This is a genomic window from Labrenzia sp. PO1, assembly GCF_012273635.1.
Lineage (GTDB): Bacteria > Pseudomonadota > Alphaproteobacteria > Rhizobiales > Stappiaceae > Roseibium > Roseibium algicola.
Genome location: NZ_JAAXCR010000005.1, coordinates 170,719 through 284,702, shown reverse-complemented (window position 1 = coordinate 284,702; position 113,984 = coordinate 170,719). Strand labels below are relative to the sequence as shown.

Sequence of the window (113,984 nt, the reverse complement as noted above, 5' to 3'; positions counted from 1 at the left end):
CGATGAACCAGCTGAAATCATCGATGAAATTGTGGGCCGTGCCGCAGGAGCGGTCCTATATTGAAAGTTACCTTTCCAGTACGAGATTGCTTGTAACATGCTTTTAGATGAAGCCGTTCCGGCGACGACACGCAGGACTGTCTCCACTCCAGAAGAAGACGTCCGCGTGCACGCCGTCAGTAAGTCTCATCACGAGGAGCGCCTGCAGCCAGAGACCGAGCATCTCTTCTGGAAACTTCAGATCGGCGGCTGGTTGTTTATAGCCGTTTATGGCTTTTTCGCCCGGGTGGTGACGTTCTCCGACTTCCGGCTTGCGTTCACGTTGACCCTTTCGATGGACCTGGTCGGCTTTCTGCTGACGAGCGCAGCGCATCACTATGTTCTCCGGAACGTCCAGCGGCTGATCACGATTCCGGTGTTCCTGGGGGCGGCGGCGTTTTCGCTCGCGTGTGGCACCTTGCAGATGTATCTAGCCTGGTATCTGCGCGACCTGATTTTTCCTGAAGCCCTGCCCTTCAACACGCCTCTGACGCCGGTCGTTTATTACACTTCGGTTCTGCTGGGCTGGATGCTGGCCTATTTCTGCCTGAGGTCCGATTACGAGGCGCGGATCGCGCGGTTGCGGCGCAGCGAGGCGCTTGCGGAGGCCATGCGTTCCGAACTGGAACAGCTGCGGCTGCAACTGGCGCCTCACTTCCTGTTCAATGCGCTCAATTCCGTCGCCTCGGAAATTCACGAGCGACCCGACACCGCGCTTGAAATGGTGAGGGAAATTGCAGGTTACCTGCGCTATTGCCTGAACCAGCAGCGTCGGGACCTCTGTCCGCTGTCGGAAGAAGTGGAGGCGATGAACGCCTATCTGCGCATCCAGGAAATCCGGTTTGAAGACAAGCTACAATGCACCGTCAGCGTCGATGAAACCGTCAGGGACATGATCGTTCCCCACATGATTCTGCAGGGGCTCGTGGAAAATGCGGTCAAGCACGGGTTAAAGCATCAGTCGAACCGTATCGACATTCACGTCTCTGTCAGCCGTCTCGGCAAGGATGAGGTCGAGGTTTCGGTCACTAACTCAGGGAAGATTTCGGAAACGGACCCGACACGGAAATCGATCGGTCATGCCAACCTCAGAAAACGCCTGCAGCTCTACTATCCGGAAATGCACGAGTTCAGCCTGCGTGAGGGGCAAGGCATGGTCGTTGCACGCATCTTGCTGAAAGGTCCGGCATGCTCCGTGTAGTTCTGGTTGACGACGAACCTTCCGCCAGGCGCGGTCTCAGGCGAATGCTTGCCGAATTTCCCGACATTGCTGTGAGTGGTGAAGCGGGGGACCTCGAGTCTGCCCGGCAAGTGATGCATGAGGTCCGCCCGGATGCGGTTTTCCTTGATGTGGAACTGACCAACGGCAAGGGTCTTGACCTTGCAACGGACCTGCCGCCCGAAACCTTCGTGATCGTCGTCAGTGCATACGATCTATACGCGATCGACGCCTTTGATGTAGCCGCACTCGATTTCCTTGTGAAACCGGTCAAGCCCGAGCGGCTGGAAACAGCGATTGGTCGTCTGCGAGAAAGACTGCCGCCGGTCCCGTCCACTCCGGATAACAATGTGTCCCCAACCTTGGTCACAGCGCAGGGTCGTCTTCAATTCAAGACCAGTTCAGCGTCGATCCTGGTGTCCCACGATGCAGTTGCCTTTCTGCGGGCGGAAGGGGACTATACCCGCGTCTATCTGGAAAACGGTCAGCAACACCTCGCCAATGGCCTCCTGCGCGTTTTCGAAACCAGGCTTCCAGCACCGCCTTTTCACCGGCTGGATCGTTCCACTATCGTGAACTGCGCACAGATCCAGCGCGTCAATTGGCACGCTAGCGGACGCAGCAGCATTCATTTCTCGAATGGGAACAATGTCGTTGAAATTGGGCGCCCGGCATCAAAGAGATTGCGCTCCATTTTGCAGCTGAGCGGAGGCTGAAAAATCGGCGATTGGCGTCCTGGCTCTGGTCGCTGTTCCCAATCTTGGAACGTCCGACAAGGAACGCCAAGCAGTTCAGGAACCTTTCCGCAGCAATATGACGGTTCCTGCCGGATCGCATGTCCAATGGCCGGTGACATCTGTCAGCGGCTCCAGTTCATCGCGTTTGGGAGATCCCAAAGCCGCCAGGGCATTCGTGGGATCCTCATCGAACAGTTCTATCCAGACGTCCGTCTGGCTTTGATGCGGCACGCGGTCGATCCACAATGTCATGGGGCCGAACGAGAAGCCGGTGCTGTCCTTCAGTTCACGCGTCACCTTCAATCCGATCTTGTCCCGGTAAAAGGCTACGGTTTCGTCCCACCGATACAGCGGCACCTTGATCGCGATGTTCTTGCCCGGTTCCATTTCCAATTCCCTTTCGATGCGTGTTGCCTATTTGTAAAATCCGTCGCGTAGCCTGATGCCGTTTTCGAGCCAGACCTTCATGGCGCAGAGCATACCCGTCCAGCCTTCGCAGTTGCCGAGACAGGACTTCAGACCCGTTTCGGTTCCGGGCCAGCCAAATTCGTTGATGCGGACATAGGTGCGCCCGTCTTCCAGCTCCTGAAACGTGATGGTCACGGTCGTCCAGGTGCGGGCGTCATCTCCTGCCTCCCACTGCAGAACGACTTTTTCGTTCGGCACCACCTCCTGCACCAGAACAGGGAAAGCACCGGGAAAGTCATGAAAGTCCCAGGACACCTCCGCACCCGCTTCGATGCGGCCTTGGGCTCCCCCGGTCGTGAAGAATTCCGAAAGTTGTGCCGGGTCGACGACAGCCTCAAACACCTCCGCGACGGGTTTGGAAATCCTCCCGCCGACTGTGAATTTCAGTTCCATGGCCCTGTTCCTTGTTGCCTTGCGAGCTATTATGTTATAAAAATATAACATGTCAACAGATGATCAGGATGACGCGCTTTTCAAGGCGCTTGGCCACAGGGCGCGCAGGCACATGCTTGACCTTTTGAAGAAGGGTCCGCTAACCACCGGCCACCTTTGCGAGGCGCTGCCGAAGATAGACCGCTGCACAGTCATGCAGCATCTGAAGGTTCTGGAAAAAGCCGGGCTGGTGGTGGTCGAACGCCGTGGGCGGGAACGGTGGAACCACCTGGATGCACTGCCAATTCAAGCGGTTCACGAGCGCTGGATCGGTCCCTACGCTGCCTACGCAGCCAGCATGCTGGGTGCTCTCAAGAAGAGCGTTGAAAAGAGTGAGGAAACTCACGTGGCATCCGAAACCACCAACGGTGATACGAAAGGTACGTGATGACGTATCAGGTAGGCGCAAGCGCTCTTTTGGTGTGAGCGCTTGCAAGGGGCGTTCTCGTAAAACGCTGACCTCGCTCCGGCGGTGTTAGTGACCGCCGCCGGACGACGAACTTGCGTCTAGGCGTTTTCCGCGCTTCTCGAAAGGCAGCAGACCCTCGTCTCGGGATGACATTGGTCAATCGCGAACAGATTGATTTTGGTGCTGACGAGGTAGAGTGGAAACGCTCTTCCAAGCGTCTGGATCCAATAATCAATATCCAGAGAGTTAAGGTCATTGCAAGACTTGCAATAACTGGAGAGTGAGTACCCTTTTTCCTGCAAGTCTTCGAGCGTTGTGCAGCTGCTTGTTTCCAATGGCTCAAGAATTCTTATGTTTAAAGACATTTTTGGCACACCGTTTTTATTGTCGTAAGCAGCTTCAAGGGCGGTGTTCTTGGTTTTGGGCGATGGGAGCACTTGAAACTTGCATCTTTTTTACCGGTGATTGGGAACGTTCTCAATTCGTGGGAGTACTTAAGTATTATTTGAAAGGGGTGTGGCCCTCCCAGGGTTCGGGCAACCGGAAATCATGGCACGATTTTTACGTATTTAGTCCTGGAACCCGATTGCTTCCCAGACGGGGTTCCGCCACATCTGCGGGTCGACATTGAACGCGGAACTTCAAATGCCCCCAGTTTCAAAACAGGCCTTCGTTGCCAAACGCCCTTACAGAATTGCCGCGCGATTGCTGCGAGCCGGGCAATGATGGTTCGGACCGCGCGGTTGGAGGATACCCCGCAAGTTCTCCGGTTGATCCGAGATCATGCGCAGTATGAGGGCGGGAGAGCCACTATCGACAAGTGCGTGTTGGAACGACTGCTTCAGGTCGAGGCGCCACCGGTTCGGATCCTTGTCGCTGAATCAGATCAGATCGCTGGATATGCCGCGTTGACGACAGACTATTCGCTCTGGTCCGGAGCGCGCTACGGGCATCTCGATTGCCTTTTCGTTGCGAAGGAATATCGCGGCAGGGGCGTCGGCCAGATACTGTTCCTGAAGGTGCGTGAAGAAGCGCATTCTGCCGGGTGCGTTCGGCTTGAATGGCAGACGCCGGACTGGAACCGTCAGGCAACTGAGTTCTACAGAAGAAATGGCGCTGAATATTTGTCGAAAACCCGCTTTGTCCTGCAACTTGACGCAGGGTAGAGGGGGTAGAACTGACAGTGTGGTTGTACTGGATTAAATCTTCACGAGTGCAGAACTTTTTCGATTAAATAGACCCGGTTTAGAAATGCGGATTCAGGCTTTTTTCAGCTTTGACGTGCTCAATACTTGAGTGCAAGTTGGCGCTAATGACGAAGACGCAGCATGTCTACAGAAGTCAACATTCTTATTCGGTCCATGCGTCAGCTGGTTCCCAATCCGGAAACAAGCGCGATCCTGACTGCGATGGGTGTTTCCTACTGGGCTTACGATCCGGTTGCGGAAGAGTTGTGCTGGCAAAGGTCGGATCCGACCTCTGTCAGAGGTTATCGCCTTGCAAAGCTGTCCATTCAAAGGGCGCTTCAATACTACATCCAGCGTGACAGAACCCGCTTCCTCAAGGTGATTTCCAATGCGGTGGAACACGGTCTGTCGCAGACCACTCGTGTCACCATGAAAACGGATGGCGGTCACAAGTCCTACGACCTGGTGGCTTCTCGCATTTCCGGCAAACCGGCGTTTCTGATCATAGGGCTGATGAAGGAGTGTGCGCCGGAAGCGCCGGTCAACGCGGAATTGCCGGACATTCTGCAAAACCTGTCCAACGTCTTTATCTCGAACGCCAGTGCTGTCCTCATTACGGATAGCAAGGGGGTGGTTCAGTCGGCCAATCGCCAGTTTCTGAAGCTGTTCGGCATAAGTAACGCCAAACAGGTTGTCGGCCGAGATGCAAGAACGATCCCCAATTACATAGGCAAGAAGCTCGCCGGCTCATTTGCCGAGATGTTGCGAAGCCGCCTTGCGTCCAAAGGAACGCTCAAGCTGCCTCAGACGGTAGGCGATCCTGTTGAAGTTCTTTACGATCTGCATCCGATGGCGCTCGATGATCCGAACGGCGGTATCATCTTTGCAGGGGAACTTGCTGCCAATTCAGTGGAAATATCCGCCAATGAAGTTCTGGATGCGGTTCCAACCCCAATTCTGGTTGCCGATCTGGATACTCGCCGCATCAAATACGCCAACAAGGCCGGGCGCGGCGAGTTGGGCTTGTCCGCAAAACAAATAGGAAACGAACGGCTATCCGACACGCTCATGAGCGCGAATGACGTTCGTGATCTGACCCTTGTTCTCGACAAGGTCGGCTGGGACGCTGGCCGTGTGTGGCAGGTTCAAAGTCACATCGGACTCAAGCGGCACTACCGCATTCGCACCTGCTTCATCGGCAAACAGTCTTCGCGGCAGATCGTGCTCGAATTTCTGCCTGTCCGGCTTGAAAAGGACAAACCCGGCAACGAAAAAGCCCAGAATTTCTTTTCGCGCCTGCTGGACATGAGCTTCAACTGATCCTGCCATCACCGTACGTCTCTGGAGGCCCGCCAACGCAGACCTCCAGGCTTTTAAGTTTCATGCCGTCAGATCGTGACGGTCATTTCCTCCATGACGGATCCATATCCACCCGCCATCAGGCTGGTAATCCTGCCATCTTCAAGGTCAAGATCCACGGTAATGACACTGGGGGAAGCCGGGGTCATGAAGTGGCCCTGTTCAATGACGAACCGCGTTTTCCTTTCGTGAAGCAGGTCGTGCAGCACACAGGCGAGGGGGCCAGCTGCCATGCCAGTGGCGGATTCCTCGTCAATTGCATAGCGCGGTGCGAACATGCGGGTGGTGGCGTCGGCCTGCGTGGCGTTTCGATCAGTCGTGAAAACGTAGTAGCCGATCAGGTCCAGCTTGTTGCTGATGTCATTGATCCTCGACTGGTCTGGCACGAGCTGCTTCAGGACGTCTGCATCGCGTACAGCGACGACGACGAAACTGTTGCCCGTGTTCACGAGGACAGGGCGCAGGCGTTCATCCAGCTGGTCTGCCTTCAGACCGAGCGAAGCCAGCACGTCGGCTTCGCTGACACCGCGCTCGGCCCAGGCTGGGCTCCGTTCATAAGTCGGGGCAAGCTGTTCCATGTATGCCGCGCCGTTCTTGATGACGATCTTGCGAGGACCATCGACGGTTTCCTTTGAAGTGACACCCTCCCGAACCCGGCCAAGTTCTGCCATATAGCTGAAGGTCGCTATCGTTGCATGGCCACAATGGGCTATCCGCCTGTTTGGCGTGAAGAAGTCCAGCTTGAACCCTTCTTTCGCTGATTTAGACACGAAGGCTGTCTCTGAGAGTCCGATCTTTCCCGCAACGGTCAACATGTCTGCTTCCGACAAGCCGTCGGCATCGAGGATGACGCCGGCCGGATTTCCACCAAAGGCTTCCGAACCGTTTCGGCGCGTAACAAACCCGTTCACAATGCGGGCGACAATTTCTCTCGTTTCATTCATTTCATGCACCTCTCAATCATTGACTGGACACAAGAATGATGTCGCCTTATTGCTGGTTCAATGCCTGAATACATGAGTGAATTTCATGAATGAGCGAGACGAACTGCAAAACCGTCTTTTGCTGAACGCACAGCTGCTGCACGCTATTGCAGAAGAAGGGAACTTCTCCCGGGCAGCCGTCGCGGTCGGGCTGGAGCAGTCGGCGGTCAGCCATCGCATCAAGTCTCTGGAGGCCGCGCTCGGCATTCGGCTTTTCGAGCGAACGACCCGGCGCATCGTCCCGACGGAAGCGGGACGGATCGTTTGTGATGCCGCGCAGCGCTGTCAGGAGATCTGGGGCAGTGCGCTGTCACGGATTGCGGATGTGAAGACCTCCAGGACCATACGTCTTTCCGTATCGTCCTCCGTTGCCATGAAATGGATCGTTCCGGCCCTGCAGCGCGCGCAGGAGGCCGGCCTTGACCTTGTGGTCGATGTGGAAGACAGGCTTGTCGACCTTCACGCCGGTGAGGCCCAGGCGGCGATCCGCTACGGGACCGGCCCATATCCGGGGTTCCACGCCGAAGCCCTCATGACTGCGCAACTTGTGCCCGTTGCGCGGCCCGGCTTGTTGAAGGGGCAAATGGTTCCCGGCAGGGGGGCACCGGCTCTGCTTGCAGACAGGTCCGGCGGGACAGACGGAACGGGCTTCAGCTGGACCGACTATTTCAAGGGGTGCAACTGGCCGGAATCACCTCCAAAACCTGCGGCTTCCTTTGCCAGAGCCGACCTCGCGATCCAGGCCGCCATCAGTGGCATGGGTGTAGCGCTCGGCAGGACACTACTGATCGAAAACGACATCGAGGCAGGGTTTCTGGAAGTCGTCGGCAAACCAGTCGCCTCGAAGGCAAAATACTGGCTGGTGACGACGGCCGCCTATGCAGACACGGAGGGATATCGCGATCTGCGGGCCTGGATCGGCACTGAAATCGAGATCGCACGCGACCAGAACCGAAGGCTGATTTCCCAGGCTTGAACGGTATTTGGTTCCGTAGGTGGCCTTTCAAGCGTCACCAGACGCCTTGAGCCATTGCATCGCAAGGTCAAGTTTGTCCTGGTCGGAAAGACCGAGGTACTCGAGGTTCGACGAGGTCAGGAAACGCAGGGCTAAATTATCCAGAACATGATTGCAGTGGCGAAGGCCGCTTTGTTGACTGCTCGTGGCTGATCGATCAAACGGATGGCCTGCTGCTTCACGCAGAGGCCATCACGTTACCGGTGCGCTGGTTCACGCCCTCCGCCAACCTCGAAAGATTCACTGGACCGATGACTGACAAGACCTACCAGATCAGGGCATTTGAGCCAGGCGACGGTGATGCCCTTGCCGCCATCTATCGAGGCGCGGTCGATCAGATTGCCAGGGTCGACTACTCGGAAATCCAGCGGGCTGCCTGGCTCTCCATTGCACCGACGGGTGATATGATGGAAACGGCCTATGGGGATGGAAGGCTCGCGCTTGTGGCCGTAGATCACGAAGCGCGGGTCATCGGATTTTCCGACCTCGAAGAGGATGGTCATATCCAGTTCCTCTACGTTGATCCAGGTGCGGCCGGCCGTGGTGTTGGTTCAAGCCTGATCAGGGCGCTTGAAGGCGCGGCAAGGCAACGGGGTCTGGGCCGCCTTTATTCCGAGGCAAGCGAGACGGCACTGCCGGTATTTTTGAAGCAGGGCTTTGAACGTCTGCATCGTCGCGACCTGAAGATCGGCGATGTCGACATACATAATTACAGTGTCGAGAAGCGTCTTTGACGGATCTGGATACCGGGTGGATTGTGGCAATCGGGCCGAAGCATCAACGGGCCTTTTCGATCTGCTCGGTATGGCTGTCCAGCCACTTCTGCAGGTCGCGCTCGGCGCTTTCCAGGCTTTCGGCGTTTATGGCACGCAGGTTCAAGGCGCGTGTAATGGCACGTGTCCGTTTGTTGATCGCAAAATCGGCAGGTACCGTTTCGAGATTGTCCACGCCCAGCTTGTCATAAAGCGAGAGCAGGCGGTTCTGGACGGTGCGAAGCGACAGCCCTTGCCGAACGGCAATGACCTTGTCCGACAGGCCGAGAGCCATGTCCAGGAGAACGGCATATTCGCTGTCCGTAAGCGTGTCGTGCGTCCGGATGTGGCGCTGCTGAACCCGGTGGATTTCCTGGTCCACCACGATCTGGGACTCCAGAAAAACACCGCGTAGCGCCAGGTGGAGCCGCTCCTGTGTTGCCGTCTTCAGAACATATCCATAGGACGTTTCCTGTGGCACGATCCGGGCTATGCCGCGCAGGTAAGCCTCGTCCGAATAGTTTGACCAGAACAGGATGCGGGTCTGGGGGCGTTCGCGCCAGATCGTCCGGGCGGCGTCGATGCCGTTGCGTTCCTTCATCTGAAGATCCATCACCACCGACTGGATGGAATGCCTGCGCGCCAGCTGCTCGCCTTCCAGCCCGTTGGTCGCGTGGAAGATGTCCTCGACATCCGGCAAGGCCAGCTGCAGGGCTTCGCTCAGATACCCGGCATGGAATTGATCGTCTTCTACCAGAAGCACCTTCATGCCAGCTCTTCCTCACCCGTGTGTGGTGCGGTTTCCTGGCACGGGGCGCAGGTCATCGGCAATTTCACCGTGATGGTCGTGCCTTCCTTGCTCGACATGCCGAAGTCCGCGGCGATCAGCCTTGCCCGTGTGCGCATATGGGCAATGCCTCCTGTTGCCTTGCTGGTGTGCCGGCCGAGACGGGAACCGGGAAGCCCCTTGCCATTGTCCCTGATTGTCATTTGCAGGCCGGATTTCACACGCTTCACAGAGACACTTATCTGGTCGGCTCCGGAGTGGCGAGCGGCATTGTTGATGGCTTCCTGGGCAATGCGAAACAGGGCAATCCGGATGGTGGGATCCAGGGTATCGATCAATCCGTCCGTCTCGTCCGCAGCTTCAAGGAAGGTGGACGAAACGTCCTCCACCGCGCGCTCCAGATGTATTCGCAAGGCGTGTGCAAAGCCGAACAGGTCCAGGATCGTTGGTACGGCAGTATCGATGATCCGGCGAAGGTCACCGATGCAGTGCTGTATGCTGCCGATCACCCGGGCTTTGTCGGAGGCCGTATCCATCTTCTCGACATCGCGCATGATCCGGGTCAGATCGGCAAGGGTCTGGTCATGCAGATCCATGCCGATGCGCTGGCGTTCCTGTTCCAGAACCCGGGTCAGTTCCAGTGCGCCTTGCCGCAGGCCTTCCTCGCGAGCCTGGGCTTCCGCGCGGACGACGGCTGCGCGCTTGGCCTTTTCGTTCGCGCGAAGGGAATAGAAATAGGGGGCAAGCACATCGGCAATCTGCCTGACGCGCACAACTGTTGCCTCGTCGTAGATGTCCGCCGTGCAGGAGGAACAGTTCAGTGCGCCGATGGTGCGGCCAAGCACCTTCATGGCGACATTCACCCGGCTGCGCAGCTTGTGCTTGATGATCGGTTGGGCCAGCGCACCCTCATAGGTGTAGCGCTCGTCTTCCATGGCGTTGCCGGTGAGCATGTAATCCGTCTCCCCGAGCAGGATGCTGCGAACGGGCGAGATGGCGACAAGCGTGCGTGACAGGCTCCAGCGCGTCTTCATGCCGACTTCGTAACTGGTGTTCCAGGTGTTCTTGTCGTCCACCAGGCAGACGTCCAGATGATCGATCGGAAGCAGGTTCTCGATCTCGGCCTTCACCGATCTCAGGGCAGCCCGGATTTCGACCTGGCCCGCAAGATGACTGGAAATGCGCAAGAGAGAGACGAGAGCCGTCGGCTCCGACACCTCCTGATTTTTATTGGCTTCCTGTCGCATGGCAACAACAAGCTCCTCCCGTTTATTGCATGCCAGTGTGCGGTACGGGGCTTGCGTCGGCAACCCATCTGTTGCGCGCTCAAGTGCATCACGGTTGCGGGAACCCGCAACCGTGATGCGTTTCTTCCGCTTTACGCATTTCCTTAACGTCAGCAATCTGAGTGCGGGATGCGTTGGGAGAACTGTGTCCCGTTATCAAAGACGCCTGCTGGCGTCAGGGAGGAAACATGAACACCAAAGCCAAGCTCTTGGGGGCGGTCGCACTTGTTGCGGTCACCCTGCCGGGTCACGCTGTAGCGGATACCGCAGATAAACGTATTGCCCTTTCCAATAATTATGCCGGCAATTCATGGCGTCAGGCCATGCTTGAAAGCTGGGCCAAGGTCGGCGACAAGGCTGTTGAAGACGGCTTGGTCGCCTCGGCCGATGCATTCACCACGTCCGAAAACCAGGCAACCGAACAGGCCGCTCAGATTCAGAACATGATCCTGCAGGGCTACGACGCGATTGTGGTCAACGCAGCTTCGCCAACTGCCCTCAACGGCGCGATCAAGGAAGCCTGCGACGCCGGCATCACTGTCGTCTCGTTCGACGGTATCGTCACCGAGCCTTGCGCATGGCGCATTGCGGTCGATTTCAAGGAAATGGGCCGTCAGCAGGTCGAGTATCTCGCCGGACGCCTGCCAGATGGCGGCAACCTTCTTGAAATCCGCGGTCTGGCCGGGGTTTTCGTGGACGATGAAATCCACGCAGGTATCGAGCAGGGCGTGACGGAGTTTCCGAAATTCAAGATCGTCGGATCGGTCCACGGCGACTGGGCGCAGGATGTTGCCCAGAAGGCGGTCGCAGGCGTCTTGCCGAGCTTGCCGGAGATCGTCGGGGTCGTGACCCAGGGCGGCGATGGCTACGGGGCAGCCCAGGCGATCAAGGCGGCCGGCCGCGACATGCCGATCATCGTGATGGGCAACCGCCAGGATGAAATGAAATGGTGGGCCGAAGCGCGTGACGAAAACGGCTACGAGACCCTGTCACTTTCCATTGCCCCGGGTGTTGGCACGCTTGCCTTCTGGGTCGCCCAGCAGGTGCTAGATGGTGCCGAAGTGCCCAAGGATCTCACGGTCCCTTTCCTGAAAGTCACCCAGGAAACGCTTGACGAGACGCTTGCCGCAACACCTGCCGGTTCGGTGGCGAACGTCGAATACAGTCAGGAAGACGCCAAGTCCGTCATTGCAGCTGCCAACTGAGGGAGAGACGGAATTGGAAGTGGCAACTGGCGCCGGCAGGCCGAAGCCGGATGTCCCGTTGGTTGCCCTTTCGGGCGCGTGCGTTCACTTCGGTGCAGTGCGCGCGCTCGACGGGGTCAGTCTGACCGTCAGTCCCGGCGAATGTGTCGGTCTGATGGGTCACAACGGTGCGGGCAAATCGACAGCCGTCAACGTGATCAATGGCGGACTGACGCCAACGGACGGACAAGTCCGTTACGGGCATGAGGACGGCAGAAAAGGAACGGGTGCAGCACGTGCGCGTGCCTGCGGTATCCGCAGTGTTTTTCAGGAACTCTCCTTATGCCCTAACCTGTCCGTACTGGAAAATCTGAGGGTTCCACATCGTGATCTGACAGGATTTGGCTGGCGCAAATCGGCTGCCGGGCGGATTGCCGGTGCTCTCGACGAAATCTTTCCCGGACACAGGATCGAACCGGGCATGATCGTCGGCGACCTGACCCTGGCGGAACGTCAGATGGTCGAGATCGCTGCCGGATTTGCAGGTGGCCCTACACCGCCGCGTCTCGTCATCCTTGACGAGCCGACATCGTCCCTTGATGCCTCGATCGCCCGGCAACTGCTCGAACATGTCCGCCGTTTCTGCGCCAAGGGCGGTGCGGTCATTTTCATTTCGCACATGCTGGGCGAGGTTTTCGAAGTCGCTTCACGGATCGACGTGATGAAGGACGGCAAGATCATCGCCAGCAGACCGGCGTCCGAATTTACCCAGCAAGGCCTGATCGATGCCATGGGACATGTGGCAAACGAGAAGGCCGTCGCCCGGGCGGCGGTCGAAAGCAGCCAGCGCATCGGCGAAGAAGTGCTGAAGACGCCGGAAGGGCTCAGTGCCCGCAAAGGGGAAATCGTTGGCCTGGCGGGTCTTGCCGGGCATGGGCAGGCAGAAGCTTTGGCCCGGTTCTTCATGTCCCGGTCGGGGAAACTCACGCGGGTGAAGGATCCTGAAGCGGCCTTCGTTGCCGGTGACCGCGGCCGGGACGGGGTCATGCCGCTCTGGTCGATCCTTCGAAATCTCACGCTGACACACCTGCCAAGCCTGACCCGGCGAGGGTTGGTCGACAGGATTGCTGAACAGGCGCTGGGCGCAGACTGGAAGAAACGCATCGGTATTCGGACCGACAATCTGGGCAATCTCATCCTATCCCTGTCCGGTGGCAATCAGCAGAAAGTTCTTTTCGCCCGCGCACTGGCCTCATCCGCCCCGATCGTGGTGATGGACGACCCGATGCGCGGTGTCGATGTCGGCACCAAACAGGAAGCTTACGACATGATCCGAACGGAAGCCGCCAACGGGCGCACCTTCCTGTGGTACTCGACGGAAACGGATGAAGTCTGCCAGTGTGACCGGGTGTTTGTGTTCCGGAACGGGCAGATATCTGCGGAGTTGACCGGGGACAGCATCACGGAAGAAAACATTCTGGCCGCATCCTTCCAGATGCAGGGGGCCGGCGCATGAACGGAAAGTACCGCATTCTGCTTCCGGTCCTGTCCCTGACTGTGCTGCTGGCGGCCGTCTTTTACCTTCAACCCCGGGCAATGAGCTACTTCGGCCTGAACCTGCTCTTCAATCTCGCGGTGCCGATCGCATTGGCAACCATCGCGCAGATGATGATCATCATGGTCAACGACATCGACCTGTCGGTCGGGACGTTCGTCAGCTTCGTCGCCTGTGTAACGGCAACCTTCCTGAACGATGCGCCGCTCGTCGGTGCGGCTATCCTGCTGGCATCGATCCTCGCCTATGCGGCCATCGGCGCGCTCATTCACATTCGCCAGCTTCCGGCGATCGTGGTCACGCTCGGCATGTCATTCGTCTGGGGAGGCCTGGCGGTTCTGCTGCTGCCATCGCCGGGCGGTGCGGCGCCGACATGGATCCGAACGGTGATGACCGTCAAACCGCCACTGGTGCCGATGGCGGTGGTGGCCTGCATCCTCATCGCCGGTCTGACGCATGTCCTAATCATGCGGTCTTCGACAGGCACGCTGTTGCGCGCAGTCGGCGGCAACGCCCAGGCGGTTGCACGCTCCGGCTGGTCGGTCACGAAACTGAAGGCGGGCGCCTATGCGCTTGCCGGCTTCTTCGGTGTCCTGGCCGGTATCTGCCTCGTCGGACTGACAACGTCGGCCGATGCCAACATCGCCTTGCGCTACACGTTGCTCTCCATCGCCGGAGTGATCCTGGGGGGAGGAGAGTTCACGGGCGGCCGGGTCTCGCCTGTCGGTGCGGTTCTCGGTGCGTTGACACTCGCGCTCGCCGGAAGCTTCCTCTCGTTCATGCGCCTGTCGCCGGACTGGCAGATCGGCGCCCAGGGCGCGATCCTCATCCTTGTGCTTGCGGTGCGGCTGATCTTTTCGCGCCGCAGCCGGAAATGGAAGGGAACCGAAAATGGATAACTCCCATCTTTCGACAGTTCTCGCCATCCCCAGAAGGCCCTGGTTCTGGGCGTTCGCGGCCAGTGCTATCGCCTATTTCGCAACCCTTTCGCTGACGGAAGGGCGCGGCGGAGGGGAGCTTCTTTCCGCAGCGCTGACCTTTGCCTCCTTCTCGGCCATTGTCGGGCTTGGCCAGATGTTCGTCATTACGCTGGGGCCGGGCAATGTCGATCTGTCTATCCCTGCGACCATGACGCTGGCCGGCACGCTGTCGCTCAAGTTCATGGATGGCGCTGCAAATCTCATCTTGCCGGGTCTGGCCGTTGCGCTTGCCGTCGGTATCGGCGCGGGCACATTCAATTACCTTTTGATCCGGCTTTTGCGGATCCCGCCAATCATTGCGACCCTTTCAGCGTCGTTCCTTTATCAGTCGCTGGCGATCTGGTGGAATCGCGGCCTCAGGATCAAACCGCCCGAGGCGCTCGCGGATTTTTCGACCGGTGCCATCGCCGGTCTGCCAAACCTGACGATCATCGGCGTGTTGATTGCGCTGTTGAGCTGGGTGGTTCTGGAACGCTCGATCTTCGGACGCTGGGTGTCCGCCTTCGGGCAGAACACGCGCGCTGCCCGACTAAGCGGGATCCCGGTGGAGACGGTCCGCGCGGTCACCTATATCGCGTCCGCCGTTCTGGCCGCGTTCACCGGATACCTTCTGGCGAGCTTTTCAGGAGGTGCCGCGCTGAACATGGGCACGGAATATCTCCTGATTTCCATCGCCGTTGTCGTGATCGGAGGCTGCTCCATTGCAGGCGGCAATTCGAATGTTCCGGGCATCTGGGGTGGGGCGCTGCTGATGTTCCTGGTCGTTTCGATGTTGAACTCCTACGGCTTCGGCGCAGGCGTGCGCCTGATCATGACCGGCGCCATCATCATTGGCATCGTCGCTGCCGCATCCGGAAAGGGCAGACCCACATGAACAGTTTCTCTTCTCCCTATCAGATCGACGATCCCCGGTTCAGGAACCTGATCCAGAAGAACGCCAGGCTGCGCCAACTTGCGACCGGCTTTGAATGGACCGAAGGGCCCGTCTGGTTTGCCGATCACCAGCACCTGTTTTTTTCCGATATTCCCGCAAACCGGATGATGCGACTGACACTCGATGGCCAGGTCAGCACCTACCGCCAGCCTTCGGATTATTCCAACGGCAACACCCGGGATCGTCAGGGCAGGCTGGTGTCCTGTCAGCACGGAACCCGTTCCGTTACCCGGACCGAGCTGGACGGCACCCGCACCGTGATTGCAGACAGCTACCAGGGAAAACGTCTCAATTCACCGAATGACGTGATCGTCCAGTCGACCGGTGCGATCTGGTTCTCCGATCCGACCTACGGCATCCTGAGCGATTATGAAGGCTACACGGCAGAGCCGGAGCAGGCGGCCCGCAATGTCTTCCGCGTAGATCCGACGACGGGGGAGGTCGAGGCAATGATCACCGACTTCACCCAGCCGAACGGTCTGGCCTTTTCAGCGGACGAGAGCGTTCTCTACGTGGCGGAATCCGGCTCCAGTCATGATGCCGGGGTTCCCTCCGTCATCCGCTCCTTCAAACTGGATGACACCGGCAGGATCCTGTCGGACGATGTTTTTGCCACGATTGACCGGGGCCTTCCCGATGGAATGCGGGTTGATATCGCCGGCAATCTTTGGAGTTCGGCGTCCGACGGCATTCACTGTTTCCACCCCGACGGGACCCGGCTAGGGAAGGTCCTGGTGCCGGAAGTCGTCTCCAACCTGTGTTTCGGTGGCATGCGCGGCAACCGGTTGCTGATCACCGCAACCACGTCGGTTTATGAGATTGCGGTCAACGCAAGATCGGCGATCTGACAAATCTGGCTTGTGAGGAAGCATTCTCGGCGATGAGAAAGTCCTTTAAAAGCCCCTGAGGGACGGTTCGTTGGTTAATTCTGGAGCGCCGTCTGGGCCCTCTACAGCATTTCGGCTTCCTGCCCGAGAACCGGTCTTGCAGCCCTTACGGACGCCCGCTCGATGAGCGGACACTCGACCTTGATCTGGGCCGGTCCGGACTGGCGGCCATTCGCGTTGTCGAGCAGCAGTTCGAAGGCGATTTCTCCCATCTCGTATTGTGGCAATACGAGTGTTGAAAGCGGCGGATGCGTGCTTTCGGAAATTTCCCGATTGTCAAATCCGATCACCGCAATGTCTTCCGGTATCCGCAGGCCGCGTTCCTTCAGGGCGTCGAAACACCCAAGGGCCATGAGATCGTTCGCGCAGAAAATTGCATCCGGTGGCATCTCGAGATCCATGAGCGCATGGGTGTGCTCGTAACCGGACAGCGGCTCCCAGTTGCCCGGTTTGACGAGGTCGCCGTCGAAAGGAATGTCGTGGCTCGAGAGGGCTTGCCGATAGCCTTTGAGCCTGTCCCGCGTCGCTTCCACGCCCGACTGGCCGTTGATCAGGGCAATGCGTTTGTAGCCGGCCTTGATCAGATGATCGGTTGCCGTCCGCCCTCCCAGAACGTCGCCAGGTACGACTGAGGGAAGGGAGCGATCGGCGTTGTAACAGTTCAGGAGCACGGTGTGCTGGCCGTCAAAGGCGGAAGACAGATCGACGCGCCGGGTCAGGATCGTACCGTAGATCATGCCCAGAAGAGGCAGGCGGCTCATCTGGTTGACGATCATCTGTTCGGTTTCTTCGTCTCCGTGGCTGACTGCCAGGCTGACGTTGATGCCGTATTCGTACGCCTTGTCCCGAACACCTTCGAAAGCCAGCGCCATCCACGGATCGGTTGTGATTTCGTCCGCAATGAAAACAATGTTCGACCTGTCGTCGGGCACGGTCCGCGCGCCCCGGCGTATCAGATTGTACCCCAGTTCTCTGGCGGCTTCGTGCACGCGCTTGCGCGTCGCGTCGCTCAACTTCGCGCCGCGGCTTCCGTTCAGGACGAGCGATACCGTTGCCTGCGAAACTCCGGCCATTGCCGCAACATCCATCATTGTAGGACGTCTATCTTTGCCAAGCCGGGCTTTTTTCGCCATATTCGTTCCGGTCTCCTCGCGCTGGACGGATTAGGTGTCTGAACCGGCGAATGACTATCGGGAAAGACGGTCAAACGCAACGTTTCTGCACCGTCGATATCTGCACAGGTGTCTGTTTCTCCTCACGCTTTAGTCGAGTGAACGCAAATTGCGGACGCGGTCGAATGCAACTGCAATGACAATGAAGCAGCCGATGAACATGCCTTGCCAGAACGTCGAGATGCCAAGAAGAATCAGAGAGTTCCTGATCACTTCGATCAAGAGAGCCCCGATGACCGCTCCAAGGGCCGTTCCCTGGCCTCCGGCAAGATTGGCACCTCCAATCACCGCCGCGGCAATCACCGTCAGTTCCATCGCCTGTCCCAGATTTGTCGTCACGCTGCCGAGCCAGCCGGCCATCAGGATGCCGGCGACCCCTGCGGTCATGGCCGAAAACACATAGATCGAGACCTTGATTCGCTTCACCGGAATCCCTGTCAGCGTCGCTGCCTGCTCGTTTCCGCCAATGGCAAACACGTATTGCCCCCATCTCGTCCACCGAAACACCACGCTCATCACGACGGCCAGAAGACCGAGTACGTAGATCGGATGCGGCAAACCCAGTGTCGAGCCACCACCGACCCATAACAACAGGTCGTGATCGGGGCCGAATTCCCAGATCATCTTGTTGTTGGACAGGACCATTGCCAGAGATCTGGCGGCCGACAGCATCCCGAGCGTCACCACAAACGCCGGCATGCCCACGTAAGCAATCAATGTACCGTTGATCGCTCCGACAATACCCGCTGCGACAAGTGCCGCGATCGCTGATATCCAGAACGGGTTTCCCGACGACATCAGGACACTGATGACCATCGCGGACAGGACGACTGTCGATCCGACGGACAGATCAATCCCTCCCGACGCAATTACGGTCGTCATGCCGATCGCGATCAGGCCGACAAATGCAAAGTTGCGTGTCACATTGAACAGATTCCGCTGGGTTGCGAAGGAATCCGTCAGCAAAGACAAGGCGACACAGGCAAGAAGGGCTGCCAGAAAGACCCAGAAAATCTGGGAGTTGAATATCCTGGAGAAGGGCGATCCGTGCTGGCTGTGCCCAATGGCTTGCTCAAGAGTTGTCATGGTGTGATCCCCCTCAAGCCGTTTCGATGGCGCCGGTAATCAAACCGGTCACCTCTTCCGGAGAACTTTCGTTTGCCGGCTTGCAAGCCACGAGTTGTCCTCTTCGCAGCACGGCGATGCGGCTGCAGACCGCAAACACATCCGGCATTCTGTGGCTGATCAGGACAACGCTGATACCCTGGTCACTCAGCCGATGGATCAGGTCCAGGACCTCGGCAACCTGGCGTACCGAAATGGCGGCGGTCGGCTCATCCATGAGGACGATTTTGGCGTTGGAAAGAAGCGTTCTTGCAATGGCCACAGCCTGCCGCTGCCCGCCGGACATACGCCTGACAAGGTCTCGAGGGCGGGTCTCGGATTTGAGGGCCGCGAAAAGCTCCGCTGAGCGCTTGTACATGGTGGCGTAGTCCAGCAGCTTGATCCCGCCGAAGGACCGTCGCGGCTCTCTGCCAAGAAAGACATTGGACGCCGCCGACAGGTTATCGCAAAGCGCCAGGTCCTGATAAACGACTTCAATACCTTCTACCTGCGCGTCGAGCGGACGATGAAAATCCACGCTGGTGTCATCAATGGAAATCGAACCGTGGGTGGGCCTGAAGTTGCCCGCAACGATCTTTACCAGGGTTGATTTACCCGCTCCGTTGTCCCCCATCAGTCCCAGAACCTCGCCCGGAGCCACTTCCAGGGATACGTCGTTCAAAGCCTGAATGGCTCCAAAGCTTTTTGAGATTCCGCTCAGCCTCAGCCTCGACATTCTGATTTTCCTCCCCAAACACCCGGCCAGATGGACGTCGCCACTTGGGAAGTCCTCCCGGTCATGTCCCCGTGACAGGCCGGTTTCAGCTTACCGCATGACACACGTTTTGGTGTCGTTTTTCAATTCTTGACTAATTAATATTAGTAAATATTATTTAATAAAGGCAAGGGGAGATAAATGAAGCTTCTGCTTACAGGTGCCACGGGCAAGGTCGGGCAAAACTTCCTGTCGCGCTTTCTGTCTGAGGACATGTTCAGCGGGTGGGGCGTTGTGGCTCTGTGCAACAACCGGACGATCGATTCCGGGGACCGCGTGGAGGTCATCCGCGGCTCAATTGCCGATCCCGCTTGTGTGTCGAAAGCGATGGCCGGTGTTACGCATGTGCTTCACATGGCGGCCGTCAAGGAATCTCCCGAACTTGCAATCGACGTTTCTGTGAAGGGAATGTTTGTCCTTCTCGAAGAGTTCCGGAAACTGGCAAATGCAAGGCAATTCATTCTGATCAGCGGGGACTGTGCCGTTGGTCATGCCTTCCAGCCATATTCGGAGCCGGTCACGGAAACTTCGGAGCGCAAGGCTTATCCGGGTTGTTATGCCCTGACCAAGGTTCTGGAAGAGGTAATGCTGGAGCAATACCGGCATCAATATGGTCTGAACGGCTGCATATTGCGCGCGCCCTGGATCATGGAAAAGGACGACTTCAAGTTTGCGCTGAGCTTTGGTCCGGACCAGTTCGGCGGCCCCTTGTGGTCGGACTTTCTTGCCGCCGATGAAATCCAGCGCCTTGCCGGCGGCCGATTTGCCCCGTTGCTGCTGGATCGGGAAGGTGCGCCGCTCAAGCGCAATTTCGTACATGTGGATGATCTGGTTTCCGCGATCCTTGCGGCATTGGACAGTCTGAAGGCGGCTGGCCAGCTTTTCAATATCTCCATGAACGAACCGGTCGACTACCGGTGCGTCGCCAACCATCTCGCGGCCACAAGATCTTACGAAATCGCGGAAATTCCGACCTCTCTCCACAGCAACTGGCTCGACAATTCCAAGGCGCGCCAGAGGCTGGGCTGGGAACCGTCGGTAGACCTGGAGGCTCTTGTTGAAGGGGCCTGGAACTACAGAAGGGACATCAAAGATCCCCGTAGAATCTGGTACCCGGGGTAAATCGCTCCGGGACCTGCTGGACAGAAGGGAGTGACACGCATGAGACGGAATTTACTGTTGCTTGGCGCCGCTGCCGTTTTGGCAATTTCAGTCGGATCGAGCCTTGCACAAGACAAGAAAACCCTCGCAATCGTGGTGAAGGGGCTTGATAACCCTTTCTTCGAACAGATCAATCTGGGTTGCCAGAAGTGGATGTCCGAAAACGCGGACAGCGAATATGAATGTCTTTATACCGGCCCTGCATCATCCGCCGACGAGGCTGGCGAGGTCCAGATCGTGGATGATCTGCTTACCCGCGGTGTTGCCGCAATCGCCATTTCGCCGTCCAACGCACCTGCCATGGCAAACCGCATCCGTCAGATCGCGCCAAGCGTGCCGGTCATGACCATTGATGCGGACTTCCTGGCCGACGACCGCGACCTTCGCAAGACCTATCTTGGCACCGACAATTATCTGATGGGCGTCAAGATGGCCGAGGAGGCCGCGAAGCTCAAGGCGGATGGTGGAACGGTGTGCCTGCAACTTGGGAACGTTGCTGCCGACAATATCAATGCCCGGGCTCAGGGGTTCCGTGATACGGCCGCTGGAGAAAAGGGCGTCGATCGCCTGACTGGCCAGAACGGCTGGACCGAGATCGACGGATGTCCCGTTTTCACCAATGACCAGGCTGATCTTGCAAACCAGCAGATGGCTGACACGTTCATCGCCAATCCCGATCTTGATGCGTTCATCCTGATCGGTGGGTGGGCTCAGTTCGCGCCGCAGGCCTATACGCAGGTGACGGATCAGGTGATGGACAAGCTGAAGTCCAAGGATTTGATCATCATCGCCGGCGATACCTTGCCGCCTCAGACGAAAGCCTTCCGCGATGGCAGGAGCCATGCTCAGGTCGGCCAGAGGCCGTTTGAAATGGGCTATCGTGCACCGGATGTGATGATGCAGCTCATCAACGGAGATAGCGTAGACGATCCGCTCTATACGGGGCTGGATGTCTGTAACCAGGAAGATCCTGGTTTCTGCGCAGACAACTAGACAACTTCTCCACTGGCCGCCGAACTGGCGCATTGGTTCGGCGGCGCTTTTTCCTGGCGGGGCCATGGCTTTCACATGGCGCTTTCCCGTCGGCGCGCGTGCGTGTGCCCATCAGATCTTTTTCGTGAAGGGTGCCAAGGTTCGAAATATTACCCTCGATTAGCTGCAAAGGATGGCTTGTTAATTAATACTTGAAAACTTCAATTAATTAATATTAGTAATAATTTGTTGCGGGCGATGTATCGTTGCCCAGAGACAGGGAGGAAAAATTGAAACTTCGTAAAACCCTTTGCGTGGCAGCCATTGCCACACTCGCCGCCACGGCGGCGCATTCGCAGGAAAAGCCGCAACTGGCATTCGTTGTGAACGCGGCCTCCGACTTCTGGAAACTGGCTGAAGCCGGCGTGAACGCCGCGCAGGCGGAACTGCCCGGCTACGAGCTGCAGTTCCGGTATCCCGCCCAGGGAACGGCAGCGCTTCAGAATGCCCTCATGGACGACCTGGTGGCTGCCGGGACTGACGCCATCATGATTTCGTCTGTGGATCCCAAGACATCGACCGACGCCTTCAATCGTGTTGCCGCACAGGTGCCGCTGTTCACGACCGACAGCGATGCGCCGGAAAGTGACCGGATTGCCTATCTGGGGTCATCGAACACGCTTGCTGGAAATCAGGCTGGCGAAATTGCAATCAAGGCCTTGCCGGACGGGGGAACCTGCATGGGTTTTGTCGGCTTTCTCGGTGCCGATAACGCCAAGGAACGCATCGCCGGGTTCCGCGAAACCGTGAAAGACAAGGGCATCGAGCTGGTCGACGTCCGAGGTGACGACGTCGACTTCGCCAAGGCCCGGTCGAACGTCGATGACGTTCTCGCTGCCAATCCGGAAATCGACTGCATGGTCGGCTTCTACTCATACAATCCCCCGAAGATCTACGAAGCGCTTCAGGCGGCTGGCAAACTGCGTGAAATCACCGTCATTGCCTTCGACGAGGACCCGATCACTCTCGGTGCTATCCGTGAAGGCAGCTTCGCCGGAACGGTGGTGCAGGATCCTTATCAGTGGGGCTACCAGGGCATGCACCTGATGGCCGACTTTCTGGAAGGCGACAAATCCGGAATTCCGGCTGATGGTCTGATCATCGTGCCGACGAAGATCATCGATGCGGAAAATGTCGATCCGTTCGAACAGCAGCTGAAAGAGCGCATCAAAGGCTAGGTCGGGCCCTCCCAGGCGGACCCTGAGGCTGCGCGGACCGGATTATTGCCGGCCCGTGCAGCCGAAGCCGATCAATATGGCGGAGCCCAAACCTTGATCCCCGGATTTGAGAAGATTTCCCTCGAACTCACACGGGTAACGAAAGTCTATCCCGGTGTCGTTGCCCTTCAGGATGTCGATTTGAGCATCAAGGGCGGAGAAATCGTTGGCCTGATCGGCGAAAACGGCGCCGGTAAGTCCACCTTGATGAAAGTGCTGGGTGGCGCGATCTCCCCCGACGGGGGCGATATCATCATAGACGGCGTCCGGACCGGTGGACTGACCCCGGCCGAAGCTTCTGCGCTCGGCATTGCCTTCGTCCATCAGGAGCTCAATCCGTTTTCAAATCTTGACGTGACCGCAAACGTTCTTCTGGGCCGCGAAATCACATCCGGTCCGCTGCGATTGCTCGACCGGCGCGCCATGGTGGCCAAGGTGGAGCCTATTCTGGAGATGCTCGGTACGCGTTTCGGTGCCAGCGATTCCGTTGCGGACCTTTCGCTCGCAGATCAGCAATTGCTCGAAATTGCCCGCGCATTGTCGATGAATGCACGCCTGGTCATTCTCGATGAGCCGACGTCAAGTCTCACCTTGTCGGAAACCGACAGGCTGCTTCAGGTCATGCGGCAGCTGAAGGATCAGGGCGTTGCAATCCTGTTTATCAGCCATCGTCTGAGTGAAGTGGAAGACGTCGCGGACAGGGTTGTGTGCCTGCGCGATGGCAGAAACGCGGGCGCACTGGTGGGCGCCGGCATCCGCAAGGACAGAATGGTGCGGATGATGATCGGCAGGGATGTCGGTCAGTTCTATGAAAAAAAGCCCCATCAATTGCGCGAGCCGGTGCTTGAGCTGCAGGGTGTGCGCACGTCGACTTTCCCCGGCTCACACGTCGACCTGACACTTCATGCCGGTGAGATCCTCGGAGTTGCCGGTTTGGTAGGTGCCGGCCGAACGGAACTTGCACGCGCTGTCTTCGGTGTGGAGCCGCTGGTTGATGGCACCATCCGGCTCAACGGCCGGGAATTGCAAACTCATTCAGTTCCAGAAGCGATTGCCGCAGGGCTGTCGTTGGTGCCGGAAAACAGAAAAGAGCAGGGCCTTCTTCTAGATTTTGCGATCTGCGCGAACATTTCCTTGCCCTGTCTCAACAAGCTGAGCCGCCGCGGTGTCGTTGACCGGGCGCGCGAGGCAACGTTGGCGGAAAGCTCGCGCGACCGGCTTTCCATCAAGACCAGCGCCATCACACGGGCCGCTGCTGAGTTGTCCGGCGGAAACCAGCAGAAGGTGGTGCTGGCGAAGTGGCTGGCGATGAAGCCGAAGGTTCTCATTTTCGACGAACCGACCAGAGGCATCGATGTGGGCGCGAAGGCGGAAGTCTATCACCTCATGCAGGCGCTCGCGGACGAAGGCGTCGGTATCCTGATGATCTCGAGCGACATGGAGGAAGTCATCGGGGTGTCAGATCGTGTGGCCGTCATGCGCAGGGGGCACGTGTCGGGGATCCTGGGTCGTGACGAACTGACGGAAGAAAACATACTCCGGCTGGCGGTCGGGTAAGGGACTTGGGGAGACAGAATGCAAAAGAAGGATATCGGACTGGCGGTACTTGTTCTGGTGGTCGGGGCAGTTGTCGCCCTGATCAATCCCCGGTTCTTGTCGCCGATCAACCTGGCAAATACGGCCAACCTCATTGGCCTTTTCGGGCTGTTTTCCCTTGCGGAAGCTTTCGTGATCGTGACGGCCGGTATCGAGTTGTCCGTCGGTTCTCTTATCGCGCTCCTTGGTGTCATCTTCGTCGATCTGATCGTCCAGCAGGGCGTTCCCTGGCCTGTTGCCTGCCTGATCGTTCTTCTGCTGGGAGCCTGTTTCGGTTTCATCCACGGCTGGCTGATCACCCGGTTGAAGCTTCAGCCCTTCATCGTCACCTTGTGCGGCCTCCTGATCTATCGCGGGGTCGCGCGGTTCTACACCAAGGACGGGACGGCAGGCTTTTCGTTCGGAGACAGTTTTCCGGTTCTGGAGTGGCTTATTTCGGGGCGGAGCGGCGGTGTCCCCCACTCGATTATCGCCTTCACCATTATAGCGGTGATCGCCTGGTTCGTGCTTCATCGCACAGTTTTCGGCAGGCATCTTTTCGCTGTAGGCAAGAACGAGGAAGCAGCCCGCTACACCGGAATCAACACGAGGCGGGTCATTGTTCTGGCCTATGTCATCTGCGCTGTTCTAACCGGTCTCTCGGCCATCTTCTTTGCCATGTATACCCGCTCCATCCACCCCGCATCCCACGGCAATTTTTATGAACTCTATGCAATTGCAGCCGCCGTGCTGGGAGGGTTTTCCCTAAGGGGAGGGGAGGGGTCCGTTGTCGGCGTCGTGTTGGGTGTCGTTCTGCTGCAGATGCTTCAGAATCTCGTCAATCTGCTCGGCATTCCCTCATCGCTCAACTTTGCGGTTATGGGCAGCGTAATCCTGATCGGTGTCATCGCAGACAATCAGATCGCCAAACACAGGAACTCCCGACGCCAGGCAAGCGCCCTTGCGACCATTTCACCGGCCAACCGGGAGCCGCGTTCGGAAACGGTATGAAGTCGCTTTTTCAATCTTGAGCGAGCATGGATCGGGCAGGCCTGCTGGTGCGCTGCCTGATCCGACAAGGGGGCTTAGAGAGTGACGATGGCCTTGATCAAGGCCTCCCTGTCTGTCGCCAGCTCCTTGATCTTCGCCGGAAGATCCTCGAGGCGCACGGTCAGCGTGCACAGGGCATCCGTGTCTATCCGGTCTGAGCGAATTGCCGACATGACGGTCTCGAAGTCTTCTCTCGTGGCGTTTCTGCTGCCGATGATCTGGGTTTCGCGCTTGTGAAACTCCGGGTCGCTGAAGCTGATGGTTTCCTTCACGACGCTCACCAGCACATAGCGACTGCCATGCGCAAGAAGAGGAAAGCCGGCTTCGATGGCGGCCGCATTGCCTGTTGCATCGAAAATCACGTCGAAGCCGTCTTGCAGCGGACCTGACAGAATGTCGGTTCCGACGAGATGCGTGTTCTTGAAGCCAAATTTTTCCGTCGCCTGGGCCAGCCGCGTTTGGCTCATGTCCAGAAGATGGACTTCGGCTCCCGAAAGCCGGGCAAAGAGAGCTGTGCCGATGCCGATGGGACCTGCCCCGGTGACCAGAACCCTGTCGTCGGCAGATAACGCCGCCCGGCGAACGGCATGGGCCCCGATTGCAAGAAACTCCACCATCGCCGCCTGAAGTTCCGTCAAGCCGGTCGCCGGATAGAGATTTTGCTGGGGGACGGCGATGCGGGAACACATTCCGCCATCCCGGTGAACACCGAGAACCTCGATGCTGCTGCAGCAGTTCGGTTTGCCCTTCATGCAGGCCCGGCAGGCGTTGCACGAAAGATACGGGTTGACCACCACCAGTTCCCCGGCAGTCCACGGGCCGATACTTTCCGCGACCCTGCCGCTAAGCTCATGACCGATGACACGCGGGTAGTTCAGGAAAGGGTGCTTGCCTTCCAGAATGTGGTAGTCGGTGCCGCAAATGCCGACGGCCTCGATGTCCACAAGCACCCAGCCGTCCGGCGCGTCTTCGGGCAGGACCCGCGTTTCGAGCCTGAAAACACCCGGTTCGATGACGGTTCCGCATTCCATTGATCGGGCCACTGCCGGTGATTTGGTTTTTTCAATATTCATTGAACGGCTTTCCGGCTCCTGGGAGCCCAGTCGTGAGGAAGGTCGCCCTTGATGATAAGGCTGAGAACATCATCCTTGGTCACGTCTTCAATCCGGTGCGAGCCGACCTTACGGCCCTTGTTCATCACTATGACACGATCGCAGAGTTCGAACACGTCATGCATGTCGTGGCTCACCAGGAGGATGCCTATTCCTTCTTCGCGCAATTGTCTGATCAAGGCACCGACCATGGCCGTTTCCGAAGGGCCGAGAGCGGCTGTCGGCTCGTCCATGATCAGGATCTTGACGTCAAAATAGATCGCTCTGGCAATAGCAACAACCTGGCGCTGACCGCCTGAGAGGCTCGACACCGGATCGTTCAGGTTCTTGAAGTTCGGGTTGAGCCTTTTCAGAACACGGACCGCCTCGGCCATCATCCGGCTGTCGTCCAGATTTCCGAACCTTGTTTTCAGTTCCCGGCCGAGAAACAGGTTTGCGGGTGCGTTCAGATGATCTGCAAGGGCAAGCGTCTGGTAGATGGTTTCGATGCCCAGATCGCGGGCGTCGTGGGGCGATTGAATGTCGGCGATTTCGCCATTGACGCGGATTGTCCCCTCATTGGGGATCATGGCCCCGGACAGGATGCGCATCAGACACGATTTGCCGGCGCCGTTGTGGCCGAGAACGCCAACGACTTCACCTGGATAAAGCTCCAGAGAAACACCATTCACCGCCCTTATGCCGCCAAAGTGCTTTTCGATTGCCTCCATCTGCACCAGCGGTGCCGCGGATTGTGCATCTGGTTTCATATTCCGTGTCCCGATCGACGATTGAAAAGACCGGAAGCCTTTGAGCAGAAAGGCTTCCGGCCGCTTTGTGGTGCGTTAGTAAAGGACGTTCTGAACGCTCGGATGATCGATATTGTCCTTGGTCGCCAGGACGACGCCGGTGTCGATGAAGTTCGGGACCTGTTCTCCGTTCAAAAGCTTCAGAATGGTTTGAACGCCGATCTCGCCCATCTGGAACGAGCCTTGAACGGCAGTCGCGGCCAGGGTGCCGTCGCGGACGAAATCCTGAAGGTCTGTGTTGCCGTCAAAGCCGATTGCCGTGACCTTGCCCGCCTTTCCGGCTTGTGCCAGGGCCCGGCCCATGCCGATGGCTGTCGGTTCGTTGGCACCGAAAATGCCGACGAGATCCGGGTTTGCCGCCAGAACGTCGGTGGTCTGGTTCAAGGCGGTGGCCATCTGCGACTGGGAGTAATACGGGCCGACGATTTCGATCTTGGACTGATCCTCGATCCGCTTGACGAAGCAGCCGACGCGGCCAAGTTCGGAGCCGACACCCGCGACATAGGACATCACGGCAACCTTGCCCTCTGTCCCGACTTCCGAAATCATCTTGTCGGCAACCAGTTGACCGGCAGCGCAGTTATCGGTCGACAGGAATGACTGGTAAAATTCCTTGCCGTTGTCGGCGAGGCCGGAGTCGATGATGACGACGGGAATTTCGGATTCATACGCTTTCTTCACCGCCGGGATCAGGGCTTCCGGATCGGATGGTGCCAGGACAATTCCGGATACGCCGCGGTTGATGGCGTTCTCGACAAGGCTGACCTGATCTGCAACGGCCGATTCCGACGCCGGACCGTTGAAGGTCATCGTGTGGTCCGACTGGCCTTCGATGGCTGCGCTGGCGCCCTTGTTCACGTTCTGCCAGAAGTTGGAATTCGTCGTCTTGACGATGACCGCAATTTCTCCGGCCTGCGCGGCTGCTGCGGACAGCGCAAGGGCACTTGCCATCATCGCTGTTGTCAAAAGCTTCTTCATTTAATTCTCCTCCGTCTGAAGTTGCTCTGGAAATCGTCCGGCTTTCTCAGCGCCGGTTTCTGATCTGATCGACGTAGACCGCCAGAATGACGATGACGCCGATCACGATTTGCTGGATGAATGCCGAGACACCGGCCATGTTGAGCCCGTTCCGCAGAACGCCGATGATGGCTGCGCCGATCATCGTTCCGGAAATATTGCCGACGCCGCCCATGAGCGAAGCTCCGCCGATGACAGCGGCCGCAATCGCGTCGAGCTCATACATGACACCTTCATTGGGCTGAACGGTCACGAGGCGCGACATCAGAACGTTGCCCGCGAGCCCGGCCAGAGCGCCCGACTGGACGTAGGCGAAGATCTTCGTGCGGTCGACCAGGACGCCGGAAAGACGGGCGGCTTCCTCGTTCGATCCGGTTGCATAGATGTGCCGGCCGATCTGGCGACGCCTGAGCAGATAGGCTGCGGCAAGCGCGACAACCGCGAGCAGAATGACCGGATAGGGAATTCCGGGGAAGACGACTTTCGGGAAGATGCCGCCGGTTTTCTCAACGATGCGGAACAGCGAGCCGTTGCCCAGAAGGCCGAAGCTTTCCCCAAGCCGTGAAATCGGCGCTGCGCCCGTCAGCTGGAGGGCAACGCCTCGGGCGATCAGCATCATGCCGAGCGTTGCCACGAACGGGGTGATCCGCATTTTGGTAATGACGAAGCCGTTGACGAAACCGCAAGCGGCGCCGGCCATCACGCCGATCGCCATGGCGGGACCGACCGGCACGCCTGCCTTGATGCTCAATCCGGTGATGGTTCCAGAAAGGGCAAGCACAGAGCCGACGCTCAGGTCGATGCCGCCGGTAATGATGACCATCGTCATCCCGATGCCCAGCAAGCCGATGACGGACGTCTGCAGCAGCACAGTCAGGCCGTTGTTGATGGAGAAAAAGGCCGCGTTTCCGAAGGAGAACGCGAAGATCAGCAGGGCAAGGGTCAGGAGCGCCGATAACTTGTGAAAGGAACCGGCAGACAGTTTGAAGGTCCAGGAAGCAGGCTCTGCGCCTCGATCAAGATCCGCCATAAATCCTCCCGGGCCGGATATTGAATAAAATTATTAAAAACAATATGAGGTCAGGTAATGCGACGCGTCAACAGTTTTTTATTTTTTAATACAAACAATCGGAATTGTTCAGCGTTTTGGATATGTTAGGTTGCTGCCATGGCAAGAACGGACGAACGATTCAGGCGCGCATACAACAGGTTGCTGGACATCTGCAGCACCATGGCGATTGGCGACGAGTTGCCCGCCGAGACCGCGCTTGCGGACAAGATGGAAGTCAGCAGAACCATCGTACGTACCGCATTGCAAAAGCTGGACAGCGACAATCTCATTCGCTGGGAAGGCCGTACCAAGACGTTGATCCGGAAACCTCAGGCGGAGCACCGCCTGGTTCCTGCCGAAAGTTCCCTGTCCACGGAGGAACTGGAGCACAGGTTCTTTGAATGGATCCTGCGTTTCGACGTTCCGGCGGGGACGTCGCTCAACGTGGCGCAACTGTCGCGGCAATTCGGTGTTCCCGTCCACAACCTTCAGGAATTTCTGGCCGGACTGAGCCGTCTCGGTCTTGTGGAGCGCCGTCCAAGAGGAGGCTGGTCGCTCCTTGGGTTCACGTCGGAATTTGCGGTTGAACTGTCAGAGTTTCGAATGGTTCTCGAGCTGAATGCGGTCCGGCAGCTGCTAACCCTTCCGCCCGAGCACGAGATCTGGAAAAAGCTCAAGGCCTTGAAGCGCGAACATGAGGACCTGAAATCGGTTCTTGAGGAGCGGTATCACGACTTTTCCCTGCTGGACGAAAAGTTTCATTCAGCCGTCAACAGCGTCGTCAAAAACCGGTTTGTTCTCGAGGCACAGAAGCTCATCAAGCTGATCTTCAACTACCACTACATGTGGGACAAACGCGACGAGCTGGAACGCAATGCGGCCGCGATCGAGGAGCATCTCGAATGGATCGACGCGATGCTCGACAAGGACGGCGCAAGGTCGGAAGCCGCAGCGCTAAAGCATTTGCGGAGATCGAAGGAAACGCTTCTGCAGTCGTTGCGGGTTCACAAGTTCGCCTGAAGGCCCTCTTGCGCAGGGGTGCCAAACACTCTTGAAAAGCTGGCGGGCGGTGCTTCGGCGAGGCAGTCGAGATTGCGCTTCAGGGATGAGGCCTTCGATGTGCCGAGCAGAACAGAGGCGACACCGGGATAGCTGTGGGCGAAGTGAAGGGCCGCGCTGGCAAGCGGAAGTCCCAGTGTCGTGGCCTGTTCCTTGAGCGCGGTCACCTTTGCCAGGATTTCCGCTGGCGCGGGTGCGTAATCGAACCAGGCGCCCTCAACCGGTCCCGTTGCCAGAATTCCGGAATTGAAGATCCCGCCGAGAACCAGGCTTGTGCCTTTTTCCAGGCACCGCCCGACGAGCTGGTCTTCGGCTTCCCGGTCGAGCAGGGTCAGGCGTCCTGCAAGCAGGATGGCGTCCAGGTCGGTCTCATTCAGAAGGTCGAGACAAACCCGGGTTTCATTCACGCCGAGGCCGAAGGCGCGGATTTTTCCCCTGTCTTTCAATCTTTGCAACCGGTCGAGCCCGGTCGCCAGCAAGTCCTGCATATGTGTTTCGTTTGAAGCACCATGGGTGTAGGTGCCGATGTCGTGGATGTAGACGATATCGACATGGCGCGTCTGCAGCCGCTCGAAACTGCCTTCCAGCGACGCTTCAATGCCGTCGCCGGAATAGTCGTAGCGAACAGCGTTCGGAAGCGGGTCGAAAAAACCGTCGGCCTCCTTCAGGGGAGTTCCAGGGGACAGTACGCGCCCAACCTTGGTGGACAGGACGTAGTCTTCTCGCCGCCTGGATTTCAGGAACCGGCCTAGCCGCTCTTCCGACCGGCCACGGCCATAATGAGGTGCGGTGTCGAAGTACCGGATCCCGGCGTCCCAGGCAGACTGGAGAACTTCGTTTGCTTCTGGTTCCGGCACTACCCGACCCATGTTGCCGATGGCGGAGGCTCCGAAGGAAATATCCGTTACCAGAACACTTGTGTTGCCGATCTGTCTGCGTGCCCTCATGCGCGTGCTGCCTCGGCACCAGCCGCCACTGCATCCAGCCGGGGCATCTGAAGTGACGCGTCGGCTTTCCGTGCCCAGGACAGGAAAGATGAAATACGTCGGTCTATCTTTTCCCCGTGGTTCTGTGCGATGTCGGCAAGCTTGTGGTCCAGAAACGGGTTCTTGAACCTGTCGATTGTCGTGGCGGCATAGGCTTCCGCTTCGTTCTTGCGGCCATGAGCCTCGAAGGCGGGGATGACTTCGCGTCGATAGAGATCTGTAAGGTCGGGGCCATAGTCGGGACTGTCAATCAGTTCCCGGACAAACTGCAGGGACGAACCGCCTGCAGCCAGCCATCGTGACACCAGGTAGGTGTGTCCAAGGTTCAGGATGAAAAGCTTCAGGGTCTCGACCTGTTCCAGGTCCTCGACCACCTGCACGCATGAGTGCACGCAGGGCAGAATGAGGCCGGGTTGTTTCTCTATTGCCCAAAGCGCATAGGGTTCGGCAACAGCTCCGGCGGGTTCCAGCGGTTCGGAGACGATCCTGTCGACCAGGGAATTCACCCAGGTCACGTTTGAGCGGAGCCAGTCTGCAAATTCAGGCGGGTAAAGAGCTGCAATGGAAAGGACGAGATCTCTCAGAACATTGCCGTTTTCGGGAATGAGTTCGGCCGGCATGACCTGCACCGGAGCGCCGCCCATGCCGAACCTTTGGAACAGGAACCACGTCAACTTGGCCGGATAGGACATGTCGATGGAAAAGTCGGTGCTCTTGTCTGCCTCACTTGGCCGATAGCCCGCATCAGCGGTGTTGGAGAGGATAATCCTTGCTTCGCCGGCCACGGCTTTCGCGACCTCGGCAAGGTCTTCCGGCAAGGACAAGGCACGTTTGATGCTGCTGACGGTCTTGCTTGTGTCCACCAGGGTGCCGTTGTCGATGCCCTTGATCCGGACTTCGTAGCCGGAAGGGTCTGCAAGCGCCTTCAGGCGATGTGCCCGGGACGCGTCGCCACTGGTTTGAACCACTGTGATCGGTCCGGCGTCCTGCCCTTCGGCAATGGCTTCGGAAACGAATAGATCCGCATGCGCTTGCAGGAAGCGGCTGGTCCCGAATTGAACGATCGCTGACGTCGACATGGCTCTCTCCCGAATGATTTTATGTTTATTATTATTATGAACATTTTAAATCAAGCAATTTCCGACCGCGGAAAAAATCAGGCGGTTGTCGGGAGGGTATAGACCTCAGCGGGTCAGTTTCCGCTGACCATGAACCTGGAACTGAACGGCAGACTGGCAGCGCCGATCGCCTTCGGCGCCGGCACGATGTTGCCTGCGATTGCCTTGATCTGCGGGGCTGCTGCTTCCAGTTTCCAGCAGATGTCCTGGCAAATGCTTTCAGGCGCATAAGACGACAGGATGACTGTTTCGATTTCCACGAATTGGCCAACCCCATGCAGGGAGGCGCGCATCTGGGCAATCAGCCGTTCTTCCCAATCGCTCACCAGAGCACCGTAGTCTGGCCAGGATCCTGAACGGTCCCAAAGCGGGTCGACTTCCTTGCCCTGTGCCGACAGGTCCCTCTCCAGTGCCGCAATGCCGACATCGAAGCTGACTTCGGAATTGCCGTTGTAGATCTGGTGATTGAGGACAAGTCGGCCGTGCAGGTCGGCGCCGAGGTAGAAGAACATATAGTCCGAAAGCGTCTTGGCAGCGCCGAACATGCTCTCACCGCTGGCCGCTGCGGTGATGTCGTTCTGGACAAAAACGGCAATGCCGAGCTGTTCCTCGATCTCCGCCTGCAAGGCCTTGAAATAGGCTTCTTCGTCCATGCCGCCCGACAGTCGGCGAGGCAGGGCAAGACCGACGCCAGCCAGGCGTTCGCGTTCCGCATCCGGCAGCAGCTTCACCGCGCTCGCAATCGTCTCCAGAAATTCCGAATGGTTGCTGCCATGGGCAAGCTGCGGATTGGGCAAGGTCTTGTGAAAGCGGATCTTGCCGACAAAATCGATGAGAACGATATCGGTGTGTCGGTTGCCGACGCTGATCCCGATGGAATAGGCGCCTTCGGGGTTGAGGGTCAACGGCACGGTTGGCGGGCCGACACGGCCCTTTTGCGCTTCCCCCTTCGCCACCAGTCCTTCTTGCTCCAGCGACCTGACGAGTACGGACACGGTCTGCGCCGAAAGGCCCGTCTGTTCACCGATCTCCAGCCGTGTCGTCGAGGAGTTCTGCAGAAGCAGCGAAAGCACCAGACGCTCGTTGTAGCTTCGCACACTGACGGCATTCAGGCCTGATGCACGGTCGGCTATACGCAGCGGATTGGGCGGAGCAAATCTCATGTCAGGCATGGAAGGCCCTCCGTTGCCGTGCCGGATAAATTCCTGCCGGCAGCTGTGCGCGCAGCGAACTCATTTCCACCCGATCGCCTCCACTTCCCGCGCCAGGGCGACACCAAGATTCTCATGTGCCTGAGCATTGATGTGGAACCCGTCCAGCGGATCACAGGTCGAGACGGACCCCGCGTCGAAGAAATGCACCTCAAGCGAATCCGACATGATCTCGAACTGAAGGGCAAGTTCATGGGACTTCTGCTGGGCGGCCTTGAAGATGTTCTCCCATTCCTTGATGTCGTCCAGCATCGGCGGCGGCGAGACCACCATGATCTCGGGAACCGTTCCGTCAGGGCCGGGCGAGAGTTCCTTGATGTCGTGGATCAGGCAGCCGATGCCCATTGCCACTTCCGACGCCGGTTGGCCGAACCGGGCCTTCAGGTCGTTCGTGCCCAGCATAATGATGACAAGGTCCAGCGGAGCATGGCTCATGAGGCAGGGGCGCAGATAGGTGCGGCCATTCTTCAGCGCGCCTTCGATGGGGTCGTCATGCACCGTTGTCCGACCGCTGAGGCCTTCCTCGATGATGTGCCAGCCCTTGCCGAGTTCACGCGCAAGCACACCCGGCCACCGCTGCAGCAGAGTGTAGCGATCCAGTGGTGTCCCCCCTGGAATTTGTCCGTGCGTGTTCGAGTCGCCGTAACACAAGATCGTGCGCATGCTGGCAGCGTCCTGATTTAGTTATTGAAAACAGTCGGTTGTCCCGAAGGTTGGCCGAAACCTCTGTTGCCATACATTGCATCGCTCGCGGGATCTGACAAGCTTTCCAATTAATCATTCAATATGAATAACTATTGACAGGCAAGTCCTGCCGTGATTTTTAACGGACCTGGGAGGAGGTCCCACCCATCGCAGTTGCGTTCACCCGCCGCCGGAATGCGTTTCGGCGAACGGCATCGCCTTGTCTGCCGGCCGGCATCCATTGTCGCTGCCGGAACGGCTGACCTGTGCGTAAAGGAAGGCTGTTCGCCGAGGTCAGGCGCTCGGCAGTCTTCCTGCAAGCAGATCAAAGGCCTGACCTTGGAGGAGGAATTTCGATGACATATTTCAAACCTGCCACGCTGGCGGGCTGTCTGGCGGTCGCCATCTCGTCATACCCTGCATTCGCGCAAGACACGTTTCTGATGGATGGTGTTACGGCCAGAGAAGGCGACAATCCGGTTGTCGAAGCGGACAAATACAAGAAGGATTGCCCCTGGACCATCGGCATGAGCCACTTTGGGGTGAACGCCAATACTTGGACCGTTCAGGTGGCACATGAGTCCGAAGCGGCTGCTGCCAAGAACGACTGCATCACCAAGTTCATCCTGCTCGACGCCGGTTTCGACCAGAAAAAGCAGGTGGCCGATATCGAGGATCTGGTTGCACAGAACGTCGATGCGATCATCGTTCAGCCCGTGACGTCAACGTCTGCAGATGCGTCGATCGCCAAGGCCGTGGCGGCCGGCATTCCGGTTGTCCTGCACACCGGCCGTATCGAGAGCGATGCCTATACGACCGAGATCCAGGGCGGCGCCGAACACTTCGGCAAGGTGATGGGCGACTGGCTTGTCAACGAGGTTGGCGCCGACGGCAAGATCTGGGTTCTGCGCGGTCTCGCCGGACACCCGGAAGACACCAACCGTTACAACGGCTTGCTGCAGTCTCTTGAAGGCACGAATGTCGAGGTCATCGCCGAGGAACATGGCGACTGGCAGTACGACAAGGCCAAAAACCTGTGTGAGACGCTTTATCTGAACAACCCGTCTGTCGACGGAATCTGGTCTTCCGGTGCCGACATGACCCGTGCCTGTGTTGACGTGTTCAAGCAGTTCGGCGCTGAAATTCCGCCGATTTCCGGCGAAGGCAACAACGGCTTTTTCGGTCAGTGGATCCGGGACGGATTTAAATCCGTGTCTGCGGAATACGCGCCTGCCCAGGGGGCTGCTGGTGTGCGTGCCGCTGTCGCCCTGCTGGAAGGCAAGGAGCTGAAGAAGCACTACGACTACAACCCGGCAGGCTGGGACGTCGACAAGGCCAAGCAATATTACCGCGAGGACCTGTCCGCCAACGTCTGGTGGCCAACCGAGCTGCCGGAGGAAAAGCTGCAGGAGCTTTACGGCAAGAAATAGCCTCCTCCCGAGGCCGGACGGCCAGCCGGTGCTGCAGTTCCGCGCACCGGCTGGTCACCGACAGCAAAGATCCAGAATATGATCCGGGGGAGAAGGCAATGACTTGCCTCGTTGAAATGTCGAACATTTCCAAATCGTTCGGCGGAAGCAAAGCAGTCGACGGTGTGTCACTCAAGCTCATGCCCGGCACGGTCCATGCCCTGATGGGTGAGAACGGTGCCGGCAAGTCGACGCTGATGAAGATCCTGGCCGGTGTCCACCAGCCGGACAGCGGGGAGATCTTCCGCGAGGGGCGGAAAGCTGGTTTCGAGACGCCGAGGGAAGCTCTTGAAGCAGGCATATCGACCGTGTTTCAAGAGCTGTCTCTGCTTGCCAACCTGACGATTGCGGAAAACATGTTCCTCGGCAGGGAACCGGTTACAGCGTTCGGAATGGTCGACAGGGCAAGGATGCGGCGCGAAACCCGCAAAGCCCTTGCCGCGTTGGGGCTGGAGTTGAACCCCGATATTCTGGTTTCCGAGCTGTCGATTGCGGAGCGCCAGTTTGTTGAAATCGCCCATGGCATCAAGGCGGATGCCTCGGTGTTCATTCTGGACGAACCGACAGCCGCGCTGAATGCGGCCGATGTCGAGGTGATGAATGCGCAGATCAGGCGCTTGCGCGATGAAGGCAAGGCGATTGTCTATATTTCGCACCGCATGGACGAGATATTCGGCATCTGCGACACGGTGACGGTTCTCAAGGACGGCAAGCTGGTTGCAACGCGGCCCCTGAGCGGCATGACGCCGGACAGCCTCATTGCCCTGATGGTCGGCCGCGAACTGCAGGACCTCTTTCCCGCACGCGGAAAAGCGTCAACAGAAACCGTCCTCGACCTCGAAGACTTCAGGATCGATCCGGGCAGCACACCGCTGTCCCTTCATGTCAACAAGGGCGAGATCGTCGCCCTTGCTGGACTGGAAGGGCAGGGACAACAGCAATTGCTGAGATCGCTCGCCGGGCTTTACCCGGCTTCGACAGGCACCGCCTCCATCAAGGGCAAGATCTTGCCGCTCCCCGCGCCGAAAGCATCCGGCATCCGGCAGCTCCAGGCAAGAAAAGTTGGCTTCGTTCCCGAAGACCGGAAGGAAGAGGGGCTCTTCCTGGGGCTTTCCATCGCACACAACATTGCCGTCGGTCTGTCTTCCGTGCATGGCGAACTCTCCATCGCGCACGATTATCGCAAGGCGATTGCCGAGACGATGGCGAGCATGAACATCAAGGCGTCCGGCCCATCCGCGCAGGTCGGCACGCTTTCGGGTGGCAACCAGCAGAAGGTGCTCCTGGGGCGCTACCTTGCGGCCGGTCTTGATCTGCTGCTCATCGAAGAACCGACCCGGGGCGTCGACATCGGGGCGAAGGCGGAAATCTACAAGCTGTTGCGCAGCTTTGCGGACGAGGGGGGCGCAGTTCTGGTTCTTTCCCGCGAGACAATTGAGCTCATCGGCCTGTGCGACCGCATTTATGTCGTCCATGGCAAGGCCATTGTCGCGGAGCTGCCCGCCGAGACCGCAACGGAGCACCAGATCCTGAACGCTGCCTTGAGCGCCTGACCCTGCCCACAAGATTGAAGTGATCATGACACAAGCATTTCTCGCGAGATTGACGCAGCCGAAAGGCCGGCAGGGTTTGTGGATGCTGCCCTTGCTGATCGCCATTGCCATCAGCGTTTATCTCGGTCTTCGCACCGACCAGTTTCTCGGTTCTGAAAACCTCTTCAACCTGATTGCCCAGGCGATGCCGTTGGTCATCACGGCCATTGGCCAGATGTTTGTGGTTGTGGTGGGCGGCCTCGATCTGTCGGTGGGCTCCCTCATCAGCTTCACGACGGCCATTCTGGCGCTTGATGCGCCCGGCTACGTGACGATACCGGCGGTTTTCCTGTTCGCCGTATTGGTCGGCCTCAGCAACGGCCTTGTGATCACCCGGCTGAATGTCCACCCGATCATCGCAACGCTGGCAATGCAATATGTCATTCTGGGCATCACGCGCATCCTGCGTCCGGTTTCCGGAGGCACCGTGCCGGATATCGTCATCCAGTCGATCGGCGGCACGTTTCTCGGAGTGCCGATGCCGGTGTTCTGGGGTGTCGCGGTGGTTCTGGTGGCCTGGAAACTGCTGCATGGATCGCGCTTCGGCCTGCATCTGTTTGCGATCGGCGGCGGAGTTGCAAACGGCACGCCGGATGCTGCTCGCAATTTCGGCGTGCCGGATCGTCGCAACATCCTGCTCGCCTATGTCGCCTGTTCGTGTTTTGCGGCCCTTGCCGGTGTCTTCCTGGCCGGCCGGATTGTTTCGGGCGATCCCAATGTCGGTCTCTTGTTCGAACTGGATGCGATTACCGCCGTCGCCGTCGGCGGAACACAGCTCTCCGGCGGTATCGGCAGCCTGCAGGGCACGGTGATCGGGGCACTGGTCCTGGCGCTCCTGTCCAACGGCATGAACCTCACCAACGTGTCGCCCTTCATCCAGACCGCGATCAAGGGCGGTCTCCTGCTCCTGGTCGTGGGGCTCCAGACCCGCAAGAAGATAGGGCTTTGATCATGTCTACGATCGTGAAGCATCTTTTCCTGCAGCGCCTGCTGCGTGTTCCGCCGGCATACTACGTGTTCGCCATCCTGCTGATCACGCTCTGGATTGCCAGGCCGCACATGCTCAACGCCAATATCATGGGCATCTTCATTCGCCAGGTGGCGCCGCTCGGCGTGCTGGTACTGGCTCAGTTGCTGGTGATGCGCGTGAAGAGCATCGACCTTTCCGGCGGTGGCATCATCCTGTTGGTCAACTATTTCATTTCCTCGGGGATCTTTCCCGGGGCGTCGATGCCGTTCTTCATCGGGCTTAGTCTGGCAACCGGTACCGCGATCGGTCTCTTCAACGGCTGGATGATCGGCAAGCGCAGGGTTTCTGCGGTTATCGTCACACTGGCGGTCAGCATCATCCTGGTCGGGTTCGTGCAGTATCTTTCAAGCGGCAAACCACCCGGCGACGTGCCGTCCTACCTGAACGACATCTACAACATCAAATGGGGCCCGGCCCCGGTTCCGGTGCTGTTCTGGTTCGCCCTGACCGTGGTGATGGCGCTGTTTCTCTCAAAGACGGTGTTCGGCAGATATGTCACTTCGGTCGGCGAGAACCCGGAAGCCGCACATTTTTCAGGGGTACCGGTCGAGCGGACCGTCATTCTTGCCCACACGTTGGCCGGTTTCATCGCAGCGGTTGCAGCCCTGGTGCAAACCGCCTCCATCGCGGTCGGCAGTGTCCGGGTTGGGCTCGATCTGCCTATCCTGGCGGTGGCTGCAACCATTCTCGGCGGGGTCGTTTTTGGCCGGGGCGAAGGCGGGGTCTGGGGCCCGTTCTTCGGGGTCCTGTCCTTCGCCCTCCTGTTCGTGGTGATGACCACCTTCGGCATCGATGACCCGGGCAAGCTCATTGCCCAGGGGCTGATCATCCTGCTCGCCGCCATCTTCTACGGCATCAGAACGTCCAGATCCAATTGAGCCTTTCCGTAAAATTTGAGGAGGAAACAATGGCAAACGAAAAGTCGATACTTTGCTTTGGGGATTCGCTGACCTGGGGCTGGATCCCCGTCGTCGAAGGCGCCCCGACAATGCGCTACCCTTATGAACAGCGCTGGACGGGGGCAATGGCCGCCGAGCTGGGCGAAGGGTACCGGATTATCGAAGAAGGCCTCAGTGCCCGCACGACGAGCGCCGATGATCCAAACGATCCCCGTCTGAACGGCAGCCAGTACCTGCCGTCGGCCCTGGCCAGCCACCTGCCATTGGATCTGGCGATCATCCTTCTGGGAACCAACGACACCAAGCCGTTCTTCAATCGCACGCCCTATGACATTGCCTATGGCATGTCGAAGCTGGTCGGGCAGGTGCTGACATGTGGTGGCGGCATCGGCACGCCTTATCCGGCGCCAAAGTGCCTTGTCGTTGCACCGCCGCCCCTGACGCCTATGCCGCATCCCTATTTCCAGGGCATGTTTGGCGGGGCCCACGAAAAGTCGGCGGCGCTAGCCGAGCAATACCGGAACATGGCCGATTTCATGAAGGTCGATTTCCTGAGCGCAGCGGACCACATCACCACTGACGGCTGCGACGGCATTCATTTCACGGCCCAGAACAACATTGATCTGGGCAAGGCCATTGCCGGAAAGGTTCGTGAGATCCTGGACCGGCAGCAGGCCGAAGCGGCTTGATACTCCTGGTTCAGACCTGACAACTCTCCTTGCCGCCCGCCAGTGTAGCCAAAGCATGTGCGGGCGGCTTGACTTTGCATGAAATTCTTCGCAACTATCCCGTCATGAACAAAGCCGCCGCGACCAGCTACAAACGAGATTTCAGAGCTATCCCCAAAGCGGGAGAGTAGCCCCCGGCTCGGCTGTCATGCGCCCCGAGCCTCGGGGTAAACACTTGAGATGATGCAACAGGAACCGGTCCTGCCGTTGAAATCATCGAAGCGCACAAATCACCACATCTTGAGACTTAACTCCGCCGCCCGGACGTGATCCGTCCATTGGTGCCTGAAAGCACCCGGCAAGGGGGACTTTATGCGCGAACCGACTGATTTTGCTTCGAAGCCTGACATCGTCATCGGCACGACCGACTATGAACGACTGGAAGGCCTCGCTTCCTCGTTTGAAACACGATTGCCAACTGTCACGGAGGGTCTCCTGGCCGAATTGAGCCGGGCCAGACTCGTCCCTGACGGGGCGTTGCCTGCCGATAGTGTGAGAATGGGTTCCGTCGTCCGGTTCCGAACCAATGCTACGGACGAAAAGACCCTGCAGCTGGTCTTTCCGGGCGACGCGGATATCGCAAACGGCAGGATTTCCATCCTGACACCCATCGGCACCGCCCTCATTGGCCTTTCCGCGGGTCAGTCGATCACCTGGTGCGCAAACGACGGACGCCGGCATCGCCTAACCGTCGTGTCGGTCAGCCAGCCGCCGCTCGTCGGTGGAGGTTCGGAGCTGCAGTGCCTGGATCGCGGTTAGTCATGACTTCCGGCTCGCCGTTTCACAAACCCCGTTTCCTGGATCACGCAGGCAGTCTTCTCGCAGGAACTTAGCCCCTGCCGGTCTCTCGCACCCGAGACGGCCGGACAGGGGGAACAGTCTTGAAGCTGAAACCAGTTCCAACACCGGCCTTCGCCAAAGCGGGGCCGAAGGAGACACCGCATGCGCGAACCAAAGCAGTTTATCTTCACCAACAAGGACTACGCGACCCTGACCAGAATGGTGTCGCAATGTCCGCGAACCAATACGCCGTTTGTTTCCCTGCTGCGCCGGAAATTGGCGCAAGCCCACGTAGTGCCCTCATCGGAGATCCCGGTGAACGTCGTCACCATGAACAGCCGCGTGACCTTCCAGGTGGACGATCATGCACCCGACACAAGGGTGGTCATTCCCGATGAAGCCGACAGTCTTGTCGGCCTGACCTTGCCGATCACGACGACAACGGGAATGGCCCTGCTTGGCATGTCGGAAAAGCAAAGCATTGACCTCACTGGTTTCGGTCGTCAGAGCAGGACACTTACGGTGATCGGGGTTGCCTACCAACCAGAAGCCATGGGTGGCGTTCGCTTGGATGTACCGCAAGGTCCGATATCCGCCAGACGGCAAGGCAGGCCTTTTCTGCATCTTGTTCACAGCTCGGATGAAGACGCAGAGGGCAATCTCGTTCACTTGCACCGGTAAATATGCACGATCCGCTGTCACCCGGCGCCGTATGCCGGGCGACAGCGAGGAATAGGTTTTGCTCGTCACCTTCTCAGCTGACCAGCTCTGCTGATGGTGTGCGTTGCCAGGCGAATTGCTCGAAATACGGCTCGATCGGCGTATTGGCCAGCTTGTTGGTGTAATTGCTCATCACCTTCTGGGAAATGGCAAGCACGACTTCGAGAACCTGTCGGCTGGTGAAACCGGCAGCCAGAAACGCCTCCACCTGCCGGTCGCCGGCCGATCCGCGCTCGCGAACCATCTGCAGCGTGAACCGGCGAAGCGCCTCAAGCCTGGGCGTCGGCAATGACGTTTCGTTGCGCAAGGCGTCCGAGACCGCATCATCAACGCCCATGCGTTTTGCGATGCCGGTGTGGGAGGGGACGCAGTAATGGCAATCGTGTTCGACGTTTATCGACTGCCAGACAACAGTCTTTTCCTCGTCCGTGAAGCTGCTTTCCAGAAAAAGCCGATGAAGAACCAGATACCCTTCCAGCAGGCCCGGAGCTTCCGCCATGACCGCATGGAGGTTGGGCACGACGCCGAACGTAGCCTTTGTTTGTTCGAGCAAGGGTTTGCTGCGATCCGGCGCCGTTTGTGCTGTGTGGATTTCAAATTCGGTCATGAAGATTGTCTCTTGTCAGTTTGAAAGCGGGGGAATGCGCTGCCGTTAGTCCTGCGCGTTCAAAAGTGTTCAGGCGGAGAGTTCGATGGCCAGCGCGGTGGCTTCGCCGCCGCCGATGCACAGCGCTGCAACGCCGCGCTGGGCTCCACGTGCTTTCAAGGCATGAATGAGCGTGACAACCAGACGGGCACCGGTCGCGCCGATCGGGTGGCCGAGCGCGCAGGCGCCGCCGTTGACGTTCAGCTTCTCGCGCGGAACGCCGATGTCATGTGCGGCAGCCATTGCGACCACCGCGAAGGCTTCGTTGATCTCCCAGAGGTCGACGTCATCGGCAGACCAGCCGGTGCGATCCAGAAGTTTGAGGATCGCCGGGATCGGCGCGGTCGTGTACCAGGCCGGGTCCTGCGAATGGGTCGCGTGGCCACGCACGATTGCTAACAGCGGCAGCCCGTTGGCTTGCGCATAGCTCTTGCGGGTCAGAACCAGTGCTGCGGCACCGTCCGCGTTGGCCGAGGCACTGGCAGCTGTGATGGTGCCGTTATCAGAAAAGGCCGGGCGAAGCCTCGGGATTTTTTCCGGATCGACCCGTCCCGGGATTTCGTCGTCCTCGATAGTGACCGTGCTTTTGCGGCCTGCGACCTCAAGAGGGACGATTTCATCCCGGAAGGCACCGCCGGTCACCGCCTTTTGCGCACGGACGAGCGTTTCCTGGGCAAAGGCGTCCTGGTCGGCGCGAGTGAAACCGTATTTTTCAGCGGCCGCTTCTCCGAAAGACCCCATCGGCCGGCCGGCCTCATAGGCATCCTCCAGGCCGTCGCGCATCATGTGGTCAAGTACCTCGCTGCTGCCGAACTTTCGACCCGCGCGCATTTGCGGCAACAGGAAGGGTGCGTTCGACATCGATTCCATGCCGCCTGCAACGGCGATGTCTGCCGATCGGGAAATCAGGAGATCGTGTGCGAGCATGATCGCCTTCATGCCGGAGCCGCAAACCTTGTTGAGTGTGGTTGCGCCCGCGTGGTCGGAAAGACCGGCTGCACGGGCCGCCTGCCGGGCCGGAGCCTGTCCCTGACCGGCAGGAAGAACGCAGCCCATCAGAACTTCACTGATCGAGTCTCGCCCAGCTCCCGCATCCTCAATTGCTGCTCCAATCGCTGCCGCGGCGAGCTTTGGAGCTGCTACGGGGCTCAAGGCCCCCATGAAAGCACCTAGCGGTGTGCGTCTGGCGGCGCAGATAACGATCGGATCGGGTTCGCTCATGGGTATCTCCTAGTTGGTGTTCTGAATTAGATTATGATCATAATTTATAAAATCAAGAATAGATTTGGATCGTAATCCGAATTACGATTCCAATAGCCAACGGAGGTAGAAATGCGTGTCAGCAGGGAAACGGCAGCCAGAAACCGCGAGAACGTCGTGAAAACCGCGAGCAGACAGTTTAGGGAACACGGCTACGACGGGATCGGTATCGCAGGACTGATGAAAGCTGCCGGGCTGACGCAGGGTGGCTTCTACAAGCAATTTGCCGACAAGGACGCCATCATCACCGAAGCAACGCAGCAGGCGCTGGACGAAAATCTCGTTGCCTGGCAATCCGTTGTTGAAGGACACCAGGACGACCCTTTGAACGCTCTACGTTGCTGGTATCTATCCCGGGAACATGTCGACAGGCGTGACGCAGGTTGCGCTTATGCCGCGTTGGCGGCCGAAGCCCCGCGTCACGGCAAGGATCTTCAGGATGCGTTTTGTGAAGCCGTTGAGAAATCCATCACCCTGCTGACCGACACCCGCGCCGAAAGTGCCCAGTCCCGCTGCGAGGCAATTCGGCTGATCACCGGCATGGTCGGGGCACTTGTCCTGTCACGGGCTGTCGGGGAGAGGGCGTTAAGCCAGGAAGTTCTCGATTGCGCGATTCTGGAACCAGCGCCTGGACGCTCGAAATAGGCAATGCCCCGGCGTCTCATGCGCCTTTTCACCGTTGTGGTGTGTGAGGCCTGTTTTGCGCTCAAGGGCGGCACGGCAATAAGGTGAAACCGGAAATAGGCATGTACGGCCGTTTTGGTGCCAATGAACCTCATGTCAAGCATCGGCAAAAACGGTCAATGGAGGACGGCCTGCGGCTTGAGAAATTGTCTCGTCCCATTTGGCCAGGACGGTTGCCGTGGAAAAGCGGTCCAGCGAAGGTGGGCCGGCCTCGCAAAAAGATCCGCGCAGCTCTGGGTCGGTAAGAACCCGAGTGATGGCCGTAGCAAGTGCCTCCTCGCTGCCCATCGGCACGAGCAGACCGGTGGTTCCGTCCTGCACGATCTCGCTGGGACCCCACGGGCAGTCGACGGACACAACAGCCATCCCGCTCGACATCGCCTCGAGGACGACATTCGCAAAACCTTCGAAGCGCGAACTCAGGGCAAATACGTCGCCGGGTGATACCCATTCGCCAGGAACTTGCGTGACACCCGCAAGACGGACGGCTTCCTGCAGTCCGAGGTCGGAAATCTGCTTTTCGAGTGCGGACCGCTCCGGCCCTTCGCCATAGATCGTCAACACCGCATCAGGAACGCGCTCCACAACCTGGGCAAAGCTGGCGATGAGGATATCAAACCCTTTCTGCCGGTCCAGCCGTCCTACCGCGACCACCCTGCGACCTGCATCGGGCCGCGGCATGGCGCGCGGCAGCGGCGTGACCGGATTTGGAATAACGATGGTTTTTTTGCGAACGCGGGCGGGTTGTCTTGCACGCGCGCGCTCCGTCATGACGACGACGCTGGTCGCTGCAAAGGCCGCCATCGGCCGAGACCAGCGCCAGAAGCGGCTCATTTGCTGAACATCAAAATTGTTGCGTTCGGATATGATCGTCGGCGTACCGGTACCTGCGGTCGCAAGGACCGTGATGACGTTGATCTTGGTCAGGAAGGAGACGACCATATCCGGTCTGATCCTTGCAAAGCGCCTGCGTAGATCCTTTACCCGTTGCATGGTGACAAAATGCCGAGAATTTTTGCCGGTGCGGCTTAGTCCTTCGACCTGAATCCTGGGGTCATAGGAAAAATAAGAGGTGGAATCGGTCGCATTCAGGGCGATCACATGTACATCGTCGCCAGCGGCAAGGCGGTGGTGCGCCAGCAGGTTGACGACTTTTTCAGCACCGCCTGCTCCGAGGCCCGCAAGAACAAACACAACACGCATTACGGATCCTTTCTCGCTGCGGGGCTGGTGAAGCCTTTCGATGTCGGATGCCTATTAGTCTCTGAATGTGCGATGTGGCCCCGGCCTCCAGCAACCATCACTTGATGCTCGTCGACGATGACCATACGGGTAAGCTTTGGCGTCATTGTAACGCTTCCCTTCAGATCGGCTTTTAGTGATGATTTGAAGAAAGGAAGACCGTAGTGCAGGTCCTGTTTTGCTTGACGGGACTTTGGTGTCCGGAGGTCGCACCATGTCTCCGCGCGCACTCATGCGGGGCGGCGAAACCCCAGTGAATGCCGTTGCCGAGGGTCAGTGCCGACGCAGAGCCATCAAGCCGGGCCGTATCAAGCGTTACTTCCGCTGCAGTTTTGTTGTGTCCCCTTCCATTCGTCCGCGTAATTCTGGCTTGACGTCTTAAAGGGAACGTTTCAATGGATAATTGACCGATAAGTTTACTATGTAGCTTGCCCATGTCACCCCACCATATTCAATTGGAAGCGAAATTTATTCTTGTATGAATTATCTATAGCTATGGATTTACAGGACGTATTACGCTGAAGGTGGATTTCGCTTGCCCGTGATGAGCTGTAAAAAGAATATCCACCGAGAAATACACTGTAAAAAATATAGCGTTGCCACCAACCGTATGGTTGGCATTCTTTATCAATCAGGAAGCAACTACTTTTGGGATCTTCTTGTGTTGCCTAAGCTTTGTTGTTTTCTAAATTGAAATAGAACCTTCCGTGTTAATGTCGTTTTCCTTTAGGAAACTTTCCAAAATCAAATTGCAATAGCTGCCATTCCAAACGTGGTCTTGCGCATTTTTCTACGAGCACTCTCCATGCTCGCAGATCGGACGATGCCACTTCCCTCACCGTGCTGTCAGGTTGCCCAACCCACTACCTGAACTTGCCGCACTGGAGCGAAGAAAAAAATGATAATTAGCCATCCGCCCTATATTAACAAATAATACACCATTAACGCTACGCAGGGAAAGCTTTGAATGTCGAAAGTTTTTCCGAGAGGCCTGAGACCTTTTAATCGGAAAGTTCGTCAACGCGATTAATCTTCAAGAAGGCAATAATCTTTAGTTTGACAATGCGAAGCTTGCAGTAATTCAAGAATAATTCTTGATGTGAATTGGGTGAAGAAAATAATTTACATTAGATATCGCAATACCTAGGTCAATTTATCGAGGCACTAGACTTTGTCAGGCTTGTGAAACAAGACACGTACTGAATAGTCAGGTTTCAGAGTGTTCCGGAAAATGTATTCGCAACTCGTGCGTCGAATACAGACAAAGTGGGAAGGCCCTGTTTTTATCGAAACGTCACAGCAGCCAGCTGACACTCCATTCGGCACGAAATTGCATCCAAGGTTTGCGTTTCAAGCTGTCGGACATGCCTTCGGAGTGGACACAAGAAGAAGCCTCCGAGGTATTGCCTTCTTGAATTCTTCGAAATGAGAAGACCTCTTGGGGGCACCCTTCAGGATTTTCTTGCTCCAACGCATCGGATCTTGCGTAGCGTTATGAGTGCGAAGAGTTTGTATTGGCGGAGGCGGACATGGACGTTGACAAGGAGAGAAATTAATATATGCATAGGCTATGCAATTATTAGACGCCAACAAACTGGGTGCCCTCGGCACTTTGATCCGCGACCGGACAGATGCGGCGCTGGGACCATTGTCGCCAAGCGCTGCGGCCGTTCTGTCGATGCTTCACTTCAAGCCCGGGTTGACGACGAGTGAAATCGCAACGGTCGTCGGCGTCAGTCAACCGACTGCCGTCAGGTTGATAGACGGGCTGGAACGACAGGCGTTGATCAAGCGCGGCGAGCAGATAGGGCGCGTCACCCCGCTCAGCCTGACAAAGGCGGGTCACGATGAGGCCGAAGCGTTGCAGCAGCGCCGGCTGGCCGCTTTGGACGGTTTGCTTGGCGCCTTGCCCGAGAAAGACCGGAACCGGTTCGTTTTGCTGCTGGACAGGGTTCTTGAAGAGGCAACTACATCGCGATCCTTTGCCAGAACAACTTGCCGGCTGTGCGAGCATAACCTGTGCAGCGCCGATGTTTGCCCGATTGGCTGCAAGGCAAGCGAAATCGAGAAAGCGCAGGAGCGGCTATGAGCACGTCAGAAGGAAGCACCTCACCCTTCATCGATCCGGATGCATGGGTTGCGCCCGACGCGACGGTTGCGGGCGATGTCAGGATCTGTGCGGGCAGCAGGATCATGAATGGTGCCCGGCTGGTGGCGGAAGGCGGCAGCACAATCCGTATCGGCCGAAACTGTATCGTGCTCGAAAACGCCGTGATCCGCGCAACGTCCCGTCACGATTGCAAAATCGGAGATCATTGTCTGATCGGCCCGAACACTCATGTTGTCGGCGCGGAAATCGAGGATGAAGTCTTCATCGCAACCGGAGCTGCCGTTTTCCATGGCGCGCAGGTGGGGCACGGGTCGGAGGTTCGCGTCAACGGCACGGTTCACCTTCGCACGCGGCTGGAACCCGGATCGACCGTTCCGATCGGATGGGTCGCTGTCGGTGACCCGGCCCGAATCCTGTCGGCAGACCAGCATGAAGCCATCTGGACGATCCAGAAGCCGCTCGACTTTCCGGGGTTTGTCTATGGCGTCGACAGAAACGCTCCTGATGTGATGAAAACCATCACCCAACGGCTTTCGGAAAGCCTGGGGGAACGCCAGGTAACCGCGGCCGGTGCACCAACCGTGCCGGGCTTTTGAGCCCAGGAATTACCGACAGGTAGGCCAGGACCGGACCGCGCCTGAGTTAACGGCGCGAGCCCGGTGTGCCCGTTGCAGTCCGCTTATTGAAACGTCTTCAGGTAGGCGATGACGTTCTCAATTTCCTCGTCCTTGCGCAGCCCGGCGAAGGACATCTTTGTCTTGGGGACGACTTCCTTTGGCTTGTGCAGATAGGCCGTCAGGGTTTCTTCGTCCCAGACCAGTCCGCCGTCAGCCTTTTCGGTCATGCTGGCGGAATATTTATAGCCTTCGACCTGGCCTGCAGGTGCGCCGACAATCCCGTTGAGCGCCGGGCCGACCTTGTTCTTGGCGCCGTCGCCGACAGCATGGCAGGCCTGGCATTTCTTGAAGATCTTTTCGCCTGCAGCAGCGTCGCCGTCAGCCCAGGCAGGAGCCGCTGCGAAGAGACCCGCAAGCGTGACAAGGCAGGTGAGTGTCTTTCTCATGATGTTTCCTTTCCTGTTGCCGGCACGTTGCCGACGATACGGCCGGCGGACGGCCGCGGTGGGTTTTCATGGTGGCCGGGCAAACCTTGTTTGCCCGGCCTGACCGGTCCGTCCCCAGGCCTCATTGTCGGACGGACGAGGTCATGGTGAGGGTGCGAGGCCAGAAAGCCGGTGATCGCCTTTCACATCCTTGACATCCGTCAAGCGAGCCTCCAGCTATTCGGCGGCAACGGGCTGTCTTGCCAGCTGACATTGCGACCAAAGCGAATGAAGCGCGCAGACCAGTCGGTCGACATCCCCGGATGTGTGAACCGGCGACGGGGTAATCCGCAGCCTCTCCGTTCCCTTTGGAACGGTCGGGTAGTTGATCGGCTGGATGTAGATGCCGAATTCCTCCAGGAGCGTGTCCGACAGGAATTTGCACTTGGCCGGATTGCCGACGATCACCGGTATGATGTGGCTGGGATTGTCGACATGTGGAATGCCGAGCGTATCGAGACGCCGCCGAACCTTGGCGACGATGGCCTTGTGGGCATCCCGTTCCACCGAACTTTCCTTCAGATGCCTGATAGACGCCGTTGCGGCCGCCGCGATGGCGGGGGGAAGGGCTGTGGTGAAGATGAAGCCGCTGGCAAAACTGCGCACGAAATCGCAAAGTTCGACAGACGCTGCGATATATCCGCCGACAACGCCGAAGGCCTTGCCAAGGGTGCCCTCGATGACGGTCAGGCGGTCCATCACGCCTTCCTGCTCTGCGATACCGCCACCGCGCGGCCCATAAAGGCCCACGGCATGGACCTCGTCCAGATAGGTCATGGCGCCAAATCGGTCTGCAAGATCGCAGATCTGCGAAATCGGCGCGATATCCCCATCCATGGAGTAGACGCTTTCAAAAGCGATCAGTTTCGGCTTTGCCGGGTCGGCAGCCCGCAATTTGGCTTCCAGGTCTTCCAGGTCGTTGTGTTTCCAGATCACCTTTTCGGCGCGCGAGTGGCGTATTCCCTCGATCATCGAGGCGTGGTTCAGGCTGTCGGAAAAAACGATGCAGTCGGGGATCTGCGAGGCGAGCGTACCGAGCGCCGCCCAGTTGGAGACGTAACCGGATGTAAACACCAGGGCGGCTTCCTTGCCATGCAGATCGGCGAGTTCGGCTTCCAGCAGCACGTGATCGTGTGTCGTGCCGGAAATGTTTCTGGTTCCGCCAGCCCCGGCTCCGCAGCGGTCGACCGCCTCGTGCAGGGCTGCCAGAACCTTAGGGTGCTGCCCCATGCCGAGGTAATCGTTCGAGCACCAGATGGCGACATCTTTGGTGCTCTCTCCGCTGGTCCACTTCGCTTCCGGAAAATTGCCGCGTTTACGCTGAAGGTCGATGAAGACGCGGTAGTTTCCATCATGCTTCAGGTCTGCAAGACGGCTTTTGAAAAAGGCTTGATAGTCCATGACGTCCCCGCTTTCTCAAGTGTCCGGTAGACGCTAGTTGCGGGGCGGGGCAGGCTGAATGACAATAGTCAAGAAAGGCAAGAATCCGTCGATGGTCCGCGCTTGCTATTGTGCAAAGTCACTAGGTCGGGCTAGACGTTCTTCCATATCACTTGCCCAGGACCTTCATCGATGCCAACCGACCGCCAGCGGAAAATTGCCCAGAACTCCCTGCTTCTGAAAAGCTTCCCGCAGGAGATCCGAGACATGGTGCTCGGCATGTCGAGCTGGCGGACATATGACCGCGGTGAGACGTTGTTCCTGCATGGTGAGACAGCCCAGGCAATCCACATCGTGATGGACGGCTGGGTCAAGCTTTACCGGATCGCGCCCAATGGAGGCGAAGCGGTCGTGAATGTCTTTGCCAAGGGCGAAAGCTTCGGTGAAGCGGTCGCGTTCCGCGGGCTTGCCTATCCGGTTTCGGCGGAAGCGGTAACCGCCTGCGAAGTGATGCGCATACCCAGCACGGCCATCCTGGAAGCCATGCGCAAGGACCCGGACATTGCCGTGTCGGTTGTGGCATCGACCTTCATTCACCTGCATTCTCTCGTTTCGCAGCTGGAACAGTTGAAGGCGCAAACCGGACCGCAAAGGGTTGCCGAGTTCTTGCTGGAATTGTGCGAGCAGGAAAGCGGTAGCTGCGAGGTAACCCTGCCTTACGACAAGTTCCTGATCGCCGGCCGTCTCGGCATGAAGCCGGAAAGCCTGTCGCGGTCTTTTGCGCGGTTGAAATCTGCTGGGGTCCGGATCAATCGAAATCATGCGGAAATCAAGGATATCGAGCGGCTTCGGGCCTTCTCCGAAGAAGATCCGGTGGATGCCTGGACCAAGGGGTGACCATGATGAAACTGGACATTGCCTTGACGGCCATCGACACCGCGAACGCCGCCGACCCCAACCAGGAAGACGGCAAGCCTGCGGCTCTTCTATATGGGCAACGGATGAGCGAAGAGCTGGAACGGCTCTACCCGGAGGCGACCGATCCGTTGAAGATTGCGGCCAGGGGCCAGCACATCGAGCGCTGGATCACACCGCGTCAGTCCTACCCGGACGGCAAGGCCGGCTATCACGCCTGGCGCCGGGATCAGGCCCGTCACCACGCGGACCGGGTCGGTGAAATCATGGCCAGCGCGGGCTATTCACCGGAGGAGATCGAGGCGGCGGCGAAGATGCTGCGCAAGGAAGGCCTCAAGCGGGACGCTGACGTGCAGGCGCTGGAAAACGTGATCTGTTTTGTGTTCCTGAAATGGTATTTCGCGCCATTTGCCGCCAAGCACGAGGACGGCAAGGTGCTCGATATCGTGCAGAAAACGGCACGGAAGATGTCGGAGGAGGGACGGGCCCGGGTGCTTGCCGAATTCGATCTTCCAAAGCAGCTTGCCGAAGCTTTCAGGGACTGAGCCCCGGTGCCACGTAAAGCACCAGCAACAGCAGGCAAAAGAACCCGATCACCCAGCTGAAGCCTGACAGCCAGGCAGGCGCCTGCCACAACCCGAGATATCGGGACAGGATGATCCGTGCCTTGATGAAGGCCAGCAGCAACAGCAGTCCGCCGAAAAGAGCCGGACTGAAATGACCGGTTCCGCCTGTAGTCACCAGAACGGTAGCGGCCGACAGGCCCAATAGCGCAATCCACGCAAGCGTGACGGAGGGAAGGGTCATCGTTCGCTATCCCAGGACATAGATCACCGGAAACAGCAGAACCCAGATGAGATCGACCATATGCCAGAAGGCGGTGCCTGTTTCGATGGTACGTGGTTCGTCTTTCCAGGCAACCAGACCCAGCACAACGATACCGGCAAGCACATGAGCCGCGTGAAATCCGGTGAGCAGGTAGTAGAAGGTGAAGAAGGGGTGGGTCTCCGTGGAGATCCCTTGCTCTATCTTGACCGTATATTCCTGTATCTTGATGGCGAGGAACAAGCCGCCGAGGGCCATGGCACCAATCAGGTGAAAACGCGCCGCGGTGCGTTTCATCGCAAGCCGAAGCTCCAGGCTTCTGGCCGCCAGAAAACCACTGGTGATCAGAACGATCGTATTGATGCCCGCAAGCGCCGGGTCGAGATGAGCTCTTGCGGCAGCAAATCCTGCCGGATCGGATATTCGCACGCCCATGAAGGCGGCAAGACCGGCACCGAACACCAGCAATTCACTGACGATGAGCACCCACATCATCAGTTCCCCGGGCAACTCGTCGAGGATGCCGGCGTCGCCGTCTTGATCCGGCTTCGGTGACGGAGCGTGCATCAGCGGCTCTAGCCTCCGACAATCTGGCGGTAGATCTGCGGCAAGGCCTGTGTCAGCCGATCGGGATGCGGGATAACGGCAAAGCCGCCTTGACCAAACAACCGCGGAAACCAGGACTTGGCCGACTTGTCGATGGTGACGCCAAAGACGGATTGGCCTGCCCGCCGGGCTTCCCGAACTGCCATCCTGGTGTCTTCGATGCCGTGCCGCCCCTCGTAGTGATCGAGATCGTTCGGCTTGCCGTCCGTGATCACCAGAAGGAGCTTGCGCTTGCGCGACTGCGCTGCCAGGTCGGCGGATACATGACGAATGGCTGCGCCCAGACGGGTGTAGAAGCCGGGTCGCAGCGTTCCGATCCTCTGTTCGACAAGAGCACTCATCGGTTCATGGAACCCCTTGCAGGACTGCAGGTACACCCGCTGCCGTTTCAGGGATGAAAAGGCAGTGATGGCGAAATCATCGCCGCAGGCGTTCAGACCCCAGGCCAAAGCTGTCAGGGCTTCCCGTTCGATATCGATCACGGCGCGTCCGGTGACGGCGCTCTCGGTCGAGCGGGAAACGTCGAGCAGGATGGAAACCGCAAGATCACGCGCTTCCGGACGGGTCTGCAGCCAGATTCGTTCCGAGCCGGTGCCGCCTGCAATCCGTTCGGCTTCAGAGCGCACGGCTGCATCAAGATCCAGTCCGTCGCCTTCCAGGTGTCCACGTGTTGTCACCCGGCCCGGGCGGAGGGCCTCGAACTGCTTCTTCACCGAGCGGATGCGCCGTTTGGCCCGCTCGTCCATGCCGGCGGATCCCTTTTCAGGATCCGCTTCCGCGGTGCTGGTCAAAACGCAGACGTGGTCTGCCAGATAGCGGCCGCTGCGCGTGTCCCATTCCGGGTAGAGATGCCGTCCGGACAGTCTTTCGCGGTCCACATCCTCCGGGGCGAGATCAAGATGCAGCTTCAGACGGGTTGCCGGTGCCTTGGAGATTTGCCCAAGGCCGATCTCGTCCTGATCGTCTGCCGCTTTCTTGGCGCTGTCGTGGTCGTCGTCATCGACACGCCGATTGAGATTGAGAAACTCCGCCCAACTCAGAATGGCTTCAAACTTGTGGAGGATCAGACTGTCCTTGCGTTCCGCTTGATCTGCCTTGCGTCTGCGGGCGCGCACGGTCTTGCCGGTCGCTTCCTCGGGCGGGCCGTCTGTCTCGCGGCTGTCGACTTCGTCTCCCGCTGAAAACACGACCTCTCTGAGATCCGGCCAAAGCGGCACAGGCCGGAAAGGGCGGTATCCGCGTGGGGCAGTTATCTCCTCGAACGAATTCCGGTGAACCCGCTCCTGAAGTTCCAGGACATCGCGGGGAGGAAGCGTGGGGTCTCCCAGCATTTGACGCACAAGCCTGTCGACCCTTGCTTCCATGTCCGGCAGCGGGGCCTGTGGTCTTGCTGCCAGCACCTGCTGGCAGAGTGCGCTGTATAGATCCCGCAAGCCGGGAGCGTGTTCGAGCGTGTCTCGAACCATCGCGGAAATCGCCCTGAGCGCTTGAAGATCGGCGCGGAGCGGATCCGTTTCGGCGATATGGGTTGGTGCATGGGCCGCAAGGGCCGTCAGCCAGACATAGAGTGCTGCATTTGCCTCCCGCAGCGGGAACACCGCAAGACTGGCCGGCAATCTCAGGATTTCGCCGTCGAAGCTGGTCCGTGTCACGGTTTCGGCTTCCGTGCCGAGCCGCCTCAGAAATCCGAGGCGATGGCGGGAAACCTCCTGGGCGACTGGGCGGAGCTCGACACTGTGAGCTCCGCCCAATCCCCGGAAAAGGACAGCAAGCCGCCCGCCGACCTCATCGAGGCCGACCGCGGCTCCATGATGCACCTCGGGTGCACCCAGGCGGCTTGCAAACGCGTGCCACAGTTTCCCGACAGTTTCCTCGGGTTCCCATGGCTCGATGTCGATCTTGCCCATCGGTCTGGCCTCACCCAAACACGGCCGTGACAAGATCAAGGAGCCCGCGTTTCACGTCTTCATCGTCGGTCAGCGGTTCGATCATTGCAGCTTCGATCGCCCGTCCGACAGGCATGCCCTGGGCAATCAGCGTTGCCGCATAGACGACCAGACGGGTCGACACGCCTTCTTCGAGATCCTGGCCTTTCAGCGCCCTGAGTTTCCCGGCCAGACGTACCAGCGAGGCGGTCCGGTCGTGATCAAGGCCGCTTTCCTCGCAAACCACTTCCGTTTCCAGATCCGCCGGCGGGAAATCGAATTCAAGTGACAGGAACCGCTGGCGGGTGGATGGTTTCAGGGTCTTCAGGATGTTCTGGTAACCGGGGTTGTAGGATGCAACGAGCATGAAGCCGGGTGAGGCCATCAGCTCTTCTCCGGTTCTGTCGATCGGCAGGGTCCTGCGATCATCCGTGAGGGGATGAAGGACGACCGTCACATCCTTGCGCGCTTCCACAACCTCGTCGAGATAGCAGATTGCGCCTTCCCTGACGGCCCGTGTCAGCGGTCCGTCCACCCAGACGGTCTCGCCGCCCTTGAGAAGATACCGGCCTATCAGATCGGCGGCGGCAAGGTCGTCATGACAGGCGACCGTGTAAAGCTTGCGGCCGAGCCTTGCCGCCATATGGGCGACGAACCGGGTCTTGCCGCAGCCGGTTGGCCCTTTCAGCAGAACCGGCAGGCCGTTCCGGTGCGCGGCTTCGAAGACATCGCATTCGTCGCCTTGCGAGAGGTAGAAGGGGGCAGATGCCGCCCCCTTTTCCATGGAGACTGTAGCGTCCATATCCATCACTCCGCGGGGGCGCCGGCTGCTTCACCGGGCTGGATGACTTCGCGGCGTGGCATTGCAACTGCGTAGATGAACAGGATGGCGCCGAGGACGAAGGCAGCACCGGCCCCAAAGCGCATCCAGTAGAACACGGCCAGCTGGTCCTGAACGTCCATGTAGTATTCGCCCATGACACGCTGCAGGTGGGTTTGCACCGTTCCGGCGAACGTCAGCACGAAGGTCATGAAGGACATGCCACCGGCCATCAGCCAGAAGGACGCCATGTTGAGCACCTGGTTGTAGGGATCCCGGCCGCGCAGAAGCGGCATGGCGTAGGTGATGATCGCCAGGTTCAGGGAAACATAGGCGCCGAAGAAGGCCAGGTGTCCGTGGGCAGCGGTGATCTGCGTGCCGTGGGTGTAGTAGTTCACGCCATGAAGGGTATGCAGGAAGCCCCAGACTCCGGCACCGAAGAAGGCAAGCGTTGCGCAACCGAGCGACCACAGCAGCGCGGCCTTGTTGGGGTGGTCCCGCCGGCCCTTCCAGACCATCACGAAGGCAAAGGCCATCATGGCGAAGAAGGGGATCACCTCCAGCGAGGAGAAGATCGAGCCGATCCACTGCCAGTATCCGGGTGTCCCGATCCAGTAGTAATGGTGGCCGGTGCCGAGGATGCCGGAGAAAAGCGCGGCGGCAACGATGACGTAGAGCCATTTCTCGATGACTTCGCGGTCGACGCCGGTCAGCTTCAGCATCAGGTAGGCGAGGACCGAGGCCATGATCAGTTCCCAGACACCTTCGACCCACAGGTGCACGACGTTCCACCAGTACTGCTTGTCGAGCGAGAGGTTGCTTGGATTGTAGAAGCTGAACAGGAACAGGAGCGCCAGGCCCCACAGGCCCAGAAGCAGGATGTTGGTGATCGCGGTTTTCTTGCCCTTCAGCACTGTCATGGTGATGTTGAACAGGAAGATGAGGGCGGCAACAACGATGCCCACCTTGACCCATTTGGGCTGTTCGATGAACTCGCGGCCTTCCTTGCCCAGCAGCCAGTTGCCTTCAAACAGGTTGAAGACATAGGTGAGAACCACACCCAATGTGCCGACCACCAGAATGATGAGCTGCAGATAGGCGAGCTTGGTGGAATGGATTTCCCGTTCCGCTTCTTCCGGGATCAGGAAGTAGGCGGAGCCCATGAAGCCGAGCAGCAGCCAGACGATCAGGCTGTTTGTGTGCAGCATCCGCACGATGTTGAAGGGAAGCAGCTCCGACAGAAAGTTCGGCGCGACATAGATGTAGCCGGCGAGCAACCCGCCCAGAACCTGGACGGCGAACAGGCCGAGCGCCACGGCGAAATACGCCAGCGCAACCTTTTGAGATTGGTATTTCATCTTGGGTTTCCTCAGCGTTCAAAATCAGCCGGCGTCGTTCGGCGGCCAGTCCTGGGCGTCGATCTTGTCTGTCCAGATCAGGAAGTTCGAGAGATCGCGGATCTCTTCGTCCGTCAGGTGGAACTGCGGCATCTGTCGGCGACCTTCGATGCCGGAAGGCTGGGATTCCATCCAGCCCTTGAGGGTCTCGAATGCCAGGTCAGGATCGTCCAGCACACCCCAACGGGTCATCACGTTGCCGACTTCGGGGGCGAAATACGCACCCTCGCCGAGGATCGTGTGACAGTTGATGCAGGCCTTGTCCTCCCAGACCCGTTTGCCTGCGGCAACGCTTTCGGTCAGCGTTTCCGCATTCGTCGATGTGCTGGTGATGTAAAGGTGGCTGTGCGCCGACAGCCCCACAAAGATGATGATGAAAAAAAGCGACCCGCCATAGAATATGTTTCGGGCCATGCTTTTGGTCATGACTTCGCGCATAGCGCGCTCCTTTCCCCGGAGTTGATCCTGCCGGGAGGGTGCCAGCGCGCAGCCGCATTTCCTTAACCAAAGTCAAGTGGACCGGAAAGCGGTGCCGAAGACAGTGAAATTCATTGCAATGGGATCGACGCCTTCGCCGATGTTGCCGTGAAGTGTATGCTCCCCTGCGACAATTGTGTCGTCTTGCAGGCGGTAAACTCGTAAATATCTCAATAAAAACTAGCGCTTATGACGGTCGTGTTTTGCCGGTTTTCCCGACGGACATGGCTGAACAAACCTGCCTGAAAATTTCAAGTTAACGAAAGTCAAGGAAGCAGACCCTGCCTGCGCGCACCGTCCGATTGCCTCACCAGTCGAACGGAGACTAATCATGATCTCGACACGAGCCATTCGGAGAAATGCGCTGCTGATGAGTGTGGCTTTCACACTCGGATTGTCGGCAGTTGGCGTTTCTGCCCAGGATAAGCCGGCGGACCACGGCAGTGGTCCTTCAGCTGCCTATGAGCCTAGCATGTCAACTCTCGGCCAGCTGAAGGTCGAGATTCCGGGGCGCAAGGAAGGCGATCCCGTGATGACGCCTGAAGAATATCAGAATGCAAACCAGATCTATTTCGAACGCTGCGCCGGTTGCCACGGCGTGCTGCGCAAGGGTGCGACCGGCAAGCCGCTGACCACGGATATCACCCGGGAAAACGGCTACGAATATCTGCGCGACTTCATCACCTACGGATCGCCCGCCGGTATGCCGAACTGGGGGACCTCGGGTGAATTGACCGAGGAACAGGTCGACATGATGGCGCGCTATATCCTGCTGGAACCGGCGTCACCGCCAGAGTTCGGCATGGACGAAATGCGCAAGAGCTGGAAGGTGCTGGTTGCACCGGAAGACCGTCCGAAAGAAAAGTTGAACGATATCGACATCGACAACCTCTTCTCGGTCACCCTGCGTGACAGCGGCCAGGTCGCCCTTATCGACGGTGAAACCTATGCCATCCATGCGGTGATCAACACCGGTTACGCGGTTCACATTTCGCGTATTTCCGCCTCCGGTCGCTATCTCTACGTGATCGGGCGCGATGCGCTTGTGAACATGATCGACCTTTGGATGGAAGAACCGGCAACAGTGGCGCAGATCAAGGTCGGCACCGAAGCCCGCTCCATCGAAACATCGAAAATGAAGGGATGGGAAGACAAGTATGCGATCGCCGGTTCTTACTGGCCGCCGCAATATGTGATCATGGACGGCGACACGCTGGAGCCGCTCAAGATCAAGTCGACTCGTGGCATGGTCTACGACGACCAGACTTATCATCCCGAGCCGCGCGTCGCCTCCATCGTGGCATCGCACTACAATCCGGAATTCATCGTCAACGTGAAGGAAACCGGCAAGATCCTGCTGGTCGACTACTCGGACATCAAGAACCTGAAGACGACCGAGATCGAAGCCGAACGCTTCCTGCATGATGGCGGGTTCGACAGCACCAAGCGTTACTTCCTCGTGGCTGCCAATGCCCGCGGCAAGGTCGCGGTCGTCGACACCAAGGAAGGCAAGCTGACGGCCCTTCTTGAAACGGGTGGTCAGACACCTCATCCGGGGCGTGGTGCCAACCTGATCCACCCGAAATACGGACCGGTCTGGGTAACTTCGCACCTCGGCGATGAAACCGTCGCCCTGATCGGGACGGATCCGGAAGGCCATCCGGACAGTGCCTGGAAGGTCGTGCAGACCCTCTATGGTCTCGGCGGGGGCTCGCTCTTCGTCAAGTCCCATCCGAAGTCGAACCATCTCTACGTGGATGCACCCTTGAACCCGGACGCGGAAGTCTCGGGCGCGATCGCTGTGTTCAACGTCGACGACCTGACCCAGGAAGAACCTGAATACAAGGTTCTGCCGATTGTCGAATGGGCGGATGTCGGCGAAGGCCAGCCGCGTGTCGTTCAGGGTGAGTTCGACCAGGCGGGCGAGGAAATCTGGTTCTCCGTCTGGAACGCCAAGGACAAGGAAAGCGCGATCGTCGTCGTTGACGACAAGACGCTCGAGCTGAAGCACGTCATCAAGGACGAACGGCTGATCACTCCGACCGGCAAGTTCAATGTCTTCAACACGCGCGCCGACGTCTACTGACGTCCCGCCGGGAGAGGCGGAATTCCGCCTCTCCCGTTTCTTTCTTCCATGCCGCCTGCAGGAGCAAACGATGAAACAGTCAGGGAAGGTCTATCTGATCGGTGCGGGACCCGGAGACCCGGAGCTTCTGACGCTCAAGGCCCTGCGAATGCTCCAGGAAGCGGATGCGGTCGTTTTCGATCGTCTGGTTTCACCTGAAATCCTGTCGTTGGCTCCGTCCGGTGCCCTGCAGGTGCCTGTTGGAAAATCGCCCGACAATCATCCCGTTCCTCAGGAGAGGATCAACGAGATCCTTGAAGAACTGGCGCTGGAAGGCTTGACCGTCGCCCGCCTGAAAGGCGGCGATCCACTGATCTTCGGTCGCGGTTCGGAAGAAGCCGAACATCTTTTGTCACGCGGCATCGCGGTCGAATATGCGCCCGGCATTACCGCTGCCCAGGGGGCTGCCTGCGTAACAGGTGTGCCGCTCACCCATCGTGGTCTGGCAACCGGCGTCCGCTATGTGACCGGACACCGGCAGGCAAACGGCGTTCTCGACCTCGATTGGAAAAGTCTCGCCTGCGAGGACACCACGCTGGTCGTCTACATGGGGGTTGCCAACATCGGGCAGATTGCCCTGCGCCTGATTGCCGAAGGACTGAGCGGGACAACCCCTGTACTTGCCATCGCCAACGCGACGACACCGCGTGAAACCAGGCTCTATTCGGAACTCGACAGGATCGCGATCGATATCCGCGACGCCAGGTTCAAGGCGCCGGTGCTGTTTGTTGTCGGCAAGGTCGTGACCCTGAGTGCCGAATGGCCGGCAGCCACCCTGGACGCCATGCTCAATGCCGTGGACAGCGGCACAGCCGGAAGGCTGGTCCATGCTTAAGACGCTGCTCACCATTGCCTTTTGTCTTCTGGCCATCACAAGCCTCGCGCTTGCCGAGGAACAGGAAACGCCTGCGGCATTGGTCAACCTGGTGCGACAGGACTGCGGCTCGTGTCACGGCATGACACTGAAAGGTGGCCTTGGACCGGACATCCGGCCGGATGCCCTCGGTCATTACGATATCGACACCCTGTCCACGGTGGTTCTGGACGGCATCCCGAAAACGGCAATGCCTCCCTGGCGTCCGATCCTGAGCGAGGCCGACGCGAGGAAAATTGCCGAATATCTTTTGAAGGGAGACACGAAATGAAGTGGCTATATGGAGCCGTTCTAGCAGCCATGTTGACCGGCAATGTCCAGGCGCAGTCGGTCGTTGCCACCGGCGATCTCGGTCTTGTGGTTGAACGGGCGAGCGGGTCGCTGTTGCTGGTCGATCAGTCCGACCGTGCCTCCCTGGCACGGATAGAAGGGCTTGGCGACCTTTCCCATGCAAGCCTGGTCTATTCACCGGACGAACGTTTCGCCTATGTCTTCGGCCGCGATGGCGGCCTTTCCAAGGTCGACCTTGTCGAGAAACGGATAGCCAAGCGGGTGATTCAATCCGGAAACGCCATCGGTGGGGCCATCTCGGACGACGGCTCACTGGTCGCGGTTTCCAACTATGAGCCCGGCGGTGTGCGTATCTTCGACGCTCAGACGCTGGAGATGGTTGCAGATATTCCGACCGGGTCGAAGACAATCGGTCTTGTCGATGCGCCCGGCAAAAGCTTTGTCTTCACTTTGTGGGATGCAGGCGAAACCTGGATCGCGGACCTCAATTCGGAGGAACCGAAGATCACCAGGATTACCGGCATGGGCACCAACCCCTATGATGCTCTGATCACCGGTGACGGCCGTCTCTACATCACAGGCCTGTTTGGCGAAGACGGATTGACCGCGCTCGACCTGTGGCAGGAAGATCCCGAACCAATTCGCGTTTTGCCCGGATATGGCCGCGGGGAAGCGGAGCTACCGGTCTACAAGATGCCGCATCTGGAAGGCTGGGCACGCGCGGGCCAGGAGTTTGTCCTGCCTGCCGTCGGGCACCACGAGGTTCTGTGGGTCGATGGTGAAACGCTCGCCGAAACCGGACGCACCAGTACCCATGGTCAGCCGGTCTTTGCCATGGCGCGGCCTGATGGCCGCCAGGTCTGGGTAAACTTCGCACATCCGCTCAATGACACCATCCAGGTGATCGATACAGTCACAAAGCAGGTCGTTCACGAATTCAAACCCGGCCCTGCCGTACTGCACATGGAATTCACGCCACGCGGTAACGAGGTCTGGGTTTCCGTACGTGATGCCGGCAAGGTCATGATCTACGACACCCGGACCTTCGAGAAGACAGGCGAAATCGACGCCGAAAGCCCATCCGGCATCTTCTTTACAGCCCGGGCACACAGGACGGGGTTGTGAGCCATGACAAGCCTCATCGATCCCATTGACCTGACCCTGCTCGACAACTGGCAACGGGACTTCCCGTTGGTGCCGAGACCATTCGAAATCATTGCAGCGGGAACGAACTGCTCCGAAGGTGACGTTATCGGGCGGCTGCAGGATATGGCCGCGACCGGCCGGATCACGCGTGTTGGTGCCACCTGTGCACCCAACACGGTTTCGGCAAGCACATTGGCGGCCATGTCGGTGCCACACGATCGCATCGAGGCCGTTGCCGGGATCGTCGGCGCTCAGCCGGGTATCAATCATTCCTATCTACGGGAGAATTACCGGAACCTCTGGTTCGTTGCCACTGGCCCGGACCGGGAGCATGTCAACGGGGTTCTGGACACAATTCGAGACCAGACACAGCTTGCCGTACTGGATCTCCCGATCGTCCGTCCGTTCAATATAGACCTAGGCTTCAGCTTGAACGGCGGCCTGGGCCGGCCACCAGTGCCCCGGCCGGTCCGGTTGGAGCGACTGCAGGAGGGAGACGATGACCTCCTGCAGGCTCTGACCACAGGACTACCGATCATACAGCGTCCCTACCTGCGTATCGCAGAACACCTCGGCCGAACGGAAGAGGACGTTCTGGAACGGATTGGAAGGCTGCTTGACGCCGGTATCATTTCCCGCTTCGGCGTGATTGTACGTCATCGCGCCCTTGGTTGGCGCGCGAATGCCATGGTTGTCTGGGATATCGAACCGGAAAGGATCGCCTCGGCGGGCCCGGCGCTTGCTGCGCATCCGGGGGTGACCCTGTGTTACGAACGCAGGCCCGTGGCAGGCGTGTGGCCCTATCGGCTTTACTGCATGATTCACGGCCGGAGCCGGTCGCAGGCACTGGATGTTCTCATTCAGGCATCGCGCCTGCCGGAAGTGGCGGGCGTCAGACACGACGTTCTCTTTTCCACCCGTTGCTTCAAGCAGACCGGGGCGCTGATCTCTCGTCAGGGAGTTGCGGCATGACCCGGAAACTGTCTCCTCTTGAGCGGACCTTGATCAATCGTCTGCAGGACGATCTGCCGCTGGTTCCGCATCCCTTTCAGGAATTGGCGCAGGAACTGGGCCTGAGTGAAGAAGAGGTTGCCGGGCACATCCGGACCTTGCGCGACGACGGCCTGCTGACACGGTTCGGACCCTTCTTCGATGCGGAAGCCCTTGGCGGTGCCTTTTGCCTTTGTGCCATCGCGGTACCGCCAGCGCGTTTCGAAGACGTCTTAACCAAAGTCAATGCCTACCCTGAAGTCGCCCATAACTATGAACGGGACCACAAGCTCAACATGTGGTTCGTCCTGGCAACGGAAAGTCAGGCCGCAATTTCGGCAACTGCCGAAGCAATCGAACGCGACACTGGCTTGCCGGTGCTGCTGTTTCCGAAGGAACGCGAGTTTTTCATAGGCTTTCGGGTGAACGCATGACCTTGACCCCACAGGACCGAACGATCGTCGAAGCCACACAGGCCGGATTGCCTCTGGTCACCAGACCCTTTGCCGTGGTTGCGGAAAGCCTGGGACTGAGCGAAGCGGAGCTGATCGACCGCCTGAAGCAGCTGAAGGCGCAAGGTGTCATCCGGCGTATCGGGGCCGCCCCAAATCATTACCGGCTCGGCATGACAGCCAACGGAATGACCGTCTGGGATGTCGATGACGCAGTGGTCGACAGTCTCGGCGAAAAGGTCGGCGCCTTGCCGTTCGTCACGCATTGTTACCGCCGTCCGCGGGCACTGCCCGACTGGCCTTACAACCTCTTTGCCATGGTTCATGGAGAAACCCGCGAGGAAGTTATTGCAAAGCGGGCGGAGATTTCCAGTCTGCTGGGCAAGGCCTGCCGTGCCGGTGACATCCTGTTTTCAACGCGCATCTTGAAAAAGACCGGCATGCGCCTTCGCGGCAAGGAGGGCTGAACGATGTTCCGCCTCTCGGAATACATGCACCAGATCGTGGAGCCGACACCTGTCAGGACGCGCCGCGGCACCGGTGCGGTCAAACCGGTGGTGATCTGGAACCTGACCCGGCGCTGTAACCTGAAATGCCGCCATTGCTACACTGTGTCGGCAGACGTCGATTTTCCAGGCGAGTTGACCCACGACCAGGCCATGGCGACCCTGGAGGACCTTGGACACTTCGGCATTCCCGCCCTGATCCTGTCCGGGGGCGAACCGCTGGACCGGAAAGACCTCTTTGAGATTGCCGGGCGCGCCAGAAGCCTTGTGCGCATGCTGGCTCTGTCGACCAACGGCACCAGGCTGCATGGCGAGACTGCCGACAAGGTCGCCGAGATCGGTTTCGATTATGTGGGCATTTCCATTGACGGGATCGGGGCCACGAACGACTGGTTTCGTGGCGTCGAGGGCGCTTTCCAATCTGCCCTGCGGGGCGTTCGCGAATGCAAGTCACGCGGCATCAAGGTCGGATTGCGCTTCACTCTGACCGAGGGCAACCACGAAAGCCTGCCGGATCTTCTGCGTCTGTGCGACGATGAAGGTGTCGACAAGTTCTATCTGTCCCATCTCGTCTATGCCGGCAGGGGCGACAAGCACCGCGGCGAAGATGCCGAGCACAAGCGCTCCAGATGGGCAATGGACATTCTGATGGACCGTGCATGGCAAGGTGTCAGCGGTGGCCGGCCACTCGATATCGTAACCGGCAACAATGATGCCGACGCGGTTTACTTTCTGGAATGGGTACAGCGGATCTTTGGTCCGGAGACGGCAGCCCAAGTGCGCGGTCATCTTGCGGCCTGGGGAGGCAATTCCTCCGGTCTCGGTGTCGCCAACATCGACACCCTCGGCAACGTGCATCCGGATACCTACTGGTCTGACTACACCATCGGCAGCGTGAAATCCGTTCCGTTCTCCGAACTCTGGACCGGTGAGGACCCCATGCTGGCCCGGCTCAGAACAAGGCCGCGTCCGCTAAAGGGACGCTGCGGTGCCTGTGCCTTCAAGGACGTGTGCGGCGGCAATACCCGTATCCGCGCACTGCAACTGACTGGCGACCCCTGGGCCGAAGACCCTGCCTGTTATCTCAATGACGACCAAATCGGGCTTGCTGGCCCTGGCGGCGAGCGCCTGGCTGTGACCCCGTTCCGAGGAAAACGCCATGATCCGGCTCACCGCTTCGCTTAGCGCACTCCTTCTGATGACCTCGCTTTCGGTTGCAGGCCCCGCGCAGGACTACGCAGACAACTGCCAGGACTGCCATGGAGCTGGCCGTCTTGGTGGTGTCGGACCGGCACTGATCCCGGAGACCCTCGGCCGCATGCGCGGACCGGATCTGGATGCTGTCATTCGAGACGGCCGCAAGGCGACGCAGATGCCGGCATTCGCCGATATTCTAGGTGCCAATCAGATCGAGGCCCTGGCCGCTTTCCTGAAGGAACCGCTGAGTGACGTTCCGGACTGGAACGAAATGGATATTGCCGCCAGCCAGGTGATCAACGAGGACTATCAGCTGGTCGAAAAACCGCTCTGGCAGGCCGATCCGATGAACATCACCCTTGTCGTCGAAACAGGTGATCATCACGTGAGTGTTCTTGACGGCGATACCTTCGAGACACTCGACAGGTTCGCAACGCCGTTTGCGGTCCATGGCGGGCCAAAATTCTCGCCGGACGGGCGCTATGTCTTCATCATGTCGCGCGACGGCTGGGTCCAGAAATACGATCTCTACGCGCTTCAGGAAGTTGGCCGGGTGCGGGCAGGACTCAACAGCCGCAACATTGCCATGAGCCATGACGGCAAGTGGCTGGCGGTTGCCAACTATCTGCCGATGACGCTGACGATCCTGTCGACCGAGGACCTTTCGGTCGCAACCGTGATGGATGTGACGGCCAAGGACGGCACGGCCAGTCGCGTTTCGGCGGTCTATCAGGCTCCCAACCGCAAGAGCTTCATCCTTGCCTTGAAGGATGCCCCGGAAATCTGGGAAGTAGCGACCGATCCGGAAGCCGACCCGGTCTACGAAGGCTTCGTGCACAGCCGGGAAAAAGGCATGGTCGAAGCTTTGCCTTCGTCCGTCGGTCTCTTCGCCCGCCGCCGGATCCTGACGGCAGAACCGCTTGACGATTTCTTTTTCGATGATGACTACCGGCATCTCGTCGGAGCGTCGCGCGACGGCGCGCGCGGTGTCGTGGTCAACCTGAATGTCGGACGTGAAATCGCTGAACTGCCGCTGGAAGGCATGCCGCATCTCGGGTCCGGTATCAGCTGGGAGCGGGATGGCCGCAGGGTCATGGCGACCCCGCATCTGAAAGAAGGCAAGCTGTCGGTCATCGACACCGAAACCTGGAAGCAGATCGCGACAATCAAGACCGACGGTCCCGGCTTCTTCCTGCGCAGTCACGAGAACACGCCCTATTTCTGGGCCGATGTCTTCTTCGGTCCGAACAAGGACGAAATTCATGTGATCGACAAGGAAAGCCTGGAAATCGTCAAGACCTTGAAGCCCGTCGAAGGCGCGACGGTTGCCCATGTCGAATTCACGAAAGATGGCCGCTATGCCCTTGTCTCCGTCTGGGAGGACGACGGTGCGGTGATTGTCTACGACGCCAGCACGCTGGAAGAGATCCGGCGCCTGCCCATGCGAAAACCTTCGGGGAAGTACAATGTCTGGAACAAGATCACCTTTTCGGAAGGAACGAGCCATTGAGGCGATCCTCGTCTCGCACGGCCAGCCGTCGCACCCGCAGGCAGGTGAAGCGTATTTGCGCGCACTTGCGCAGCAGGTCCGCGCATTCCTACCCGGCTGGTCCATCCGCTCGGCCACGCTGGCGGCGCCTGGCGCTCTTGATCGGGCCCTGGGCCTTGCCGGGCCTGAACCGCTTGTTTTTCCGGTTTTCATGGCCGAAGGCTGGTTCACGCAGACCGCTCTGACAGGCAGGCTGAAAGGGACGGGCGCCCGGCAGCTGCCTGCCCTCGGCATTCATCCCGAGTTGCCACGGTTGACGGCGCATTTTCTGGAAATGACGGCAGAAAGGACCCACTGGAACGCGTCCGGCTATGAACTGCTGCTGGCAGCCCATGGGTCGGCAACCTGCCGGTCGACCGCGCAAAGCACCGTCCGCTTTGCGGCTGGTCTTGCCGAATGGTTGCCGGAAAGACCGATCCGGCTGGGCTTCCTGGAAGAAGCACCCTTCCTGGAACAAACGGCTACAAGTTGCGGCATGAGAACGGTCTTGTTGCCCCTGTTTGCCGGAAACGGGCACCATGTGACCCAGGACATTCCGGAAGCTCTCGACAAGGCCGGGTTCGAGGGACTGCGCCTTGCTCCGCTGATCGAGGCGCCTTTCGTACCCAAACTCATCGCCTGCGCGCTGGAGAGCGCCAATCGGAAGGAACTGGCGGCGTGACCCGGATCGAAACCGGCTGGCCGGTGCGCAAACTTGCGATCGTGCTTTATCCGTTCACGGCCGCTGCCGTTGCCATCAATCTCTTCATGCTCAGCCTGATGGGGCAGGCCATCGGCTTGCCGGCCTTGTCGCCGATCGTGTCGATCTGGATCAGCTTGCCACTCGGCATCCCGGCGACATGGCTTGCAGCAAAGTGGGTGCGGCGACTGATGGACGAAGCAGATGGAAAACTGCCACCGGCAGATTGACACACTCGTAAACGGGAAACGGACCATGTTGATACAAAGGGACCTGCGTCGAGGAACTGGCCTGCGCATGGCTGGTGCCGCCGCCGCTGTTTTCGGTGTCATGACAGTCGTGAGCGGTGGAACGGTTCTCTTTGGTGGCGATCAGCTATCCAGATTGGCTGGCAACGTCGTCTCGTTTGTCCTGTGGTTCAATTTCCTGGCGGGCTTTGCATATGTAATGACCGGCATCGGCCTCTGGTTCGCCAGAGGGTGGGCTCGCTGGATGGCCATCGCGATTCTGATCGGGACCGCGGTCGTCTTATGTGCATTCCTTGTGTATGTGTCCCAGGGTGGGCCTCATGAAACGCGCACTCTCGTGGCATTGATCTTCAGAACGGGCTTCTGGGCGATCGTTACCTCGACCGCCCTGCGCGCCGCAATCCGCTGACAGACGCGTTCCTCAAGCCCTCAGCCACCCTGTCGAACCATCGCGGCGCACCACGAAGGCGCTGGTTGCCGTAAAGTCGGTAAGGGCTCTGCCAAGGCGGTTCTCTTCAAGCACCAATGCGGCCGTGGACAGGCCATCGGCGAGAGCTGCGGCCGGAGCTATGACGCTGGCGCCATCTACTGCACCCGCAACCGGCAGGCCGGTTCGCGGATCGATGATGTGCGAGCGCCGGCCGGCTTGATCGAAGGTCGTTCCGAGCCGCGCGGAACTGGCGACTGCGGCGTTCGTCAATCTGATCCTGGTTTTCGCCTCTGTGCGTTCGGCCACTGGCTGCAAGGTCACTGGCCAGCCACGGTGAGCGCCTGCGTCAAGAGCAGGTTCTTCATCCGGCCCGCCTCTGGTGACGATCTCACCGAGATCGACCACCATGTTCGTGCATCCCTCCACGGCTAGCAGGGCCGTCACCCTGTCGGTGATGTAACCTTGGGCAATGCCGTTGAAGGACATGGACATGCCTTCTTGAGCAAAGCGGATCTCGCCCGGGCCATAAACGACGTGTCCGAAGCCTGTGCGACTTCGGGCAGCCGCAAGATCCTCGCCGGTGTCGCCGGACGCCTGCCTGGCATAATAGGCCCACAAAGGTTGAATGGTCGGGTCGAAGGCCCCTTCAGTCGCGGCATGAAGCCTGTCGCACAAGCCAAGCAGATCGACCATTTCCAGAGAAGGCGCCGAAAGCCGTCCGTTGGCGTTCAGCCGGACCAGCTCGCTGTCCGGTTGGTAGAGACTGAAGATCGCTTCCAGCCTGCGGATTTCCGCTTCCACCTTGCTGAACAGGCGTTTCGCTTCGCTTGCGCTTTCATGCAGGATATCGATCTCGGCCCCAGCCCCGAGCGCAATGCCGTGCCAGCGGTACAATTGGGCCTGTCCACCTGCCATTGCGGCACCCGCCGGCAAAGCAAGACCAGTAACACCGGCGGCGCAGATCCGCAGGAAACGCCTGCGGTTCATGGGTGGTTGATTGATGGTTGCATGTGTCATTGCGCAGCCCCGTGTTTTGCAGACATGGGGACCGAGGTGGCGGCGGATACATCGACGGCTCCCAGAACGTAGTCGGTCGGGATGTCTTCAGCGCGGACGACGCGGCCCTTGTTGTCCCGTGCGAAGGCGTCCGCTCCGGCCTGCGTACCAAAGGGAATTGCTTCCGGGGCGCCCATGCCGCCTGCCACGTCGCTGCCGATGACAAACCAGGCCCCATCCAGATCGATCCAGTTGTCGGTACCCGGCTGGGTCCAGCTTTCTGCCTGCTCCATGTCATTGACATAAACGGCAGCAATATCCTTTGGCTCCTCGGGAGAACGCAGGAAGGCAACCGCATCGCGGACCTGTGTGAACCAGAGCGGATTGGGATTTCCTGCCAGATGGATCTGCGCCTTGGGGCCGTCATGTTCCAGAACGGTCATCTGGCAGTAGTGACCAGCCGCCTCCGGTGTCAGATGCACGGCATCGGGTTTGGCAATCTGAACCTCTTCCTGGCAGGCAGCCAGGACCCCGAGCATGAATATCGAAATGAGCGCGCGTTTCATGGCGCAATCCTTTTTATCAGAAGAGCGGAGCCGGCCATGGCCAGGCCGGCAAATACGGCCAGGGAGCCAAGGGCGAGCAAGGGGTCGAAGGGCAGCGTGTCTGCCACCCCGGCCATGCCGCCCACCAGATCGCTTGCGCCGAGGGCGGCCAGGTTGAACAGGCGGAAGGCGTCGGCCGGGTTGAGCAGGATGGCGTAGGGGAAAACGTCGGACGCAAAGACACCGCTTGGGTTTGCGACCAGCGCGCCAAGCAGCGCAAGGTCATACAGGACGACCAACATTAGCCACACGGCAACTGAAGCCGCCGCCGCAGTGCGCGACTGGCGTGTCAGTGAACTCAGAACGTAGCCCGTGGCGAGAAAGCAGACGCCGAGCAGGATCGAGGTTGCGATCAGACGCGCAAAATCCGCAAGGCCCGAGAGGGAGCCGAAACCCGCTGCCACAAGCAACCCGGCGGTCAGACCGTAGCCGACAACCAGTGCGAATGCCAGAACCAGCGTGTGGCCGACGGCCTTGCCGATCAGGAATTCGACACGGGAGATCGGGCAGGACAGCGTCATCAGCAAAGTACCGCGTTCGATCTCGCCGCAGATGGCGTCGAATGCGAGCAACAGCGCGATGAGCGGCACGAGATAGACCGACAGACTGGCCAGAGAGGCAACGGTAATGGTCAGGCGGTCGACGCCGAGCGTTCCCGCTGGTGCCGAGCCGAGCAGGGCGAGCGCCAGCGAGAACACGGCGAGGATCATCGCTGCAAGCAGGATCCACCTGTTGCGGATTCCAATTCGGATTTCTTGTCCTGCTACGGTGAGGATTCTGGAGAACATGGTTCAGGCCTCCTTGCCAGCGGTGCTGGAAAAATACCGGTAGACGTCGTCAAGGCTCGGCGCGTGCACATCGACATCCTCAACCAGGTTGCCGAGTGCGCTGATTGCCGAAAGGGCTTTGACCTTATCGTCCGCGTTGCAGTTGAATTCGACCGAACGTCCGTTCATCTGCCCGCCGCCGAGGCTTTCGGAGACATGGGCAAGATCTTCGGGCCTGGTCCAGACCTTCAGCCTGATCGGCAGCCCTGCCTGGGCGCGCAGGCGGCTCAACACATCGTCGGCAACGAGCCGGCCTTTCGACAGGATCAGGATCCGGTCTGTCCGGGCCTCCAGCTCGGTGAGGGCGTGAGACGACAGCAGCACCGTCGTTCCCTGACCGGCGATTTCACCGATCAGTTCATAGACCGTCTGCCGGGAGATCGGATCAAGGCCTGTCGTCGGTTCGTCGAGCAGGATCAACCGAGGTCTCCCGACAAGAGCCTGGGCAAGACCAAGGCGTTGACGCATGCCCTTGGAATAGGTGCCGACCCGCCGTTTTGCAGCCTCCGCCAGGCCAACCCTTTCGAGCAGCGGCAAGGCCCTGGCCGGGCTTTCGCCTTTCAGTCTCGCGTAGAAGGTCAGCACTTCCTTGCCGGTGAGCGAGGCGGGAAAGGCGACTGATTCCGGCAGATAGGCCGTGCCGACACGGGCATCGTGACTGCCGGGGGCAGCTCCCATGACGGCGACGTCTCCATGGTCGCGCTTCAGAAACCCGAGCACGATCTTGAACAGTGTGGTCTTGCCGGCGCCGTTGTGCCCGAGCATGGCAACCCGTTCACCTGCGTTCAGGGAAAAAGACACGTCATCGACGGCCTTGTGCCCGGAAAAGGTCTTGCAGACGCCGTCCACGCGGAGGGTCGGTGCAGAAAGGGACGTTTCGGTCATCCTTGAACTCCCGAATTCGGTGTCGCCCGCACCGGCGGATGCATCAGTGGGGCGTTATCGACGATGCCGCCTGGCAGCAGCGCCGGAAATTGAGATTGGGTCCACCGCAGCAACTGAACAGCCGGACTGCCGACCAGAAGCTTGGCGGAAGGTTGGGTCCAGAGGACCTGGTCGACCATGTCGTTGGGCCGGTAGGCGGTGTCGGCAATGCCGTCGCCGTTCATGTCGAAGGCCGGGTGGTCGCTCCAGTAGTTGCCGCGCCCGTCCGTGCTCCAGTCAAGCTGGCGGCTGCCGACGTATTTCACCTGGGTCTTGTTGGCGATGAAGGCATTGCCCTTGAAGGCGTTGTTCGCAGAACCCGCGGTGAAGTGAACACCGATGGGGCAGCCTTCGAAGCTGTTGTCTGTCACCGTGTTCTTGTTGGCGTTGTACATGAACAGGCACTTCTCGCCGCCGCCTTCAACCTGGTTGCCGGAAATCTCGGCGTGATTGGCGTAGTTGAGCATGAGGCCGTGATTGCGGTCGCCGATCGAGACGTTGTTGCGTACCTTCAGCCGGTCGGAAAACATCAGCGCGTAGCCGATGTCGTTGCCTTCAGAAACGTTGTTCTCGAGGACACCGTTGTTGCCGTGCATGTAATGAACGGCAAAACGCAGGTCTTCGAACCGGTTGTTGCGGAAGGTGTCCTTGGGACTGGTGTTGACGAAGATGCCGTCGCGGCCGTAGCGGATCGTGTTGTATTCCGCCAGAAGATCAGGCGCGTTCCAGACGTAGATGCCGTTGCCGCGCTCGTTCATGCGCAGGTCCTGACGGCCTTCGATGAGATTGTTCGAAACTGTTGCGTTGCGCGCACCATGAACATCGACACCTGTCAGGTTGTCGAGGATCCGGTTGTCACGCACGATGGCGCGATGCGCGGTCTTGGACAGCTTGACGCCTGCATCCAGCGTTTCCTGCGACAGGCCGGAACCGGTCAGTTCCAACCCTTCCACGACACTGTCCGGCGCGTTGATGGTGACGACGCTACCTGTGCCGTTGCCGGCAATGCCAGCCTTGCCCGCTCCATTCAGCGTCAAGGGTTTGTCGAGAACCACGGGGCCCTCATGCTTGCCGGGTGCAAGCCGGAGAATGTCCCCGGCCTGCGCTTGTTGAAGAACCTGCTGCAAGGCGCCCTTTTCGGCTGGTACCTGCCATTCTTCCGCCTGTAGCGGACCGCAGACGGCCAGGCTCGCCACAGCAGCGGTGGAAAGGGCCAGTGATCTGAAAAAGGCGCGGTGCATGGCTTAGGCGTTCCTCGGTTCCACGAACATCCGGCCGCGCATTTCCATGTGCAGCGCATGGCAGAACCACTGGCAATAGTACCAATGGACGCCCGGGCGTTCGGCAACAAAGGTGACCGACGCGGTCGCCTGCGGACCAACTTCCATGGCGATGCCATAGTTGGACAGGCAGAAGCCATGGGTCAGGTCATCGATATCATCGATGTTGGTGACGTAGATGGTGACTTCGTCGCCCTGCTTTACCGTGAACTTCTCGAGGCTGAATGTCGGCGCGACCGAGTGCATGTAGACACGCACCTTGTTGCCGTCGCGGATGACATCTGCGGCATATTCCAGCTCGACGCCGTCGGCGGCTGCCTGTTTCTTGGCATCGTCAAACCAGGGATGGTTGCGATCCCAGACAGTTGCCGGATTCAGCTTCGACGCATGCACGATGATGCTGTCATGCGGCTCGGCGAACGTCGGCCCGTCGTGAACCACCTTCATGTCGTCGGTGGAAATGTCGATGAGCTGTTCGTTCTCCGGTTTCAGCGGACCGACGTTCAGGAACCGGTCCTTGGAGAACTTGTTCATCGAGATCAGCCATTTGCCGTCCGCTTCCGCGGTTTCACCCATGGACGTGGAGTTGTGGCCCGGCTGATAATGCACATCGACCTTCGAGATGATCGGATCGACTTCTTCGCCCGCATAGGCGCGGATGGCCTTGTCGACGTTCCATTTCACGATCTGGCTGTCGAGGAACAGGGTCGTGAATGCGTTGCCCTTGCCGTCGAAAGCCGTGTGGAGCGGGCCAAGGCCGAGCTGAGGTTCGGCGACAACAGCCGAGCGTGGATCGGCATTGTCAGAGAAGAGCGCGTCGACCTTGGTCACGTCGATCACCGTGCAGGTGGGTGACAGCTTGCCGTTGATGACGATGTGCTTCTTGTCCGGTGCCGCGTTGCAGCCGTGCGGGCTGTTCGGAACCGGGATATAGCGGGTGAACTGGGAGTTGGCTTCTTTCCGGCCGTCGACGATCGGCACACCGTTGAGTTCCCGGTAGTTGCCCGCAGCGACGGCTTCCTCGATCGCCTTGATGTTGAAGACGACGCAATGGTCCAGTTCGCTCTCGGTCATTTCGGCAAGGTTCATGCCCATTTCCGAGTTGTAGCTGGTCGAAAAGGCGTATTTGCCCTGGTAGTCGGCGTCGCAGTTATCGAGGTTGCCCGATACGATCACTTGCCAGGCGACCTTCATCTCGTCACCGTCGATGGCGGTGAACAGGCAGGAATACTGGGACGGATCGTCCAGGATCTTGCCGTCGTTGACCAGCGGAGCTTCATGCTCGCCATTGGCAAAGACATAGCCGGTGCGCGGATATTTCTGCGGCCGCATGCCGTGGATGTCGTGTGCGTTCGGGATCTCGATGATCTTGTCGCACTTCATCGTGGTGCAATCGATGCGGGCCACGCGCGTGTTCGCCTTGTCGTTGGCGAAGATGTAACGACCGTCGTAGGTGCCGTCGGTGAAGGACATATGCGGATGGTGCAGATCGCCGTTGTCATAGGTGACCTTGCCCTGCGCCGCGAGATACGCCTTGGTTTCCGGCAGCAGACCTTCCGTCAGGATCTTGAGGGACTCGTTGGTCTGGCCCCAGCCGGTTGCCGAGCAACGGTTGAACACCGGAACACGCATCAGTTCGCGCATGGACGGGAAACCGAGAATGCGCAACTCGCCGCTTTGGCCGGACGACCAGAAGCCGTAATATTCGTCGAGTTCACCCGGTGCGAGTTCGAACTTCTGTCCGTCTCCCTGCGCATATGCAAGGTCTGCACCGCTGAGGGCGACTGCGCCCATTCCGGCGACAATGGCGGTCTTGGCTGATCCGCCCAACAGATCCCGGCGGGACACGCCGCGCTGTTCTTGAGAGTCCTTCATGGCTGATCTCCTTAGGTTGCCTTTTGAAGGTTATTTGGCCGGCACCGGCGTTTCCGCCTTGGCTTTTGTGTCCGGCTTGACGAGACCGGTCTGCACCTCGAACCGCCGTCTTTTCGCGAGCTTCTTGATGCAAACGGGACATTTCTGGTCGTGCTGATACAGAACCTGGCAGTGCAGGCAGTTCAGGCACTCGTTGGGATTGATGTGGCCTTCGGGATGGATGGCCTGGACCATGCACTCCTTGGCGCAGCGGTTGCAGGGGTTGCCGCACTCGCGGTACCGCTTCAGCCAGTCGAACATCCGCAGCCGTGCCGGGATCGCGAGGGCCGCGCCGAGCGGGCACAGATACCGGCAGTAGAACCGCTCGATGAACAGGCCGGCTGCCAGCAGGGCCACCGCGAACAGGACGAAGGGCCAGGCGCGCTGGAACTTCAGGATGATGGCCGTCTTGAAGGGTTCGACCTCGGCATAGTGTTCGGCCACATCGAGTGAATAGAGCGACAGTCCGAACAGACCCAGGAAGATGATGTATTTCACCGGCCACAGGCGCTCATGCAGACCCCACGGCACTTCGATCTGCGGGATACGGCACAGCTTGGCGATACGGTTGGTCAGCTCCTGCAGGGCGCCGAAGGGGCACAGCCAGCCGCAATAGGCGCCGCGTCCCCAGAACAGAAGGGCAGCAGCCACGGAGAACCACAGCAGGAACACCAGCGGATCCATCAGGAAGGCGTCCCAGCTGAAGTCGCTCGTGAGGGCCGAAAAGAAGGCCAGCACGTTGACCACCGACAGCTGGGCGTTTTCCATCCAGCCGAGCCAGACCAGCGTGAAGGTGAGGAAGCCGATGCGGAACCAGAAGGTGAAACGCTCGTTACGGGTCACCTGCATCTGGAAGAAGAACACCAGCGTGAGCACGGCGATGGCAGCGCCAAGGATCAGAACGTCCGTCTTGCGGTCATTCCAGATCCGTTTCCACAGTGCTTGGACACCTGTGTCCTTTTCCGCGACGGCTCCGCTGGATTGACCCGATGCTGCGGCAGGCGCTGCGGCTGGTGCAGCGGCCTTCAGATAACTGTCGGGCAGGCGGTAGCCGAGGTCGAACGTCAGGAACACCTTTTCGATCGGCCCGACCGGGCGCTGCACGAGCAGCTGCAGCCGGAATTCCTTGGCAGGATCGAAACCTGAGTCTGCCGGAATGATGAAGAGGTCCATTTCGGAAAAGGCCGGGGCACCTTCCGCGGCGATGGTTCCGACGCGGTTGTGCTGGCGGTCATGGAAACGAACCGAGATATCGTCCTGGATGAGCTGGATCCGGTCGAAGATCCCGCCCCGCACGTAACCCGACCCCTTGAAGGAATAGCGTCCCCGGCCGGCCACAAGAATGGCATGGTCGCCGTCGTTCAGCCGTGCCATCAGGTTGGCATATTCTGCTTCGCCCAACAGCGACAGGCCGATTGAAGGTACATCTGCAAGAGCGAGATAGAGGTCGATGAAAGTGTCGGTTTCCGGGCCTTTTTCAGGCCTGTCGACCGCACGTTTGTCGCCCTGGCTCACAAAGGATTCGTTGATCTGAGCAACATCCAGGGAGAGGCGCCGTACCGAGCCATCACCGGTCAACGTCATCCAGTCACTGATGTCTTTCTTGCCGGTATCGACTTCCCTTTGCGGGCCACTCTCCGCAACTTCGGAAGCAAGACCACCCAGACCCATGGTCCGTGCAACCTTCAGGCCCGAACGGATGATGGAATCGTCGATGACCATGATGGTCACGGTCGCGCCGGATATGATGTCGAGATCGTGTGCCGAGCCACCACTGGCGGCTTCCGCCTTCAGGTCGAGACCTGCATATCCTTCCGTGACCGCACGGATTTTTTTGTCCGGAATTCCGATCAGGACAATCGGTTCGGAGTGTTTGACCAGTCGGACACCCGTGATGACGGCGTCCTTGTCGACCCCGACAAGAGTGTGGATCGGTTTGCCGGAATAGCCCGTTGTGGAGACGAAATCCGAAGTCAGGTAAACCCAGCCGAGCGTGTCTTTGCCTTTCAGGGCAGGCACGACCGGAACATCGTTCTTCAGCGGGCCGAAAGTTTCGGCCCCCGGCACGAGTTCGCCCGGCGCTACCTTGTCGAGGTAATGCTGGACCAGCGCTTCATCTGCCTTGACCGGTGCGATTCCCACCAGACCCAGGGCAACAGCGATGCTCAGGAAGGCGAACAGAAAAATGTGACGGGGATGACCCACGAGACGCGCTCCAAGAAGTCGTGTGTTTTCTCTTGGGGCTAGTTGTCGGCCTTCATGGCCTGGAACTTCTTGACGATAGTCAAGCGTGTCGAAATTGATTTTTCAGGAGATGAAAAAAAGGCGCTCACCTGTGGCGAGCGCCTTGATAAATATTGTTATTTTCGTATTCGAGGCGTCGTCAGGATCGGGAAATAGACCCCGACATACAAAGCGAAGGCCACGATCCACAAACTGCCCGACAGCAGCATGGTTTCGAAGTAGCCGAGGGCGCCGAGCCCGAAACTTCGCACCAGCGCGGCGGCGATCAGAAGCACATAGGCGAGCACGATCGGCCTCGACACCTTCAACGGCAAACCCGCGTGACCGAGCGAGGCGCGCGTCATCATTGCAAGTGTCATGCTGCCGATTGCTCCGGCAGCAAGCAAATGCAGGGCAGCCGTTTCGGAGTATTCGCCGGTCAGTAAAGTCACACCGTAAACCAGATACCCGGACCCAAGCAGTAGATAGGCGGCATGCAGGATCCAGAGGATCGGTTCCCTTCGCGCCGCCCAGCCTTGCCAACCGGCAAGACGTAATAGCGTGACCAGTCCGGCCGCCAGGCAAAGCCCACCACGCGGCACCTCAGGCACAAACGGCAGGAATGCGAGAGCTGTCAGCAGCACAAGCAGGATACCTGCCCGGTCCAGCCAGACACGTGACACGGGCAGGGACCCTTGATAGCCCGCCCGAAGCAGGGCGTTGCGCGTGAACGCCGGCACGACCCGGCCACCGATAATCGCGATCATGGCCGTACTGGTGAATATTCCCATCCGAACGCCGGCCTGGGCGGTGTCGTCGGTCCAGCCGACCCACTCCAGATGCATCATCAGATTGCCGGTGAGGAGAGCCGTCAGCAGGGCCAGGAACACCATGTTCCGGGCCTGGGATTTGCGAGCAAGGCGCCCGAGTACGGCGGTGGAGAGGACCGGGACAAAGGCAAGGTCTACCGCGGCAACGATCACCGGGTCGATGCTGTTGGAAAACCAGATCGCGAACCGTCCGGCAAGCCAGACCGTGCCACTGGCAATGACAAACAGCGAACCGGCTTCCTTCGTTCCGGTCCAGTTGGGCACCGCGGTCACGAAGAACCCCGCAATAACGGCAGCCGTATAGCCGAAAACCATTTCATGCGCGTGCCAGAGGTGCGGTGCCATGGCCATGGGTGTGGAGATAAAGGTGCCTCCGGCGGCGTGCACACCGAGCCAGACTGTCCAGGCGAGCATGGCAAATACCGAAAAGATGCCTGCGGAGAGGAAAAAGAACCTGAACCCGGCGGTCATCACTGTCGGGATCCGGGTAGGGCTGCCCAATGCCCCAAAACGATGAGTTGCCATCATGAGCTTGCCTTTCAGGGTGTTTCTGCCGGCAGGCCGGCAAATGCAGCTGAAGATGAAAAAGGCCGAAGGGCCCTTGGCTCATGATCCCAAGACGGGTCTGCAAGTGTCTTGACCATCGTCAAGTCGGATTGGATTCATGACTATAAGAGTCATGTATATCGACGGAGCTGCGAGGTTCCGGAAACGTGTTCCTGTAGAGAGCGCCCCTGCCATGCTCAGCCTCGACTGGCTCAATTTTATCGCGGCCTTCCTGGTCTTCTTCGCCTCCCACATGGTTTTGGTCAGGGCGCCGATTCGTCCCCTTCTGGTCGCCTTCCTCTCACCGCGCGGGTTTTCACTCTGCTATTCGCTGCTTTCACTGGGGATCCTGTGGTGGTTGATTGTGGCAGCCCGTGATGCGCCATTCGTTGCGCTTTGGCCCTGGGAGACTTGGCAGACCTATGTACCCGTATTGATGATGCTGCCCGTCTGTCTGATCCTCGCCTTCGGGATCGGTGCACCAAACCCGTTCTCCTTCGGCGGGCGGCACAACAGCCGGTTCGATCCCGAGCGTCCAGGCATCGTCGGCCTGACCCGTCACCCGATCCTGGTGGCTGCGTTTCTGTGGTCAGTGGCGCATGTTGTTCCGAACGGAGACCTGGCACACGTCATCCTGTTTGGAACGTTTGCGGTTTTCTCTCTGGCGGGCATGAAACTGATTGATCGGCGCAAACAAAGGGAAATGGGCAATACCTGGAATTGCCTGCTAGCCGACATGAAGCATTCGTCTAGATTGGTGCCGGTCAACTGGCAAGCAATCCTGATCAGGGCAACGGCAGGGCTTGTGTTCTACATTGTCCTGGCAGTCGCGCACCCCTTGTTTGCAGGTGTCGATCCCGTGGCAACGCTGATGCCGTAAGGCAGCGGTCTTCAGGTCTTGCCGGAAATTCTGGCCAGTTCCGTCAGCCGCCGGGCACACCGATCCGCCATATCTGCCAGAAACTTGAGGCTTTCTGCATGATCGAGCATTTCCTGCGCTGTCAGCGGCTTGCGGCTGAGGAGCGCCAGGTCGCTCAGAAAGGATATACCGGACGCCATCTGGGCATACTCGGTCTCGATATTGCCGGTCAGGTCCCTCTGCAGCTTGAGGGTTCTCCAGGTTTCTATGGCGACGATCGTCCGGTCCAGTTGTTCCTTGCACGTACAGGGCATGTCCAGGCGTTGCAGTTCACGGTGGATCTGCTCGATGACATCCGGAAATGGTTCGCTTCGCGCTTCGGTGCCCGGTCTCAGGCCGGGAGCGTTGCTGTCTTCCATCCTGCATCTCCTGCGAGATAGGCGTTGCAGACAGGGCCGGGCAGGCCTTGGCCTGCGAGCTCTGCATTCAAGTCTTCACATGTCAGCTCGCCATCCAGAAAGCGCCTGAATGTGCCGGCGACCTTCACCATGTCCAGCGAATGAGGAGACAGGCGTAGCCGGCGGATACCCGTTGCCTGCAATTGTCCGCTGGTTACGCCCGCAACATGAACGGCATCCGACAGGGTCTGAATTCCGTTTGCCGCCAGGAACCTGCGATCGTCCAGTGTGGCGATGTTCATTCCGTCCGAGTCGCGATCACAGACAAACTGACAGGCATCCTTGCGCAGCCCATGTGCCCTTGCATGGTAACAACGGGACGAGAGTGCGAGTGGAAGCCTGCCGAACGCAAAGAGTTCAATGTCCACCTCCGGCACGAGCGCGGCGATTTTCTGGATCGAAACAAGAGGCAGTTCGACCGGAGGACACCAGGCCGTGGCTCCTCTGTCGGCAAGCAGTCTGAGGCTGGCTTCGTTATAGACATTCAGAAACGGGCCTGCCGTGAATTCCTGGCCAGCGCGACCCGGGACCATCGACAGATCGTTGATCTCTATCGGCATGTCATAACCGGCCTGCTGGCGCAGGATCTCCCGTTCCCGCTTGTTGACGGGTTGCGCAAGCCCTGACAGGACCACCTGTTTACCGGCCTTGGTCAGCATCTCCATGATGTCCGGCCAGAGTGCATCTGTGAACGGCATGCGCTTGCCGCACACGACTTCACCCAGATACACGCGGTCGATGTCCGCTTCCTCGGCGATGCCGCGGTAGAAGTCGACAAGCCGCTCTGCAGACCAGTTGAAGAAACAGGGCCCGAGCGCAAGTTCAATTTTCGGATGGTCCGGCATCATCTATCGCCATGTTTTCTTGTAGGAGCCTGCGGTCTGACGGCCGCCTTCCGAAAAAGCCTTCAAGGCGCCGATGGCCGGGCCGGGGTCACCGCCGTCTGAAAGACTGTCGACAGCCTTCCGGAACGCGCCGACGACGCCCGCGATATAGGCCTTGCCGCGTTGGCGACCTTCGATTTTCAGCGCTGTGACACCCGCCTTGGAAAGGTCTCCGAGAAGCTCGAAGGCATTGAGGGAAACCGGGTCCTCGAACAGGTAGCCGGTCTTGCCTTCCGCGGTGAACTGGCCCTTGCAGAGCGTCGGATAACCGGCTGCCTGGCCTTGCTCGAAACTGTCGATTGTGAACCCGCCGAGCCGGGCCTGAAGCTTGCCGTCGGCGTCTTCGGTGTAGTCGACATGTTCCGGCGGCGAACACACGCCGGTCAGGTTCGGCGACTTGCCCGTGGCGTAGGAGGAAAGCGAACATCTACCCTCTGTCATCACGCAGAGCCCGCCGAAAACGAAGACCTCGGTTTCAACGTCGATTTCCTTGTTCAGGCCCGCGATTTCAGGCACCGACAGCACCCTTGGCAGGACGACGCGCTTCACCCCGAAAGTGTCCGCATAGAACCGGATCGCCTCGGGCGTGTTGGCGGCCGCCTGCACGGACAGATGAAGCCTCAGTTCAGGATGGTTGCTTGCCGCATGATCGAGAACGGCAAGATCTGCGGCAATGACGGCGTCGGCCCTGCATTGCGCAGCCGTATCAACGGCCTCTCGCCACAGACCGACATCTCCGGCCCGGGCAAACGTGTTGATCGCGACCAGCACCCTGGACCCCTTGCGGTGGGCAAAGGCAACGCCTTCCGCCAGCTCTTCCGGCGAGAAGTTCAGCCCAGGAAAGTTGCGCGCGTTGGTCTCGTTTGCAAGACCGCAATAGATCGCGTCGGCCCCAGCTTCCGCTGCTGCGCGTAACGCGGCAGGGGTTCCTGCCGGGCAAACCAGTTCCAGCGGCTTTGCTTCAGGTGATTTCATGAGAGTTTCTGCCGGGAAAAGTCAGCCTGGGCGGATTTTTGCGCAAAGGCACGAACCTGGCCCAGCAGCTTGTCGCTGATGGTGTTCACCCAGTCGGCCGATTGTCCACTCAGGCCGAAGAATTCGCCCGGCGTGAGATCTGCCTCTTCCAGCGTGTTGCGCAGGGCCAACACGTGCTCTGTCCTGCCTTCGATACGAAGATCACGGCTGAAGAACAGGGCGTCGCCATCATAGGTGCCGTCCAGCAGTCCCAGCAGCACCAGAAAGGGAGCGCGCACGATCGCCCTGGCATCGCCGATCCTGCTCTTGTCACAGATCCGGACCCTGGAGTTGTCGGGGTCCAGTGACAGAAGAAAGGCGTGGGGCAAATCGTCCGGAACGATCGCGATCGGCACCTGGACTACGTCGCCGAGCCTGCGGATCAGATCCGGCCGACGTGCGACGAGGCGTTTCGTGAGGGTCGACAACAGCGCTTCCATTGGAGGTTTCGGCAGGGGCGAAACAAGGGAGGAAACGAGTGGTGGCAGGCTTTCCGAAGAGGGGTGTGTTTGCATCCGGATCTCACTTTCTGTGAGCGGAGCCTAGACCGGCATCGCCCCTTGCCAACTTGACAATTATCAAGGCGGGCATCGGTCGTTCTGCCGATATCGCCGGACACTCTGAGCAGCGTGTTGCCACACGCGCATGTCTTGCTGGAATCACGATGCAAAAGACCGGTCGCGACCTGCCTCCCTTTCCGAACTTGCGGAAATTCCTGGATTTTCTGGGTCGTGAAGACGATCTGAAGACCCTGAGCACCCCCGTGGATGTTCATCTTGAAGCGACCGCGTTGCATCAGAAGGTGATCGGGAGTGCCGGTCCCGCGGTCCTCGTTTCCAATCCAGTCCGGGCAGACCGGGGCGGTTTTGCCGCACCCCTTTTGATCAATCTCTTCGGCACCTCGAAGCGCGTTGCGAACGGACTGGGTCTTCACCCCGAAAACCTGCCCGACCTCGGACAGTTTCTGGCCAGCTTGCGCAGTCCGCAGCCGCCCGCTTCCTGGCGGGAGGCTGGAACCCTGATCCCGATGGCAAAGGCAGGGCTTAACTCAAGGCCGAAGATGACTGGCGTTCCCAAGGATCTTCACCGGGTTGAGCCGGATCTCTCGCAGCTTCCGGTCCAGACCTGCTGGCCGGGCGATGCGGGACCACTGATCACCTGGGGAATGGTCGTCACCCGTAGCCCCGGCAGGGACGACCCCAGGAGCTACAATCTCGGCATCTACCGGATCCAGGTGCTGGACAAGGACAGGGCAATCCTGCGCTGGCTGCCGTTTCGCGGCGGTGCCCAGCATTACCACCAGTGGCAGCAGTCAGGCGAGGCAATGCCTGTTGCCGTGGTAATCGGCTGTGATCCGGCAACCTTGCTGGCGTCTGTTATCCCGGCTCCGGCAAACGTGAGTGAACTGGCGCTGGCCGGCATCTTCAACGGCACGCCATCAAAGCTCGCTCCCTGCGACACGATCGATCTTCATGTCCCGGCGAGTTCCGAGATTGTCCTGGAAGGAGAGGTCCAGCCGGGAGAGACGGCGCTGGAAGGACCTTTCGGCGATCACACCGGTTACTACAACGAAGCCGCCGATTATCCTGTGTTCCGGCTGAAGGCCATGAAGATGCGCCGGGACTGCGTCTATCTGTCGACCTTCACCGGCAGGGCGCCCGACGAACCCTCTGTTATCGGCGAGGCCATGACGGGTCTCTTCCGCCCGCTGCTGCAACAGGCAATTCCGGAAATTATCGATGTCCATCTGCCTCCTGCGACCTGCTCCTACAGAGTGGCGATCCTTCAGATGGCCAAGACCTATCCCGGTCAGGCACGGAGGGCGATGATGGGCTTCTGGTCACTCTTGCCGCAGTTCTCGATGACCAAATACGTGATCGTTGTCGATCAGGACATCGACATCCGGAACTGGGACGATGTCATGTGGGCTGTCGCGACACGGTCCGACCCGGAGCGCGACCTGCTCGTCCTGACCGGAACACCGGTCGATCAACTGGACTTTGCCAGTCCGCGCGAGGGACTGGGTGGCAAGCTCGGCATTGATGCGACGATCAAGATTGGCGCAGAGACGGCACGTACGTTTGCGGAGAAACTGACTATGCCGGCGGAGATGGAAACGCGTGCTGACAGCCTCTTCGAGCAGCTGTGCCTAACACCTGCGGCCGAGGTGCGCCCATGAGCCGGCGCAAACGACTTGTAATCGGCATTTCAGGGGCATCGGGTGCGGCAATTGCACTTGAAATTCTGCGGTTGTGCAAGGCACTCAGGCTCGACACCTTCACCACGGTGAGCACTGCGGCGGAACGGACGATACAGCTTGAGTTGGGCGATGCGGCCCGCCGGGAAATCCACGATCTCGCGACGCAGGAATATGCCGCTTCGGATGTCGCCGCACCCATATCCAGCGGATCCTTTCAGGTGGATGCCATGATCGTCGCGCCCTGTTCGATGCGCAGCCTCGCTGCCATCGCCTACGGCACGGGGGAGGGACTGCTGCCACGCGCTGCAGATGTCACTCTGAAGGAACGCAGGCCACTTGTCCTGCTGGCTCGTGAAGCCCCGCTCCACGAAGGGCACCTGGAGGCAATGCTCAAGGTCACCCGCATGGGTGCGATCGTCGCACCGCCGGTGCCTCCGTTTTATCTGGGCCTTTCAACGATAGAGGAAATGATCCGGCAGATTGCTGCCCGCGCGCTCGCAACGGCGGGGATCGATCCGGGAGACAGCCTGCGGCGATGGACTGGTGAACCAGCCTGAAATTGGATCTCCGGCAGCCCTGCGTCGGTCGATCTGTGATCTTTCGCCGCGACCGGGCCCCCTGTCAGACTTGATTATGGTCAATTGGGTCGGGTTCTTCCGGTGCTACGCCCTTATTCGGAACAAGAAGGGCTTCGCCAATGTCTGAACCAATCCTTCAAACCGAAAGTGGACAAATAACGCCGCCGCCGACGGCCAATGGCGCGGATGTTCTGACGCTTGCGCATGCCGTGCCGGGCAAGGCGTATCACGTTGTCTGCCTGGGCGAGACACGCCATTCACGCATGGAACTTCTTGCGGCCGGGCTTGCACCTGACACGGTCATCAATCTTCTTCGCGGCAACGGTTTGCGGCCGCGCATCGTAGCCTGTGGCGACATTCGCGCCGCCATCGGCGTGGATCTGGCCTTGTCGGTCCATCTTTCTCCTTGTGACTGCGGCTGCGGTTGCGACAGCAATCGCCAGAAGGAACAGGCCCACGAACAAGTTTTCCGGGGGAGGGACGTCTGATGGGCTGTTCCAGTTGTGCCGCACCCGGTTGCGTTCGGCGGGATCTTCTGCCCTGTGCGCCGGCCCAGTACCGGGTTTTCCTGCTCGGCCCTGCCAATTCGGGCAAGTCCACGCTGTTCAACATGCTCACCGGCGCCCGGCAAACGATCGGCAACTGGCCCGGCGTGACCGTCGATCGAAAGAGCGGAACGGCTGTCATCAAGGGTCTGACCGTTGAATTCGTTGACCTGCCGGGAATCTCGAGCCTGTCCGCTCCCCAGGCGGAACGGATAGATGAAAGGGTTGCCAGAGACGCGCTCGTCAACGTGGCGCATGATGCCCTGATTGTTGCGGTGGATCTGTCCGCGCCGCATCGCGGATTGTCCATGTTGCTGCAGGCCCGTGGAAACGGCGTGCCGGTTGTGGCGGTTCTGACGAAGGCCGACTGCTGGACGTCGTCTGCCGTGGACGCAGCTGCTCGGGTTCTGAGCGAACAATTGAATGTTCCAGTGGTTGCCGTTTCCGGCAGAACCCTTTCAGGGCTCGATCAGCTCCATGACCAGCTTGCACGTTGCCTGCAAGATCGGCAGCGCGTTTCCTCTCCTCAGCAGACATCCTTGCCCGGCAAGGTCTGCGACGCCTTGGAGGCGTTGCAACAGGTACTGGACGGTAGGCCCGAATATGAAAACGCCAACACCGTTGCCGCATCGCGCCGGTTGATGGAACGGGACTGGCTGACGGAAAAACGCGCGAGACAAGACCTTCTTGAAACCCGTGACCGTTTGATCGAGGAGACTGGACCTGTGGATGGTGTGCCGCTCGACCAGTATCTGGCGGACGCGCCCCTCGCACAGGCAACCCTTCTGGCGCGCCGCATTGATATGCCGCCCCCTGCAGGTCGCAGATTTCTGTCCGACAGGTTCGACCGGATCGCCCTTTCGCCATGGTTCGGCCCGGTGCTGTTTCTTGGCGTGATGTATCTCCTGTTCTTCCTGACGATCAATGTGTCCGGCGTCTTCATCGATCTGTTCGACGGCCTCGGTCAGGCTGCCTTTGTCGATACGCCAGCGCTCGTTTTCCATCAGCTGGGGCTGTCCGGCACAGTCCTCGACATTGCCGTCAGCGCGATCGGTACCGGCATTCAGACGGTCGGGACCTTCGTGCCGGTGGTCGGGTTCCTGTTCCTGTGCCAGATCTTTCTGGAGGAAAGCGGATACATGACCCGCGCCGCCGTGGTCGCGGACCGTGTGATGCGTCGTCTTGGACTGTCGGGCCGCGCCTTCCTGCCGCTTGTGCTCGGTTTCGGATGCACAATTCCGGCCGTGCTGGCAACGCGGACACTCGACACGCGCGCCGAGCGCATTTTGACCTCGATGATGGCGCCCTTCATGTCTTGCGGGGCGCGCCTTCCGGTCTATGCGCTGTTTGCCGCTGCTTTCTTCCCGGTTGGGGGGCAGAATGTTGTTTTCGCGCTGTATCTGATCGGCATCGCGGCTGCGCTATTCACCGGCTGGATGCTGGCTCCCCGGCTGACCTTGCAGCGACCCAGGCCTCTGGCAATCGAGCTGCCGATCTACCAGATGCCACCACTTTCCAGGGTCCTGCGGCTCTGCTGGGCCCGGATCCGGCAATTTGTTGCCGAGGCCGGGAAGACCATCGTGATCGTGGTTGCGCTCCTGTCGTTTCTGAATTCCGTCGGCCCTGATGGCAGCTTCGGCAATGAGGACAATGGCACCTCCATACTGGCGCTCACAGCCCGGCAGGTTACGCCCGTTCTTGAACCCATGGGCGTCAGTGCCGACAACTGGCCGGCAGCGGTCGGTCTTTTCACCGGCATGTTCGCAAAGGAAACCGTCGTGGGGACCCTGCAGGCTCTCTACGCCTCCGGCGAAACGGCAGGTGAAGTGGTTCCCAATCCGATGGATACCGCACAAGCCACGGTGCTTGCCCTGGGCGAATCCCTGCTCGGCCTGGCGGATGCCCTGCTTGATCCGCTTGGACTGGATGTCGGTGACATATCCAGTTTTGAAGCTGCGGCAGGCGAACAGAACGTCCAGCCAGCCGTCTTTGCCGAAATGTCCAGGTACTTCGGCAGCCAGAGCGCTGCATTTGCCTACATGCTGGCGGTATTGCTTTACATCCCCTGCGTTGCGACCCTTTCTGCGATTGCTCGGGAGATCGGTGCCGGTTGGGCCGTCTTTGCTGCGGCATGGACAACGTTCGTCGCCTATTCCGGCGCCACGATCGCCTATCAGCTCAGCCAGATCGGCAGCCACCCTGACCGCTCCCTTTTCTGGCTGGCGCTGATGACGGGACTGATCGGACTGACCTTCTTCATAAGTCGGACCCTTGGAAGAAGTGGTCCGGCCAAGGCAGATTTTCGACCTTCCGCATCCGGGTGAATTTTACCCTCATAACTAGAAAGTGCCAATTTGTGCCGTCGGGCGTTCGAGGGGTGGCGAAGGGCGATCGATGCTGTCGGCATCTGCAAGGCCTTCGCTTCCCTGCGTCGATAAGAGCAGCCAAAGGGCATGTCTGAATGCTCATTTAGATCAGTGCCTTAGATTTATGGGTTACTACCCGCCGTTCTGTCGATTTGGACGGAGCCAGGTCAAAGTGACGGCATCGAAATTCGTTCTCCAAACAAGTGCAGATACCGAAACCTTAGGTAGTGGGAATGCGGTTCCGGCCCTGGCCGGGATTGCGGCTGCAATGCTGTAGCGTCGCTGGACGACAGCGTTTCGACACGGAAAATGTCAATTTTTGATATTATTCGACTCTTGCTTGACAAATGACAAAATAAGGATGAAGCATAGAGCCCATCAAGACCGGACCTGCACGTTCAGGGCGGCTCAGGGAGGAGCTAATCAGCGTCACTCTTGTCTCGGAAACTTCGGTTGGCCGAGCGCGGACCTTTGTTCAAAGGCGTCTTGCGCATGGCTTCCGGGGCTGAGCCCTTCTGTGACGTTTTTTCAAGCGGAAAGAGAATGCAGAGATTTATCAACGACCCAGACAACCTCGTGGACGAGACCGTTGCCGGCTTCGTGAGGGCGCATAGCGACCTTGTCCGGCTGGATCCGGAAAACGACCGTGTTGTCGTGTCCACCACAGCGCCGCGGCCAGGTCGTGTGGGTATCGTCACTGGTGGTGGATCGGGTCACGAGCCGGCCTTTATCGGCTATACCGGCCGGAACCTTGTCGACGCCACCGCTGTTGGCGAGCTGTTCTCCTCACCGACCGCCAAGAGCTTTGCCGATGCGATCCGCGCCGCCGATGGCGGCAAGGGTGTTGCCGTCCTTTATGGCAATTATGCCGGCGACAACATGAACGTGAAAATGGCCAAGGAAATGGTGGCTCCCGACGGCATCGAGGTCGTTACGGTGGTGGCCAACGACGACGTCTGCTCTGCGCCCCTTACCGAGCGGGAAAAGCGCCGGGGTGTCGCCGGAGAAATCTTCATGTGGAAGATCGGCGGAGCGAAGGCTGCGCTCGGCGGGTCATTGACGGAAGTGCAGGCGGCCGCGCAAAAGGCAATCGATGCCTGCCGGTCCGTTGGTGTGGGTCTCGGGCCCTGCACCTTGCCCGCTGTGGGTCATCCCAATTTTTCGATCGAAGCCGGTACGATGGAAGTCGGCATAGGTCACCACGGCGAACCCGGAGTTCGTGTCGAAAAGCTCGCTACTGCCGATGCCGTGGCCGACGACATGCTGAAGATCGTTCTCGATGATCACGGACTTGAGGACGGAGCGGAAGTCGCCGTGCTTGTTTCGGGTCTCGGTGCCACGCCCGTGAACGAGCTTTATGTCCTCTACAACCGCATCGAGACACGTCTCCAGGCGCAGGGCATTCGTGTGCACAAGGCGTTTGTCGGCAACTACTTCACCTCGCTGGAAATGATTGGTGCGACCTTGACGGTCATGGCGCTCGACAGTGAGCTGAAAGAGCTGCTGGACATGGCCGCCGAGGCACCGGGCATGTCGACCGGGAAGGTCGAAGCACCGGAAGTTACCGAAGGCGCTCAGACCCACAGGTCACGGGGAAGCCGAAAAGAAGCGCGGTCCACCGTCGCAAAGGATGTCACCATCGAGGGACCTTCTGTGCCTGTTGCGGGATCTCAGGAGATCGTGGCGGAAGTTGCCGAGGTGATCGTCGCGAACAAGGCCTATCTTTCCGAAATCGACGGTCTGATCGGGGACGGTGATCACGGGATCAACATGGCCAAGGGGTTTGGTCGTGCCGCGGAGCGTATTTCCGGCAAGTCCCTTTCACTTGATGAGGCGATGAGCGTTCTGTCCGATGTCCTGATGAGCGAGATCGGCGGATCCATGGGGCCATTGTACGGCTTCATGTTCCAGGAAATGGCAACGACCGTTCAGGGGCGCCCCGCCATCGATGCCGACGGGTTCTCGGCCGTTCTCAATGCCGCGCTTGAAGGCGTCCGCCGGACCGGTTCGGCAAAGGTCGGCGACAAGACACTGATCGACACGCTTGTTCCGGCGGTCGAAGCCTTTGACGGAGCAAAATCGCAAGGGTTCGTTGCTGCCCTTGCTGCCATGCGCAAGGCCGCAGAACAGGGACGTGACAGCACGATCGATCTGGTCGCGAAGATCGGACGTGCCAGCCGTCTGGGCGAACGATCGCGCGGTGTGCTGGACGCAGGCGCGACATCCTGCTGCCTTATCCTGGTGGCACTGGCCGACTCACTTGAAAAAAGGCTGGGCTAAACGGAGCAGCAGACGAACCATGACAAACCTCAACGCAACGCAAATGACCGAATTGCTCCGCATCGTCTCGATGCGGATCGACGAAGCAAGTGCCGAACTTGGTGCCCTGGATGGCGCCATCGGTGATGCCGACCATGGGAACACCATGGCACGCGGATTTGCCGCGGTCGTTACCGCATGCGTTGAGGCTGCAAACCAGGACGTGAAGGCCGGTGCCCTGTTGCCGATTGCAGGACGCTCGTTCCTGAATGCCGTCGGTGCAACGACCGGCCCGCTCTATGCCAGTGCCTTTCTTCGTGCTGGGCAGGCCTTTGATGCGCAGCAGGATATTCCGGTGGATCGTCTCCCGGAGATGGTCGTCTGCTTCTGCGACGGGATTGCACAACGGGGCAAGGCGACCCCCGGCGACAAGACTATGCTGGACGCCTGGGGGCCGGCTGCGCGTGCCGTAACAGAAGCACAGCAGAACGGGGCAGGCCCGGTTGCTTGCCTCGATGCCGCGCTGGAGGCCGCGAGCGAAGGGCGAGAAGCCACGCGCGCCATGGTCGCCTCCGTCGGCCGGGCCGCAAGACTGGGTGAAAGATCGCTCGGGCATGTCGACCCGGGAGCCGCCTCCGCAGTCATCATCATTGCCGCATTGCGCGAGGGTCTCGCGAACCTCCTGCAAGGGGAGGCAAGCTGATGGTGAAGCGTTCCGGCGGGAAACCCGACAAGGCCATCCTGAGTGAAATGCCGATGCGGTTCGGTGACGATCCGCTGCTGTGGGCTGCCTGGCTCTATTACGAAGACGGCATGACCCAGGCGGACATCGCTAACCTCATGGGGCTCTCCCGGGCGTCGGTGAATACCTATCTGGCCGATGCGCGCACGCGTGGGCTGGTCAATATCGAGATCGAACCGGATCGTTTCCGTTCGGTCATGATCGCAAAGGCCATGAAGGACCGCTTCAACCTGCAGGATTGCCTGGTCATCCCCAGCGAAGGCGGTGATCGTTCGCTGTTCGAACGGCTCGGCGCTGCAGGTGCGCAGGTGCTCAAGAGGCTGGTGCGCGCCGGCGACACGATTGCGGTGGCCTGGGGCCGGTCTGTTCTGTCCCTTGCCGAGGAATTGCACCATCCGGGCCTTGCCGACATTCGCGTCGTTCAGGCGTCCGGCAGCACGACGGCGCGTATACCCTGGACCCCGGAGGCCTGCGCCGCGCGCCTTGCCGAAGCGCTCGGGGCTCGTTGGGTGCCCCTGTCGGCACCTGCCATCGTATCCTCGCCGGAAATGCGCGAACGGCTGCTGGCCGAAACCGTCTTGTCCGAGCAGATGGTCGTTCTTTCGGAAGCCAATCGCATCGTGATGGGCATTTCGTCGATGCGCCCGGAAAGCACAATTCACACAAGCGGCTTTCTCGACGGGGTCGACCAGCAAGCGCATTATCAGGACGCAGTTGGCAGCGTCAGCGGGCGCTTCATCTCGGCACGCGGGGAACCGGTCATCGGTCCGGTCAATGATCGGACGATCGGCCTTGATCTTGCAGCGTTGCGGGCAATCCCGCAGCGCATTGCCGTTGCCGGCGGCATTGAAAAGGTTTCGGCGATCCTTGCTGCGCTGCGTGGCGGATACGTCAACGTGCTGATCACCGATGCGGCCAGTGCAAGAGGTGTGCTCACGGCGGATGGCTGGCAGGAGCCGAAGCGGCGTTCGCAAGTCCCGGCCCCTGTTGTCGACGGGGCTGCACCGCGCGTCCATCACGGCGGCGACAAGAAACTGATCAACGAAGCACGGGACATTGTCGACGAGAGTATCGACGGTCTTCTGCTGGCGCATGAACCCTTGCTTGCCAAGGTGCCGGGGACCCATCGTGCCGTGATGGTGCGGCACGGGCCGAGGTCCGGCAAGGTCGGCATCGTAATAGGGGGCGGTTCGGGCCATGACCCCGGGTTCTGGGGTTATGTCGGCCAGGGCTGCGCTGATGCTGCCGTCATGGGCAACATCTTTGCCGCGCCGCCGCCTGATCCGATTCTGGCTGCGAGCCGTGCAGTTCATGGCGATGCCGGGCTTCTTTATATCTACGGAAACTTCTCCGGTGACGTCATGAACTTCGACATGGCTGCCGAAATGGCAGCGGCGGAGGGAATTCGTGTTCGTCAGGTTGTGACGACAGACGACATCGCCTCGTCACCACCGGATGCTCGCGGGTCGCGCCGGGGTGTTGCCGGCAACGTCTTCGTTTTCAAGATCGCGGGGGCTGCGGCAGATCTCAATGCCTCGCTCGAGGCCTGCGAAATCGTTGCGCGGCGCGCGGCCGACTGTACCTACACGATGGGTCTCGCCCTGGAGCCGGTAAGGCTGCCCGATACCCGTCAGCCGAGTTACGAGGTCGGTCCGGACGAGATGGAGATCGGGGTCGGCATCCACGGTGAACCCGGTGTGATGCGGCAGAAGATCGTCAAGGCGGATGATGCCGCGGATCTGCTTCTGGACCGCATTCTGAGCGAGATGGCACCGGTGCGCGGCGATCGCGTGGCGTTGCTCATCAACTCGCTCGGCGGCACCCAGACGATGGAACTCTACATTCTGGCACGCCGTGTTCGCCAGCGTCTGAAGGCGCATGGCATCGGCGTTCACCGCACCTTCGTCGGTCCGTATTTCACCTCGCTCGACATGAAGGGAGTGTCGCTCTCGCTGATGAAGCTGGACGACGAGCTTATCACCCTTCTCGACCATCCCTGCCACACTCCTGCACTGACGGAACTCGGTGAGCAGAAGGATGGAAAGTGACGAAAAGGCAATGGGTTAAAGGTGAATTGTCAAACCTTGAATCAGAGTGATTGACATTTGTCAGATACCCTTGTCTAAATACAATTAACGATCCGGAGTGCAAACGCTCCGGCCCCTGGGAGGAAAGATTGTTGCCTAGAGCTGACCGACAGACGGTGTTTTTGGCGCTGATCAATGTGATCGTGCTGGTCACCGGTGCCCTGCTTGCAGGTGCCAATTTTATCGACAGCTATAACCTGCAGATCATGGCTGCCCAGGTACCGGAGCTCGGCCTCCTGGCGCTTGGCGTGACCCTGGCCATGATCTCCGGGAACGGGGGTATCGATCTTTCCGGTATCGCCCTGGCCAATCTTTCCGGCATCGTTTCGTTTCTGGTCGTTCGTGCACTTATCGTGCCGGGTGACGATCCGCTGCTGTTCTCCTGGACGTTCGCCGGCGTTGCAATTGCGGTCGGTCTCGTCGGTGGTCTTCTGAATGGAATAGTCATCGCCTTTGCCGGTCTGACGCCGCTGATCGCGACACTCGGCACCCAGCTGCTGTTCACCGGTGTCGCCGTCTGGCTGACCAACGGATCGGCGCTCAGCCTCGGATATATTCCGCCGCTCGACAGCTTTGGAAACCTGCCCGTTCTCGGCGTTCCCCTGTGCTTCACGCTGTTTGTCGTGGTGGCCGCGCTGATTGCCTATGTCCTGCGCTATACGCCCTTCGGTGTGAAGCTGATGCTGCTCGGGTCGAATGCGAAGGCCGCTCACTATGGCGGTATCCCGGCCCGCCGCATGATCGTGATCACCTATACGATCTGCGGAATTCTGGCCTCTATCGCGGGTGTCGTCATCGCTTCACGCAATCTGTCCGTCAAATGGGATTACGGCAGCTCGTATGTCCTCATCGCGATCCTGATTGCGGTTTTGGGTGGCGTGAAGCCGGAAGGCGGATACGGCAAGGTGCTGTGCGTTCTTCTTGCGGCAACGGCGCTGCAGATCCTGTCGAGCCTGTTCAACTTTCTCGGAATCTCGAACTTCTTCCGCGACCTTGCCTGGGGTGTCCTTCTGCTCGCCCTGCTGGCCTCGGCTCGCGTGAACTTCAGCATCTGGTTGCCATCAAGGCAATGAACGGATGCGCCGCGGGCCTGAGGGCACCCCGGGCGGCGCAAGAATGAACAGCCCTTTTAAAAAACCGTGGAGGAAAGACTATGAAATCAGTCAAGAAACTGGCTGGAAGCGCGCTCGTCCTGAGCACTATACTTGCCGGCCCGGCTTTGGCTGCTGACGAGCAGACCATCACGACGGTCGTGAAGGTTACCGGCGAAAACTGGTTCATCCGCATGAACGAAGGCGTCGATGCCTTCAATGCGGACAAGGAGGCTATCGACGCCACCCAGATCGGCCCGGCACAGGCCGATGCCGCTCAGCAGGCACGCATCATCGAGGATCTGGTTGCCAAGGGCGTATCCGCGATCGCGGTAGTGCCGATGGATCCGTCCGCACTGGAAGGTGTGCTGCGCCGTGCACAGGGCCGTGGCATCAAGGTCATCGCCCATGAAGGTGACAGCATCGTCAACGCGGATGCCGACATCGAAGCTTTCGACAACGCGGCATTTGGCACCAAGATCAACGAAGGTCTGGCTGAATGCATGGGCGGTGAAGGCAAGTGGACGACCTTCGTCGGCTCGCTCGGCAGCCTGACGCACAACCAGTGGGTTGATGCCGGTGCGGCCAACGCGGAAGCCAAGTATCCGGGCATGGAACTGGTTGCTGCGAAAAACGAATCCTTCAACGATGCCAACAAGGCGTATGAGAAGGCCAAGGAAATTCTGCGCGCCTATCCGGACATCAAGGGTTTCCAGGGTTCCTCCGCAATCGACGTCATCGGCATCGGCCGTGCGATCGAGGAAGCCGGCCGGTCTGATCAGACCTGCGTCTTCGGCCTGGGTCTGCCCAAGGACACCGGACCTTACCTGGAGACCGGCGCTGTCGACCGGATTTACTTCTGGGATCCGAAGGATGCCGGCTACGTGATGAACGTCATTTCGGAAAAGATCCTCAACGGCGAAGAAATCACCGATGGCGCCGACCTCGGCGTGCAGGGCTACAACTCGGTCAAGGTGAGCCAGGGTCCGGGCAAGGGCATCATCATTCAGGGTCAGGCCTGGGTTGATGTCGGCAAGGAAAACTACGGCGAATACCCGTTCTGATCCACTGACACACGACTGCAAAACAGGGGGCGCGGGAACACCGCGTCCCCGAACCTATCGAATTCACAGGACGTCACCATGCAGCCCCAGCCCGCTCAGTCTCAAAAGACAGGCACGGCGCCTTTTCTAGAGATCCGTAATGTGCGCAAGTCGTTCGGCGGCGTGCAGGCGCTGAAGGATGTCAGCGTCACGCTTCATGCCGGACAGATCTACCATCTCATGGGTGAAAACGGCTGCGGCAAGTCCACGTTGATCAAGATCATCTCTGGCGCCCAACCGGCGACATCGGGACAGATCTTCATCGATGGCGTGCAGACCGAAGGCGAGGTCGCAGGCGATCTCGGTGCCATCGGTGCCCTGCGTGCGGGCATCGAAACCGTCTATCAGGACCTTTCCCTGCTCCCCAATCTGTCGGTTGCCGAAAATGTCGCCCTCACAGGTCAGCTCGTGGAAGCAGACGGCAGTCTCGCCCGGAGGCTGAAGCTGGGCGCGCTTTACGAAACAGCGGCCAAGGCTCTTGAGCAGGTTCATTTGCCGACAGACCGTGCCTTCCTGACGCGCAGAATTGACACGCTTCCTCTTGCAACCCGGCAGCTGGTCGCGATTGCCCGCGCCATTGCCGCAGAGGCTCGGCTCGTCATCATGGATGAACCGACCACTTCGCTCACCCGGCAGGAGGTGAACTACCTGCTTTCCGTGGTCCGGAAGCTTTTGGACAAAGGCGTTACAGTCTTGTTCGTGACGCACAAGCTCGACGAGGTGAAGTCGCTTGGTGGACACGCCATCATCATGCGTGACGGTCAGAAGGTTGCCGAGCGCGACGTGACCACCACCAACAAGGCCGAAATCGGCCATCTGATGACCGGTCGCGAGATTTCCGAGGCCCGGTATCGGACCGAGCCGAAAATCGGCGACACGCTGCTTCAGGTCGAAGGCCTGAGCCAGGGCCGCGCCTTCAAGAACCTGTCGTTCACGGTACGCAAGGGTGAAATTCTGGGTGTGACCGGCCTTCTGGATTCCGGCCGCAACGAGCTGGCCCTCGCGCTGTCCGGTGTCGTCCCGGCAGAGCGCGGCACGATCCGTCTGGACGGCCGGTCGGTTGCCCTGCGCTCACCGGCCGAGGCCATCAGGGAAGGCGTCGGCTATGTTCCCGAAGACCGCCTGACCGAAGGCCTCTTCCTGGAGAAATCCATTCAGGACAACGTCACGCTGCCGGTGCTGAACAGGCTGCGCAATTTCTTCGGAATGATCAGCCAGCGCAAGGCGCGCAAGCTCTCTGAAGACCAGATCACTGATCTTCAGGTGGTCGCGCCCGATGTCACGGTGCCGGTGCAGTCGCTTTCAGGCGGTAACCAGCAACGGGTTCTGATCGGACGCTGGCTCACCATCGAACCACGCCTTCTGGTGCTGCACGGCCCGACTGTCGGCGTCGATGTTGGCTCGAAGGACACGATCTTCCGCATCATTCAGCGTCTGGCGGACGACGGCATGGCTGTCGTGATCATTTCCGATGACCTTCCCGAGCTGCTGCAGAACTGCGACCGCATTCTCGTCATGCGACAGGGCGGGATCGTCGCCGACTATGCGGCCGAAGAGGTCGATGAAGACGGGATCTACCAGACAATGGCTGCAGGCCCGACGTCGGAAGCGTCGGCGAACATGGACGAGGAAGCCGCACAGTGACCGACATGACCCTTACCAACAGCGGACCCGGCGTGTTCAAGCGCATCTGGGATCTGATGGGCCGCAGACCGGAGCTGTTCACGCTTGCACTCGTCATCCTGACGGTGATCGGCGTTGCGATTGCCAATCCGGACTTTCTGGCGGTCAACAATCTCTTCGACATTCTGCGGGCCTCGGTGGTCCGCGGCATCTTTGCGATGGGCGTGCTTGCCGTTCTTGCCGCCGGCGGGATCGATGTATCGTTTACCGCGATCGCAGCCTTCGTCATGTACGCGCTGACCATGCTGGTCACGAATGTGTTTCCGGGCATGCCGATCTGGGTGATCTTGCCGCTGGCCGCCGCCGGAGGAGCTGCTTTCGGCGTGGTCAACGGGCTTCTGGTCCATGCGCTGCGCACGCCTTCGCTGATCGTTACCATCGGCACCCAGTACTTCATTCGCAGTTTCCTGCTGACGTTCATCGGAACGGCCCTGTTCATGAATATTCCGGCCGCAATGGATGGCTTCGGGAAAGCCTCGCTGATCACGTGGCATGGCACCAATGGTGTGATCTCGACCCTGCCGGCAACAGTGCTGGTGCTGGTGGCCGCGGCTTTTGCGACCTGGTTCATCCTCGAAAGAACGCTCATGGGACGGGCGATCTTTGCAGCTGGCGGCAATCCGGGCATTGCCGAGCGCCTCGGGTTCAATCTGTTCTATGTCCGGTTGTTCGTCTTCGGCTGGGCCGGCCTTCTGGCTGGTGTCGCTGGTATCGTGCATGTCGCTTCGAACCGGCTTGCCAACCCGTTCGACCTTGCAGGCATGGAACTGGAAATCATCGCGGCAGTGGTGCTCGGCGGCGCCAAGATCACCGGTGGTTCGGGAACCGTGGTCGGCACACTGCTCGGCGTTGTCCTGATCACGCTGGTCAGCAACGTTCTTGTCTTCATCGGTATCCCCAGCACGCTCCAACTCGCCATCATCGGCGCCTTCATCCTGCTGGCGGGCACGATCTTCGCATTGCGCAACCGCGCCTGAAACATACTTTCCCGGGAGGAAAAATGAGCCACGATGCTGCTGTCATAGGCCTTTACATTCTTGACGTTCTCGGTCGACCGGTCGATGCGATCCCCGAGGGCGGCAACGTCGAGTTCATCGACGAAATTCGGTTGACCGTTGCCGGTACCGCGGGCGGTACGGTGATCGATCTGGCGAAACTCGGACTGAACTGTCTGGCCGTCGGAGCCGTCGGCGACGATGAAAAGGCCGACTTCGTGCTGTCAACGCTCGGCAGGTTCAAGGTCGACACCAGCCTGATGCAGCGGCTCGAGGGCGTACCGACGTCGGCAACCATCCTGAACGTTCGCCGCAACGGCGACCGTCCGGCCCTGCACCAGCGCGGCGCGTCCGATCATTTCGATGTCCCAGCAGACATGCTTGATGCCGTGCTGGCGCCGTCAATCATTCACCTGGGTGGAACCGGACTGCTGGCCAAACTGGACGGTGAGCCGAGCGCGAGACTTCTGGCGGAAGCCAAGAAACGTGGCCGCACGGTCACCTTCGATCTGCTGGGAGCCAACGAAAACACAATCGACCTGCTCCTGCCGCTGCTTCCGCATGTCGATTATTTCATGCCGTCGATCGAAGAAGCCCGTCTGATTTCCGGTGCAGGCGACATCCAGGAAGCAGGACGTTTTTTCCTGGATCGCGGCGTCAAGCAGTGTGTCTTCACGCTCGGCGGTGACGGCGTCTGCTTCATGGATCACAAGGGCGAGTTTGTCCGCCAGCCAGCGTTCGAAATTTCCGTTGTGGATACGACCGGCTGCGGCGACGCCTTCGATGCCGGGTTCATCACGGCCCTTCACCACAAGATGGACCTGAAGACTGCGCTGAACTTTGCGCAAGCCTCGGCGGCGCTTGTGGCGACGGGGCTCGGGTCTGACGCGGGCATCAAGAGCTTCGAGGACACCGTCAACTTCATGAATTCGGCAAAGGTTCTTGCCTGACCGACAGAACGCGCGGGCCTCAGCCCTTGAGGAGGGCCCGCGCCGTTTCCAGGTCGGTGACAAAATGGGTTGCATAGCCACCCTTCAGCGTTGCGCGGATTGCCTCGAGCTTTGACAATCCGCCTGCTACGCAAAGCCGGCGTGGAATGGCGCGCAGCTCATCGAGTTCGATCCCCATCATGCGCTTGTCGAATTCCCGCGTGATCTGATTGCCCTCCTCATCGAGGAACCGGCAGATCAGAACGGCTTTCGCGCCGTCTTCGCCGTAGGCGTCGATTTCCTCGTCCGTCGCGATGTCGGCAAAGCGGATGGTGCTTTCCGGCCCAAGGCCGCCGAGCCCGAAAACGATCGTACGGGCTTGCCGGATCATGTCGAACTGGCGTTCGAGGGCAGGTTCACGTCGCAGCGCCTGGCATAGGTCTGCGCTGGACAGAACTGCGGGTGCATTCAGGTTCATGCTGATCGCACCAAGCTTACGGGCCATGATTGCGGTGCAGAGTTCGGCGGAAAAGTCGCGCTTGCTGGTAGCGGCTCCTGTCACCTGAACCACCGTGACCCCGTCGACGTCGCTCATGGGTTTCAACGCGTCGGCAACCGCAAGAACAGTCTTGCCCCAGGAAACACAGAGGATCTCACCGGGGTCGATCATCCGCTCCAGCTGGCGCGCACCGGCTGCACCAAGGGTCAATAGCCGTGTCTGGGCATCCGCGCCGGGTTGATGCTGCACCACCAGCGTTTCGCTGAGGCCAAAGCGTTCGCATATCTCCCGTGAGAGATCGGAACGTGCCATGACGCCCGCATCCATGGCGATGCGAACGACACCCCGCTCTCGTGCTTCCTGAAGATAGTTCACGATGGTCGCGCGCGAGACACCGATGATGCCGGCAATGTCGCTCTGGTTGAGCGATTCTTCGTAATAGAGCCAGGCTGCCCAGACGACGACATCGTCAAACTCCGCAGGTACGCGGCGATTGACCTCTCGAGACGTTTCCATTGTCATGACCGCTCCCCCCTTTGTTGCCGATCTGAATTGCACGATTTCGGCCGATAGTCCAATCCGCCGATTAGTGAATCTGACTTTTGGCAACATTAAGTAACATTTGTCATTTTGTTGCAACAAAAGACGACAATGTTACGAATGTCTGGAGACAAGAATTGTCGAGAGGATCTCAGGCAAGCCGGACGTGGATTTTTCTGGACAGCATTCGGTCGACAAGCAGCGGGGGAACGGCGGAATTCACGACAACCGCGTCGTAGTCACGAAGATCGTTGCCACCGTAAAAGGCTTTCTTGTCGAACATCCCATGGCTGGCAACCAGTATGATCCGCTTGGCCTTTTCCTGCATCGCATTCCGAACGGCCAGGTCTTCTTCTGTCTCGTAGAAGGTCTTTTCCTCGAAGATCGCATCCGCAGAGACAATCGCCGCATCCGCATCGATGTCGTTGATTTCGCGGATCGTTTGCGGACCGTGGAAACAGCCAGACCAGGATTTGAACGTCCCGCCGAGCCCGATGAGAGAAATATCGGGAAGCTCGCGGAAATCGTTCATCAGATCGAGGGAGTTGGTCACGATTGTGAGCGGCACCTTGCTGGCGAGGTGCCTGGCTGCGTGCCTCAGGATCGGGGAACCTGCGAGAAAAACGGTCTGGCCGGGCTGGATCAGATCCGCAGCGGCCGCTGCGATCGCCTGATAGTCGCCGGCGTCAGTTGCCGCGGTATCAGCCGGTTCAGCTAAACCAGCAGCACTGGTTCTGGAGGTGATCACACCGCGGGACTTCGAGACAAGCCCGTCCTCGACCAGCGTGTCGATATCGCGGTGGACCGTCATCAGGCTGATGCCGAAGCGTTTCGAAATCTCGTCGATGCGCGCACTCTGGCGGCTGTTGACGTAGTCGGCGATCAAACGCCTGCGCGCAATCTGGCGCGCCTGTCGGCTGTCGGTGGGAAGGTGGGGCCGGTTTCCGGGGGAACTGGTGTTGTCCGATGCCACGCTGTGTCGCTTCTGCTGCTGCTCGATCAGCTTCACTTAACGTCAAAGTCCGAATTTGGCAAAGTGGCAGCGTTGCGGTCCGGTTGCCCGGAAAAAAGCGGAGGCACCTTGCGATGCCTCCGTCAGGTGGGGAGGTATTATTGGGTCAGGGTGAAGGCTGCCGTGACCTTGTCGACGTTGTCGGCCGTGATCAGCACGCAATCGAAGAGCTGCTTTTCGCTTTCCGCGCCGGTGGAACCGGTCTTGATGTACTTGTCGGCCTGGCGGATTGCTTCAGCGGAGAAGACTGCAACCGGCTGCAGCACGGTGTACTGAAGTTCGCCAGCACGGATGGCAGCAACAGCGTCCGGCGAACCGTCAAAGCCACCGACCTTCACCTGGTCAAGCTTGCCGGCTTCCTTCAAGGCGGCGATGGCGCCGAGAGCCATTTCATCGTTGCCGGAAATGACGCCGATGATGTCCGGATTGGCCTGAAGCATGGACTGCATCTTCTGATAGCCCTGGGTACGGTCCCAGTTGGCGACTTCCTGTGCTGCCTTTTCCAGATCCGGGTACTGGGTCAGCACGGTTTCGAAACCGTTGGAACGGGTCGCTGCGTTGTTGTCGGACGGCGCACCGAAAAGCTCGACGTATTTGCCCTCTTCACCAACGGCTTCCACCCACTGCTGCGCACCGATTGCAGCCCCTTGGGCGTTGTTGGAAACGAGCTGTGCCTGGGCAAGGCCTTCCTGGTTGATTTCAGCGTTGATGAGGAACACCGGAATGCCGGCGGCCACGGCCTTCTTCACCGCGCCGACAGAACCGTCTGCATTGGCCGGGTCGAGAATGATTGCCTTGGACTGGTTGGTGATCGCGGTGTCGATCAGGGTGCTTTCGGTGTTGGTGTCACCTTTATGGGCGCTGACCTGTGCTTCGTAACCGAGCTCTTCCGCAGTAGCCTTTGCCACATGGCCTTCGGTGTACCAGTAGGGGTTGGCCGGATCGTTGACGATGATCGAGATCAGGCCGTCGGCAAGAGCCGGGCTTGCAATCATCGGCAGGACGGCGGCAGCAGCAAGCAGGGTCCGTCTGGTAAATTTCAACATCGAGTATTCCTCCCTTAGCGTGAATGGGGGTCGCCAATTGGCGGGTATTCCCGCTCCCTAAGTCCTCCGGGAGCGGCGAAATCTGTTCGAGGCAGTGGCTATTTCTTCCGCGCGCTGCCGTATTGGATGGAGTTCATCAGGACGGCGAGCACGATCACGGCACCGGTGAAGACGGTCTGCCAGTAGGACGAGACGCCGATGATCACGAGGCCGTCGGACAGGAAGCCGATGACGAAGGCACCCAGCATGGTGCCTCGGACGGTGCCTCGGCCACCGGTCAGGGCTGCACCGCCGATCACCACAGCAGCAATTGCGGTCAGCTCGTAGGTCGTTCCCGCGGTCGGGCCAGCGGATGTCAGCTGGGACGAGAGAACAAGACCTGCGATGGCCGCAAGAATGCCGGAGAGCGTATAGACCGACACCTGCACCTTCTTGACGGGGACGCCGGAAAGATCGGCCGCGTGGGCATTGCCGCCGGAAGCGTAGAGCCAGCGACCGAAGGCGGAACGGCTGAGCATCAGGCCGGCAACGATCGCAAGTGCCGCCAGCACCAGAACACTGATCGGTACGCCGAACAGACGGTTGAAACCAAGCCAGTCGAAACCGGTGTTTCCAAGCGAAGGATCGCCTGACAGGTTGTTGTAGGTGAGACCGTTGGTCATCAACAGGGCGATGCCGCGGGCGACATACATGACGCCGAGCGTTGCCACGAAAGCCGGAACGCGGAACCAGGCGATCAGGATCCCGTTGACCGCGCCAACCAGCGCCCCGACGACACAAGTAATGACGACCACCGCCCAGACCGGCGGATAGACGATGACGCCGAAGGCATCCAGAACGATGCCCTGCATCTGGAAGCCGGCAATGACACCGGACAGGGCCAGAATGGAGCCGACCGAAAGGTCGATGCCGCCGTTCAGGATCACCAGCAGCATGCCGATGGCCAGAATGCCGTAGATCGCCACATGCGAGGACATGATCAGGAAGTTCCCGACCGTGAAATAATGCGGCGACAGGAACGAGAAAACGGCAATGATCGCGATTAGGGCGAAGAAAGCGCGGCCTTCGAGAAGGAGCCGTCCTATATTGTGCTCGCGGGACTGGCGGTTCTTGGCGACCGGTTGCGTGTTGGCGCTCGTAACGCTCATGATCTGATCTCCGTCAGGCGACCACGGCTTCGCCGGAGGCGGCCATGATCTTTTCCTTGCTGATGGTTGAATCGAATTCCGCCGAGATCCGGCCCCGGTGCATGACGATGATGCGGTGGGCGATGGACAGGCATTCGCCGACTTCCGAGGTCGAGTAGATGACGGCCAAACCTTCGCGGGCACGTTCGGCCAAGAGCCGGAACACTTCCGCCTTGGCGCCGATATCGATGCCGCGGCTTGGCTCGTCGAGCATGATCACCTTCGGCTCGGTGGCCAGGATCTTGCCGATCACGACCTTCTGCTGGTTGCCGCCAGACAGCGAGCCAATCGCCGCGTCCGGTCCGGAGGTCTTGACGGTGACCTTGCGGATGCTGGTTTCGATGAGATCGGATTCCAGCTTTCTGGACGTGAAGATGCCGCGCGTGAAATCCATGATGGAGGCAAGCGACAGGTTCTGGCCGACCGTCATTGTCTGGACGAGGCCGTCCTTCTGCCGATCCTCGGGAACAAGCGCGAGACCGTTGGCAATTCTCTGGCCGATAGAGAGGGGCGAGACATTGCCGCCGTTCAGGAGGATGTCTCCCGTCTCCTGCTTCAACCGCCCGGCGACGGTTTCCAGAAGTTCGGTGCGTCCGGCGCCCATCAATCCGTAGATGCAGACGATCTCGCCGGCTTTCACGTCAAGCGACAGGTCGTCGACCACGTTGTAATCCGCGCCTGACGGGTCGGCGACGGTCAGATTGCGAATGGAAAGGGCGGTTTCGCCAAATTCGTAACCGGTCGGTGGTGAGCCGAGATCATAGTTCTCGCCCACCATGTTGCGGACGATCCATTCCAGGTCGATGTCGCTGCGTGGTGCATAGGCGGTCATCACGCCGTCCCGCAGGACAACCGCGTGATCGGTGATCTGGAGCGCTTCTTCCAGGTGATGGGAAATATAGACGATGGAAACGCCGCGGCTTGTCAGATCGCGAATGACCTTGAACAGCACTTCCACTTCCGAGGCAGAAAGGGCAGAGGTTGGCTCGTCCATGATGAGGATGCGACTGTCATATGAAAGCGCACGGGCAATTTCGACGATTTGCTGCTGGCCGAGGCGCAGATCCTCAACCGGCGTCAGCGGGTCGATCTCCTCTTCCAGCTCCACCATCAGCGCTCGCGTCTGGCGTTCTTCCTCCGCGAAGTCGACCCCCATCGGTCCGCGAATTTCACGGCCCATGAAGATGTTGTCCCGCACGGAAAGGTTCGGCGCCAGGCTCAGCTCCTGGTGGATGATGGAGATGCCTCTGTCCCGGGCTTCGGTGGCCGAGGCAAAGGTGATCGGTGCGCCATCCAGGATGATTTCACCCGTCGTCGGCGTCGTGATGCCGGACAGGATGCGCATCAAGGTCGATTTGCCGGCGCCGTTTTCACCGAAAAGGGTGGTGACCTGGCCACGATGAATGTCGAAGTTGACACCCTTCAGAGCCTGGATCGCACCGTAGGACTTGGCGACATTACGCGCGGCGAGCACGACTTCGTCTTCAACTGCGGCAACGGGATGGATCGCGTTCATCGAACGGTGACCTCCGTCGGTGTTACCAGCCAGTTCTTGGGATTGATCAGGCGGAACGCGCCGGTGACCTGAATGGTCTTGCCGGTGAGGGCGCTCGTGTCGAGGCCTTCAAGCACCACCTGCTTCATTGCCCGGTTGATGGCGGAAGCGGCGTTCTGATACTCGATCTGGTTCTTGAAATCGCCGAAGGTGATATCCCCCGGGACATCGCGAAGATCCGTGCCGTTGATGGCAGGACCCGTCTGGACGCGAACCCGGATTTCCGACGGCACACCGTCGATCGTGACGTTGTAAAGTCCCGACTTTCCTTCGCCGACGACACCTTCGAACTTCACCGGAATGATCGAGCCGGTAGACGAAGCCGTGCCGTAGGTTTCGGCCAGCTTCGTTTTGTCGGAAAGCGCCAGGGCTCCGATCTCGCTAGCTTCGACGGCCTTCTGCGCAACGAAGTCGCGAATACGCGGGAAAGTGTCCACGCCATAGACGTCAGGTGAAAAAGCCTGTTGCCGAATGTCGCTCTCGGAGCCGACACGCACGACCTTGGTGTCCAGGACTATGGCGCCGGCCACTACAGCGGCGATCGCGACCGCGATCCACTTTCCATAGCTGGGCTTCACGAATGAGGCGCCGCCGACTGCTGTTTCGACCTTGGCCATATCTTCCTCCGGCATGCAATTCTCGTTCGGCCGCGACAAGGCTTGCGGCCGGCATGTTCTTCTCGTGTCAGGAGCTGGATGTGTCGGGCGCCCGTTAATCGCGCCCGTTCAGCACGTTCTTAGCGGCTATGCGCAACTGGATGCGCAAATGCCCGGTGCCGCGTGCGGCATTGATCCGCGATGCGCTTCCGGGTGACCGTCATTTCTAACGTGAAAACCATTGTTCTCCTCCCAGTCCGCGCTTGCGCGGCTTTTTCGTTTGAGGGTCCCGTTCCTGCGAACGTTGCTCCCGCCCTCGCACCGGGAGAAATGCCTACTGCATGCCTCCCAATGACAATCACCCTAGATGAAATAAATTACTTTGTCAGTAAAAAAATACATGCATATGAGATAATAGTGTTATATATAGACTGCAGAAGCTTCGTCCCGAACGGCGCATGCAGGGCTGTGCAAACAGTCAGGATCTGCGAGAGTCCGGTCAGTTGAAGCTTTCTGGGAGGAATGAAATGCAAGCCGAAATAGCGGCTCTTGAGCATGGCTTGGGCGGTGGACGCCATCATGCATAAGGGCGACATTCTTATCGGAATCGACTCCGGCACGTCCGTGGTGAAAGCGGTGGCGTTCGACCTTTCAGGCACCCAGATTGCGGTGGCTTCGGTCACGAATGCCTATGACACTGGCGCCGGAGGTGCCGCGACCCAGTGCATGAGCCGAACCTGGCAGGACTGTGTCACAGCCCTGAAACAGCTTGGTAATCTGGTCGAAGGCCTGAGCGGGCGCACTGTCGCGATCGGCGTGACCGCGCAGGGAGACGGAACCTGGCTGGTGGGGCGGGACAATGTGCCGGTCGGTGATGCCTGGCTTTGGCTTGATGCCCGTGCCGCACCTACTGTCAGCCGGCTGGAAGGAAATGCGCTGAACCGGGCCCGGTTCGAGGCAACGGGAACAGGGCTGAATACCTGTCAGCAAGGCGCCCAGCTTGCGCATATGGACCGGTTTGATCCAGCAAGCCTGGACCGCGCGGAAGTCGCGCTTCATTGCAAGGACTGGCTCTACCTGAACCTCACGGGCGTCCGGGCAACGGACCCGTCCGAGGCAAGTTTCACCTTCGGCAACTTCCGGACCCGGCAATATAATGATGTGGCTATCGAAGCGCTCGGCCTCAGGCACCGGCGGCATCTGCTGCCGGAGATCGTCGAGGGAACGGAAACAACCCACGGCTTGAGCGATGCGGCCGCGCAGGCGACAGGCCTTCGGGTGGGGACACCGGTTTCGCTCGGCTACGTCGACATGGTGATGACGGCACTTGGCGCCGGTGTCTACACGGGCGAAGCGGATGCCGCCTGTTCGACGATTGGCTCCACCGGTGTGCACATGCATGCCAAGCAAGCCGAAGAAGTGCACCTCAATGCTGAAGGCACAGGTTATGTGATTGCGTTGCCGGTGCCGGGCATCGTCACCCAGGTGCAGACCAACATGGCGGCCACGCTCAATCTCGACTGGGTTCTCAACATTGCCGCGGACGTGATGCGCGGCATGGGACAGGATGTCTCTCACCGTGATCTGGTGTCCCACATCGAGGGCTGGCTTGCCGCCGGCAAGCCGGGCGCCATCCTCTATCACCCCTACATCTCTGAAGCCGGCGAACGTGGCCCCTTCGTCAATGCCAACGCCCGCGCCGGATTTACTGGGCTTTCCGCCGCAAATGGCTACGCGGATCTGGTGCGTGCAGTGGCGGAAGGTCTCGGTATGGCCGCCCGTGATTGCTACGCCGCAATGGGAGCACTTCCATCCGAACTTCGATTGACCGGAGGCGCGGCACGCTCCCCGGCACTGCGCCAGATACTGGCAGCTGCGGTAAACGCACCGGTTCGCGTCTCGGCGCGGGACGAGGCCGGAGCGGCGGGTGCCGCAATGATGGCGGCGGTTGCCACGGGCGTTTATCCGGACATGCGCAGCTGCATCAGCGAGTGGGTCACGCCCTTGCTTGGACAGGCGGAAGCACCCGATCCCGGCCTGGTCCGGTCCTACGAGACTATTTTCCCGGTCTTTGCAGGTCTTCGCAGGGATCTTGCAGGCACATGGGACCTGCTCGCGAAACTGCGCACCGAAAGCCGCGACGAGACGGAACCTGCCAGCAGTGTCACCACAGGAGCATGAAATGACGAGCGAAACGCAGACGATCGATCTTTTGGTGATTGGTGGCGGCATCAATGGCGCCGGCATTGCGCGCGACGCTGCCGGCCGGGGATTGTCCGTCTGGCTCTGCGAAAAGGACGACCTTGCGCAAGGAACGTCATCCCGGTCGGGCAAGCTGGTTCACGGTGGTCTGCGGTATCTGGAATATTATGAATTCCGACTGGTGCGCGAAGCCCTGATCGAGCGGGAAGTGCTCATGAATTCCGCCAGCCATATCATCTGGCCCATGCGCTTCGTGCTGCCACATAGCCCGGCAGACCGCCCGGCCTGGCTCGTGCGTCTAGGCTTGTTTCTCTATGATCACCTGGGAGGCCGCAAGAAGCTGCCGGGTACCCGGACGCTCGATCTGCACAGGGATCCGGAAGGTGCGCCGATCCTCGACAGTTACAAACGCGGTTTCGAATATTCCGACTGCTGGGTCGACGATGCCCGCCTTGTTGTCATCAATGCATTGGATGCCTTCGAGAAAGGGGCCCGGGTTCTCACGCGTACGGCTGTTGCCAGCGCGCGCCGCGACAACGGAGCCTGGCTGGCAACATTGCGCAACAGCGAAACCGGCGAAACGTCAACAGTTCGAGCCAGATGCATCGTCAATGCGGCAGGTCCCTGGGTGTCCGATGTCATCTTGAACGTAGCCGGATCGAATTCCAGCCGGAACGTGCGGCTGGTCAAGGGAAGCCATATCGTTGTGCCGAAGTTCTGGCAGGGGCAACAGGCCTATCTGGTTCAGAACGACGACAAACGGGTGATCTTCATAAACCCCTATGAGGGCGACAAGGCCCTGATCGGAACCACGGATATCGCTTATGAAGGCCGCGCCGAGGACGTGCAGGCCGAAGAATTCGAGATCGAATATCTGATCAAGGCCGTGAACAGGTACTTCAAGGCAAAGCTGCGCCGGTCGGATGTCCTGACCTCCTTCTCGGGTGTGCGTCCATTGTTCGACGACGGCAAGGGCAATCCGTCCGCGGTGACGCGCGACTATGTGTTCGATCTCGACATGACGGACAATGTCCCGCTTCTGAATGTCTTTGGCGGCAAGATCACGACTTTCCGCGAGCTGGCCGAGCGGGCGATGCATAAGCTTGACCGGATCTTCCCGCAGATGGGCGGCGACTGGACGGAAACCGCCACGTTGCCTGGCGGCGAAATTCCGAATGCGGATTTCGAAAGCTTTTCGGAAACGATGCGGGAGGCTTATCCGTGGATGCCGCGCGCCCTTTTGAAACACTACGGGCGCTGCTACGGGGCAAGAACCAGCCGGATAGTCGGCTCGGCCACCGCACTGGACGGGCTTGGGAGGCACTTCGGCGCGCAACTCTATGAGGCCGAGGTGCGCCATCTCGTCAACGAGGAATGGGCGCAGACCGCCGATGACATCCTGACCCGGCGAACCAAACACGGCTTGCACCTGAGTGCGGATGAAAAAGCGGCCTTTTCAAGCTGGTTCAACGCCGAATACGCCGCACGTGCCGCCTGATATCCGGCTCGGACGCCTGCCATTTCCCCGACGACTGGACACTTCATGCCCCTGACGCTTTCGCTCAACACAAACCCGCTGGTCAATCGCTACGCGGATCCCGCGGATCTGATCGAGACGGTCGCTCACGACCTGAAGATCCGCGACCTGCAGTTGACGCACGAGTTCATCAACCCCAGCTGGCCGGCGCCCCTTATCCGGCGGTTGACGCGCGAAATGTCGGCGTCACTTGCCAGGACAGGTGTGCGGGTGACCAGCGGTATGACGGGCCCCTACGGCCGTCTCAATCATTTCGGTCATCCAGATGCCGATGTGCGGCGTTATTATGTAGACTGGTTCAAGACCTTCGCCGACATCATCGGCGATTTCGGAGGCGTTTCCGTCGGCACCCAGTTCGCGATTTTCACCTACAAGGATTACGACGATCCGGTCCGGCGGGACGACCTGATCAGGATCGCCATCGATTGCTGGGCGGAGGTTGCCGAACACGCGAAGGGGGCGGGTCTGGAATATGTTTTCTGGGAGCCGATGAGCATTGGCCGGGAATTCGGTGAGACCATAGCGACCTGCCTTGCGCTTCAGGAGCGAATTTCGGCCACGCCGATGGCCGTTCCGATGTGGATGATGGCCGATATCGACCACGGTGACGTGACCAGCTCAAATCCGGACGATTTCAACCCCTTTGCCTGGGCCGAAGCCGTTCCACGGGTATCGCCGATCATTCACATCAAGCAGAGCCTTCTGGACAAGAGCGGCCATCGGCCCTTTACAGCGGAATTCAACGCCCGTGGCCAGATCCATCCGGAGCCGCTCCTGGAAGCTTTGGCGAAAGGCGGCGCCGAGGACAATGAGATCTGCCTGGAACTCAGCTTCAAGGAGCGCGAGCCAAATGACCGGCAGGTCATTCCGCAGATCGCCGAGAGTGTTGCCTTCTGGGCACCTCATATCGATACGGGCCAGCAGGATCTCAACATCTAGCTGATCGCGTCTTCGGCTATTTGCCAACGGGCTTGCGGTAGCAAGGCCCCGATATCTAAGCTATTGAAATCAGGTGACCGTCGCGGTTCGGCTGGCGGCGGCAAGCGGCATTGCGAAATATTGGGAAGGTACGCAAGGTGAGGGATATCGACCCGGAGGAATCGCTCGCGACGCGGGCTGCCTGGCTGCATTACGCCGGTGGACTGACACAGGCGGCCGTGGCAAAGCGGCTCGGGGTTGCCTCGGTCAAGGCGCACCGGCTGATCGCAAAGGCGGCTGCCGAAGGGGTGGTGAAGGTCTCCATTGATGGTGCGATCATCGAATGCGTCGAGTTGGAGGACAGCCTCTGCGACCGTTTTGGCCTCGAATTCTGTGATGTCGCACCGGATCTGGGCGAGCCCGGCATGCCGCTGCGGGCTCTGGGCCAGGCCGGTGCGGATTTCATCCGCCGGGAAATCGAGCGCAAGGAGCACAAGGTCATTGGCCTTGGCCATGGCCGGACGCTTTCCAACGCTGTTCGTCTTATGAGCCGCATGGATGCAGGCGGTGTCCAGTTCGTTTCCCTGCTCGGCGGATTGACCCGCAACTTTTCCGCCAATCCATACGACGTCATGCATCGCCTGGCCGAAAAGACGGCGGCGAGCGCCTTTGTCATGCCGGTGCCCTTCTTTGCCAATTCGTCGGAAGACCGGGAGGTGCTGCTCGCGCAGCGCGGGGTTCAGGACGTGTTCGACATGGCGAACGCAGCCGATATCAAGCTCGTCGGGATTGGCACCGTCGAGCCGCAGGCGCAGCTGGTCTCGTCCGGCATGATCGAACTCAGTGAGATCCAGGAAATCAAGGCCGGTGGCGGCGTCGGTGAAATGCTCGGCCACTTCTTCGATGCCAGTGGACGGACACTCGAAACGACCCTGACCGCCCGCACGCTTGCGGCCACGCTGGACGAACGGGCCGACAGTCAGATCATCGCGATTGCAGGTGGCCCTGAAAAGATCGAGGCCATTCGCGCCATCTTGCGCAGCGGACGCCTGCGTGGCCTCATCACCGACGAGACCACGGCGCATGCCCTGACCGGAGAGTGACCGGTCAGGATGCGCAGACGGCTTGATCAGCCGGCCAGAGACTTCGCCATGCGGGCAATCCCTTCTTTCGTGATGCCGAATTCCTCGTAGAGGCGTTCGGCCGGCGCAGAAGCTCCGAAACCACTCAGGCCGATGACATTGTCTTCACTGCCGACATAACGGGCCCAGCCAAGTTTTCCCGCGGCCTCGATGGCAATGCGCGGGGCGGTGCCGAGAACGTCGGCGCGGTAGGCGTCCGGCTGGGCGTCGAACAGTTCCCACGACGGCATCGATACGACCGCAACGGCCAGTCCATCGGCTGCCAGGCCTTCCGCTGCCTCGACCGCCAGTGCAACTTCGGTTCCGGTCGCGATCAGCGTGATGTCGCGGCCCTCTCCGAACTGGCGGATGACATAGGCACCGCGTGCCGTCAGGTTTTCCTCTGTCCGCTCCAGGCGCAGTTGCGGGACAGCCTGACGGGAAAGGGCCAGAAGGCTCGGCGCATTCATGGAGCGAATGGCACAGTCCCAGGCTTCCAGCGTTTCAACCGTGTCTGCCGGTCGGAACACCGTCAGGTTGGGGATTGCCCTCAGCGAGAGGAGATGTTCGACCGGCTGATGGGTTGGGCCGTCTTCGCCAAGACCGATGGAATCATGTGTCATGACATAGATGGAGCGCAACCCCATCAGGGCCGAGAGGCGAATGGCGTTCCTTGCATAGTCGGAAAAGACAAGGAAAGTGCCGCCGTAGGGCAGAAAGCCGCCATGCAGCGCTAGGCCGTTCATGGCTGCCGCCATGGCAAATTCACGAACTCCGTAACCGATATAACGGCCGGACGCTTCGCGCGAAAACTGGCTGTTGACGGCAGGAACACGGGTCAGGTTCGACCCGGTCAGATCGGCTGATCCCCCGATCATTTCCGGCAGAGCCGGGGCAAGGGCTTCGAGGGCCATCTGGCTTGCCTTGCGGGTAGCAGCGGACCTGGGCTCTGAAAAGAGGCTGTCACGCGCGCTGGAGACTGCTGCCTCATAGCCTGCCGGCAAGGTGCCACTCACGCGTCTTTCGAATTCGCGGCGCTTGTCTTCAGGCGCACCTGCCAGCCGGCCTTCCCAGGCCTCGCGGCTGTCCTGGCCACGTGTGCCGATTTTCTTCCAGCTGCCGGCGAGATCATCCGGAATGGTGAAAGCAGGAGCCGTCCATCCGAGAGCTTTCTTGGTCGCGTCCGCTTCGTCCTTGCCAAGCGCCGCGCCATGTACGCCGGCGGTGCCTGCCTTGTTGGGGGAGCCAAAGCCGATCACCGTTTTCAGAGCGATCATCGAGGGTTTGTCGGTGGCCGCCTTGGCTGCGGTCAGTGCGGCGTCGACTGCAGAACCGTCATGTCCGTCGCACGTTTGCACATGCCAGCCACAGGCTGCGAAGCGGGCCGGAACATCCTCGGAAAAGGAAACGCTGGTTGGGCCGTCGATGGTGATGGAATTGTCGTCGTAGAGAACGATCAGTTTGCCAAGGCCCAGATGACCGGCAAGGCTGATCGCTTCCTGACCAATGCCTTCCTGAAGGCAGCCGTCACCGACGATCACAAAAGTATTGTGATTTACGAGATCATCACCGAACTCATCTGCAAGACGCCGTTCGGCCAAGGCCATGCCGACGGCGGTCGCTATCCCCTGACCAAGAGGGCCGGTGGTGGTTTCGACGCCTTTGGCGTGACCATGCTCGGGATGACCTGCGGTTATCGAGCCCCACTGCCGGAAATTTCGGATCTCCTCGATCGTCATGTCTTCATAGCCGCACAGGTGCAGCAGGCTGTAGAGGAGCATGGAGGCATGACCGTTTGACAGCACAAAGCGGTCCCTGTCCGGCCAGTCCGGTGTTTTCGCGTCAAACTTCAGGTGTTTGCGAAACAGCACGGTCGTTGCATCCGCGAGACCCATGGGCGCGCCCGGATGTCCGGAAGCGGCTGCCTCGACGGCATCTATGGACAACGCCCGAATACAATTGGCGAGTTTGAAATTTTCCGGGTCCAGGGCTGCTTTCGACGATAGAAATGTGTCTGTAGTCATGAGGTCCTCCTCTGCGCTTACGGCATAGGCGTAGCGGAGGATGTCACAAAAATAAATCACAAAATCACAAAATAACTTTGATTTTGTGATTTTGTGATGTTAGGTATCAAGCATCCGGTGAACGCCGGACGAGGAGGATTTGCGTGAAACGCGAAGAACGAAGACAGGCGATCATGGATCTGCTCGTGGAACACAGGGAAGTCGATCTCGACGACCTTGCGGATCGATTTGCCGTCTCGAAAATGACAATTCACCGGGATCTGGACGAGCTCGAACAGGCCGGCGTGCTGCGCAAGGTGCGCGGGGGTGCCACTGCGGATTCAGGAACGCAGTTCGAAAGCGACTTCCGCATCCGGGCCCGCCAGGACGCGGCCGCGAAGGAGCGGATGGCCCGTGCGGCGCTCGAGCTGATCGAACCAGGCATGACCGTGATGATCAACGACGGTTCGATGGCCGCAGTGCTCGGCTCAATGCTGCCGGAAAAGCGGCCGCTGACGGTCATCACCAACAACGCCGCCATTCTCGATGGTTTGCGGGATGAGCCCGGCATCACCCTCTTGGGCCTCGGCGGCGTCTATTCGGCCAAGTTCAACGGCTTTTTCGGCGTCGTTACCGAAGCGGCGCTGTCGCAGTTGCGCGCGGATATCGCTTTCGTGTCGACCCCGGCCGTAGCGGACCTGAAGGCCTTTCACATGGACGACAACGTCGTTCGTTCCAAGCAAAAGATGATGGGTGCTGCGTCTCGGCGCTGCCTGCTCGTCAATCACACGCGTTTCGGACGCACCGCACTTCATACCCTCGCCGATCTGGATCGGTTCGACTGGATCATCACGGATGACCAGCCAGCCGGAGACGCGGCGAAGGAAATCGAGGCTGCGGGGCTCAAGCTGATGATCGCAAAGGACTGAGCGAATGGCTGCCCTCACCGGAAAATGGGTCGGTACGAGCTGGAAAATGAACAAGCTGCTGGCAGATGCCAGACGGTTTGCGGACGGGCTTGTCACGTCCGACGCGGATCGGGATCCCCGGATCCAGCGGTTTGTCATCCCTCCCTTCACCGCGGCGCGCGAAGTGAAGGCGATGCTCGCAGGCACATCGGTGAAGGTCGGCGCGCAGAACATGCACTGGGAAGATGCAGGGGCGTGGACGGGAGAAGTCTCGCCGCTCATGCTGACCGATTGCGGTCTCGACATTGTCGAACTTGGGCATTCCGAACGGCGCAGTTTTTTCGGTGAAACCGATGAGACCGTCGGCCTGAAGACCGAAGCGGCCGTGCGTCACGGGCTCGTTCCGTTGATCTGCATCGGTGAAACGCTGGCGGAAAAAGAGGCCGGACAGGCACAGGCGGTGCTTGAGGCGCAGGTTCGCGCGGCTCTTGGCAATCTGTCCGATGGGCAGAAACAGGCCGAGATCCTGCTTGCCTATGAACCGGTCTGGGCAATCGGCGTCAATGGTGTGCCGGCAACGTCGGACTATGCCGACGCTCGCCAGGCGGAGATCATTGCCGTTGCCGAGGACGTTCTCAACCGGCGTATCCCCTGCCTCTATGGCGGGTCGGTCAATCCCGGAAACTGCGAAGAGCTCATTTCCTGTCCTCATGTGGACGGGCTGTTCATCGGGCGATCCGCCTGGGAAGTCGAGGGTTATCTCGACATTCTCGCCAGGTGCTCGTCGAAACTCGGAGAGGTTTGACATGAAACTTGCAATTGCGGGCGACAGTGCAGGCGAAGGCCTTGCGAAACTGCTGGCGGACTACCTGAAGGATCGTTTCGAGGTCGATGAGATCTCCAGAACGCCCGAAGGGCCGGATGCGTTTTATGCCAATCTGTCCGAGCGTGTTGCCAGCCAGGTTATCTCCGGTGCCTACGACCGGGCGATCCTGGTGTGCGGAACCGGTATCGGAGTGTGCATTGCCGCCAACAAGGTGCCGGGCATTCGCGCCGCACTGACCCACGACACCTACTCCGCCGAGCGGGCAGCCCTTTCCAACAATGCCCAGATCATCACCATGGGCGCGCGTGTGGTTGGCCCCGAACTCGCCAAATCCATCGCCGACGCCTTCCTGAAGGAAACATTCGACGTCAACGGCCGTTCTGCTAGCAATGTTGACGCGATCAATGCCGTCGATTCGAAGTATCATGCGGTCTGATCTAAATTGCTGACCTGAGGAATGATGAGACCATGCTGAGACTTCCGAACGATACGGACGTGAATGCCGAAACGCTGCAGGCGTATCTGGCAAGACAGCATGGGGCGAGCGATACCGCCGCCGTTCTTCAGGCCATTGCGGATGCGACCGGCGTTCTGGCAGACAGGCTTGCCGCAGGCCGGTTGCCGGGGGACCCCGGCGAGGTCGTCGGCACCAATGAAAGTGGCGACAAGCAGAAGGC

At 59.4% G+C, this 113,984-nt stretch carries 109 protein-coding genes (1 of these 109 running past the window's edge); 63 read left to right on the top strand and 46 right to left on the bottom strand.

Annotation, left to right across the window (positions count from 1 at the left end; all coding sequences use genetic code 11):
- Positions 1-97: 97 nt before the first annotated feature.
- Both HCG46_RS24805 and HCG46_RS24800 read left to right on the top strand, forming a co-directional pair.
- Positions 98-1,240, top strand: a complete 1,143-nt coding sequence (locus HCG46_RS24805) for a histidine kinase (RefSeq protein ID WP_168687742.1) — start codon at positions 98-100, stop codon at positions 1,238-1,240.
- The gene (locus tag HCG46_RS24800) at positions 1,228-1,974 is read left to right on the top strand and encodes a LytTR family DNA-binding domain-containing protein (RefSeq protein ID WP_168687741.1); all 747 of its coding nucleotides are present in this window, start codon (positions 1,228-1,230) and stop codon (positions 1,972-1,974) included. The genes HCG46_RS24805 and HCG46_RS24800 overlap by 13 nt, the downstream gene beginning before the upstream one ends.
- Positions 1,975-2,049: 75 nt before the next feature.
- Here HCG46_RS24800 and HCG46_RS24795 read toward each other — a convergent pair whose 3' ends face one another.
- Together HCG46_RS24795 and HCG46_RS24790 are read right to left on the bottom strand one after the other, a co-directional pair.
- Entirely contained in the window at positions 2,050-2,382 is a 333-nt protein-coding gene (locus tag HCG46_RS24795) for a VOC family protein (RefSeq protein ID WP_023001524.1), read from the bottom strand.
- A gap of 27 nt (positions 2,383-2,409) precedes the next feature.
- Positions 2,410-2,856 (bottom strand): SRPBCC family protein, encoded by a 447-nt coding sequence (locus HCG46_RS24790; protein ID WP_168687740.1) that lies wholly within the window; start codon positions 2,854-2,856, stop codon positions 2,410-2,412.
- Between the two features lie 49 nt (positions 2,857-2,905).
- On the opposite strand from HCG46_RS24790, the gene HCG46_RS24785 reads away from it, so the two are divergent.
- From HCG46_RS24785 to HCG46_RS24775, 3 genes are all read left to right on the top strand, one after another.
- A complete protein-coding gene (locus tag HCG46_RS24785) occupies positions 2,906-3,283 on the top strand; it encodes a metalloregulator ArsR/SmtB family transcription factor (protein ID WP_168687739.1) in 378 nt (125 codons plus the stop codon).
- Positions 3,284-4,128: 845 nt separating this feature from the next.
- Entirely contained in the window at positions 4,129-4,470 is a 342-nt protein-coding gene (locus HCG46_RS24780) for a GNAT family N-acetyltransferase (protein ID WP_168687738.1), read from the top strand.
- Positions 4,471-4,632: 162 nt separating this feature from the next.
- Entirely contained in the window at positions 4,633-5,811 is a 1,179-nt protein-coding gene (locus tag HCG46_RS24775) for a PAS domain-containing protein (RefSeq protein ID WP_168687737.1), read from the top strand.
- 68 nt (positions 5,812-5,879) lie between these two features.
- Here HCG46_RS24775 and HCG46_RS24770 read toward each other — a convergent pair whose 3' ends face one another.
- Entirely contained in the window at positions 5,880-6,794 is a 915-nt protein-coding gene (locus tag HCG46_RS24770; protein WP_168687736.1) for a PhzF family phenazine biosynthesis protein, read from the bottom strand.
- Between the two features lie 85 nt (positions 6,795-6,879).
- Here HCG46_RS24770 and HCG46_RS24765 point away from each other — a divergent pair, with 85 nt between their 5' ends.
- Both HCG46_RS24765 and HCG46_RS24760 read left to right on the top strand, forming a co-directional pair.
- Positions 6,880-7,809 carry a LysR family transcriptional regulator gene (locus tag HCG46_RS24765; RefSeq protein ID WP_168687735.1) on the top strand — a complete coding sequence of 310 codons (930 nt, stop codon included), beginning with the start codon at positions 6,880-6,882 and terminating at the stop codon, positions 7,807-7,809.
- 290 nt (positions 7,810-8,099) lie between these two features.
- On the top strand, positions 8,100-8,582 hold the full coding sequence (locus HCG46_RS24760; RefSeq protein WP_168687734.1) for a GNAT family N-acetyltransferase: 483 nt from the start codon (positions 8,100-8,102) through the stop codon (positions 8,580-8,582).
- A gap of 43 nt (positions 8,583-8,625) precedes the next feature.
- Here HCG46_RS24760 and HCG46_RS24755 read toward each other — a convergent pair whose 3' ends face one another.
- Together HCG46_RS24755 and HCG46_RS24750 are read right to left on the bottom strand one after the other, a co-directional pair.
- On the bottom strand, positions 8,626-9,369 hold the full coding sequence (locus tag HCG46_RS24755; RefSeq protein WP_023001516.1) for a response regulator transcription factor: 744 nt from the start codon (positions 9,367-9,369) through the stop codon (positions 8,626-8,628).
- Entirely contained in the window at positions 9,366-10,634 is a 1,269-nt protein-coding gene (locus tag HCG46_RS24750) for a sensor histidine kinase (RefSeq protein ID WP_209009614.1), read from the bottom strand. The genes HCG46_RS24755 and HCG46_RS24750 overlap by 4 nt, the downstream gene beginning before the upstream one ends.
- Before the next feature lie 227 nt (positions 10,635-10,861).
- Between HCG46_RS24750 and HCG46_RS24745 the strand changes: the two genes are divergently transcribed.
- From HCG46_RS24745 to HCG46_RS24725, 5 genes are read left to right on the top strand one after another with little or no spacing between them, the layout of a single operon-like run.
- Positions 10,862-11,878, top strand: a complete 1,017-nt coding sequence (locus HCG46_RS24745) for an ABC transporter substrate-binding protein (RefSeq protein WP_075281827.1) — start codon at positions 10,862-10,864, stop codon at positions 11,876-11,878.
- 13 nt (positions 11,879-11,891) lie between these two features.
- Positions 11,892-13,373 carry a sugar ABC transporter ATP-binding protein gene (locus HCG46_RS24740; protein WP_205838675.1) on the top strand — a complete coding sequence of 494 codons (1,482 nt, stop codon included), beginning with the start codon at positions 11,892-11,894 and terminating at the stop codon, positions 13,371-13,373.
- Positions 13,370-14,311, top strand: a complete 942-nt coding sequence (locus HCG46_RS24735) for an ABC transporter permease (protein WP_152507786.1) — start codon at positions 13,370-13,372, stop codon at positions 14,309-14,311. The genes HCG46_RS24740 and HCG46_RS24735 overlap by 4 nt, the downstream gene beginning before the upstream one ends.
- Positions 14,304-15,266, top strand: coding sequence for an ABC transporter permease (locus tag HCG46_RS24730; RefSeq protein ID WP_168687732.1), 963 nt, complete (start codon positions 14,304-14,306; stop codon positions 15,264-15,266). The genes HCG46_RS24735 and HCG46_RS24730 overlap by 8 nt, the downstream gene beginning before the upstream one ends.
- Positions 15,263-16,174: an SMP-30/gluconolactonase/LRE family protein gene (locus tag HCG46_RS24725; protein ID WP_168687731.1), complete on the top strand. Its 912-nt coding sequence runs from the start codon at positions 15,263-15,265 to the stop codon at positions 16,172-16,174. Before HCG46_RS24730 ends, HCG46_RS24725 begins: the two co-directional genes overlap by 4 nt.
- A gap of 101 nt (positions 16,175-16,275) precedes the next feature.
- Here HCG46_RS24725 and HCG46_RS24720 read toward each other — a convergent pair whose 3' ends face one another.
- The 3 genes from HCG46_RS24720 to HCG46_RS24710 form a co-directional block, all read right to left on the bottom strand.
- Complete coding sequence (locus HCG46_RS24720) at positions 16,276-17,301, bottom strand: LacI family DNA-binding transcriptional regulator (RefSeq protein ID WP_286185526.1); 1,026 nt, start codon at positions 17,299-17,301, stop codon at positions 16,276-16,278.
- A 174-nt stretch (positions 17,302-17,475) separates the two neighbouring features.
- A complete protein-coding gene (locus HCG46_RS24715; RefSeq protein ID WP_055660744.1) occupies positions 17,476-18,471 on the bottom strand; it encodes an ABC transporter permease in 996 nt (331 codons plus the stop codon).
- Between the two features lie 13 nt (positions 18,472-18,484).
- Positions 18,485-19,225, bottom strand: a complete 741-nt coding sequence (locus tag HCG46_RS24710) for an ATP-binding cassette domain-containing protein (RefSeq protein ID WP_168687729.1) — start codon at positions 19,223-19,225, stop codon at positions 18,485-18,487.
- A 180-nt stretch (positions 19,226-19,405) separates the two neighbouring features.
- On the opposite strand from HCG46_RS24710, the gene HCG46_RS24705 reads away from it, so the two are divergent.
- The 5 genes from HCG46_RS24705 (at position 19,406) to HCG46_RS24685 (ending at position 25,260) form a co-directional block, all read left to right on the top strand.
- The gene (locus HCG46_RS24705; RefSeq protein ID WP_168687728.1) at positions 19,406-20,386 is read left to right on the top strand and encodes an NAD(P)-dependent oxidoreductase; all 981 of its coding nucleotides are present in this window, start codon (positions 19,406-19,408) and stop codon (positions 20,384-20,386) included.
- Positions 20,387-20,425: 39 nt separating this feature from the next.
- Positions 20,426-21,418 carry a substrate-binding domain-containing protein gene (locus HCG46_RS24700; protein WP_077294129.1) on the top strand — a complete coding sequence of 331 codons (993 nt, stop codon included), beginning with the start codon at positions 20,426-20,428 and terminating at the stop codon, positions 21,416-21,418.
- Between the two features lie 269 nt (positions 21,419-21,687).
- Positions 21,688-22,635, top strand: a complete 948-nt coding sequence (locus HCG46_RS24695; RefSeq protein WP_077294132.1) for a sugar-binding protein — start codon at positions 21,688-21,690, stop codon at positions 22,633-22,635.
- Between the two features lie 93 nt (positions 22,636-22,728).
- The gene (locus HCG46_RS24690) at positions 22,729-24,231 is read left to right on the top strand and encodes a sugar ABC transporter ATP-binding protein (protein ID WP_077294584.1); all 1,503 of its coding nucleotides are present in this window, start codon (positions 22,729-22,731) and stop codon (positions 24,229-24,231) included.
- Positions 24,232-24,249: 18 nt separating this feature from the next.
- Positions 24,250-25,260, top strand: coding sequence for an ABC transporter permease (locus HCG46_RS24685; protein WP_168687727.1), 1,011 nt, complete (start codon positions 24,250-24,252; stop codon positions 25,258-25,260).
- 74 nt (positions 25,261-25,334) lie between these two features.
- Here the strand turns inward: HCG46_RS24685 and HCG46_RS24680 are convergent, their stop codons facing one another.
- From HCG46_RS24680 to HCG46_RS24665, 4 genes are all read right to left on the bottom strand, one after another.
- Complete coding sequence (locus tag HCG46_RS24680) at positions 25,335-26,372, bottom strand: zinc-binding alcohol dehydrogenase family protein (RefSeq protein WP_168687726.1); 1,038 nt, start codon at positions 26,370-26,372, stop codon at positions 25,335-25,337.
- Positions 26,369-27,160, bottom strand: coding sequence for an ATP-binding cassette domain-containing protein (locus HCG46_RS24675; protein ID WP_023001508.1), 792 nt, complete (start codon positions 27,158-27,160; stop codon positions 26,369-26,371). The genes HCG46_RS24680 and HCG46_RS24675 overlap by 4 nt, the downstream gene beginning before the upstream one ends.
- A 75-nt stretch (positions 27,161-27,235) precedes the next feature.
- Positions 27,236-28,177 carry an ABC transporter substrate-binding protein gene (locus HCG46_RS24670; protein ID WP_023001507.1) on the bottom strand — a complete coding sequence of 314 codons (942 nt, stop codon included), beginning with the start codon at positions 28,175-28,177 and terminating at the stop codon, positions 27,236-27,238.
- 46 nt (positions 28,178-28,223) lie between these two features.
- Positions 28,224-29,246, bottom strand: a complete 1,023-nt coding sequence (locus HCG46_RS24665; RefSeq protein WP_168687725.1) for an ABC transporter permease — start codon at positions 29,244-29,246, stop codon at positions 28,224-28,226.
- Between the two features lie 138 nt (positions 29,247-29,384).
- Between HCG46_RS24665 and HCG46_RS24660 the strand changes: the two genes are divergently transcribed.
- On the top strand, positions 29,385-30,287 hold the full coding sequence (locus HCG46_RS24660; RefSeq protein ID WP_023001505.1) for a GntR family transcriptional regulator: 903 nt from the start codon (positions 29,385-29,387) through the stop codon (positions 30,285-30,287).
- Here the strand turns inward: HCG46_RS24660 and HCG46_RS24655 are convergent.
- The 4 genes from HCG46_RS24655 to HCG46_RS24640 form a co-directional block, all read right to left on the bottom strand.
- On the bottom strand, positions 30,272-31,273 hold the full coding sequence (locus tag HCG46_RS24655; protein ID WP_168687724.1) for an aldo/keto reductase: 1,002 nt from the start codon (positions 31,271-31,273) through the stop codon (positions 30,272-30,274). The genes HCG46_RS24660 and HCG46_RS24655 overlap by 16 nt on opposite strands.
- On the bottom strand, positions 31,270-32,391 hold the full coding sequence (locus HCG46_RS24650) for a mannitol dehydrogenase family protein (RefSeq protein WP_168687723.1): 1,122 nt from the start codon (positions 32,389-32,391) through the stop codon (positions 31,270-31,272). Before HCG46_RS24650 ends, HCG46_RS24655 begins: the two co-directional genes overlap by 4 nt.
- Positions 32,392-32,504: 113 nt before the next feature.
- The gene (locus tag HCG46_RS24645; protein WP_205838674.1) at positions 32,505-33,602 is read right to left on the bottom strand and encodes an ROK family transcriptional regulator; all 1,098 of its coding nucleotides are present in this window, start codon (positions 33,600-33,602) and stop codon (positions 32,505-32,507) included.
- A gap of 60 nt (positions 33,603-33,662) precedes the next feature.
- Positions 33,663-34,304 (bottom strand): SGNH/GDSL hydrolase family protein, encoded by a 642-nt coding sequence (locus HCG46_RS24640; RefSeq protein WP_023001501.1) that lies wholly within the window; start codon positions 34,302-34,304, stop codon positions 33,663-33,665.
- A 377-nt stretch (positions 34,305-34,681) separates the two neighbouring features.
- Between HCG46_RS24640 and HCG46_RS24635 the strand changes: the two genes are divergently transcribed.
- The 7 genes from HCG46_RS24635 to HCG46_RS24605 all read left to right on the top strand — a co-directional run bounded on the left by HCG46_RS24635 (position 34,682) and on the right by HCG46_RS24605 (position 41,504).
- Positions 34,682-35,755 (top strand): substrate-binding domain-containing protein, encoded by a 1,074-nt coding sequence (locus HCG46_RS24635; protein WP_075281816.1) that lies wholly within the window; start codon positions 34,682-34,684, stop codon positions 35,753-35,755.
- Positions 35,756-35,853: 98 nt separating this feature from the next.
- A complete protein-coding gene (locus HCG46_RS24630) occupies positions 35,854-37,347 on the top strand; it encodes a sugar ABC transporter ATP-binding protein (RefSeq protein WP_168687722.1) in 1,494 nt (497 codons plus the stop codon).
- A gap of 25 nt (positions 37,348-37,372) precedes the next feature.
- Positions 37,373-38,335, top strand: a complete 963-nt coding sequence (locus HCG46_RS24625) for an ABC transporter permease (RefSeq protein ID WP_168687721.1) — start codon at positions 37,373-37,375, stop codon at positions 38,333-38,335.
- A 2-nt stretch (positions 38,336-38,337) separates the two neighbouring features.
- Positions 38,338-39,294 carry an ABC transporter permease gene (locus HCG46_RS24620; protein ID WP_168687720.1) on the top strand — a complete coding sequence of 319 codons (957 nt, stop codon included), beginning with the start codon at positions 38,338-38,340 and terminating at the stop codon, positions 39,292-39,294.
- A 29-nt stretch (positions 39,295-39,323) separates the two neighbouring features.
- The gene (locus HCG46_RS24615; RefSeq protein ID WP_055660766.1) at positions 39,324-40,004 is read left to right on the top strand and encodes an SGNH/GDSL hydrolase family protein; all 681 of its coding nucleotides are present in this window, start codon (positions 39,324-39,326) and stop codon (positions 40,002-40,004) included.
- Positions 40,005-40,355: 351 nt separating this feature from the next.
- On the top strand, positions 40,356-40,802 hold the full coding sequence (rnk, locus tag HCG46_RS24610) for a nucleoside diphosphate kinase regulator (RefSeq protein WP_152507800.1): 447 nt from the start codon (positions 40,356-40,358) through the stop codon (positions 40,800-40,802).
- Between the two features lie 183 nt (positions 40,803-40,985).
- Positions 40,986-41,504, top strand: coding sequence for a nucleoside-diphosphate kinase (locus HCG46_RS24605; RefSeq protein ID WP_168687719.1), 519 nt, complete (start codon positions 40,986-40,988; stop codon positions 41,502-41,504).
- Between the two features lie 73 nt (positions 41,505-41,577).
- Here HCG46_RS24605 and HCG46_RS24600 read toward each other — a convergent pair whose 3' ends face one another.
- Together HCG46_RS24600 and HCG46_RS24595 are read right to left on the bottom strand one after the other, a co-directional pair.
- Complete coding sequence (locus tag HCG46_RS24600) at positions 41,578-42,150, bottom strand: carboxymuconolactone decarboxylase family protein (RefSeq protein WP_168687718.1); 573 nt, start codon at positions 42,148-42,150, stop codon at positions 41,578-41,580.
- Positions 42,151-42,219: 69 nt separating this feature from the next.
- Positions 42,220-43,410: an acetyl-CoA C-acyltransferase gene (locus tag HCG46_RS24595; protein WP_168687717.1), complete on the bottom strand. Its 1,191-nt coding sequence runs from the start codon at positions 43,408-43,410 to the stop codon at positions 42,220-42,222.
- A gap of 111 nt (positions 43,411-43,521) precedes the next feature.
- On the opposite strand from HCG46_RS24595, the gene HCG46_RS24590 reads away from it, so the two are divergent.
- On the top strand, positions 43,522-44,094 hold the full coding sequence (locus HCG46_RS24590; protein ID WP_168687716.1) for a TetR/AcrR family transcriptional regulator: 573 nt from the start codon (positions 43,522-43,524) through the stop codon (positions 44,092-44,094).
- A gap of 135 nt (positions 44,095-44,229) precedes the next feature.
- Here the strand turns inward: HCG46_RS24590 and HCG46_RS24585 are convergent, their stop codons facing one another.
- Positions 44,230-45,336 (bottom strand): glycosyltransferase family 4 protein, encoded by a 1,107-nt coding sequence (locus tag HCG46_RS24585; protein ID WP_168687715.1) that lies wholly within the window; start codon positions 45,334-45,336, stop codon positions 44,230-44,232.
- Positions 45,337-46,945: 1,609 nt separating this feature from the next.
- On the opposite strand from HCG46_RS24585, the gene HCG46_RS24580 reads away from it, so the two are divergent.
- Together HCG46_RS24580 and HCG46_RS24575 are read left to right on the top strand one after the other, a co-directional pair.
- Entirely contained in the window at positions 46,946-47,464 is a 519-nt protein-coding gene (locus tag HCG46_RS24580; RefSeq protein ID WP_168687714.1) for a MarR family transcriptional regulator, read from the top strand.
- Positions 47,461-48,081 carry a gamma carbonic anhydrase family protein gene (locus HCG46_RS24575; protein ID WP_168687713.1) on the top strand — a complete coding sequence of 207 codons (621 nt, stop codon included), beginning with the start codon at positions 47,461-47,463 and terminating at the stop codon, positions 48,079-48,081. The genes HCG46_RS24580 and HCG46_RS24575 overlap by 4 nt, the downstream gene beginning before the upstream one ends.
- Positions 48,082-48,164: 83 nt before the next feature.
- Here HCG46_RS24575 and HCG46_RS24570 read toward each other — a convergent pair whose 3' ends face one another.
- A complete protein-coding gene (locus tag HCG46_RS24570; RefSeq protein ID WP_023001486.1) occupies positions 48,165-48,548 on the bottom strand; it encodes a cytochrome c family protein in 384 nt (127 codons plus the stop codon).
- 216 nt (positions 48,549-48,764) lie between these two features.
- Positions 48,765-49,988 (bottom strand): 5-aminolevulinate synthase, encoded by a 1,224-nt coding sequence (hemA, locus tag HCG46_RS24565; RefSeq protein ID WP_152507807.1) that lies wholly within the window; start codon positions 49,986-49,988, stop codon positions 48,765-48,767.
- Between the two features lie 171 nt (positions 49,989-50,159).
- Here hemA and HCG46_RS24560 point away from each other — a divergent pair, with 171 nt between their 5' ends.
- Positions 50,160-50,864 (top strand): Crp/Fnr family transcriptional regulator, encoded by a 705-nt coding sequence (locus tag HCG46_RS24560; protein WP_023001484.1) that lies wholly within the window; start codon positions 50,160-50,162, stop codon positions 50,862-50,864.
- A gap of 2 nt (positions 50,865-50,866) precedes the next feature.
- Entirely contained in the window at positions 50,867-51,427 is a 561-nt protein-coding gene (locus HCG46_RS24555; RefSeq protein ID WP_209009613.1) for a DUF4202 domain-containing protein, read from the top strand.
- On the opposite strand, the gene HCG46_RS24550 is transcribed toward HCG46_RS24555, so the two are convergent.
- The 6 genes from HCG46_RS24550 to HCG46_RS24525 are packed head-to-tail and all read right to left on the bottom strand — an operon-like array spanning position 51,417 to position 56,893.
- On the bottom strand, positions 51,417-51,689 hold the full coding sequence (locus tag HCG46_RS24550; RefSeq protein WP_023001482.1) for a hypothetical protein: 273 nt from the start codon (positions 51,687-51,689) through the stop codon (positions 51,417-51,419). The two genes, HCG46_RS24555 and HCG46_RS24550, sit on opposite strands and share 11 nt — an antisense overlap.
- A gap of 6 nt (positions 51,690-51,695) precedes the next feature.
- The gene (locus HCG46_RS24545; protein ID WP_168687712.1) at positions 51,696-52,274 is read right to left on the bottom strand and encodes a cytochrome c oxidase subunit 3 family protein; all 579 of its coding nucleotides are present in this window, start codon (positions 52,272-52,274) and stop codon (positions 51,696-51,698) included.
- Positions 52,275-52,282: 8 nt separating this feature from the next.
- Complete coding sequence (locus HCG46_RS24540; RefSeq protein WP_168687711.1) at positions 52,283-54,220, bottom strand: VWA domain-containing protein; 1,938 nt, start codon at positions 54,218-54,220, stop codon at positions 52,283-52,285.
- A 10-nt stretch (positions 54,221-54,230) separates the two neighbouring features.
- Positions 54,231-55,046, bottom strand: a complete 816-nt coding sequence (locus HCG46_RS24535; protein ID WP_168687710.1) for a CbbQ/NirQ/NorQ/GpvN family protein — start codon at positions 55,044-55,046, stop codon at positions 54,231-54,233.
- Positions 55,046-56,416, bottom strand: coding sequence for a cbb3-type cytochrome c oxidase subunit I (locus HCG46_RS24530; protein ID WP_075281799.1), 1,371 nt, complete (start codon positions 56,414-56,416; stop codon positions 55,046-55,048). The genes HCG46_RS24535 and HCG46_RS24530 overlap by 1 nt, the downstream gene beginning before the upstream one ends.
- Positions 56,417-56,440: 24 nt before the next feature.
- Complete coding sequence (locus HCG46_RS24525; RefSeq protein WP_023001477.1) at positions 56,441-56,893, bottom strand: cytochrome c; 453 nt, start codon at positions 56,891-56,893, stop codon at positions 56,441-56,443.
- Between the two features lie 511 nt (positions 56,894-57,404).
- Between HCG46_RS24525 and HCG46_RS24520 the strand changes: the two genes are divergently transcribed.
- From HCG46_RS24520 to HCG46_RS24465, 12 genes are all read left to right on the top strand, one after another.
- Positions 57,405-59,018 (top strand): nitrite reductase, encoded by a 1,614-nt coding sequence (locus HCG46_RS24520; protein ID WP_286185513.1) that lies wholly within the window; start codon positions 57,405-57,407, stop codon positions 59,016-59,018.
- A gap of 70 nt (positions 59,019-59,088) precedes the next feature.
- Positions 59,089-59,892 carry a uroporphyrinogen-III C-methyltransferase gene (gene cobA / locus HCG46_RS24515; protein ID WP_168687709.1) on the top strand — a complete coding sequence of 268 codons (804 nt, stop codon included), beginning with the start codon at positions 59,089-59,091 and terminating at the stop codon, positions 59,890-59,892.
- Positions 59,885-60,202 (top strand): cytochrome c, encoded by a 318-nt coding sequence (locus tag HCG46_RS24510; RefSeq protein ID WP_023001474.1) that lies wholly within the window; start codon positions 59,885-59,887, stop codon positions 60,200-60,202. The genes cobA and HCG46_RS24510 overlap by 8 nt, the downstream gene beginning before the upstream one ends.
- Complete coding sequence (locus HCG46_RS24505; protein WP_168687708.1) at positions 60,199-61,347, top strand: cytochrome D1 domain-containing protein; 1,149 nt, start codon at positions 60,199-60,201, stop codon at positions 61,345-61,347. Before HCG46_RS24510 ends, HCG46_RS24505 begins: the two co-directional genes overlap by 4 nt.
- A gap of 3 nt (positions 61,348-61,350) precedes the next feature.
- Positions 61,351-62,340 (top strand): Lrp/AsnC family transcriptional regulator, encoded by a 990-nt coding sequence (locus HCG46_RS24500; RefSeq protein WP_168687707.1) that lies wholly within the window; start codon positions 61,351-61,353, stop codon positions 62,338-62,340.
- Positions 62,337-62,792: an Lrp/AsnC family transcriptional regulator gene (locus HCG46_RS24495; RefSeq protein WP_152507814.1), complete on the top strand. Its 456-nt coding sequence runs from the start codon at positions 62,337-62,339 to the stop codon at positions 62,790-62,792. The genes HCG46_RS24500 and HCG46_RS24495 overlap by 4 nt, the downstream gene beginning before the upstream one ends.
- Positions 62,789-63,277: an Lrp/AsnC family transcriptional regulator gene (locus HCG46_RS24490; protein ID WP_023001470.1), complete on the top strand. Its 489-nt coding sequence runs from the start codon at positions 62,789-62,791 to the stop codon at positions 63,275-63,277. Before HCG46_RS24495 ends, HCG46_RS24490 begins: the two co-directional genes overlap by 4 nt.
- 3 nt (positions 63,278-63,280) lie before the next feature.
- Positions 63,281-64,501: a heme d1 biosynthesis radical SAM protein NirJ gene (gene nirJ / locus HCG46_RS24485; protein ID WP_168687706.1), complete on the top strand. Its 1,221-nt coding sequence runs from the start codon at positions 63,281-63,283 to the stop codon at positions 64,499-64,501.
- Entirely contained in the window at positions 64,476-66,023 is a 1,548-nt protein-coding gene (locus HCG46_RS24480) for a nitrite reductase (protein ID WP_168687705.1), read from the top strand. Before nirJ ends, HCG46_RS24480 begins: the two co-directional genes overlap by 26 nt.
- On the top strand, positions 65,980-66,723 hold the full coding sequence (locus tag HCG46_RS28640) for a CbiX/SirB N-terminal domain-containing protein (protein WP_168687704.1): 744 nt from the start codon (positions 65,980-65,982) through the stop codon (positions 66,721-66,723). The genes HCG46_RS24480 and HCG46_RS28640 overlap by 44 nt, the downstream gene beginning before the upstream one ends.
- Positions 66,720-66,971 carry a hypothetical protein gene (locus tag HCG46_RS24470; RefSeq protein WP_023001466.1) on the top strand — a complete coding sequence of 84 codons (252 nt, stop codon included), beginning with the start codon at positions 66,720-66,722 and terminating at the stop codon, positions 66,969-66,971. The genes HCG46_RS28640 and HCG46_RS24470 overlap by 4 nt, the downstream gene beginning before the upstream one ends.
- A 25-nt stretch (positions 66,972-66,996) precedes the next feature.
- Positions 66,997-67,398 carry a hypothetical protein gene (locus tag HCG46_RS24465; RefSeq protein ID WP_286185512.1) on the top strand — a complete coding sequence of 134 codons (402 nt, stop codon included), beginning with the start codon at positions 66,997-66,999 and terminating at the stop codon, positions 67,396-67,398.
- 12 nt (positions 67,399-67,410) lie between these two features.
- On the opposite strand, the gene HCG46_RS24460 is transcribed toward HCG46_RS24465, so the two are convergent.
- The 8 genes from HCG46_RS24460 to HCG46_RS24425 form a co-directional block, all read right to left on the bottom strand.
- Positions 67,411-68,436: an FAD:protein FMN transferase gene (locus HCG46_RS24460; protein WP_209009611.1), complete on the bottom strand. Its 1,026-nt coding sequence runs from the start codon at positions 68,434-68,436 to the stop codon at positions 67,411-67,413.
- On the bottom strand, positions 68,433-68,981 hold the full coding sequence (locus HCG46_RS24455; RefSeq protein ID WP_168687703.1) for a nitrous oxide reductase accessory protein NosL: 549 nt from the start codon (positions 68,979-68,981) through the stop codon (positions 68,433-68,435). Before HCG46_RS24455 ends, HCG46_RS24460 begins: the two co-directional genes overlap by 4 nt.
- Positions 68,978-69,808, bottom strand: coding sequence for an ABC transporter permease subunit (locus HCG46_RS24450; protein ID WP_168687702.1), 831 nt, complete (start codon positions 69,806-69,808; stop codon positions 68,978-68,980). The genes HCG46_RS24455 and HCG46_RS24450 overlap by 4 nt, the downstream gene beginning before the upstream one ends.
- A 3-nt stretch (positions 69,809-69,811) precedes the next feature.
- Entirely contained in the window at positions 69,812-70,732 is a 921-nt protein-coding gene (locus HCG46_RS24445; protein ID WP_168687701.1) for an ABC transporter ATP-binding protein, read from the bottom strand.
- Positions 70,729-72,012, bottom strand: a complete 1,284-nt coding sequence (locus HCG46_RS24440; RefSeq protein ID WP_205838671.1) for a nitrous oxide reductase family maturation protein NosD — start codon at positions 72,010-72,012, stop codon at positions 70,729-70,731. The genes HCG46_RS24445 and HCG46_RS24440 overlap by 4 nt, the downstream gene beginning before the upstream one ends.
- Positions 72,013-72,015: 3 nt before the next feature.
- Positions 72,016-73,926 (bottom strand): TAT-dependent nitrous-oxide reductase, encoded by a 1,911-nt coding sequence (gene nosZ, locus HCG46_RS24435; RefSeq protein ID WP_168687700.1) that lies wholly within the window; start codon positions 73,924-73,926, stop codon positions 72,016-72,018.
- 30 nt (positions 73,927-73,956) lie between these two features.
- Entirely contained in the window at positions 73,957-76,170 is a 2,214-nt protein-coding gene (locus tag HCG46_RS24430; RefSeq protein WP_168687699.1) for a NosR/NirI family protein, read from the bottom strand.
- Between the two features lie 155 nt (positions 76,171-76,325).
- Positions 76,326-77,489 (bottom strand): NnrS family protein, encoded by a 1,164-nt coding sequence (locus HCG46_RS24425; RefSeq protein ID WP_168687698.1) that lies wholly within the window; start codon positions 77,487-77,489, stop codon positions 76,326-76,328.
- 193 nt (positions 77,490-77,682) lie between these two features.
- Here HCG46_RS24425 and HCG46_RS24420 point away from each other — a divergent pair, with 193 nt between their 5' ends.
- The gene (locus HCG46_RS24420) at positions 77,683-78,444 is read left to right on the top strand and encodes an NnrU family protein (protein WP_286185511.1); all 762 of its coding nucleotides are present in this window, start codon (positions 77,683-77,685) and stop codon (positions 78,442-78,444) included.
- 11 nt (positions 78,445-78,455) lie between these two features.
- Here HCG46_RS24420 and HCG46_RS24415 read toward each other — a convergent pair whose 3' ends face one another.
- Genes HCG46_RS24415 through HCG46_RS24400 form a run of 4 tightly spaced genes read right to left on the bottom strand, consistent with a single transcriptional unit; the run spans position 78,456 to position 81,294 of the window.
- Positions 78,456-78,842: a hypothetical protein gene (locus HCG46_RS24415; RefSeq protein WP_168687697.1), complete on the bottom strand. Its 387-nt coding sequence runs from the start codon at positions 78,840-78,842 to the stop codon at positions 78,456-78,458.
- Positions 78,815-79,726: a U32 family peptidase gene (locus HCG46_RS24410; protein ID WP_168687696.1), complete on the bottom strand. Its 912-nt coding sequence runs from the start codon at positions 79,724-79,726 to the stop codon at positions 78,815-78,817. The genes HCG46_RS24415 and HCG46_RS24410 overlap by 28 nt, the downstream gene beginning before the upstream one ends.
- Before the next feature lie 3 nt (positions 79,727-79,729).
- Complete coding sequence (locus HCG46_RS24405) at positions 79,730-80,740, bottom strand: peptidase U32 family protein (protein WP_168687695.1); 1,011 nt, start codon at positions 80,738-80,740, stop codon at positions 79,730-79,732.
- Positions 80,737-81,294 (bottom strand): SCP2 sterol-binding domain-containing protein, encoded by a 558-nt coding sequence (locus HCG46_RS24400; RefSeq protein ID WP_168687694.1) that lies wholly within the window; start codon positions 81,292-81,294, stop codon positions 80,737-80,739. The genes HCG46_RS24405 and HCG46_RS24400 overlap by 4 nt, the downstream gene beginning before the upstream one ends.
- A 149-nt stretch (positions 81,295-81,443) precedes the next feature.
- Here HCG46_RS24400 and HCG46_RS24395 point away from each other — a divergent pair, with 149 nt between their 5' ends.
- The 12 genes from HCG46_RS24395 to HCG46_RS24340 all read left to right on the top strand — a co-directional run bounded on the left by HCG46_RS24395 (position 81,444) and on the right by HCG46_RS24340 (position 97,378).
- On the top strand, positions 81,444-82,958 hold the full coding sequence (locus HCG46_RS24395; RefSeq protein WP_209009610.1) for a UbiD family decarboxylase: 1,515 nt from the start codon (positions 81,444-81,446) through the stop codon (positions 82,956-82,958).
- A complete protein-coding gene (locus HCG46_RS24390) occupies positions 82,955-83,536 on the top strand; it encodes a UbiX family flavin prenyltransferase (protein WP_168687692.1) in 582 nt (193 codons plus the stop codon). The genes HCG46_RS24395 and HCG46_RS24390 overlap by 4 nt, the downstream gene beginning before the upstream one ends.
- 140 nt (positions 83,537-83,676) lie before the next feature.
- Positions 83,677-84,045, top strand: coding sequence for a FeoA domain-containing protein (locus tag HCG46_RS24385; RefSeq protein WP_168687691.1), 369 nt, complete (start codon positions 83,677-83,679; stop codon positions 84,043-84,045).
- A complete protein-coding gene (feoB, locus tag HCG46_RS24380; RefSeq protein ID WP_168687690.1) occupies positions 84,045-86,426 on the top strand; it encodes a ferrous iron transport protein B in 2,382 nt (793 codons plus the stop codon). Before HCG46_RS24385 ends, feoB begins: the two co-directional genes overlap by 1 nt.
- A gap of 585 nt (positions 86,427-87,011) precedes the next feature.
- On the top strand, positions 87,012-88,748 hold the full coding sequence (gene dhaL / locus HCG46_RS24375) for a dihydroxyacetone kinase subunit DhaL (RefSeq protein WP_168687689.1): 1,737 nt from the start codon (positions 87,012-87,014) through the stop codon (positions 88,746-88,748).
- A gap of 19 nt (positions 88,749-88,767) precedes the next feature.
- On the top strand, positions 88,768-89,430 hold the full coding sequence (gene dhaL, locus HCG46_RS24370) for a dihydroxyacetone kinase subunit DhaL (RefSeq protein WP_023014445.1): 663 nt from the start codon (positions 88,768-88,770) through the stop codon (positions 89,428-89,430).
- On the top strand, positions 89,430-91,517 hold the full coding sequence (locus HCG46_RS24365; RefSeq protein WP_168687688.1) for a bifunctional sugar-binding transcriptional regulator/dihydroxyacetone kinase subunit DhaK: 2,088 nt from the start codon (positions 89,430-89,432) through the stop codon (positions 91,515-91,517). Before dhaL (HCG46_RS24370) ends, HCG46_RS24365 begins: the two co-directional genes overlap by 1 nt.
- Before the next feature lie 131 nt (positions 91,518-91,648).
- The gene (locus tag HCG46_RS24360) at positions 91,649-92,629 is read left to right on the top strand and encodes an ABC transporter permease (protein WP_035907770.1); all 981 of its coding nucleotides are present in this window, start codon (positions 91,649-91,651) and stop codon (positions 92,627-92,629) included.
- An 80-nt stretch (positions 92,630-92,709) separates the two neighbouring features.
- Entirely contained in the window at positions 92,710-93,711 is a 1,002-nt protein-coding gene (locus tag HCG46_RS24355; RefSeq protein ID WP_168687687.1) for a substrate-binding domain-containing protein, read from the top strand.
- Positions 93,712-93,789: 78 nt separating this feature from the next.
- The gene (locus HCG46_RS24350) at positions 93,790-95,394 is read left to right on the top strand and encodes a sugar ABC transporter ATP-binding protein (protein ID WP_168687686.1); all 1,605 of its coding nucleotides are present in this window, start codon (positions 93,790-93,792) and stop codon (positions 95,392-95,394) included.
- 56 nt (positions 95,395-95,450) lie between these two features.
- Complete coding sequence (locus HCG46_RS24345) at positions 95,451-96,410, top strand: ABC transporter permease (protein WP_228148166.1); 960 nt, start codon at positions 95,451-95,453, stop codon at positions 96,408-96,410.
- Positions 96,411-96,433: 23 nt separating this feature from the next.
- Positions 96,434-97,378: a sugar kinase gene (locus HCG46_RS24340; RefSeq protein ID WP_168687685.1), complete on the top strand. Its 945-nt coding sequence runs from the start codon at positions 96,434-96,436 to the stop codon at positions 97,376-97,378.
- A 19-nt stretch (positions 97,379-97,397) separates the two neighbouring features.
- Here HCG46_RS24340 and HCG46_RS24335 read toward each other — a convergent pair whose 3' ends face one another.
- The 6 genes from HCG46_RS24335 to HCG46_RS24310 form a co-directional block, all read right to left on the bottom strand.
- Positions 97,398-98,378 carry a sugar-binding transcriptional regulator gene (locus HCG46_RS24335; protein ID WP_168687684.1) on the bottom strand — a complete coding sequence of 327 codons (981 nt, stop codon included), beginning with the start codon at positions 98,376-98,378 and terminating at the stop codon, positions 97,398-97,400.
- A gap of 169 nt (positions 98,379-98,547) precedes the next feature.
- Positions 98,548-99,405 (bottom strand): DeoR/GlpR family DNA-binding transcription regulator, encoded by an 858-nt coding sequence (locus tag HCG46_RS24330; protein WP_168687683.1) that lies wholly within the window; start codon positions 99,403-99,405, stop codon positions 98,548-98,550.
- Between the two features lie 101 nt (positions 99,406-99,506).
- Positions 99,507-100,454, bottom strand: a complete 948-nt coding sequence (locus HCG46_RS24325; RefSeq protein ID WP_023001437.1) for a D-ribose ABC transporter substrate-binding protein — start codon at positions 100,452-100,454, stop codon at positions 99,507-99,509.
- Between the two features lie 98 nt (positions 100,455-100,552).
- Entirely contained in the window at positions 100,553-101,602 is a 1,050-nt protein-coding gene (locus HCG46_RS24320) for an ABC transporter permease (protein ID WP_023001436.1), read from the bottom strand.
- Positions 101,603-101,615: 13 nt separating this feature from the next.
- Complete coding sequence (locus HCG46_RS24315) at positions 101,616-103,157, bottom strand: sugar ABC transporter ATP-binding protein (protein ID WP_077294273.1); 1,542 nt, start codon at positions 103,155-103,157, stop codon at positions 101,616-101,618.
- Positions 103,154-103,828 (bottom strand): DUF2291 domain-containing protein, encoded by a 675-nt coding sequence (locus tag HCG46_RS24310; protein WP_286185509.1) that lies wholly within the window; start codon positions 103,826-103,828, stop codon positions 103,154-103,156. The genes HCG46_RS24315 and HCG46_RS24310 overlap by 4 nt, the downstream gene beginning before the upstream one ends.
- Before the next feature lie 543 nt (positions 103,829-104,371).
- Between HCG46_RS24310 and HCG46_RS24305 the strand changes: the two genes are divergently transcribed.
- The 4 genes from HCG46_RS24305 to HCG46_RS24290 all read left to right on the top strand — a co-directional run bounded on the left by HCG46_RS24305 (position 104,372) and on the right by HCG46_RS24290 (position 109,552).
- Positions 104,372-105,973: an FGGY-family carbohydrate kinase gene (locus HCG46_RS24305; RefSeq protein WP_168687682.1), complete on the top strand. Its 1,602-nt coding sequence runs from the start codon at positions 104,372-104,374 to the stop codon at positions 105,971-105,973.
- Between the two features lies 1 nt (position 105,974).
- Complete coding sequence (locus HCG46_RS24300) at positions 105,975-107,492, top strand: glycerol-3-phosphate dehydrogenase (protein ID WP_168687681.1); 1,518 nt, start codon at positions 105,975-105,977, stop codon at positions 107,490-107,492.
- A gap of 45 nt (positions 107,493-107,537) precedes the next feature.
- Complete coding sequence (locus HCG46_RS24295) at positions 107,538-108,470, top strand: TIM barrel protein (protein ID WP_168687680.1); 933 nt, start codon at positions 107,538-107,540, stop codon at positions 108,468-108,470.
- A gap of 146 nt (positions 108,471-108,616) precedes the next feature.
- Positions 108,617-109,552: a sugar-binding transcriptional regulator gene (locus HCG46_RS24290; protein ID WP_031269512.1), complete on the top strand. Its 936-nt coding sequence runs from the start codon at positions 108,617-108,619 to the stop codon at positions 109,550-109,552.
- A 26-nt stretch (positions 109,553-109,578) separates the two neighbouring features.
- Here the strand turns inward: HCG46_RS24290 and tkt are convergent, their stop codons facing one another.
- Complete coding sequence (gene tkt, locus HCG46_RS24285) at positions 109,579-111,594, bottom strand: transketolase (protein ID WP_168687679.1); 2,016 nt, start codon at positions 111,592-111,594, stop codon at positions 109,579-109,581.
- 143 nt (positions 111,595-111,737) lie between these two features.
- Between tkt and HCG46_RS24280 the strand changes: the two genes are divergently transcribed.
- The 4 genes in view from HCG46_RS24280 to HCG46_RS24265 are tightly spaced (at most 32 nt apart) and all read left to right on the top strand, a layout consistent with a single transcriptional unit that may run on beyond the window.
- Positions 111,738-112,502 carry a DeoR/GlpR family DNA-binding transcription regulator gene (locus HCG46_RS24280; protein WP_168687678.1) on the top strand — a complete coding sequence of 255 codons (765 nt, stop codon included), beginning with the start codon at positions 111,738-111,740 and terminating at the stop codon, positions 112,500-112,502.
- 4 nt (positions 112,503-112,506) lie between these two features.
- Positions 112,507-113,286: a triose-phosphate isomerase gene (locus HCG46_RS24275; RefSeq protein ID WP_168687677.1), complete on the top strand. Its 780-nt coding sequence runs from the start codon at positions 112,507-112,509 to the stop codon at positions 113,284-113,286.
- A gap of 1 nt (position 113,287) precedes the next feature.
- The gene (locus HCG46_RS24270; protein ID WP_023001425.1) at positions 113,288-113,743 is read left to right on the top strand and encodes an RpiB/LacA/LacB family sugar-phosphate isomerase; all 456 of its coding nucleotides are present in this window, start codon (positions 113,288-113,290) and stop codon (positions 113,741-113,743) included.
- Between the two features lie 32 nt (positions 113,744-113,775).
- Positions 113,776-113,984, top strand: the start of a protein-coding gene (locus tag HCG46_RS24265; RefSeq protein ID WP_023001424.1) for a class 1 fructose-bisphosphatase. 778 nt of this gene lie beyond the right edge of the window; the window shows 209 of its 987 coding nt (coding positions 1-209); it begins with the start codon at positions 113,776-113,778; its stop codon lies off the right edge, out of view.

Coding starts and splice junctions, on each gene's coding strand:
- HCG46_RS24805 (WP_168687742.1), top strand. CDS start 98: ATGCTTTTAGATGAAGCCGTTCCGGCGACGACACGCAGGACTGTCTCC.
- HCG46_RS24800 (WP_168687741.1), top strand. CDS start 1,228: ATGCTCCGTGTAGTTCTGGTTGACGACGAACCTTCCGCCAGGCGCGGT.
- HCG46_RS24795 (WP_023001524.1), bottom strand. CDS start 2,382: ATGGAACCGGGCAAGAACATCGCGATCAAGGTGCCGCTGTATCGGTGG.
- HCG46_RS24790 (WP_168687740.1), bottom strand. CDS start 2,856: ATGGAACTGAAATTCACAGTCGGCGGGAGGATTTCCAAACCCGTCGCG.
- HCG46_RS24785 (WP_168687739.1), top strand. CDS start 2,906: ATGTCAACAGATGATCAGGATGACGCGCTTTTCAAGGCGCTTGGCCAC.
- HCG46_RS24775 (WP_168687737.1), top strand. CDS start 4,633: ATGTCTACAGAAGTCAACATTCTTATTCGGTCCATGCGTCAGCTGGTT.
- HCG46_RS24770 (WP_168687736.1), bottom strand. CDS start 6,794: ATGAATGAAACGAGAGAAATTGTCGCCCGCATTGTGAACGGGTTTGTT.
- HCG46_RS24765 (WP_168687735.1), top strand. CDS start 6,880: ATGAATGAGCGAGACGAACTGCAAAACCGTCTTTTGCTGAACGCACAG.
- HCG46_RS24760 (WP_168687734.1), top strand. CDS start 8,100: ATGACTGACAAGACCTACCAGATCAGGGCATTTGAGCCAGGCGACGGT.
- HCG46_RS24755 (WP_023001516.1), bottom strand. CDS start 9,369: ATGAAGGTGCTTCTGGTAGAAGACGATCAATTCCATGCCGGGTATCTG.
- HCG46_RS24750 (WP_209009614.1), bottom strand. CDS start 10,634: ATGCGACAGGAAGCCAATAAAAATCAGGAGGTGTCGGAGCCGACGGCT.
- HCG46_RS24745 (WP_075281827.1), top strand. CDS start 10,862: ATGAACACCAAAGCCAAGCTCTTGGGGGCGGTCGCACTTGTTGCGGTC.
- HCG46_RS24735 (WP_152507786.1), top strand. CDS start 13,370: ATGAACGGAAAGTACCGCATTCTGCTTCCGGTCCTGTCCCTGACTGTG.
- HCG46_RS24730 (WP_168687732.1), top strand. CDS start 14,304: ATGGATAACTCCCATCTTTCGACAGTTCTCGCCATCCCCAGAAGGCCC.
- HCG46_RS24725 (WP_168687731.1), top strand. CDS start 15,263: ATGAACAGTTTCTCTTCTCCCTATCAGATCGACGATCCCCGGTTCAGG.
- HCG46_RS24720 (WP_286185526.1), bottom strand. CDS start 17,301: ATGGATGTTGCGGCAATGGCCGGAGTTTCGCAGGCAACGGTATCGCTC.
- HCG46_RS24715 (WP_055660744.1), bottom strand. CDS start 18,471: ATGACAACTCTTGAGCAAGCCATTGGGCACAGCCAGCACGGATCGCCC.
- HCG46_RS24710 (WP_168687729.1), bottom strand. CDS start 19,225: ATGTCGAGGCTGAGGCTGAGCGGAATCTCAAAAAGCTTTGGAGCCATT.
- HCG46_RS24705 (WP_168687728.1), top strand. CDS start 19,406: ATGAAGCTTCTGCTTACAGGTGCCACGGGCAAGGTCGGGCAAAACTTC.
- HCG46_RS24700 (WP_077294129.1), top strand. CDS start 20,426: ATGAGACGGAATTTACTGTTGCTTGGCGCCGCTGCCGTTTTGGCAATT.
- HCG46_RS24685 (WP_168687727.1), top strand. CDS start 24,250: ATGCAAAAGAAGGATATCGGACTGGCGGTACTTGTTCTGGTGGTCGGG.
- HCG46_RS24680 (WP_168687726.1), bottom strand. CDS start 26,372: ATGAATATTGAAAAAACCAAATCACCGGCAGTGGCCCGATCAATGGAA.
- HCG46_RS24675 (WP_023001508.1), bottom strand. CDS start 27,160: ATGAAACCAGATGCACAATCCGCGGCACCGCTGGTGCAGATGGAGGCA.
- HCG46_RS24670 (WP_023001507.1), bottom strand. CDS start 28,177: ATGAAGAAGCTTTTGACAACAGCGATGATGGCAAGTGCCCTTGCGCTG.
- HCG46_RS24665 (WP_168687725.1), bottom strand. CDS start 29,246: ATGGCGGATCTTGATCGAGGCGCAGAGCCTGCTTCCTGGACCTTCAAA.
- HCG46_RS24660 (WP_023001505.1), top strand. CDS start 29,385: ATGGCAAGAACGGACGAACGATTCAGGCGCGCATACAACAGGTTGCTG.
- HCG46_RS24655 (WP_168687724.1), bottom strand. CDS start 31,273: ATGAGGGCACGCAGACAGATCGGCAACACAAGTGTTCTGGTAACGGAT.
- HCG46_RS24650 (WP_168687723.1), bottom strand. CDS start 32,391: ATGTCGACGTCAGCGATCGTTCAATTCGGGACCAGCCGCTTCCTGCAA.
- HCG46_RS24645 (WP_205838674.1), bottom strand. CDS start 33,602: ATGCCTGACATGAGATTTGCTCCGCCCAATCCGCTGCGTATAGCCGAC.
- HCG46_RS24640 (WP_023001501.1), bottom strand. CDS start 34,304: ATGCGCACGATCTTGTGTTACGGCGACTCGAACACGCACGGACAAATT.
- HCG46_RS24635 (WP_075281816.1), top strand. CDS start 34,682: ATGACATATTTCAAACCTGCCACGCTGGCGGGCTGTCTGGCGGTCGCC.
- HCG46_RS24630 (WP_168687722.1), top strand. CDS start 35,854: ATGACTTGCCTCGTTGAAATGTCGAACATTTCCAAATCGTTCGGCGGA.
- HCG46_RS24625 (WP_168687721.1), top strand. CDS start 37,373: ATGACACAAGCATTTCTCGCGAGATTGACGCAGCCGAAAGGCCGGCAG.
- HCG46_RS24620 (WP_168687720.1), top strand. CDS start 38,338: ATGTCTACGATCGTGAAGCATCTTTTCCTGCAGCGCCTGCTGCGTGTT.
- HCG46_RS24615 (WP_055660766.1), top strand. CDS start 39,324: ATGGCAAACGAAAAGTCGATACTTTGCTTTGGGGATTCGCTGACCTGG.
- rnk (WP_152507800.1), top strand. CDS start 40,356: ATGCGCGAACCGACTGATTTTGCTTCGAAGCCTGACATCGTCATCGGC.
- HCG46_RS24605 (WP_168687719.1), top strand. CDS start 40,986: ATGCGCGAACCAAAGCAGTTTATCTTCACCAACAAGGACTACGCGACC.
- HCG46_RS24600 (WP_168687718.1), bottom strand. CDS start 42,150: ATGACCGAATTTGAAATCCACACAGCACAAACGGCGCCGGATCGCAGC.
- HCG46_RS24595 (WP_168687717.1), bottom strand. CDS start 43,410: ATGAGCGAACCCGATCCGATCGTTATCTGCGCCGCCAGACGCACACCG.
- HCG46_RS24590 (WP_168687716.1), top strand. CDS start 43,522: ATGCGTGTCAGCAGGGAAACGGCAGCCAGAAACCGCGAGAACGTCGTG.
- HCG46_RS24585 (WP_168687715.1), bottom strand. CDS start 45,336: ATGCGTGTTGTGTTTGTTCTTGCGGGCCTCGGAGCAGGCGGTGCTGAA.
- HCG46_RS24580 (WP_168687714.1), top strand. CDS start 46,946: ATGCAATTATTAGACGCCAACAAACTGGGTGCCCTCGGCACTTTGATC.
- HCG46_RS24575 (WP_168687713.1), top strand. CDS start 47,461: ATGAGCACGTCAGAAGGAAGCACCTCACCCTTCATCGATCCGGATGCA.
- HCG46_RS24570 (WP_023001486.1), bottom strand. CDS start 48,548: ATGAGAAAGACACTCACCTGCCTTGTCACGCTTGCGGGTCTCTTCGCA.
- hemA (WP_152507807.1), bottom strand. CDS start 49,988: ATGGACTATCAAGCCTTTTTCAAAAGCCGTCTTGCAGACCTGAAGCAT.
- HCG46_RS24560 (WP_023001484.1), top strand. CDS start 50,160: ATGCCAACCGACCGCCAGCGGAAAATTGCCCAGAACTCCCTGCTTCTG.
- HCG46_RS24555 (WP_209009613.1), top strand. CDS start 50,867: ATGATGAAACTGGACATTGCCTTGACGGCCATCGACACCGCGAACGCC.
- HCG46_RS24550 (WP_023001482.1), bottom strand. CDS start 51,689: ATGACCCTTCCCTCCGTCACGCTTGCGTGGATTGCGCTATTGGGCCTG.
- HCG46_RS24545 (WP_168687712.1), bottom strand. CDS start 52,274: ATGCACGCTCCGTCACCGAAGCCGGATCAAGACGGCGACGCCGGCATC.
- HCG46_RS24540 (WP_168687711.1), bottom strand. CDS start 54,220: ATGGGCAAGATCGACATCGAGCCATGGGAACCCGAGGAAACTGTCGGG.
- HCG46_RS24535 (WP_168687710.1), bottom strand. CDS start 55,046: ATGGATATGGACGCTACAGTCTCCATGGAAAAGGGGGCGGCATCTGCC.
- HCG46_RS24530 (WP_075281799.1), bottom strand. CDS start 56,416: ATGAAATACCAATCTCAAAAGGTTGCGCTGGCGTATTTCGCCGTGGCG.
- HCG46_RS24525 (WP_023001477.1), bottom strand. CDS start 56,893: ATGCGCGAAGTCATGACCAAAAGCATGGCCCGAAACATATTCTATGGC.
- HCG46_RS24520 (WP_286185513.1), top strand. CDS start 57,405: ATGTCAACTCTCGGCCAGCTGAAGGTCGAGATTCCGGGGCGCAAGGAA.
- cobA (WP_168687709.1), top strand. CDS start 59,089: ATGAAACAGTCAGGGAAGGTCTATCTGATCGGTGCGGGACCCGGAGAC.
- HCG46_RS24510 (WP_023001474.1), top strand. CDS start 59,885: ATGCTTAAGACGCTGCTCACCATTGCCTTTTGTCTTCTGGCCATCACA.
- HCG46_RS24505 (WP_168687708.1), top strand. CDS start 60,199: ATGAAGTGGCTATATGGAGCCGTTCTAGCAGCCATGTTGACCGGCAAT.
- HCG46_RS24500 (WP_168687707.1), top strand. CDS start 61,351: ATGACAAGCCTCATCGATCCCATTGACCTGACCCTGCTCGACAACTGG.
- HCG46_RS24495 (WP_152507814.1), top strand. CDS start 62,337: ATGACCCGGAAACTGTCTCCTCTTGAGCGGACCTTGATCAATCGTCTG.
- HCG46_RS24490 (WP_023001470.1), top strand. CDS start 62,789: ATGACCTTGACCCCACAGGACCGAACGATCGTCGAAGCCACACAGGCC.
- nirJ (WP_168687706.1), top strand. CDS start 63,281: ATGTTCCGCCTCTCGGAATACATGCACCAGATCGTGGAGCCGACACCT.
- HCG46_RS24480 (WP_168687705.1), top strand. CDS start 64,476: ATGATCCGGCTCACCGCTTCGCTTAGCGCACTCCTTCTGATGACCTCG.
- HCG46_RS28640 (WP_168687704.1), top strand. CDS start 65,980: ATGTCTGGAACAAGATCACCTTTTCGGAAGGAACGAGCCATTGAGGCG.
- HCG46_RS24465 (WP_286185512.1), top strand. CDS start 66,997: ATGTTGATACAAAGGGACCTGCGTCGAGGAACTGGCCTGCGCATGGCT.
- HCG46_RS24460 (WP_209009611.1), bottom strand. CDS start 68,436: ATGACACATGCAACCATCAATCAACCACCCATGAACCGCAGGCGTTTC.
- HCG46_RS24455 (WP_168687703.1), bottom strand. CDS start 68,981: ATGAAACGCGCGCTCATTTCGATATTCATGCTCGGGGTCCTGGCTGCC.
- HCG46_RS24450 (WP_168687702.1), bottom strand. CDS start 69,808: ATGTTCTCCAGAATCCTCACCGTAGCAGGACAAGAAATCCGAATTGGA.
- HCG46_RS24445 (WP_168687701.1), bottom strand. CDS start 70,732: ATGACCGAAACGTCCCTTTCTGCACCGACCCTCCGCGTGGACGGCGTC.
- HCG46_RS24440 (WP_205838671.1), bottom strand. CDS start 72,012: ATGCACCGCGCCTTTTTCAGATCACTGGCCCTTTCCACCGCTGCTGTG.
- nosZ (WP_168687700.1), bottom strand. CDS start 73,926: ATGAAGGACTCTCAAGAACAGCGCGGCGTGTCCCGCCGGGATCTGTTG.
- HCG46_RS24425 (WP_168687698.1), bottom strand. CDS start 77,489: ATGACCGCCGGGTTCAGGTTCTTTTTCCTCTCCGCAGGCATCTTTTCG.
- HCG46_RS24420 (WP_286185511.1), top strand. CDS start 77,683: ATGACTATAAGAGTCATGTATATCGACGGAGCTGCGAGGTTCCGGAAA.
- HCG46_RS24415 (WP_168687697.1), bottom strand. CDS start 78,842: ATGGAAGACAGCAACGCTCCCGGCCTGAGACCGGGCACCGAAGCGCGA.
- HCG46_RS24410 (WP_168687696.1), bottom strand. CDS start 79,726: ATGCCGGACCATCCGAAAATTGAACTTGCGCTCGGGCCCTGTTTCTTC.
- HCG46_RS24405 (WP_168687695.1), bottom strand. CDS start 80,740: ATGAAATCACCTGAAGCAAAGCCGCTGGAACTGGTTTGCCCGGCAGGA.
- HCG46_RS24400 (WP_168687694.1), bottom strand. CDS start 81,294: ATGCAAACACACCCCTCTTCGGAAAGCCTGCCACCACTCGTTTCCTCC.
- HCG46_RS24395 (WP_209009610.1), top strand. CDS start 81,444: ATGCAAAAGACCGGTCGCGACCTGCCTCCCTTTCCGAACTTGCGGAAA.
- HCG46_RS24390 (WP_168687692.1), top strand. CDS start 82,955: ATGAGCCGGCGCAAACGACTTGTAATCGGCATTTCAGGGGCATCGGGT.
- HCG46_RS24385 (WP_168687691.1), top strand. CDS start 83,677: ATGTCTGAACCAATCCTTCAAACCGAAAGTGGACAAATAACGCCGCCG.
- feoB (WP_168687690.1), top strand. CDS start 84,045: ATGGGCTGTTCCAGTTGTGCCGCACCCGGTTGCGTTCGGCGGGATCTT.
- dhaL (WP_168687689.1), top strand. CDS start 87,012: ATGCAGAGATTTATCAACGACCCAGACAACCTCGTGGACGAGACCGTT.
- dhaL (WP_023014445.1), top strand. CDS start 88,768: ATGACAAACCTCAACGCAACGCAAATGACCGAATTGCTCCGCATCGTC.
- HCG46_RS24365 (WP_168687688.1), top strand. CDS start 89,430: ATGGTGAAGCGTTCCGGCGGGAAACCCGACAAGGCCATCCTGAGTGAA.
- HCG46_RS24355 (WP_168687687.1), top strand. CDS start 92,710: ATGAAATCAGTCAAGAAACTGGCTGGAAGCGCGCTCGTCCTGAGCACT.
- HCG46_RS24350 (WP_168687686.1), top strand. CDS start 93,790: ATGCAGCCCCAGCCCGCTCAGTCTCAAAAGACAGGCACGGCGCCTTTT.
- HCG46_RS24345 (WP_228148166.1), top strand. CDS start 95,451: ATGGGCCGCAGACCGGAGCTGTTCACGCTTGCACTCGTCATCCTGACG.
- HCG46_RS24340 (WP_168687685.1), top strand. CDS start 96,434: ATGAGCCACGATGCTGCTGTCATAGGCCTTTACATTCTTGACGTTCTC.
- HCG46_RS24335 (WP_168687684.1), bottom strand. CDS start 98,378: ATGACAATGGAAACGTCTCGAGAGGTCAATCGCCGCGTACCTGCGGAG.
- HCG46_RS24325 (WP_023001437.1), bottom strand. CDS start 100,454: ATGTTGAAATTTACCAGACGGACCCTGCTTGCTGCTGCCGCCGTCCTG.
- HCG46_RS24320 (WP_023001436.1), bottom strand. CDS start 101,602: ATGAGCGTTACGAGCGCCAACACGCAACCGGTCGCCAAGAACCGCCAG.
- HCG46_RS24315 (WP_077294273.1), bottom strand. CDS start 103,157: ATGAACGCGATCCATCCCGTTGCCGCAGTTGAAGACGAAGTCGTGCTC.
- HCG46_RS24310 (WP_286185509.1), bottom strand. CDS start 103,828: ATGCCGGAGGAAGATATGGCCAAGGTCGAAACAGCAGTCGGCGGCGCC.
- HCG46_RS24305 (WP_168687682.1), top strand. CDS start 104,372: ATGCATAAGGGCGACATTCTTATCGGAATCGACTCCGGCACGTCCGTG.
- HCG46_RS24300 (WP_168687681.1), top strand. CDS start 105,975: ATGACGAGCGAAACGCAGACGATCGATCTTTTGGTGATTGGTGGCGGC.
- HCG46_RS24295 (WP_168687680.1), top strand. CDS start 107,538: ATGCCCCTGACGCTTTCGCTCAACACAAACCCGCTGGTCAATCGCTAC.
- tkt (WP_168687679.1), bottom strand. CDS start 111,594: ATGACTACAGACACATTTCTATCGTCGAAAGCAGCCCTGGACCCGGAA.
- HCG46_RS24275 (WP_168687677.1), top strand. CDS start 112,507: ATGGCTGCCCTCACCGGAAAATGGGTCGGTACGAGCTGGAAAATGAAC.
- HCG46_RS24270 (WP_023001425.1), top strand. CDS start 113,288: ATGAAACTTGCAATTGCGGGCGACAGTGCAGGCGAAGGCCTTGCGAAA.